The organism is Runella limosa DSM 17973, from assembly GCF_000482465.1.
GTDB lineage: Bacteria > Bacteroidota > Bacteroidia > Cytophagales > Spirosomataceae > Runella > Runella limosa.
This window is the reverse complement of record NZ_KI519421.1, coordinates 184,249-299,591: the sequence shown is the minus strand read 5'-3', so window position 1 is coordinate 299,591 and position 115,343 is coordinate 184,249. Positions and strand designations below refer to the sequence as shown.

Below are 115,343 nucleotides of genomic sequence, written 5' to 3'. Positions count from 1 at the left end.
GGAACAAGAAAAATCGCAAGGTTTTAAATTGTTGTTCAACGGCAAAGACTTCACAGGTTGGAGAGCCGTACACAGCGACAAAATGTCGGGTAAGCACTGGAATGTGGTGGACGGTACGATGAATGTAAGCCCATCGGATGGGTCTGAAACGGGTAATGACATCGTGTCGACTGACCAATACGGCGCGTTTGAAATGAAGTTTGAGTTTAAACTGACCGAAGGAGCTAATTCGGGAGTGAAATACTTTGTGAACGAAGCCTTTGATTCGGGAGGAAAATCAGGAATTGGGTTGGAGTTTCAAGTGTTGGACGATGAAAAACATCCCGATGCCAAAATGGGCGCTGCTGGAAACCGCACGTTGGCGAGTTTGTATGACTTGATTCCATCGTACAAATTGGATAAACGCTTCCAAAAGAAAATTGGTGAATGGAATCAAGGCCGCATTGTGGTGTATCCTAATAATATTGTGCAGCACTGGCTCAATGGTTTCAAAGTGATTGAGTATGAGCGCAAAAGTAATATTTATGATGCACTTGTAGCTCGTTCAAAATACGCTAAATACCAAGGATTTGGCGCGGGCGACAAAGGCCATATTCTTCTCCAAGACCACGGCAACAACGTGTCGTTCCGTAACTTGAAAATCCGCGAATTGAAGTAACAATTGCAAGATTATTCATGGCACACGGATGACATTATAACGTGATTATGTTCTAACCCCAGTCCTTTAGGCTGGGGTTATCGAGAACTGGCTTAACTGCTCTGGCTTTAGCCCTGACTTTAGCGTATTTTGACGTAAAATGTCAAGGCTAAAGCCGTGAAATGATTATGTTCGACTTTGCCCCAGCCTAAAGGACTGGGGTTTTCAGAAACTACCAAAGACCAACTAAATGATGAAAAAGTTTTTATTATTCTCCTTAATTGTTAGCGTAGCCAACGCCCAAAAGCAACCCCAACTAAGCCACCGTTCGGTCAAAGTGTTAAAAGAAAGCGGTTTAGAGTTTAAAGACCTCAATAAAAACGGTAAACTAGATAAGTACGAAGATTGGCGTTTACCTGTAGAGGTTCGCGCCAACGACTTACTTTCTCAAATGACCCTCGACGAAAAAGTAGGTTTTATGCTCATCAGTACCACGCGCATGGCGGGTGAGATGACTTTTCAAGGAAATGCAGGCAACGAACGCCGTGAAATTACGAGCGCTTTCAACGAAGAAGATTTAGTCCAAGGCACCAATATGTTTACCCGTAAACCGTTGGCTGTGCCCACGCTTTCGGCGTCAGGTACTACAAAAGGCGTGAACGAGCGGCATTTGCGTCACTTTATTTTACGGGCAAATACCAGTGTGAAAAACCTTGCTGAGTGGTCAAACAACTTGCAAGCGTTGTGCGAAAATACGCGCTTGGGCATTCCTGCGGTAGTGGCCTCCAATCCGCGCAACCACATTACCGTTGACGCTTCCGTGGGCTTGAGCGTAGGAGCGACGCCTTTCTCAAAATGGCCTGGCGAACTCGGAATGGCCGCTATGCGCGATTTTAAATTGACGCGTGAGTTTGCCCAGATTGCGGCGCAAGAGTGGGCAGCCGTGGGGTTACGCAAAGGCTACATGTACATGGCTGATTTGGCTACCGAACCCCGCTGGAACCGCACCGAGGGAACGTTTGGAGAGGATGCCGATTTGTCGGCCAACATGATTCGGGAGATTGTACTTGGATTTCAGGGAACAAAATTGGGAAATCAGTCGGTGGCGATGACGACCAAACACTTCCCAGGGGGAGGCCCGCAAGTGGGAGGACAAGATTCGCACTTTGAATGGGGAAAATTTGCCCACTATCCAGGCGGTATGTTTGATTACCATGTAAAACCGTTCAAGGCGGCGATTGAGGCAGGTACGTCGTCGATGATGCCTTATTACTCGGCTCCCCAAGGCAAAGAGTTTGAGGAAGTTGGCTTTTCGTACAACAAGGCCATAATTGACGATTTATTGCGCAAAAAATTGGGTTTCAAAGGTATTATTAACTCCGACACGGGGCCAATCGACATGATGCCGTGGGGCGTAGAAAATTTGAGTATTACCGAACGTTACCAAAAAGCATTGAACGCAGGCGTTGATATTTTCTCGGGTTCGGCCGATCCTACTTTTTTGCTCGAAACGGTGAAAAAAGGGCTGGTGACTGAAAGCCGAATCGATGCGTCTGTAGCTCGCTTATTGAAAGAAAAGTTTGAATTAGGATTGTTTGAAAATCCTTACGTGGAGATTGAGAAAGCTCAAAAATTGGTAGGGAATACGGAATTTCAACAAAAAGCCGACCTCGCCCACCGCAAATCAGTTGTTTTGCTCCGCAATGACGCGAAGTTGTTGCCTTTGACCCAAAAAACAAAAGTATTACTCGAAGTCATTCGTGATGCGGGTGGTCGGAATGCCGAATCTCCCACCAAAGTGATTAAACCCACTGCTTCGTATCCAAACGTGGAGTTTGTGTCAACGAAAGAAGAAGCCGATATAGTAGTGGAATGGCTGTATCCGACAACTGGAGGACTTTTCAGCTCGAATGGAAAACCGATTGAATTGAGCTTGTCTAAAAACCGAATTGACGTGGTGCGCCTCAACGAATTGTGTAAAGCCAAACCTACAATTGTGGTAGTAAATTTTACGAATCCTTGGGTAATTGAGGAAATTGAGGGAAATACTAAAACCCTTTTAGCTACTTTTGGTACCACTCCTGAGGCGGTGATGGATGTAATTACGGGAAAATTTAACCCAACGGGCAAGATGCCGTTTGCGATTCCTGTCTCAGAAAAAGCCGTAGCAGAGAACAAATCTGACGTTCCTGGCAGTAAGGAAAACGCAGGCTACGCTTTGTTTAATTTTGGAGATGGATTGAGTTATAAGAAATAAATTGTACTAAAATTAATTATGGCATTAGAACAAACATGGCGCTGGTACGGCCCCAAAGACCCCGTAAGTCTCTGGGACGTTCGTCAGGCGGGAGCAACGGGCGTGGTGAACGCATTGCACCACATTCCGAATGGCCAAGTGTGGACCATCGCTGAAATCGAAAAAAGAAAGGCTGAAATTGAAGCCGTGGGCTTGACGTGGTCGGTGGTAGAAAGTGTACCTGTTCACGAAGACATCAAAAAAGCAACGGGGAACTATAAACAGTACATCGAAAACTACAAAGAAAGCTTGTCCAATTTGGCGGCTTGTGGCATAGACACAGTTTGTTATAATTTTATGCCTGTCTTGGATTGGACGCGCACCGATTTGGATTTTCGTTTACCCGATGGTTCAACAGCTTTGCGGTTTGATATGACCGAATTTTGTGCGTTTGAAACCTATATTCTGAAACGTCCCAATGCCGAAAAAAGCTATTCGGAAGCCCAATTACAGAAAGCAAAAAGCTGGATTGACAATGCTTCGGAAGCTTCGGTTCAAAAACTAATCCGAAACATCATTGCGGGCTTGCCAGGAAGTGAAGAAAGTTTTACGGTAGAGGAGTTTGCGGAAGTATTGAAGTCGTACGACAACGTGGATGATACCGCCCTTCGCACCAATTTATACAACTTTTTGAAGGAAATTACCCCTGTTGCTGAAGACGCAGGCGTGTTGTTGGCCATTCACCCCGATGATCCTCCGTACCCAATTTTGGGACTTCCTCGGGTAGTCAGTACCGAAGCGGATGCGCAACAGCTGTTGAAAGCCTACGAAAGTAAGCACAATGGTCTTTGTTTTTGTACGGGAAGTTACGGCGTGCGGGCTGACAACGATTTGGTAGGCATGGTCGAACGTATGGGAAATCGCATCAATTTTGTGCATTTACGGGCTACCACGCGCGATGCAGAAGGTAATTTTTATGAGGCGGATCACCTAACGGGCGATGTGGACATGTACGGCGTAATGAAGGCGTTGGTGACCGAACAACGACGTCGGATTGCTGAAAATCGTCCCGATTACCGTTTGCCTTTCCGTCCCGACCACGGGCACCGTATGTTGGACGATTTGAATCCCAACAAAAAAACTAATCCAGGTTATACGGCGATAGGCCGTCTTCGTGGCTTGGCAGAGCTTCGTGGGTTGGAATTGGGGATTGAAAGAAGTCTATAAGTTGCTCCATCTGTGCTTTCTGTGGGAATTTAATCTGTGTGACTCTGTGCGAAAATAAATAATCACACAGAGTTACACAGATTAAATTCCCACAGAAACCCGCAGATAAATTATTAAACCTTGCACCTTTTTGAAAACCGATGCAGTCCCTATTCTAAACCCCTTTGAAATGGGGCAGCTCCATTTTGAGGAGCATTTGGCGTGGCAGTCGTTGTTTGCGCCAACGCATCACTATTTTCACATCAATCGGCTCGAAGATTACAAAGACATGATGCGGTTTCCGTTGCCACCGCATCGAAAAGTGGTATATGATTTTGTGTTTTTGACGGAAGGGCAAAGCGTGCGTAGCAAAGGACTCGATAGCTTCGAATTTGTGGCGAATACTTTTTTCTTTTTGCCCGCTTACCAAATCACCACTCACAAGTCGATGAGTGCCGACGCGCGAGGGTTCTACTGTCACTTCGACCTTGATTTATTGACCAAAAATATCCACCACAAAGAAATTTTACAGGATTTTCCTTTCCTTCAATTTATTGGAAATCCGTTGGTGTCTGTTGATGGAGCAACCAGAGAAACCATCCTATTTTTGCTCCAACGCCTCGAAAAAGAGTACCAAAAGCCCGAAAAACCTGATTTTAGACTTGCACAATTGTATTTGTTGGCATTGATGACCGAAATAAAACCCTTTGTCGTGGCTGATAAAAAGGTGAAAATCAATGCGGCATCGCAAATAACCGAGCGTTATAAAAATGCGTTGGAACAATTTATTTACCAAAAGCAAAAAATCACAGATTTTGCCGAAATCCTAGCCGTGACGCCCAATCACCTCAATAAATGTGTCAAGGCAACGACGGGCAAATCGGCGCATGAGCTGTTGGACGATATGCTTTTGCTGGAAGCCAAAGTGCTTCTAAAACAAACAACGCTGCCCATTGCTGACGTGGCGCTTCGTATAGGCAAAAGCGAACTCAGTGATTTTGGGCGATTTTTTAAACAGAAAACAAGCTTTACCCCCAGTGAATACCGCAAAATGGATTGATTTGGATTCGTTTTTTGCCACATAGAACATAGTAGTTTTACTTCGGTGCCCTATGTGTTTACTAACCAGCTCTTAACCAAAATTGATACACAATGAAAAAAGCTTTCTTAATCGTTGCCGCTTTACTTTTAGGAGCGAGCCTCGAAAGCCAAGCGCAGCAGGTCATTCCGTTGTATGAAGGCAAAGCCCCAGGTTCCGAAAACTGGACGTGGACTGAAAAAGAATACGCTAATAATGGATCTAAAAATCGGGTGATTTACAATGTCGTTCAACCGACCTTAACAGTCTATTTACCAAAGCCAGAAATGGCTACAGGAACGGCCATCATTGTGGCTCCTGGCGGAGCGTTTCATATTTTATCCATTGATAACGAAGGTATTGAGGTAGCCAAGTGGCTAAATTCCAAAGGAATTGCGGCGTTTGTGTTGAAATACCGATTGGTACGAAGCATGACTGATAATCCTGTGGCCGAACTGATGCCAAAAATGCAGGATTTTAAGAAACTAGACGAAATCAATGCTCCCGTGGTAGAAATGGCCGTGGCCGATGGTAAAAAAGCCATTGAGTACGTTCGGAGTCATGCCAAAGAGCTTGATATTTTGCCCAATCAAATCGGAATTATGGGCTTCTCGGCGGGTGGTGCACTGACTTTGGGGGTAGCGTTAAGTTATACCGCCGCCAATCGCCCCGATTTTATTGCGCCGATTTATCCTAAAACTGATATTTTTGGCCCGCTTAAAGTCCCCGCCGACGCGCCGCCCGCGTGGGTTTGTGCCGCTTCCGACGATCAATTGGGCTTTGCTCCGCACGCAACGGCATTGTACGATGCTTGGATTGGCGCAAAAAAAATCGCAGAATTACACATGTATCAAAAAGGAGGACACGGCTTTGGCATGAATAAACAAAAAATACCGACCGATACGTGGTACGAGCGTTTTGGAGAATGGATGAAATTGCAGGGTTTGTTGAAAAAACTTCGTCCATCTGCATTGGAATTGAAATATTCGGAAGAGCAAATTGCGAATTTTGAACGCAATGATTGGGCTAATTTCAGTCGCTACAGTGAGGCCAATAAAAAGCTGCCAGCACCCAAAGATGGTGAAAATCGGGTCGTATTTTTGGGAAATTCCATTACGCAAGGTTGGGTAAACAAACAACCTGATTTTTTTGCCAAAGGCAATTACATCGGTCGAGGGATTAGCGGACAAACATCTCCCCAAGCGTTACTTCGTTTTCGCCCTGATGTGGTGGACTTGAAGCCTAAAGTGGTGGTAATCAATATTGGTATCAATGACATTGCTGAAAATACAGGCCCGTATAACCCCGATTTTACATTAGGAAATATTGCGTCGATGGTCGAAATTGCCAAAGCCAACGGCATCAAAGTTGTGTTGGCGTCGGTACATCCTGCTTATGAGTTTCCTTGGCGGAAAGACATCAGCGACGTTCCCAACAAAATCATTCGTTTCAACGAACGACTCAAGCAGTACGCTCAGTCGCAAGGAGTTGTTTACCTCGATTACCACAGTGCCATGAAGGACAGCCGAAATGGCATGGCACCCGATATTGCCGAAGACGGCGTTCATCCAACTTTGAAAGGATACCAAATAATGGCGCCATTAGCGGAAGCAGCAATTGCCACCGCTTTAAAAGGCAAGTAAAACGTGCAGGAGGTTTCTCAAAACCTCCTTTTTTGTGTTAAAGCACCGAAAATTGAAATCAGTGAGCGTGCAGGAGGTTTCTCAAAACCCCCTTTTTGTGTAAAGGCATCGAAAATTGAAATCAGCGAGCGTGCGAGGCTGTCTCAAAAGTTTTTGTCACCAAATTATCTTCGGCACCTATTCAACCTCACGGCAGCGGCCGACCGTCCCCTAAATCCCCCTCTCCTTTCAGTAGAGGGGGACTTTTAGAGCCCTTCTCCAGAAAGGAGAAGGGTTGGGATGAGGTTAAAACCAAAGAATATTTTGTGACCTATTACTTTTGAGACAGCCTCTTTTTTGTGCAAAGGCATAAAAATTAATATAAAATTAGAATTATTAGAGGACAAAGCTAAAAAATGGATTGATTTTGTAGAATAGTTGCGTCTTTTAGATTAACCACCACAACGTTAAATGTTGAATTTTTGCATTAAAAAATAGGATTATCGCTTTGGCGGTCTTATTGAACTAGTATTCAACTTAAAATACATACGTTAGTGGCAAAGAACCCGCATTTCCTTTCGCAAATGGCCCACATAGAGGTGCTAACAACCGACCTTGAAAAATCGGTTTACTTCTTCCGAGACGTTGTTGGCATGGACGAGACAGGGCGTGAAGAAAACTCAGTGTACCTCCGTGCTTGGGGTGATTATTTTCATCATACATTAAAATTAACCCAAAGCGAGCAATCAGGTTTGGGGCACATTGGATGGCGGGCCGATAGCGCCGAAGCATTGGAAGAATGTGTAGCGCATTTGGAAAGCTTGGGAGCGGGTAGAGGCTGGGTAGATGGGGATTTAGGCCACGGGAAAGCCTACCGTTTTCAATCGCCCGATGGACACACCCACGAGGTATTTTGGGACGTAGTATGGCTTCGTGAAACGGGCGAACGCGGTAGTGTGTACGCTGACCGTTATGCAAGCAATCGTCTAAAAGGAGCCAATCCCCGCCGTTTTGACCACGTAACGTATATGGTAGCCAAAGGTAAGTATGCCGCTGAAAAAGCATTTTGGCAAACTTTTGGACTCAAAAATCCCGATGAAATACGCATTGCGGACGAAATACCACCCGTCGGTGGATTGTGGACCATTGGAAACCTCTCGCACGACATCGCCGTCTTTACTGACCCTAATATCGGTGAAAATGAGGGAGTTTTGAACCACATTTGTTGGAACGTCGATAGCCGTGAAGAGGTACTTTTGGCATTGGATTATTTCATCGAAAAAGGCTTCAAGAGTGTGATGGGAGCACCCACGCGCCATAAGGCCGACGAAGGTTTCTTCATTTACATTCAAGATCCAGGCAGCGGTGTTTTATTTGAATACTATGCGTGTGCACGTTTGGTATTTGCGCCTGATCATCAGGATGTTCACTACTTGAAAGATAATCCAAATGATGCGTGGGGAAGCGTAAATCCATTTGCAGAAATGGCCAAAGGAAAAAAACTCGGCCTCACCGATGGACAAGTAAAACCAGTTGATATTTAATGTAGTGATAAGTGATGAGAGTAAAGAGATAAGTGTTCCTTACCCCCTCATCACTCATATTTCATAACTCATCTCTCAAAATGTGGCATTATTTTCCTGGGCAGTACATGCCCTCATATCAAGTCAATCGTGCATTAACCCAGGCCCATTACGGGGGCGGGGAGTTTGCTGAAATTTTAGAAGTAGCGAGCGAAATCGACCCGCTCGACCGTGAAAGTTTTAACCGTGCGTGGGTAAAAATGGGCGATAAAGTCTATGACAAAGCAGAAGCCTATGCACAGGCCAACCAGCGCGTGTCGGCGCGGCGTACCTACTTGCGGGCTTTTAATTATTTGCGTACTGCGGAGTTTTTTATGACCCTGCACGACGAACGTAAAATTCCTTATTACCTCAAATGCCGTGATGCGTTTATCAAAGCCATTGATTTGTTCGATGAACGACCAATAACGGTTGATATTCCGTTTGAAGGCTCAACCCTTCCTGCCTATCTTTTTCTTCCAAATAATTCTCCCCATCGGGGGGCAGGGGGCCATCCGCCAGTAGTAGTAATGTTTGGAGGTTTGGATAGCTTGGCTGAGGAACTGTATTTCGGAATTGCCCAGCACCTCAACGAACGCGGTATCGCTATGATGGCCGTTGATGGCCCTGGACAAGGAGCGGCTTTGCGCTTGAATCACATTCATACTCGCTATGATTATAATGTGGCTGGGACGGCAGTGTTGGACTATATTATTGAAAATCTCGGCGAGCATGTCGATACCTCTCGGGTAGGGGTTGGGGCTGTTTCGATGGGAGGCTACATGGCGGCGCGCTGTGCGGCGTTTGAGCCTCGTTTTAAGGTGTGTATGATTTTTGGCGCGGTTTGGTCGTACTACGATATTTGGAAAAACCGCCCTGACAATCACCCATTGGCCGAAATTGTCCAACACATCGTGGGAGCCGACAACATGATAGAAGCGCGCGAGCGTCTCAAATACTTTACGTTAGAAGGGGTGGCTGAGAAAATTCAGTGCCCTACCTACATACTTCACGGAGAAGACGACCGTCAAAATTTTGTGGAAAATGCGTACAAAGTTAACGACGCCCTGACGTGCGAGCACGTGATGGAGATTGTTCCGAAGGAAGAAAGTGGCTCCGCTCACTGCTCCGTGGACGATTTTACGAAGACGTTTAACATGTACGATTGGATTGAGAAGAAGATAAAAGAATAATCGAGTGAGGTACTTTACGGAGCAGGGTACATTCCGATTTCAATAAGATTTGCTCGAAGAATAACTCGTTCAGTCTGATTGAAATGCAAAATGATAACAGTTGCTTTGCCAATTTCGGTTACGCCTACGATTTCGCCATTGATCAGCTGGAAATGGTCATACCAAGTGTCGGTTCGAGGGTTAAAAAATCGGATAAGCTGTTCGCTTTCACCGATAAAAGTAGCGACATCACTGCCTTTGTTTTGGTTGCAATGGGGGCAAGTATAAGCGAGATTTTCGATCGTGGTTTTTCCTCCATGTTTTTGACTACGAATATGGTCAATGTGAAAAGTAGTGGCAAGAAAGAATTCTGGAATGAGGCAGTATTCACACTTAAAACCAGCACGAAGTGACACTTCTTTACGTAGTCTTTCAGAAATTCTCGTAGTCACGATTGCTGTAAATGTTTGTACGCACGGGCTTTAGCTAAACCAATAAGAAGGTCGTAGGTGAGGTATTTCTCCAATTCTTCGGACTCTTCTAGCGAAAGAGGTACCTGTTTTTTCTTTTCAACTAACTGTTCGATTCTGCGTTGGATTGTTGGTGAAAATTTAAAATGAAGAATCTGAGCAGGCATAGCGTCTGCAATGAGGGTTGCAAGTTGGTCTTGTGCTGAAATCGATGCAGTCATGTGCAATCAAGTTTTTAGTAAAGATAGTAAAGCCTATCATAAAAATAAAGGGATGATACAACAAATCAAAAAAGGAATTACCTACGCCGAAAGTAAAGAGGCAGATTTAAAAGTACGGGCATTGGTGGAAGAGATGCTGGAGAATGTAGCTCAAAACGGTGACAATGCCGTTAGAGACTATTCCTCAAAACTAGATAACTGGTCGCCCGAAAGTTTTAGACTTTCCAAAGAAGCTATTCAGGCGATTGTGGCGTCGTTGCCCGAACAGGTGATTGAAGACATTAAGTTTGCCCAAACCCAAATTCGGAATTTTGCCCAAATTCAGCGTGAATCCATTCGTGATGTGGAGGTAGAGACCCTTCCTGGCGTTATTTTAGGCCATAAAAATATCCCTGTCAACTCGGTGGGGTGCTACGTACCAGGCGGACGCTATCCAATGGTTGCTTCGGCGCACATGAGTGTACTCACGGCTAAGGTAGCAGGAGTACAGCGCGTCATTGCGTGTACACCACCCATCAAAGGAGAAATTCCTGCCGCTACCGTCGCAGCGATGTACATGGCAGGGGCCGACGAAATTTACTTGTTGGGTGGGGTACAAGCCATTGCAATGATGGCGCTTGGTACGGAGTCGGTACGGCCAGTAGATATGCTCGTAGGCCCAGGAAATGCCTACGTGGCAGAGGCAAAACGTCAATTGTTTGGTAAAGTAGGCATTGATCTTTTTGCTGGACCAACCGAAACATTGGTCATTGCGGACGATACCACCGATGTCGAAACCTGTGCCACCGATTTGCTTGGACAGGCAGAACACGGCCCTACGTCACCTGCGGTGTTGCTTACTACTAGCAAAACCATCGCCGAAGGCATTGAAGCCGAAATTCAGCGGCAACTGGCGGTTTTACCAACGGCTGATATTGCCAGTGTTTCATGGCGAGATTACGGACAAGTGATTCTGTGTGACACTGTTGACGAGTTAGTGGCCGAAGCCGACCGCATCGCTAGTGAACACGTGCAAGTGATGACTGAAAACCCGCGTTATTTCTTGGAAAAAATGACCAACTATGGTGGTTTGTTTTTAGGCGATAAAACCAACGTTGCTTATGGCGATAAAGTCATTGGCACCAATCATACATTACCTACCAAAGAAGCAGCTCGTTACACAGGCGGACTCTGGGTAGGCAAGTTTCTCAAAACTTGTACCTACCAAGAGATCCGCACGCCAGAGGCCAGCGCATTGATTGGGGAATATTGCTCCCGACTTTGCGCCATCGAAAACTTTTGGGGCCACAAAGAACAAGCCGATTTGCGAGTGAGGAAATACAGCCCCCTAACCCCCAATGGGGGAATTTAGAGACAAATATGGATAAACTAATAGAAAGCATTGAAAAAATAGCTCCCCCATCGGGGGCGGGGGGGGCTGGAACTGTTCTCGTCACAGGCGGCGCGGGAGAGATAGGTTCGGCCATTTGTAAAACGTTTGCTGAAAATGGCTATTCAGTGATTGCTACGTACAACAGTAATTCTGTAAAAGCTGAGAGGCTACTAGCTGAGTTGAATGTAATTTCTGAGTCTAAAACTCAACACTCATCGTTCATCACTCAACACTCAATTTTCCACGCCCCAACCACCGATGCTCAAAAAGTAGAAGAATTGAAAGCATTTGTGGCCGAAAAGTATGGAAAATTAGATGTATTGGTCAATAATGCGGGCATCACAACCCCCGTACCGCACGAAGATTTGGAAGGCTTGACCGACGGATGGATTGATAAAATCATGCAAACAAATTTCCGAGGTTCGTTTGCGATGTGCAGGGCGATGAAAGAGGTATTAGAAAACTCATCACTCATCGCTAATCACTCATCGTTGATAGTCAATATCTCCTCCATTGCAGGTATTTATGGCATCGGAAGCAATGTAGCCTATTGTGCCTCCAAAGCGGCGATTGATTCCATGACGCGTTCGTTGGCAAGGGCTTTAGCACCTAAAATCAGGGTAGTGTCTGTTTCGCCAGGGTTTGTTGAAGGAGAATATACCAAAAATTTTGACCAACAATTCCTGCAAAATCAACGAGATAATACGCCATTGGGGCGTTTTGCAACGGGGAGCGACGTGGCTCAGGCTGTGTTTGCCTTGGCTACCTCGCTTACGTTTACTACGGGTACAATTCTGACCGTTGATGGCGGTCGATTATTAAAATAAATTACATAAATATCACAAAATGAAAATCATAGACCTGTCAGTAACTATTTCAGAAAAGATAAAAGAGCCGCTCCCAACCAAAATTGTGTACGAAGATCACAAAGAAGGAGCAAAAAAAATGGGTGGTAAATTATTTGAAGGCTTGACCGATGTGTTTATCGATGGAAATGGCCCTGCGGGTGAATTTTTAACCGTAACGAGTCATTGTGGCACACACGTCGATGCACCTTACCATTATTTTCCAACTTCTGAGGGAAAACCAGCCCGCACGATTGATGAAATGCCATTAGAATGGTTTTTTCAAGATGGCGTTGTGCTTGACTTTACTGACAAACCCGATGGCTATATGTTTGAGCCAGAGGATTTACAAGAGAAATTAGATGCTATTGGCTATACATTGAAGCCATTGGATATTGTCTTGATTCGTTGTGATGCCGATAAGCGTATTCATGACGATGATTTTGTAAAAATCCACGTGGGAGCATCGGCAAAAGCTACGCACTGGCTCATTGACCAAGGCATTAAAGTAATGGGAACAGACGGTTGGGGTTGGGATATTCCATTGCATATTCAAGCCGCAGATTTCAGAGAGAATCCTCGCCCAGGTATTATTTGGCAAGCGCATTATGTAGGCATCGAAAAAGAATATTGTCAAATCGAAAAGCTTGCAAATCTCGACCAATTGCCGCCGTTTGGTTTCAAAGTGGCTTGTTTCCCTGCCAAAATCGAAAAAGCAAGTGCTGGTTGGACCAGAGCGGTAGCGATTTACTCATAAATCATCACTCAAAATGATTCTCAACCTCTTTTGACCTAATCAACCTTAATTGAAAATATGGAAAATAACATAAACTCCCCCATCGGGGGGCGGGGGGCTATATTGGTAGTCGGAGCTGGTATCGGAGGACAGTCGGCGGCTATCGGTCTGAAAAAGGCAGGTTTTGAAGTAGATGTTGTCGAAATCCATAAAGAATTTAATGTTTATGGGGTAGGTATCATTCAGCAAGCCAATGCCCTTCGTGCCTTAGATGCCATTGGCGTAGCCGACGAGGCTATGCGTAGAGGCTCGCCTTACGGAAAAGTAAAACTTTGTTTGCCACATGGCGTACAAATCGGTGAGGCTGGAACGCCACCCATCGGTCGTTTTCCGAGCCACAATGGCATTTCTCGCAAAATTTTGCACGACGTACTTTTTGAGGAAGCCCAAAAAGTAGGCTTGAAATATCGCATGGGAGTGACCGTTGAATCAATTGATAATCAGCCTGATGCTGCTAAGGTAGCTTTTACGGATGGTACTTCTGCTACCTACGATATTGTCATCGCCGCCGACGGAGTCAACTCAAAAGTACGTAAGCTCATCTTTGGCGATTTTAAATCTACTTACGTAGGGCTATCTGTTTGGCGCTATGCCTTCAAACGACCCGCGAGTTTGGATACGGGTTATATTTTCTTTAATAAAAAACACAAGCTGGGAGTTATCCCAATGACGGCCGAAAAGTGCTATATTTTTGTCAATTCGGCGGAGGGAGATAACCCAAACATCCCTGAAGACCAATTGGTTGAGAAGCTGAAAAGCTACATGGCGGCTTATCCGATTCCGATGGTGCAAGAGCTTATACCCCAAGTAACAGAGGCTAAATTGGTCAATTATCGTACGCTTGAAACCCTCAAAATGCCTGCACCTTGGTACAAAAATCGCGTCGTGGTGTTGGGAGATGCCGCGCACACAACCATTCCGCAATTGGGATCGGGCGCGGCCTTGGCCATCGAAGACGCAGTGGTTTTGATTGAAGAACTGCAAAAGGAAGGTTCAGTAGAAGAAGTCTTTGAACGATACATGACCCGTCGCTATAATCGCTGCAAAATGGTGGTAGATGTTTCGGAGACCTTGGGAGCTTGGGAATTGCTCGAATACAATGACCAGCCACTACCAGAAGGGGCAAACATGGGTATGCTCATGGGCAAAACAGGCATGGCGTTGACTCAAGAAATTTAACCCCTGACCCCCGATGGGGGAATATCAATATAGTTTAAATTAAAAAAAAACAATAAAATAAAGTCCCCATCGGGGATTTAGGGGCTTATGAAACTAATCACATTTTTAAATAAAAGCCAAGAATCACGCATTGGCTGGCTTGTGGGAGAAAACGTAGTAGATATGCAGTTGGCGAGTCCTCAATTGCCGACAGATATGCTCACTTTTATTGATAACCACGAAATTTATTCCGAAATTATTCAATCCTTAGGCGATGTAGCACCGCATTATTCGTTGGCTGATGTGCAACTTTTAGCGCCGCTGCCCAACCCACGGAGTTTTCGCGATTACATTGGGTTTGAGATGCACATGCAAAATGCTTCTCGTTCGTTTGGGCATAAAATTGGGCTAGCTTGGTACGATATGCCCATTTTCTATTTTACCAATCACCAGGCTATTTATGGCCCTGAGGCCGAAATCAAACGCCCAACCAAGGAGACGAAGCTCGATATTGAGTTAGAATTAGCGTGTATCATTGGCAAAAAAGGGAAAGACATCAAAGCTGCGGATGCTCGTCCGTATATTTTTGGTTATACGATTTTCAACGATTGGACAGCCCGTGCAATCCAAAAAGTTGAGATGGAAATTCCGTTGGGGCCGCACAAAGGCAAAGATTTTGCCAATGCGATTGGCCCTTACATTGTCACAGCCGACGAAATGGAGCAATACCGCGTTCCGTTTGACCCCACGGTTTTTCAAGAACCCATCAGCGTACCAAAAGTAGCAGGTGATAGACTGAACCTGACAATGACGTCTCGTATCAACGGTCAGACGGTGTGTGAAGGAAATTACAAAACATCATACTATAATTTTGAGCAAATGATTGAGCGCGCTTCCGAAAACAACGTAACCCTCATGCCAGGCGATATTCTTGGCTCAGGAACACTCGGTTGGGGAAGTTTGATTGAAAACAATTTTAGCGTTCATCGTTCCCTCGAACCTGGTGATGTCGTAGAACTGGAAATTGAAGGGATTGGTATTTTGAGAAATAAAGTAGTGGCCTAATCGCGCGCAGTGGTAATTTTTGAAGGGTAACTGTTGTGATGAAAGTGATTGATTTTGCATAAACTTCCTCTTTTTTTGCCCATTTTTCTTGCTTATGTTAAATTAGCTTTGTGTAAAAATATATTGAAATAATGCCAAAGTTTAACTCTTATAAAAAGCAATGAAAAAAATAACGTTTGCCTTTGTCACGCTTGCAGTTACCACTTCTGTTTTTGCTCAATTTCCGCAGCGCCCGCCAACCCCCAACGATACATTGAAGTCGGTGAGGCAGTTGGCTGATGGAAAGGTAAAATTCAGTATCTATGCCCCCAAAGCCTCTGAAGTAACCGTTTCTGGCGACTTTCCAAATGGCTTTCCTGCCGCTAAATTGCAAAAAGACGAAGTAGGTGTGTGGTCGTTTACGACGGCAACGCGCGTGTCCCCTAATGTCTATACGTACGATTTTAACGTGGATGGATTGAAGGTATTTGACCCCAAAAATGCCCAGTACAAAGAATCAAACAGTGGTTTTTCAAACCTTTTTGAAGTAAAGGGGGCTGAAAATGATTTCCAAACGCTCAAAGACGTACCGCACGGGAAAATTGAAAAAGTGCTTTATAAATCAACGGCTTTAGAGGGAGCTTCGCGCCGTTTGCACGTGTATTTACCCCCCAACTACGACGAAATTAGCAAGAAAGAAAAACTGCCCGTGTTGTATTTATTTCACGGCGGAGGCGATAACGATGCTTCTTGGACGACGATAGGGCGGGCCAATTTGATTTTGGACAACCTCTACGCCCAAGGAAAACTCAAGCCAATGATTGTAGTCATGCCCGCAGGACATACGCACATTCAAGGATTTTTTATGGGGGCAGGTGCGCAGCAAGATCCTTTCTGCCGTGACATGATTCAAGACGTGATTCCTTTTGTGGAAAAAACGTACCCCGTTTCTAATAAGCGCGAACACCGCGCCATCGCAGGGCTTTCGATGGGAGGCATTCAGGCCATCAATTTAGCACTTTGGCATCCCGATTTGTTCTCGCAAGTTTTTCCGATGAGTACCGGCTATTTTCCCAATGCCATTGCCGAAATCAAAGAAAAATACGGAGATGTGATGCGTAATAAAACCATTAATTCTTTCAAAAACTTTAAGATTTATATGGGAGGTGAAGCCGACATCGCGTACCAAAATAACCTAAATATGATGAAGATGTTCGACGAGTTTGGCATCAAATATACCTACGAAAACGGCGTAGGGGCACATACTTTTTTGGCGTGGCGTCAAAATCTAAAAGACTTCGCCCCGCTGTTGTTTAAATGATAAATTGGCACATTTCTAGCGGGATTCCTTCCTGACATTATTGATCCCTCTACTTTCTTGTGGATTGCGGCAAGTTTGGCATTGGCAGGACTTGCTTTTTCAAAAAAACTGAAACTGAGGTAAATTTATTATTGTCTAAAATGGAGACAATAGCAGGCAAGTACAGGATGATTTCTGTATAAAAGGAGTATTTTTTTGTACTTATGAAAGTGCGCTTTTCGCATTTATTGAAAATTGGTGGATTCCGACCAAAAGCCCCATCGGGGCGGCCGTCGCTCGTGACATCTTTCCCCGAACGTTGGTGACCCCGATGAGGCTTTGTTTTTAATGCGTTCAATCTATCATTTTAGTAAAAAAGTGAATCCTAAATTTTTCTCTCCAATGAAAATCAAGTCGCTAGTTCTTGCTGCATTTTTACTATTTCAGGGGTTTTTGGCCAATGCCCAACAGGAAACCAACCGTGTGTTAAAACTTTTTCCCCAAGGAACGATTTTACACGGAAATATCCCATTCAATAACGATACCCTCAAAAAGCATTTATTAGATATTTATCTGCCCGCCAATGCTCCCAAAAACCTGCCGCTCGTAGTGCTGATTCACGGTGGCGGTTGGATTGGCAATGACAAAACCGCCGATATTGGTTACATGGGTAATACGGTTTCGGCTCTGATTAACAGTGGCATTGCCATTGCGTCCATAGATTATCGCTGGGCTACACAAGCTACTTTTCCTGCCCAAATCCAAGATTGTAACCGTGCTGTGTCTTTTTTGTATGATAATGCTGAAAAATATGGTTTGGATAAAAACCGAATCGCTTTGATGGGATTCTCCGCTGGGGGGCATTTGGCCTCTTTGCAAGGGTTGTCCAACAACAATAAAGTGGATGCTTTTTTTATGCCTAACACGTCAAAGAAGTTTAAGTTCAAAGCGGTAGTTGACTTTTACGGGCCTGCCGAGCTGATTCTTTTTCCTGGCGCCGACGATGCCAAGTCGCCCGAAGGATTGCTGATTGGGGCAGCTCCGATTGCGCGCCCTGATTTGGCCAAAATCGCAAGCCCCACAACCTACGTTGATAAAACCGACCCTCCATTTTTATTGATTCACGGCGAAAAAGACAACTTAGTTGCACCCCGTCATTCGCAGTTGTTGAGCAGTTGGCTAACGACCAATGGCGTTAAAAATGAGCTTATTATCGTAAAAGATGCGCCTCATTTTGGTAAAATGTTTGATGTGGAAGAAATCAAGAATAAAGTCGTAGCGTTTTTGACTGCCGAGTTGAAATGACTTGTAAGAACAATTACCTCCTGATAATTATGAAAAAGATAAAAGCCCTCATTTTATGCTTAGTTGTGTTAGTGACAACCCTTGCCCATGCGCAATTTGGCCCTCCAACGGGTGAGCCTGATGTCATCAACAAACGCTGGCATGCCCAGTGGATAGCTGTGCCAAATGCAAGCAATGATGGATATGGGGTCTATCTATTTCGCAAAACGATTGAGTTGGCTGCAAAACCCTCAAACTATAAAATTCACGTTTCGGGCGATAACCGCTACAAACTTTTTGTGAACGAAACACTGGTTTCGATGGGCCCTGCCCGTGGCGATATTGCTCATTGGAACTACGAAACGGTGGACATTGCGCCATATTTAAAAGCAGGAAAAAATATCGTTGCCGCCCAAGTGTGGAACGAGGGCGAATTTAAACCCGAGGCGCAGATAACGTACCGAACGGGTTTTATTCTTCAGGGAGCTACTTCTGCGGAGTCGGCGGTGAATACCAATAACACCTGGCTTTGTGAAAAAGACAACAGCTTTGCACCTTTGATTTTTAGAACGCGGGGCTACTATGTAGCTGGGGCGGGTGAGATTCGAAACATGGCTTTGAGTCCCAAAAATTGGCAAAGTGAAGGTTTTGACGATAAAAATTGGCAAAAAGCAAGACCCGTGGGGGGAGGAGTTCCCAAAAATATTTTAGGGGCTTTCGGTACGATGAGTGGCTGGATGCTCGTGCCGTCTATTATTCCTCAAATGGAACTGAAAGACGAAAGATTGGTCAAAGTCGTTAGTAACGAAGGTGTTACGGGGCTGTCTGCGGGTTTTCCTGCCCAAAAATCTGAGGTGACGATTCCTGCCAACTCAAAAGTAACCCTCATTTTAGACCAAAATTATTTGACGAATGCCTACCCAAATGTAGAATTTAGCGGGGGGAAATCGGCGAGTATTACATTGAGATACGCCGAGGCACTTTTTAAAAATACTTCAAAAGGCAATAGAAACGAAACCGCTGGTAAAACCTTTATTGGGCGGGCAGATAGCCTTGTTTCGGATGGAAGCCAACGCCAGAAATTTACCAGCCTTACTTACCGTACATATCGCTATGTTCAACTAAGCATTGTTACTCAAAATGAGGCAATTACCTTAAATGATATTTACGGTACATTTACGGGCTATCCTTTTCAGATGAACGCCCAACTGTCGGCCAATCAGCCCGAAATGGATAAAATGCTTGAAATTGGCTGGCGCACGGCTCGCCTTTGTGCCTATGAAACTTACATGGATTGCCCTTATTATGAGCAACTTCAATACATTGGAGATGGTAGAATTCAGGCATTGGTATCGCTTTATAATAGCGGCGACGACCGACTCGTAAAAAATGCCATCAATCTCATGGACTTTTCACGGACTCCTGAAGGTGTTACCCTGAGCCGACATCCTTCTTACACCCCTCAATTTATCCCGACGTTCTCGCTTTGGTACATTGGAATGTTGCAAGATTATGCTCGGTACGGGGCTGATATTGAATTTGTTAGAAATAAACTAAGTGGGACTCGGCAAATTTTGAGTTATTTCAAAAGCTACCAACAAGCCGACGGTTCACTAAAAAATACCCCGCAGTGGATGTTTACCGATTGGGTGGACAATTTCAAGGAGTGGAAAGCAGGTATAGGCCCTATGAGTGCCAATGGTACTTCGGCGGTACTTGATTTTCAGTTACTTTGGGCGTATCAGGTAGCGGCAGACTTGGAAACAAAACTCGGAAATACGGCCTTCGCTGCGCAATACCAACAGGAAATAACTACTCTAAAAAAGACCATCAGGACCAAATACTGGGACAGTGCCAAAACGCTTTTTGCCGACCGAGAAGAAAAAGATGAGTTTTCGCAACATACCAATTCGCTGGCTATTCTGACGGGAATGGCCACTAGCGAAGAAGCAAAACAAATTGCCCAATCACTGACCACCAATAACCAGCTCGCCCCTGCCTCTATCTATTTCAAATATTATTTGCACCAAGCATTGATCAAAGCGGGAAAAGGCAATGACTATTTGAAATGGCTCGATAAATGGCGTGAAAATATTCAAATGGGACTCACAACTTGGGCAGAAACCTCCGACGTGGACAAAACTCGTTCTGATTGCCACGCTTGGGGTTCGAGTCCTAACGTAGAGTTTTACAGAACTATTCTCGGGATTGATAGCGATGGTTTGGCCTTCTCAAAAGTGAAAATTCAGCCACATTTGGGTCAACTTACCAGCATCAGCGGAACGATGCCACATCCCAAAGGAAGCATTTCGGTGAGCTACAAACAAGAAAACAATAAGTGGAACGTGCAGATAACGCTTCCCAAAACGGTGACGGGGATGTTTGTCTGGGCGGGCAAAACGCTCAACCTCAAAGAGGGGCAAAATGAATTTAAACTTTAATCGCAGTCTTAAAAGAACGTAATAAATCAAATTGGCCCTAAAAAACACTACTTACCTAAAATTATGCTTCGACATTCAGTGATTTTAAAATTAAAGTCTTCGCTTACCGAATATGAAAAACAAGCGTTTTTTGAGGCTGTTGATGCCCTTGCCAGCATTCCTTATGTGCAAAAATTTGAAGTGTTAAAACAAATCAGCCCCAAAAACAAATTTGAGTACGGAATTTCGATGGAATTTGATTCACAAGAACACTACGATACTTACTCAAATCACCCACAACACGTCGCCTTTGTAGAAAATTTTTGGATGCAAAACGTAGAGGATTTTTTAGAGATTGATTATGTAACTGTTCTAACCCCAAGTCTTTAGGTTGGGGATTATAGGTAATATGAGTGTAATTGTGGGCTTTAGCCCTGACTTTGTTAAAACAAGATGCAATGAAAAGTAAAAAGTTAGTAACCTTCATAGTCGTTGGAGTAGTAGCTGCGCTATTTTCGTTAGGGCTAAATGCGCAGTCGAAGCCCAAAAACACTTCTGTTGCCAAAAACTGGAAACTAGGCGTGGCGCTTTATACCTTTAGTACCGCATCATTTCCCGAACAACTGGCCTACGCCGACAGTGCTTCCTTAAAGTACGTGGAAGGGTTTGTGTTTGCCAAAGCAGGAAAAGAACTCCAAGACTCTGCGCTATTTCGGCTTTCGCCGTCGGGGCTTCAGCATTTGAAAAAGCAGATAGCTGATAAAGGGCTTAAAATGGAGTCGATTTATATCATTGGGGGTAAAACAGTAGCCGATTGGAAGCGCGATTTTGACATAGCCAAAGCCTTTGGAGTCAAATACGTGACCGCCGAACCACCCCGAAACTTGTGGAACAGCGTGGATAGTTTGGCGGGTGCTTACGGGGTAAAAGTGGCTTTGCACAACCACTGGAAGGGAAACAGCATTTATTGGCATCCCGACTCGCTATTAGCCGCGTTGGAAGGGCATCCCAACTTCGCGGCTTGTCCCGATTTGGGGCACTATCCAAAATCGGGGATAAATCCAATTCTTGCCTTGAAAAAACTGCAAGGAAAAATCATTGGAATTCACCTAAAAGACATCGCGGAATACAACAACAATAAACTCCAAGATGTGCCTGTAGGGACGGGAGCGATTGACTTCCCAGCAGTTTTTGACGAATTGAAAAGCCAAAAGTACAATGGATATATTATGATTGAACGCGATACCAAAGAGAAGCCGTCGAACCTTTCCTCGGTGAAGCAGACGGTCAACTTTTATTATAAAACGCTAGCCATACCCCGCTGAGGTAGGCAGCTATTGTGCGTCACTTTTTACCAACAACTCTAATTGAATAAGAATGAAAACGAAAATTCAATCTGTTCTAGCCTTGCTACTCGTATCGAGTGTAGGAGGTTATGCCCAAGACAAAACTCAGTTTCAAATACCGCCCAATTCGGCCAAACCGCGTGTTTGGTGGCATTGGATGAACGGAAATATATCTAAAGAAGGTATCCAGAAAGACTTAGAATGGATGCAGCGCGTGGGTATCGGCGGGTTTCAAAACTTTGATGCCAACTTGTTTACGCCCGTCGTGGTGCCAAAGAAGCTTGTCTTTATGACGCCCGACTGGAAAGATGCCTTTAAGTTTACGACGCAATTGGCCGACCAAAAAGGACTCGAAATGGCCATTGCGGGTTCTCCTGGCTGGAGCGTGACGGGCGGCCCGTGGGTAAAGCCCGAAGATGCCATGAAAAAATACGTTTGGACTGAAACGCGGATTGAGGGCGGTAAACCATTCTCAGGAAAATTGCCCCGACCTTCGGACATAACGGGAAAATATCAAAATGTTGAGATGGGGGCAGGGGGACTCACGGGGGGATTTGTGGGTGAAAAACCTAATTTTTACCAAGATGCGTTAGTGATTGCGTATCGACTGCCCAGTTCAGAAAAAATGCTGGTAGAATTAACGCCCAAAGTGAGTTCGAGCGGAGGAAGTTTTGCGCTGAAAGAGCTGACAGATACCGATTTAAGTAAGGCGGTTTTGTTGCCTCCAATGGCGGTAGGTCAAGAGATGTGGATTCAGTACGAATTTGAAACCCCACAAACGTTTAAAGCTTTTTCAGTGGCAGGAGCCAACGAGAGTGCATTGTCGGAGTTTCGGGGAAATCCTGAAAACCGAACGTTGAAAGTAAGCGACGACGGAGTGAATTTTCGTGAAATTGCCAAAGTATCAGGAAGTACCGTTCCTTACAACACCGTAGCCATTCCTTCGACCACGGCGAAATACTGGCGGATGTGTTGGAAAACCCTTGCTCCTGCTCCCAATATGTTTGCTGCGATGGCAGGTCGTCCTGCCGAAGAGCCTAAACCTGAAGGGGTTCACGTGGCCGAATTTGTGTTGCACAGCAGTAACCGTATCGACCAGTTGGAAGATAAAGCGGGTTTTACGCCTTGGAGAGAAAACAGCTCCCTACCCACCAATGGGGGAACTGATGCGAATGCTGTGAGCCTGGATAATATTATAGATATTACCGACAAAATGTTACCTGATGGTACTTTAAATTGGACTCCTCCTGCGGGGGCGTGGGGGGCGATCCGTCTCGGGTATTCATTAACAGGCCGCCAAAACCACCCAGCTTCGCCCGAAGCGACTGGTTTAGAGGTAGATAAATTGGATAAAGAGGCTGTTCGGCGTTATATTAATACCTATTTGGACATGTACAAAGACGCCACTGCGGGTTTGATGGGGGCTAAAGGGCTAAATTACATGGTGTTGGATAGCTACGAAGCGGGACACATGAACTGGACCAAAAGCTTTCCTGATGAGTTCAAAAATCGCCGTGGGTATGACCTTCGCCAGTGGGTACCTGTTTTGACGGGCAGGGTTGTGACGTCGTTGGAAGCCAGCGAGCGCTTTTTGTGGGATTTTCGTAAAACGATTGGTGAGATGATTGCCGAAAACCACTACGATGTGATTGGAGAAGAGTTGAAGAAACGCGGCATGAAACGTTATACCGAATCCCATGAAGGTGGACGGATTTATTTGGCCGACGGCATGGACGTAAAACGAAATTCGGACATTCCGATGTCGGCCATGTGGACGCCAGGAAGTTTGGCGGGTGGTAACGACGAAGAGGTACGGAGCGAGGCAGATATTCGTGAATCGGCTTCGGTGGCCAATATTTACGGTAAACCCATTGTAGCGGCAGAATCAATGACGTCGGTGGGAAAACCTTTTCAAGAATACCCTGAAAAATTAAAAAGAACTGCTGATTTGGAAATGGCGTCGGGTTTGAACCGATTTGTGATTCACACTTCCGTTCACCAACCGCTCGATGATAAAAAACCTGGGTTTTCACTTGGGCCATTTGGACAGTATTTTACCCGCCAAGAGACGTGGGCCGAAGCGGGAGGAAAAGCATGGATGTCGTATTTGGGGCGTAGTTGTTATTTGCTTCAACAAGGCCGCAACGTGGCGGATATTTTATACTACTACGGTGAAAACAACAACGTGACGTGGATTAGTCGTGAAAAATTGCCCTCAATTCCAGCGGGTTATGAATTTGATTATGTCAATTCTTCCGCACTTTTAAATGCCATTAAGGCTCAAAATGGTAAACTCGTGGCGCAAAGCGGCAATACGTACAGCGTGTTGGTACTGGATGAATCAGCGAAACTGATGACCTTGCCTGTATTGAAAAAAATCCGTGATTTGGTAAAAGCAGGGGTAAAAGTAGCGGGTGCGAAACCCGTAAAATCGCCAAGTTTGGCCGATAATGAGGTTGAATATCAACAGATAGCAAACGAAATATGGCCCTCTATCATCCCCACCGTCGCCGTCCCGACAACGCCCGACGTCATTATTTCAAATGCCCAAAATAAAATCCTGTACCGCCACCGTCAAACGGTGAGTCAAGACATCTATTGGTTAAACAATAGAAGTGCAGACGCCACCGAGGCCGAAATCAGTTTCCGTGTGTCGGGCAAAGTGCCTGAATTGTGGAATCCAGAAACGGGTAAAGTCGAAAAGATTAGCTATCAAATCAAAGAGGGAAGAACCATCATCCCACTCCGACTTGAATCTTGGGGAGCCATGTTTATTGTATTTGGAAATGCTACCTCGCAGCAAGCGTACACTAAACCTGCAACTACTGAAACCACCGTTTCTTCTCTCTCAACCCCTTGGAAAGTGAAGTTTAACGATAAAAATGTGGTTTTTGATAAACTGACTTCATGGAGTGAAAATGCAGATACTGACGTGAAATATTTCTCAGGTACAGCCACTTATGAAAATAATTTCAAAATAAACACCCCCATCGGGGGAAAAGGAGCTGTTATACTCGATTTGGGCGATGTTAAAAATATCGCGGAGGTCATTGTGAACGGTAAAAACGTAGGAACTGTTTGGAAAAAACCGTTTAAAATCGACATTACTTCGGCGGCCAAAGAAGGTGATAATACCCTTCAAATCAATGTCACCAATAACTGGGTCAACCGTCTTGTGGGGGATGCACAGCCCGATGTGAAGCAAAAAACAACCTTCACGACCATGCCGTTTTACCGAAAAGATTCACCTTTGATTCCTTCAGGATTAGTAGGGGAAGTGAAGGTGTTGCAAGTGAAATAATCAGCTTAAACGCATTAAAAAAAAGCCTCAGCGAGGCTAAATCTTAGTAGAAAAAAAGGGGTAAAGGCCATCCCAAAGCCCCATCGGGGTGACATCTTTCACCGAACGTCGGCCGCCCAGATGGGGTTTTGTGGGGGATTTGATTTATTTTTCTACGAAGATTTAGCTCCTCTGGAGCAATGATTCCCTCTCTATATTTTAATGCGTTCAACCTTTGAAATAATAGAAAAACCATGAAGTGTGCCAGAAAACCTTATTGACCTGTGAATACATGGACAATCTTTTGATGCACAATAAAGGCAAAATGGCCTTAAAGAAGCCGAATTAGGTTCACATGTAAAAATCATGAAGGGTTATTTCGTGGTCTATTTCTTCCGTGCGTCCTATCATCATTTTTGTTTTATAGCTAGCGAAATGTGTAACAAAAATACCACATTTCGCTGGCTATAAATCGTTTATTCTTTCCTAAACCGATACAAATACGGGGCTTTGTTGGCAGCTCCTGTAAATTTCTTTTCGAGGCGTTCGAGCACGTCTAAAGAAAGAATCATTTTTTGGAAATTGGTGCGGACAAAAGTTTTTCCACTAATGGCTTCATACACTTCTTGTACCTCTTTCATAGTAAAGGTGTCGGGCAGTAGATTGAAGGCATTGATTTTTTCATCAATGTGGCTTTGAAGTGTTTTTAGGGCCTCATTGATAATTTCTTCGTGATCCATAATCATTTGTGGCAAGTCATGAATACCGTACCATTCGATTGACTCATCCAAGTCCGTTTTTTGTGGAATAACTTTATTTATGTCCACCAAAGCATAGTAACCCACTGAAAGAAAGCGCTTGGTAAACCAATCGTATTCGGTGGTGTGACTTGCACTTTTTTCGCCAAGTTTGTCGAAATTTTGCTGAATCAGTTTATCCAGAAATTCTTTACTACTTCTATTGGCTCGACCAAATACCTTGAATTGTTCCAAGTAAATTGATTCTATGCCCGTTCGCTCTCGTAAAATACGGTGTGCGGCGTCATCTATATCTTCGTCCTGAAATACAAATCCGCTGGGTAAGGCCCAAAAGTCTCCTTTGAAATTGATTTTTGGGATTAATACTTGTAACTGCTGCTCCGAATACCCAAAAATGACGCAGTCGATGGATACCTGTGGGATGTAATTTTGTTGACTGGGGCTCTTCATATCTTCTATTTATTCCTCAAATGAAGGTTGTTGGGGAATTGTACTGCAAAGATATATTTTTGAATAAAAATTATTGTATAAAAAATATACAATAAAAAAAATTATTCAATACCTTTGTTCTGTTAATCACCCAAAACCTAGTTTGTAGCCTTGTAAATTCTTACGTTGATGCAAAAAAATCAGTGGTACGTACTTACGATTATTCTCGCTTGTTTGACTTTCGGTGCCAAAGGTCAGTCCTTGCTTCATTTGAAAGACCTGAAAATGGTTGGTAAAGTGGACGAACGTTTTCAATCTTATAATATAGAAATGTGCGAAGTGATTGGTGGCGACTTTTGGATTCCTTACAATCTGATTGATTCTGTCCGAAAAACCACCAACAAAAAGGGGATTGACGCTCTAAAATGGAAAATCGAACCGATTAATTTATACGAAAAGAAACTTCGGAACTTAGCGTCGGCCTTGGGATCAACGTATGTCAGGGTAAGTGGTACGTGGGCAAACGCCGTTTATTTTCAGAACAACGACGAACAGAAAATGACCCAGCCACCTGCGGGTTTCAAAAACGTACTTACCCGCCAGCAGTGGAAAGGAGTGCTTGACTTTTGTAAAAGTGTGAATGGAAAATTGGTCACTTCTTTTCCCATTAGCGACGGAATGTACGACAAAGCAGGCGATTGGACTCCGACCCAAGTAAAATCCATTCTTGAATACACGCGGGCAGTAGGAGGAGAAATAGCGGTGGCTGAACTATTTAATGAGCCTTCCCATGCCTCGCACGGTGATGCACCAAAAGGGTACAACGGCGCACGATTTGCCAAAGATTTGGCCGCTTTCAAGGCGTTTGCTGCCCAAGAAGTGCCCCAAATGAAAATTATTGGCCCAGGTTCTACGGGTGAAGGGATACTGCCATCGGGGTTGGATTTGTCGGTGGATGAGCTCCTAGCTACTACGCCCAAACCTTCTTTTGAGGTGTTTACGTACCATTATTACGGCATGGTATCGAGGCGCTGCATGGGCGGCCAAAAGCCCGAAAATGCCTTGTCGGCCGAATGGCTTAGTCGAACGGAGAAAGGGTTTGAATTTTACCAAAAAGCCCGTGATAAATACGTTCCTGATGCGCCCATTTGGTGTACCGAAACTGCCGAGACGGCTTGCGGAGGAAATCCGTGGGCGGCGACTTATTTGGATACCTTTCGGTATTTGGAACAACTCGGCCGTCTGGCCAAAAAGGGAGTACAAGTAGTAATGCACAATACCCTTGCTCGCAGTGAGTATGCACTGCTCGACCACGACACGCACAATCCTCGTCCAAACTATTGGGCGGCACTGCTGTGGGGGAAATTCATGGGGACAGACGTATATGAGGTAGGTAGCTTAGAAGCTGGCGTTGATGTGTTTGCGCATAATTTAAAAGGTAAAAAGAATGGAAAAGCAGTACTGATTTTGAACACCAATGACAAATCTTCTTCGGTAATTATTCCAGCAAGCGCAAAGCAATATACCCTCACGGCCGATGAGTTGATGACCAAAAAAGTGAAGCTAAATGGGGTGGAATTACGACTTAATGGCGAGGAAGTACCTGCGATTACTGGAAAAAAAGTAAAAAAAGGAACAATCGACTTACCTGCCCATAGCATTATGTTTTTGACGTTTGAATGAGAAATATAAAGAAATAGTCGTAAGCCTTGGAATGCTGATGACGCAGATGTTTCAACGCAGATTTTCATTGTCCCGAAAAATAATTTCCAAGATGAAAAAACAAACCTTCAAATTATCATTGGCTTTTTGTGTTTGGTTGTTTTTATGGGTAGGCTATTGCCATGCTCAAAGCGGCTTGGTACAACAAAGCCAAGAACTGGCAAAAGCCTTTTCTACCAAAGATACCCTTTTCAAAACCCCCTACATTGACATAGACGAATGGCGAGAAAAGCCTGTCAAACATCGTTATGTACACGGAGGCTTTAAAGGAACTGAAACTCGTTTTTCTTTCTATTTCCCCACCAAAGAGGCTTACCAAGGGCGTTTTTTTCAGTACATCACGCCTTTTCCTGACAATGAATTTTTGTCGCAAGGAGCAACGGGTGAAGACGATAAAATAGGTTTTTCTATCAGTAGTGGGGCGTATTTTATCGAAACCAATGGGGGAGGAGCCGTAGATTTTGCCAAGCCCATGGCCAATGACCCAACCATTGGAGCATTTCGGGCCAATGCCGCTTCAGCCGCTTTTTCGAGAGTGGTGGCTACGGCTGTTTTGGGAGGCGGGCGGCCTTTTGGCTATGCTTTTGGCGGAAGCGGTGGTGCGTATAGGACTATCGGTAGCATCGAAAATACCGACGGAGTTTGGGATGGCGTAGTGCCTTACGTGTTGGGGTCGCCGATGGCCATTCCCAACGTATTTGCCGTAAGGATGAACGCCATGCGAATTTTGGATAAAAAATTACCTCAAATCATTGATGCACTCGATGCTGGTGGAAGTGGCGATATGTATGCAGGGTTGAATGATGAAGAAAAAGAGGCATTGAAAGAAGCCACCAAATTGGGTTTTCCGCCGCAATCGTGGTTTGGCTACAAAACAATGGGTATTCACGGCTTTATAGCTCTGTATCAAGGTATGCGAATGGCTGATGCTAAGTATTTTGATGATTTTTGGAAAGTGAAAGGCTACTTGGGTGCCAATCCGACAGAGTCGCTGTTGAAGGCACGTTTGCAAAAAGCAAGTAAAATCAAGGCAAATATTACCTCAGACGAAGCCGTAAAATTGGGCTTAAAAGAACCCGAAACGGCAGGTCATAGAGGCTCGGCAGACTTGGCTTGGAAAAGCATGGGTGGCGTAGAAGGACAAATGCCTGTGGCTTTCCAAATTGAACACATACTGCCAGATGTCAATTTTATGGGCGGTGACTTGGTTATAAAATCAGGTGCGGCGGCTGGAAAAACCATTCAATTAGCCAGTGTTTCAGGAGATAAAGTTGTTTTTGGCCCTGTTGACATGAGCGTGTTGGCAAAAATCAAGGTAGGCGATGAAGTTTTTGTTGACAATTCTAACTTCTTGGCGGTACAAACTTACCACCGTCACCAAGTGCCAGGCAAAGAATACAAAGCGTGGGATCAATTCCGTGACGGCGAGGAGAAACCACTCTACCCACAACGCCCCATGCTGTTAGGCCCTTTGTTTACCAGAGGAGCAGCGGGGGTGTTACCTACGGGTACATTCAAAGGCAAAATGATTCTGCTGTGTTCGCTCTGGGACAGAGAAGCATTTGCGTGGCAAGGTGATTTTTATCGGGATAAAGTAAAAGCCAATTTGGGCGATAAAACCGATGACAATTTTAGACTCTGGTACACCGACCGCGCCTTACACGGCGATTTGTCGAAACAGGAATTTCCTACCCGTACAGTGAGTTATTTGGGTGTATTGCAGCAAGCTTTGAGAGATTTGAGTGCATGGTGTGAGAAAGGAATCGGGCCAGCCACTTCTACGCAATATAAAGTTGAAGACGGACAAGTGATAGTTCCTCCAATAGCATCAGAACGCAAAGGTATTCAGCCCGTTGTGAATCTTACGGTCAAGGGAACGAAGAAAGCGACGGTAAAAATGAGCCAAAAAGTTGAAATGACGGCAGTTGTAGAAGTGCCGCCGCATACGGGTAAGATCGTGTCAGCTGAGTGGGATTTTGAGGGAGCAGGGACGTTTCCTGTTAAGCAAAAAGAGATTGTTTTTGACGAAAAAGCAGGCCGTGCTACGCTAAAAATGACGCACCAATTCTCGAAATCTGGCACTTATTTTCCCACATTGAGAGTGGCTTCGCAGCGAGACGGCGATGCTCAAACACCCTTTGCTCGTATTCAGAATTTGGACAGAGTGCGAGTCGTAGTGAAGTAAATTTAACCCTTTTAATTTCTAACCAAACGTAGCCTTGGTCAGACGGTAGTCAGACCACAACTTTTAGCCGTCTGACTATCGTCTGACAGCTGTTTAAAATATACACTAAACAACCGTGGCGACGTATAAAACGCAAACACAATGAAAAAAGCAAGTATCATTCTTTTCGTGTTCTTTTTCGGAATCACCCTTCAAGGGTTTTCTCAAAGTACAGCTCCTACGGATTTCTATGCGGGTAAATGGGAAATTGCAGTAAACGGCACCCCCCGTGGCGACATCGTTTTCAAAACCAATTTGGTTCGTAAAGATGGTAAACTTACGGGTGAATTGGTCACAGATGATAACAAACGCCCCATCACTAAGATTGAAGAAAAGGACAAAACACTGGTGATTTATTTTGAGTCGTCGCAAGGGGGTGAAATTTCGATTGACCTAACCAAAGTAGATGACAACAATCTCAAAGGCATGTTGATGGATTTTACCGCAACGGCCAAACGGGTGAAGGAGTAGTAGAAAATCTTTACCACAAAGATCAATAAGAAAAGCACGGAGTACGCAAAGAATAAAGCTTTGAGAACTTTGTGCTTTACTTAGTGTGCTTCGTGGTTACAAAATTCAAAATCATGCAAGTAAGCAATAGAGTCATCGTCGTGACGGGCGCAGGAAGTGGAATTGGGCGGGAACTTAGCCTTCAATTGCTCAAGAAAAATGCCAACGTAGCGGGCGTTGATATTCACGAAAATGCGTTGGCTGAGACCCAGCAAATCGCAGGGGTAGGCGATGACCGATTCAAAAGTTTTGTGCTGGATATTTCGGATAAAATCAAAGTAGATGCGTTACCCGAGTTAGTCATAAAGCACTTCGGTGCGGTGGATGGAATCATCAATAATGCAGGAATCATTCAAAAGTTTATTCCTGTCAATGATTTAGCTATCGAAGACATCAACCGAGTGATGAACGTTAATTTCTTCGGTACGCTGTATTTGACCAAAGCATTTTTACCGCATTTCCTGACGCGTCCTGAAGCGCATATCGTCAATATTTCGAGCATGGGCGGCTTTATTCCTTTTCCTGGACAAACGATTTATGGGGCAGCCAAAGCTGGGGTAAAACTCCTCACCGAAGGTCTGTATGCCGAGCTCAAAGACACAAATGTACACGTTACGGTAGTACACCCAGGCGCCATTGCGACTAACATTACCGAAAATTCTGGACTTGGAAAACCCAAAGTGGAAGCCAATGCGCAACAAGCAAAAATGGCTTTGCCCGCCTCCCAAGCTGCCGAAATCATCATCAAGGCCATGGAAAACAATAAATACCGAGTTACGGTCGGTAAAGATGCGACGATGCTCGACATCCTCTACCGCCTCAGCCCACGATTTGCGACGAATTTTATTGGAAAAATGATGAAGAAAGCCTTGAAAAATGGGTAGATAATTGTTTTTACCCTCCGCCCTTCAATGTTTCAAAGCCAAGTTCTATAAACTTGGCTTTGTCTTTTTTCATCAATGCCACCATCGCTTTTCTATCTTCAGGTATTGTGAAATATTTATCGGCCCACAAGTTGATTTCTACCATGATGGGCAATAAATCAATTCCTTTTTGGGTCAATTTATACAATACTTTGGCTTTGCTTTGAGGGTGTTCCAATTTTAAGATGAGCCCGTTTTCTTCCAATGCCTGCAATCGGGCAGCTAAAATATTGGTCGCTATTTTCTCCCCTGATTTTAAAAAATCGCCATACGTACATCCATTTTTGTCCATTAAGTCCCTGATTATCAACAAAGACCACTTGTCACCCCAATGCCGCTTACTATGGTGCTTCAAAACATGCCTTAGAAGGATATTTTAAAGCGTTGAGATTTGAGTTAAATGACTTCAATATCAAGGTGGCAATGGTTGAGCCTATGGCCTTCAAAACCAATCTGTTAAGTGGCTCGGTAGCAGTGGCAGGCAAAATAGACGACTACAACACGTATCGCAATAAAATAGCCGCATTCGCAAAGGATTTATTTGAAAATGCCCCCGAACCCACGCCCGTTATTGACACCCTCGTCAAATTGGTGGAAGATAAAAACCCCAAATTCAGTCATCCTGTTGGGAAAGGTGCATCGGTTTTTCTAGCGATTCAGCATTTTGCCTATAAAACATTTGAAAACTCAATCATTAAAAGTATTAACAAGGCAAAAAAATGAGAGCATTCACAGTAAATCGCTACGGAAAAAAAGAAACATTGCAACTTATTCAAGATCGCAGAACCAACCCCAAAGGATAGCGAAGTAGTCGTTCAAGTCTATGCTTCGGGCGTGAATTTGTTGGATTCCAAAATTAGAGATGGTGAGTTCAAACTCTTATTGCCTTATAAAACCCCCTTTGTGTTAGGGCATGATGTGGCAGGTATCGTTACAAAAGTTGGCCCAAAAGCAAACAAATTTAAGGTTGGCGATGAGGTGTACGCACGTCCTGCCGACTTTCATATTGGTACTTTTGCTGAATACATCGCTGTCGATGAGCGTGACTTAGCACCGAAACCTAAGAACCTAACCATGGAAGAAGCGGCTTCTATTCCATTGGTGGGTCTGACCGCTTGGCAAGCGCTTGTTGAAAAAATGAATATTCAAAAGGGGCAAAATATATTCATTCAGGCAGGTTCGGGCGGAGTGGGCACATTCGCTATTCAGTTGGCAAAACATTTGGGAGCTTTCGTGGCTACTACCACAAGTGCTGCTAACAGTGATTTGGTGAAAAGTTTGGGGGCTGATGTGGTAATTGACTATAAAACACAAGATTTTGAAACGATACTAAGTGACTACGATTTTGTGCTAAATAGTCAAGATACCAAAACACTGGAAAAATCTTTGAATATCTTAAAACCCAATGGTAAAGTTGTTTCCATTTCGGGTCCGCCCGATGTCGAATTTGCCAACGAAGTAGGTTTGTCTTGGTTTGTTAAAATAATCATGCGTTTGCTGAGTTTTGGCATTAAAGAGAAGGTAAAAAAACTGCATCTTAATTATAACTTCTTGTTTATGAGAGCAGAGGGCAAACAGTTGAATGAAATCACAGCTCTAATAGAAGCAGGAAAAATTCGCCCAATTGTTGATAAAATTTTCCCATTTGAGCAAACCAACGAGGCGTTGGCTTATGTCGAATCGGGTCGTGCAAAAGGGAAAGTAGTTATTAAGGTGAAATAAATTACCTGTTAAAAAAGAAAATGGATTTATCTATTTTGGTTTGATGCTCTACAGTGGAATATCCCTCAAATTTTTCCAACTCAACACTTGTGCACTACTACGTTTTTGTACTTCGTCGCCGCCGTATATCAAATAACTTTCGGTGGGTAGCGAGCCAGATAAGGCTTGGAAATAGGTCAGCCCGTCAAAAAAATGATTGCTAATAGTTCGGCTTGATTTGATTTCTATGGGCAACAACCGACCGCCTTTATCAAGCAACAAATCTATTTCATGAGAACCAGAAACGTTCCAGAAGTAGTTTTTAGGAGATAAGTTTTGGTTGAGTTGGTTTTTGAGAATTTCATTGATAACAAAATTCTCAAACAAAGCTCCTTTGGCAAAATGTCGATTGAGGTCTTCCACATGGCGAAGATTGAGCAATGCACAAGCCAAGCCCGTGTCATAAAAATAAAGTTTGGGCGACTTGACGATGCGTTTATTGAAATTTTGGTGATATGGACGAAGCGTGTAAACGATGAAGCTGGTTTCCAACACACTTATCCACCTATTGACCGTTTGATACGAAACACCAATCATGTTGCCGATGTCTGATAAATTGACGAGTTGTCCAATGCGCCCCGCACAAATTTCGAGAAATTGACGAAACGTACCCAAGTCGCCGACATTCAGAACTTGACGAACATCCCGCTCAACGTAAGTGCGAAGATAATCTTGCAGCCAAGTTGTGGGGTTTAGGTCGAGGTCATAAATACGAGGATAAAACCCTTTCAAGATATAATCTTCGTAAGTGGGCAAAGCAAAGTGGGTCTGCTGAATTTCTGCCAAAGAAAATGGCAATAAATTGAAAATCGCAACTCGCCCAGCCAAGCTTTGGGCAATACTGTCCATTAATAGAAGGTTTTGTGAACCTGAAATCACATATTGGCTTGCTATTTTTTCTCGATCGGTTATCACCTGAATGTACGAAAGGAGATCGGGAGCATATTGAACCTCGTCAATAATGGCTTTTGTTCCAATATGGTGAAGAAAGCCTTTGGGGTCAGATAGAGCAAATTTTCTAAGTTCAATATCTTCTAAATTCTGATAAGTGTGGTTCGGAAAAAGCTGTTGGATGAGGGTTGATTTACCGCTTTGGCGAGGGCCTGTTACAGCAATAACGGGCATTTTTTTTGCTGATAGATTTATTTTTTGGCTTAATTCTCTGATTATCATATATTTGCAAATTAGATATTTAATTTCTATTTCGCAAATATAACGTAATATTGAAACAATACCGAATAGCTCGTAGTAATCTAACTTTACAACTCCTTCCTAAACCGATACAAATACGGCGCTTTGTTCTGCGCCCCCGTAAACTTCTTTTCGAGGCGTTCGAGCACGTTGAGGTCGAGGATTTTCTTTTGGAAGTTGTTGCGGGCAAAAGGTTTGTCATAAACCGCCTCGTACAATTCTTGTACTTCACGCATGGTGAATGTTTCGGGCAGGAGGTTAAAGCCAATGAGCTTTTGGTCAAGGTTTTGACGGAGCGCCTCGAGCGCGGCAGCGACCATTTCGTTGTGGTCCATAATCATCTTGGGCAACTCTTTGACATTGTACCAACCCACGGAAGCATCAAGCATTCCTTTACGGGGGCTTACTTTATTAATATCCACCAAGGCATAATACCCAATCGAAACAAAGCGTTTGGAGAGCCACTCAAAGCTACTTTCGTCTAAAATACCTTTTTCTAGCCACTCTTCCTTCATGTTGTTGAAACCCTCAAAGATTTCGTGATTGATGCGAGTCGGTTCCCCAAAAACGCGATATTGTTCTAGGTAAATATCAGTGAGTCCAGTGCGCTCTTCTAGAATACGTTGAGCCGCCAAGTCGATGCTTTCTTCTTGCCTGATAAATCCCCCAGGCAACGTCCAGACGGGTTGATTGAGGTTAACTTTGGACACTAAAACCTTTAATTCTAATTCTTGATAACCAAAAATAACACAGTCGATAGACAGTTGGCGAATAAAATGGTCTTCGTCGAATAACTTCATGGGGCGTGGTTTTAGGAATTATGAATTGGTAAATTTCAAATTAGGGATAAATACACAAACTAAGCATGAAAGTTACACTTTTGACAGGCTTTCGAATAATATACGGCTTCAAAAAGCTCATTTTCATTTATCCCTATATTTTGCCGTTTGTAAAATATAACTCTTCAAAGACAAAATAATGCAAAAATTATTGTCTTTAAAATAGACAATAAAAATTTTTATTCTATACCTTTGTTGGGTCATACTTCTAACGTATTCGTAACCAATACCTCCATTCGCCAAAAAATTACCTCAATGAAAAAAATCATCAAAATTGTACTGGGAGTCATTGTTGGCCTCGTGGTGCTATTATTCGCCGCTGGTGGGATATTCATGTATAAAGTAAAAAATGGATTTCCCGTATCTTACGAGACCGAAGCGCCTCAAATTACTTTTCCAACGGGTCAGCCTGCCATCTTACTTTTTTCAAAAACGACTGGCTTTCGTCACGGAGCGTCGATTGATGCTTCTAAACCTGTGATTGCCGATTTGGCCAAGAAAAACAATTGGTATCTGTATGAAACGGAAGAAGGAGGGGTGTTTAACGCGGAGCAACTAGCGAAATTCAGCGTGGTGGTGTTCAACAATTCGACGGGCGAAGTGATTAATGACGAGCAAAAGCGAGTGCTGGAACAGTACGTCGAAAACGGAGGTAGTTTGATGGGGATCCACGGTGCGGGCGATGATTCACACCACTGGGATTGGTACGAAAAACATTTATTAGGCGCGAAATTTTCGCACCACCCGCTCGACCCTCAGTTTCAGATGGCCGATATTTTACTCGATGCGGCTCCCAAAGACAGCCTTTTCAGTACGTTAGCACCGAAATGGTCTAATTCGGACGAGTGGTACGTATTTTTTGAAAATCCCCGCAAAAAGGGCTTTAATATCGTATATACCATCAACGGTGAAAGTATCAACCCAAGTGGAAATATGTTGTTTGTGTCCACCAAAAACTTTGGCATGGGCAAAGACCACCCTGTGGCTTGGTACAAACAAACAGGCAAAGGCAAAACTTTTTATACTTCAATGGGGCACAACGAAACCGCTTGGCAGAATACCAATTTTGTAAAATTGATTGAAACAGCCTTGCAGTGGAGCTCAAAAAAACAACCTCAGTAAGAATTTAACCTATCAGTAACTCTTTTAATTATTGTACTAATTTATGAAACAAGTAGCTAATAAGGGTAAGTGGGTGTGTACGCAAGCGGCAGTGATGTTGCTTAGTACATTTCACTTGATGGCCCAAGCCCCAAAAGCCAGTGAGGCGAAGGCCGCTAAAGTAACGGATGTGAAGGAGGTGCGCCCTGAGGAAAACCGCTTCACAAAAGTGGTTTTGGAAGAAAAACTGGATGAGCCGATGGAGTTGACCGTCCTTGATAAAGACAGGGTATTGTTTATCCAACGAAAAGGGGAGATTCGCCTGTACAACAACAAAACAAAACAGCTGAAGACCATTACAAAACTGCCCGTCAGCTTAAAATATGTCAACCGCGAAGGGAAAGAATCGGTGGCGGAAGATGGCGTATTAGGACTAGGAAAAGATCCTAATTTTGCTCAAAATCAGTGGATTTACTTGTACTATTCGTCAACAAAAGGCTCGTACAACGTGCTTTCACGCTTTACCATGAAAGGCGATGAGTTGTTGATGGATTCGGAAAAAGAAATGCTGAAAGTGGAAACCCAGCGCGAAGAATGTTGCCACACAGGGGGCTCTATCGACTGGGACAAAGCAGGCAATATGTACTTAAGTACGGGAGATAATACCAACCCACACGCTTCCAATGGATATAGTCCAAGCGACGAACGCCCAGGCCGTAGCCCGTGGGATGCCCAAAAGTCAAGTGCCAATACGAACGATTTACGAGGTAAAATTCTCAGAATTAAGCCTCAAGCGGACGGGACTTACACTATTCCAGAGGGAAATCTTTTCGGTCCCCCTGCCCCCAATGGGGGAGCTCAACAAAAATGGTCAGCGACAAATCCACCCCCATCGGGGGACGGGGGGCTGAGTCGTCCCGAAATTTACACCATGGGCCATCGTAACCCATTCCGTATCTCGGTTGACCAAAAAACAGGAAAATTGTATTGGGGAGACGTAGGCCCTGATGCTTCTAAACCAGACCCTAACCGTGGCGCGGCGGGTACGTGCGAGTTTGGGCAAGCATCCAGTGCTGGAAACTACGGTTGGCCGCATTTTGTGGGAAACAACCAGCCGTACAACAAATTTAATTTTGAAACAAAGCAATCAGGTGAAAAATGGGACGTGTTCAAGCCCGTTAATAACTCACCCAATAACACAGGATTGGTACAGTTGCCACCTGCTCAAGGCGCTATGATTTGGTACAGCTACGCCAAAAGCGAAGAGTTCCCGCTGTTGGGGGCGGGCGGTTGTAACCCCATGGCTGGACCTGTATATAACAAAGACAGATTTGCCAAAGCCGAACGCGCATTCCCGAGCTACTACGACGGTAAGTTTTTTGCCTACGAGTGGATGAGAGGCTGGATTATGGCGGTAAGTTTTGATAAAAACGGAAACTACGCGTCGATGGAGCCATTTATGCCAAGCTATAAATTCAGCAACCCCATGGACATGGAGTTTGCCGAGAATGGCGACTTGTACATGCTTGAATACGGTTCGGGTTGGTTTACGGCCAACGACGATGCGCGGTTGATACGTATAGAGTACAACGGCGGGAATCGGAAGCCAAAAATTGAGATGGTCGCCAACCAAATGGGTGGTGCCGTGCCGTTCAACTTGAAACTTTCTTCAAAAGGAACGTCGGATGCGGATGGTGATGTGTTGAAATATACGTGGAAAATTACGTCAAAAGCGGGCTTTACTAAAGTAATCACTACGCCAGACGCGAACCTTACGCTTGCGAAAGCGGGAATTTACAAAGCCACGTTGACGGTAGATGATGGAAAAGGTGGAATCAATTCGCAGTCGATGGAAATTACGGCTGGAAACGAGCCTCCTGTATTGAGCCTTGACATGCCTAAAAGCAATAAGTCGTTTTACGTTTCTAACAAACCGTTTAACTACGACATCAAAGTAAACGATAAAGAAGATGGTTCGTTGGGCAAAGGCATCGAGGCCGAAAATGTGGCAGTGAGTATTGATTATCTTGCAGAAGGCTTTGATAAAAACATGATTGCCATGGGACACCGTTCGGCGGATGCCAATGCCTTGGTGGCGACGGGTAAAAAACTCATTCAAGCCAGCGACTGTATGGCGTGCCACAGTGTTGATAAAAAATCAATTGGCCCAACTTACCGCGACGTAGCCAAGAAATACAAAGGTGACAACACCGCAATGGAGCGTTTGACCAAAAAAGTGATTTCGGGTGGAAGTGGTGTGTGGGGTGAAACTGCCATGGCTGGACACCCACAACTTTCTACGGGCGATGCTTCCGAAATGGTGAAGTATATTTTGAGTATTTCGGACGAAAAACCAAAGTCATTGCCAGTAAACGGTACTTACCTTGCCAAAGCACCTGCGTCGGATAAAAGTAAAGGTGTATATATCGTTCGGGCAGCGTACGAAGATCAAGGGGCAAACGGCGTACCTGCGCTACGGTCTGAGCAAACCTTCTTCCTTCGTAATTCGAAAGTGGATCCTCATACGTTTGACGAATACAACGAGGTCAATAAGATGTCGTTTGGAGGTAATAACCTAGCGATTCCTTCAAAACCAGGGGCTTACATGGGTATGAAAGAGGTCGATTTAGAAGGAGTAGCTGAAGTAGTTTTGTTGGCGACAGCGCCTAAACCTCAGGTAAATGCAGCGGGTGGATTGGTGGAGTTACGCCTTGATTCTCCCACGGGAAAATTGATTGGTAAATCGGAGTTTCTGGAGCCTTCAGATAAAATGGACTTTACGCCAAAAATGCTTAAAATTCCAATTGCTGAACCTGTTAATGACCGCAAATTACACAATGTATATGCCGTATTCCAGAATCCCAAGGCTGATGCCGCTACGTTGATGGTGGTGATGGGAGCGGAGTTTAAACTGCCAAGTATAGAAGCCGTGGAGGTAGAACAGCCCAAAGAGGCAGCGGCTCCTGCCGATTTTTATGTTGGTAGCTGGGAGACGACAGTGATTGGTACGCCACAGGGCGATGCCGTGATGTTGTTGAATTTGGAACGAAAAGACGGAAAATTGACGGGAACCATCAAACCTAAAACGGGCGATATTCCTGCCGAAACCCTCGAAAAAGTAGAAGAAGCTGACGGAAAAATCATGATTTACTTCAAAATGTCTGGTTTCAATATCAACGTGAACCTTGAAAAAGTGGACGCTGACAATTTGAAGGGCTCAATGATGGGCATGTTTACCACCAAAGCAACTCGTAGAAAGTAACTTTTAAACTTAAATACAACTCAAATGAAAAAGACAATTTTTTTAACGCTCGCCTTCGTTGTTGGAATCGCTGTTCAAGGCTTTTCACAAACCGACAAACCTGCTACTGATTTTTTTGCGGGAAAATGGGAGATTTTGGTAGAAGGTACTCCTAACGGTGATGCTAAATTTGCGACAGAACTCGTTCGTAAAGACGGAAAACTGAAGGGTGAATTGAAAGTGGCAGCGGGCGATGCAAAAGAGACGATTCCTGCTACTGTGGAAGAAGCGGAGGGAAAAATTACGATTTTCTTCTCGACGCAGGGCTATGATGTGAACATTGAACTGAACAAAGTAGATGACAATAACCTCAAAGGCACGCTCATGAATATGTTTGATGCGAAGGCAAAACGGGTGAAAGAGTAGTTGTTGAGAATGATGTTATGTAGTATGAGGAGGGTTGTGAGCAACCCTCCTCACCGTGGAAAGGGTTGCTCACAACCCGACGTCTGCGCCTATTTTTGCATTATTAAGAGCGTTATAAACAACACATTAAGCCCAATCGAAGCCAGCAAATTGAGCTGCATGGTATTTTTAAAATTGGCTTGCGATTCGTCGAGCCAAGTTTTACGAAACCAATCTAGGGATAATTAATATTCTTAAAGTAGTATTAAAGTTTAGGTTTTGTACATACTTTTTTGTTTTTAAAAATATACTATTATGTTCGAGGGGTCAGGTTTAAGGATATTTTATTGATTATCGAATTAAAACTTAATATTTACATAATATTGAGTTTTAATTTATTGTCTATATTTGTGAGTAATACTTTAGAAGAATGATTTAAATTTTAAAAAGACATGAATTCTGAAAAAAATATTTTCTTCATTATTTATTTGTTGATTTTTTTGCTCTTAGGGTGCGAAAAAAAGCAAATGACATTGGTGTACTTTTAGAAGATGGAAATGATTATGGATTTGAAGTTACACAGAAAGATGTAAGATTGATTAGTGAAAACTATTCGGTATTTAATTTGAATAATAAATTAAGAAACAATGTTAAAAATGCTAGAACTAGTCTTGATAGCATAAGTGGAGTTTTTCTGAATAATAAGCCTTCAAAGAAGATAAGAGAGATTAGAACGATAAGTGATGAGAATCTAGATATTTGCTTTATCGTTAATTTTGAAGAAGGTGGATTTGTAGTAGTAGCAGGAGATAAACGAGTCGTTCCAATACTTGCATATTCGGATAATAGTACATTTGGATTTGAGGATGCTCCTGGGATTAAAGATTGGATTGAATCGGTAAAAATTGGTATTAAGAAAGTAAAAAAAGAAGGTAAAAAAGACTATGACAAAGAAAAAAAAATGTGGGAAATCTACCAGAAAAAAGGTTATTTTTCATTCAATAATAAAAGAGTAACGGACGATTGTCCGACTTGTAACCAAGTATATACATTCTCTACACCGCAATTTGTAGATAATGTGGCAAGATGGGGGCAAGGTTATGGATATTCACTATTTTCACCTTCTGATGGCGGTTGTAACTCTGCCTCTGGTTGCAGTAGAAAAGCAGCAGGCTGCGGGTCAATAGCAATGGCAATGAACTATTATCAAAAACCAAATGGTACTATTTCGTTTAATGGAGATGCTGTTAGTACAAGTTATCCTATGCCAAGAATATTGTCAGTTATGAACTGTGATTATTTAATTAATTCTAACGATAGACAAGTTCCTATTTTGATTAGAAATTGTGGTGCTTTTGCTAGTAGTGGTTATGGAGTATTTGGTAATTGTAACACATGGACTTACCCAGGTAATATAAATAATGCCTTTGCCAATATGGGGTATTCAAGTGGGGGGACCTGGGATGGCCTTAGCAGCAAGTATCCAAGTGTAAAAAGTGATTTGTTACAAGGATTTCCAGTTTTGTTAACAGGAACTTTGAATAATGTAAATCTTAACGATGCTCATATTTGGGTTGCAGACGGATACTCAAAAATTCAATTTGAGTACTTAAAAAGTTACTATGAAGAATGGGGAGATCTTGTTTGTTATTGTGATTTAGCTTTGTATGAGTATATTTCATTGAACTGGGGACAGTATGGAATAAGTAATGGCTTTTATTTAGCAAATTATTCTTTTACGTACTCTTCTTCAGGGAATTCAGATACTTATGATACTTATTTAAGAGCATTGACTGGAATTAGACCATAAATGACCCATCATGAAAAATACGAAATTGATTGCTTTTTTATTTCTTTGTATTGCTTCTTGTAGAAGTAGAAAAATGATTGAAGCAGATGCTTTTGATGCTTATACTTATGCTTCTTGGCGTAAGGTTGCAGAGATTGCTCCTGATGGAAAAGAGATTATGTCTGAGGATACGAGTCAGTTTTTTGTTCGTACTTGGTCGGGTTGGACGTTATCTCAGCCACCCAAAGGGCTTGATAGTATTTCTATCCAAAATAGGGATAAAATTTTACTTAAAGATCGAGTTGAAAAAGTTGAAAAAATGGATAAAAACGGACATTTTTTGTTGATTTTAGACAAGGGAAGCCGAATAGAAATAATATTTGAGTTACCCAATAAAGGTAGCTCTAATGCGTATTTATATGTGAGCCATTTACAAAATGGAAGTATCTCAAATAATCGTTTAGATAAATATACATTTGTGAAACTGAATGAATGATTTTATTTGCTCACAACCCGACGTCTGCGCCTATTTTTGCATTACTAAGAGCGTTATAAACAACACATTAAGCCCAATCGAAGCCAGCAAATTGAGCCGCATGGTATTTTTAAAATTGGCTTGCGATTCGTCGAGCCAAGTTTTACGAAACCAATTCAGGAAAAAGACAAGCGTAGGGGCGGTGAGCATAATAAAAAATAGAAAGTGCCGATACGGTAAATAGTACCAAAAACCAACAGCGGCCAACGAGTAAATGCTCGCTGTAAACAAAAAAGTCCCCCGAATTCCCAACAGCAGGCTTAATGTTTGGTCACCTCGTTTGGCGTCTTCCTCGTGTTGGTAGATTTGGGTCATCGGGTACACCGCCCACAACATCATCGAACTTAATAGCGCAGGCAAAAGCGAGCCTGTCATGGGCAAAGGCACAGGCGAAATGGCCTGTTGGGTGCTGATATATACAAATGCCCCTTGAAAAAAACCTACGATTAACCAGCTTAAAAACGGGTATTTTTTCAAGCGAATCAACGTATGACTGTACGATTTTGACACCAATCCGTACACCAATACCGCTGCTGCAAAGACGTAATCGACCCAAATAAGGGAAATAACAACGGCCAAAATATCCATGACCCAAGCGGTATAAAATAGTTTTTTATCGACGGCGGGAGGTTTTTCTAATCCGCCAATACTGCCTTCGTCTTTGTCAAAATAACTATTGTATGCATTACTGGCTGGATAAACCAACAGGTGCCAAACGACAAAAATCCAAAGGGCTTTTGATACGTCAAAATCGCGCGTTTGGCTCAGGGAAAACCAATACACGGGCATCAAAAACAACGAAAACGGCAATCGAAGGTGCAAAAGAATGGCTTTGGGCGTCATGTAGAAAAGTTTTAAAAAGGTTTCCCGTGGGTGAGGCTGATGATTTTTTTGACTATAAAAGGAAAAGGTTTGAGGCTCCGAAGCAACACTTCGGTTTGAAATTCACTGCCAAACTGCGCTTGAATTTGTCGTCCCACCCACAGCCGACGTTTAAAAAGCTGGTTCCAACTGGTGGTAAATTGAGTTTCTAATTCATAGCGAGAAATTATTCCATTGGCATATTTATCAATCCACTCAAACGCAATTTTTGAGCCGTGTAGCGCCATGCTCATGCCGTTGCCGCAGAGGGGTGTTATCATCCCTGCCGCATCTCCGAGCAGTAGCACGTGGTTTTCGACCAAGGTTTTTGGTTCAAAACTAATTTGGGAAATGGTGACGGGTTCGGAAAATAAAAAGTCGGCATTGGCAAAAATTGATTTTAAATAAGGATTCCGAAAGAGCACTTGTTCGTGCATCTGTTCCAGTTTACTGCCCGATTTTTTGAGGTTTTGAGCCGTAGTAAGGTAGCACAAGCAGTATTTGTCGTCCTCAATAGCGGAAATGCCACAGTAGCCGTCCACAAAATTATGCAGGGCAATTTTGTCTTTTGGGAAATCAGTTCGGAGGTGATACTTGACCCCAAGGTAGTTGTTGAGGCGGGTTTCTTGGCTTTGCACAAAAGGCCGTTTCCATGCCACATCAAGGTTTGATTTTTTCCCAAAACTCCCCACGCAGCAATCCACTTCCCACGTTTGCTGGTTGGCCGAGATGATAAACGAATCGGTAGCTGTCAAGTAGTCAATTTTGCTAACGGTATGTTTTTCTAAAATAAGTACGCCCAACGAACGAGCAATTTGTACCAGTTCGAAATCAATTTGGTAACGACTAAGCCCAAAACCTCCCAACGGAAGTGCTTCCGACAGCCGAGTCCCTTTTGGCGAAGTGATTTCTAACTCCTTGATGACGGGTAAGTTCCAGGCAGACAAGGGAACGCCTAAGCGTTCAATAAAATCGTACGATTCAAGACTAATGTACTCGCCGCAAACACGGTGGAAAGGGTAGGTGTTTTTTTCAAATAAGGTAACTTCAAAACCCTTTCGAGCTGCTTGAATGGCCAAACTTAGCCCTGCCAACCCACCTCCCACGATGCCAAGCTTATTTTTGCGCATGTTGTACCACGATTAAAAACCGAAATGCCCACTGCCAACGTATAGTGTAATGCGTAATACCTGCTTTGGCAAGTAACGTTTCCCATTCCGAGCGCGTAAAACCACGCCTGACCGAAAGCGGTGCGTCATTTTTGACCAAATAAGAACGGGAAAAAAGCTGAGTCAAGACCTTAATTGAATAGTACGCCAACGCGTGACGGTGCAAATCGGCGATAAAAAAACCTTGGGTCGAATGTTGGTGCATCCATTGCAGCATGTCCACCAGTTGTTCGTCGGTAAAGTGATGACAAAAGAGCGAATTAAAAAGAAGGTTGGGCGTTTTGTGAAAGATAGCCTTTTGATAGTCAGCCGTTTGGAAACGAACCGACGGGTTGTGGCTACGGGCATAATCGGTACAATCGCGTTTCAAGTCAACACCTTCTAGGAAAAAGTCGGGGTATTTTGAGCGAATCGCTCCGAGGTTATCGCCGCCTCCTGACCCGATTTCAACTACGTAGAGCGACGGGGCTTTTTTTGCAAATTTTGAGATACCATTCAACACCACCCGATGCCCCCCGAGCAAGGTATTGATGATTTTGAGTTCTTTCAGGTTTTGAAACAAATCAGCTGAAGGGATGTCGTCGGCATCCAAAAGTTCGGGCGTGTAGGAGCGTTTTTTAAAAGTTATCATGCCAAAATCATGCTTTCCATCGTGATACCAGGCCCAAAGGCAACCGCAAACGTTTTGTCCTCATCGTTGGTTGAAAATAGCTTTTTTAACACAAAAAGTATTGTCACGGACGACATATTTCCGTAATTTTTTAATACCTCAAATGATGCTTCGCTCGCCGTGCTTCCTAACTTCATGGCCCGTTGGACGGCCTCTAAAATGCTTTTCCCGCCAGGGTGAATGGCCCAGTGGGTAATTTTATCAAGTGTTAAGTGGTTGTTGGAAAGCGCATTGAGAATCATTTGCCGAATCGAAGCCTCCAGTAATTTTGGTACTTCGTTGCTCAATTTCATCAAAAATCCGTGCTCCGATACCTTCCACGACATGTCATTTTTTCCCTGCAAAACCACTTCCGAATAAAACCCCTCAATGCGTTTTCCGTGGGGGCGGTTGCTCACGACGCAGGCGGCGGCACCGTCGGAAAAAAGCAGGTTGGAGGTTTGGGTATCCAATGATTTTCCTTTTTGAAAATGTAAGGTACACAGCTCTGTACAAACGACCAAAACTTGCGCGTTGGCATCGGCCCGACAAAAGGCATCGGCCAATTTCAGGGCGTGAATAGCCGCGTAACAACCCATAAAATTGACTGAATTTCGGACAATTGTTGGAGATAATTCCAACGATTCCATCAGCTGAATGTCTAGTCCGGGTGCCATCAAACCCGTACAGCTCACCGTAATAAGGTGCGTAAAAGATGCGTCATTTTCGGTAAGGCCAAGGTCGGAGATGGCCGATTGAGCCAGGGTTAGGGAGTGAGTCTCAAAGAAACTCATTCGTTGCGAAACGGTAGGAAATGGTTCTAAATCAGGGGTTTTTGGGTAGAATTGGTAGCCGTGTTTAGAGCTGCTATAATCTGCTAAAACCGAATGACGAAACGAAATACCACTGCGGTGATACATCAACGACAGCCGCCTAGATTCATCTTCTGAGTAATTTTCTGCTGCCAGCATAAACCTCAAAATGTCGGATTGATGATGCCGATGGGGGGGAACAGCCGTTCCAATGGCATTGATATAAGGCATGTAGTTATTTTCGAGTTAATTTAGTATATTAACTCGAAATAGGCGAAGGAGTTTAAGAAAATCATTTCCCTGTCATTCCCCAGGTCGCCAATCTAACGGTTTACTTTTCAAAGAGGTCTTTCTTGGAGAGGGGTATGATGGTATTTTTTATGACCACATTTTTAGCATTATACTTCTCAATTTTATCCTTGTTGACTATAAATGCTCGGTGAATTTGAATGAATTTTGAGGGAGGTAATAATTCTAAAATTTGCGAAATAGTAGCGCGAGATTTAAACGTTTTTTCGTTGGTATAAAAGAGTAAATAATTTCCTTCTGAATTGATAAAATTGATGTCTTCTAACGGTAATTCGACTTTATATTCACCATCTTTTACCAAAATGGTAGGTTTGGGTTTTTCTTCTTTTGAAGATTTTATGAGTGCCAATTCAATAGACGCGATTAAGTCGCTGTTTTTAAAGGGTTTGGTGAGATAAGAATAAGGGGACGTTGCAATAGCTTCACTGATAATGGTGGCATTTTCGTAAGCTGTCAGATAGATAAACGGTACTTTTTGTTTGTTTTGAATGAGATTCCCCAAACTAATGCCGTCCATTTCTCCATCGCCGAGATTGATGTCAAGAACGGCGAGGTCAACCAATTCTTTGTTGAGAATTGCCAAGGCTTCATCGGCGTTTTTGGCTTCTAAAACCTGATAACTATTTTCTTGAAGAATTTTCTTAGTAAGTCTCCTATTCAGAAAATCGTCTTCTACGATTAGTATTACTTTTGAATTCATTGCTGAGGTCGTTAAAAACACATTTTCAGTTCAAACCCTTTTTTGAGTTGTGTTTCCACTGTGCCATTGAGTTGGTCAATCAGCCCTTTCGTGATTTCTACCCCAAGCCCTTTGGTTTGCACATTCTTAAAATCAAAGCCAACGCCATTGTCGATGTAGTGTAGGCAATTCTTTTTTGAGTTTTTCTCTTGGTTGATTTCGATATTGATAATGCCTTTTGTTTGATTTTTGAAGGCGTGTTTCATGCTATTGCTAACCAACTCGACGATAATCAAACCCAAAGGCAGTGCTTTTGTGATAGACAAAATCTCGATGTCACAAGTGATAAACAGGCTCACATTCTTTTCTTTGATGTCATACGAATCCTTGACGAGTTCGGATAGATCGGTTACGTACCGTTTCAAGTCCACCTCATTGACACTTTCCGAAACATTCAATTTTTTATGGAGCAAAGCAATCGAATGAATCCGATTTTGGTTACTTCTTATCAAGTCGTCGATGTTGCTATGGCTCGCTGATTCTTTCTGGATTTCTAAGATGCTAATCACATACTGTAGATTGTTTTTTACGCGATGTTGCAGTTCAGAAAGGAGTACCTGTTTTTGCTCCATTGTTTTCTCTATTTTCTCCTTTTGAAGGCTTATTTCTCGGTTTTTATCCTTCAAAACGGCATTGTTTTTTTGTTTTTGACGGTTATTCCGAATCAAAATAATAGTCAGTAATCCAAAAAAAATAAGAAATCCAATGAGCGTATTTTGTCTGATGGAATTGTCGTAATCTTCTTTAGCTTCTATTAATTCTCGCTCGCGTTGTTTGATGGTATTGACAATATTTTGCGTTTGAAAAATTCTAGAAGTCGTGTAAATGCTATCGTTAGAAGCATTGACTATTTTCAGATAATTGATTGCTTTGGCTGGATTTTTGTGTTCGTAGATTTGCGCTAAAATTTTGGCGGCGCTTATGGTAAGCACTAAGTTTTTGAATTGTTGACCGCCTTCTAAGGCTTTTTCCGCGTAAAAAATAGCCGAGTCGGGTTGGTTCATTGCCTGAAAAATCCCTGCTAAATCGACCGACTGCTCAGATTCTAAAAAAGGATTGCCAAATTTGTTTGAGAAACTAATCGCAGTTCTTAGATAATGTAGTGCTTGTGGGTAGTTTTTGCGTTTTTTTTCTACCCTTCCCATGACGGCATTGGCATACGATACCTCTATGGGGATGTTCAATTCTCGGCAGCTTTTGTCTATTAATTTTCCAAAATACATGGCAGAATCAAGCTCGTTTAAATTTTCATAAACCTCGCCAAGATTATGGTAAATTAGCCATTTTCCGTTGTTAGGAAGTGATTCTATTTCTGGGTCGTTTTTGGCTTTTAATAACCATTCTAATCGGTGTTTGCTATCTTGTTGTTTTTCATAAACAAGAGCGATTAAGTTATAAAAAACGATTTCTAATTTGGGGTATTTTGCTTGACTTACCTGTAAGCCTTCATAAGCCGACTGCATACCATTTTGCCAATCGCCCGTGATGGTTGAGACGAAGCTTAATGCCTGTAAAGAAACCAATTCGCCATAGGTGTAATCGAGTTTTCGGGCAAGATTGATTGACTTGGTTGCATATATTACAGCTTGGTGAGGCGCTGTCATGGTATGATACCTTGCCAAACGCCATAAATTGATCACTCTATTCGTGTCGTCAATAACCTCCGTCAAATTTTGTTTTAATCTATCTACCTCTTTTGTAGATAAACTAAGGGGTTGTCCGAGTCCAGATGTAGCAGAAATGATTATAATGAAAATAGTTAATTTGATTATCAATTTCATGGCTCGTTTTTATAAGCAAATTAGGGATAAACGTGTCGTTGGAGTAATGAATCATGAACGAATGGGTAAAAGTAGTTTATAAATTTGAAATAAAAACACCTTTTTCTTTTCAGGAAAAATAGAAAAGAAAAAGGTGAATAGTTTATAATTACTTTACTATTTTACGGGTACTAATCTCCACATCTGACCCGAAACATTTTGAGTTTTATCCATAAACGTGTTGCCCGAATAGACAGCTTTATTATCAGGCTTATTTCCTTCCAAAGAGAAGTTGTTGCCATGTAGCATCGTCCGCAATCTATAGAGATGATCGCCGTTATTGGCACTTACCAAATCTAATCTCCATAGTTGTCCTGTTACATCTTGGCAAGCATCCATAAAAGACCTGCCGTCTTTCTCTCCCCCAGCAGTATTAGCCTCCAAACATTTGCCATCGCCCTGATCTTTTGATTTCAAGCGATACCATCCTTTATTTTTAGCATCTGGAACTAATTGCCACATTGTCCCAGTTACGCCTTTTTGAGAAGACATGAATGAGGCCCCACTCATAACATTACTCGCTGCACCGTTGCTTTCAAGAGATAGTGCATCGTTCGTGAATGCCGTCCGCAAATAATAATAGCCTTGATAATTAGGGCTAAAAGAATGCCCTCTCTCTTGAGCATAGGATGTTAATGCGAGACCAATGAACACAAGAATTGGAAGTGTTTTTAAAATTTTCATTTTTCAGGGTTCTTAATAAATTTTGCCTACTCTAAATCAGCATTTTCGACATCCTGCTTTTAACAAATTATTTTAATCCTTTAGGTTATAATGCGCTTTCACGGCATTATAATCTGAGAAATCTACTACTCCTTTACGACCATTGCGTAGGTCGTTGGCAGGGATAATCACTATACGAGTTGAAGCTGAAAGTGATGCTGTAGAAGCTATTTTTCTATAAATATTTATTCCTGCGGTGTTTCCAGCAAAAGAAGTTTCATAGTAGAATTCATGTTCAACTCCATTTGCGTAAACAGTACCAGGGATAGCATACCAACCATAAGAGGTTGCGTTATTTGGTGTGCCATTGGCCATATAGATTAATATAGCACTACTATTCATTATTGCAGGCGTGACATTAGAAGGGAAAATAAATTGTTGAACTGAGCCTTTTGCTGCCGTCCAAGTTTTGGCTGCGTATGAGATTTGAATCACGTTGGCATTGCCATTTTGCCCCGCAGGTCCAGCTGGTCCTGTTGGACCCGCAGGCCCAGCCACTCCAGCCACTCCCGCAGGTCCAGCTGGACCTTCGGGTCCTTCACAACTTGTGAATAATAAACTACTACAAACTACTGATAATGACAAAATTAAAGACAAGAAAGGTGACTTTTTCATTGATACTGCGTATCTCCGCCGAGTGTTTAAATTGCTTGAGATTTGATTATGAAACAAATGTAGATTGGCGCCCAAAAGCCACAAAATTTCTGGGATATAAGTCGGATTTTAGGGATAGAAAGTGATATTTCGCAATTTGGATATTTGAAACCTAGTTCGTAGGCTATTTTTATGATAGTTTTATAATGAGCTACAACTATGTGAAATAATTAAGATGTAGCCAAGTATAGAATCATATTTGGCTATAAATGCTATTTTTTATATACTTGTAGCTAAATATACGGTTTATGTCATGGATAAAATTATTGGAAGAAAAGAAGAAGTTTCGATTTTAGAGAAGATAAAAACGAGTGGAAAGCCCGAGTTTGTAGCTGTTTATGGTCGAAGAAGGGTCGGTAAAACGTATTTGATTCGGCAGTTTTTTAAGCACCAATTTACCTTTTATCTGACAGGTATGGCCAATGCCAATACCCCTTTGCAGCTCGGTAACTTTATTTCGGCTTATCGAGAATTGAATCATTTATCAGATGAACGTATCCCCCAAAATTGGTTTGAAGCCTTTGCCTTGTTAAAGCATTTGATTGAATCGAAAGGAGAAAAGCTGTGTATTGTTTTCTTAGACGAACTGCCGTGGATGGATACACCTCGCTCTAATTTTGTGATGGCATTAGAGCATTTTTGGAATAGTTATGGCTCTTCAAAAAACAATTTAAAACTGATTACTTGCGGCTCGGCAGCCTCGTGGATGATTAATAAATTGATTAACAACCACGGTGGTTTACACAATAGGGTGACAAAAAGGATTCATATTCATCCATTTACACTTGATGAAACGCAGCAATTTTTACAAGCAAAAAATATTGTTCTTGAACGCTATCAAATTGCTGAGTTGTATTTGATTTTGGGCGGAATCCCGTTTTATTTAGAGGAAGTGGAAGAAGGACTTAGCGTAGCCCAAAATATTGACAGGCTTTGTTTTTCGGAAACGGGTTTGTTTAGAAATGAATATCAAAATTTATTCAAATCGCTTTTTAAAGATTCAGAAACCCATCAATCGGTAGTCGAAGCACTGGCGGGTAAATTGAGGGGTTTGCAACGAGATGAAATCATTAAATTAGCCAAAATACCCAATGGCGGAAATACCACAAAAGTGCTGGAAGAGCTTGAAAGTAGTGGTTTTATAAGGAAATATGTGCCACTCAACAATAAAATAAGAAACAGCCTGTACCAGTTGACTGACCCTTTTGTATTGTTTTATCACCAGTTTATGAAAAATACAAAAGCAGTAGGCGAGGGGGTTTGGATGAGTTTTGTTGATGGTTCTCTTTATAAAACATGGACAGGATATGCTTTTGAAAACCTGTGCTTGCTACACATTACTGCCATAAAAAAGGCGCTAGGAATCAATGGTATTTATTCGGAAAATGCCTCTTGGCGAAGCAAAGAAAATAATGCTCAGATTGATTTATTGATAGACCGCAAAGATAAGGTAATTACGATTTGTGAAATGAAATTTTCGAACGATGAATTTGTGATTACCAAAGACTATGCTGATAAACTGAGGAGAAAACTCAATGTGTTCCGAACAGAAAGCAAAACCAAGAAAAGCGTGTTTCTCTGTATGATTACCACTTTCGGTATTCATACCAACCAGTATTCACTAGGGTTGGTGCAAAATTCGCTCACTTTAGAGGATTTGTTTGTAAAGTAAGCTCATGGCTAAACAGTTACATAAACATGGTAAGATTTTCTTCTGTTTGATTTTTGTAAGTTTTGGTTTGAAAACCGTTGAAAAATAAAGGAGAGCAGGACTACCTTTGTGCCTTTATAAATTCCACTGATAGCATGGAAAAAGCAGAAAGTCTTCAGGATTTTTACAGCCGAAAATTTGAGTGGATTCCCGAAAGTTTAAGCAAAGACATCGGGCACGTAAATGTATTTCGGTTGCCTCATCCCGCCAATAAACCCGTACCGTATCGTCGGCGCGACTTTTTTAAAGCAACGCTTTGTCGAGGAGGGAGTCGGATTCATTATGCCGACAAGGTATTTTCGTTTGAAAAACAGGCACTTGTGTTTTCTAATCCATTTATTCCGTACAAATGGGAGCACATCGACGACGAAATTGAGGGTTTTTATGTGGTTTTCAACGCTCGCTTTTTTAATCAGTTTGGCAACTTGATACAGTACGAAGTTTTTCAACCCACAGGTACCCACGTTTTTGAATTGGACGATGCACAGTTTGGGGCATTGGGGGGCGTTTTTGAGAAAATGGAAGCCGAATTAGCCTCCGAATACATCCATAAATACGACGCCATTCGAAACCTGATTTATGAGTTGATTCATTATGCGATGAAAACGCGCCCCTCTACACGCGTAGAACAATTGCCCATCAATGCTGCCCAGCGGATTCATTGGTTGTTTTTGGAACTGTTGGAAAGGCAGTTTCCCATTGATGAAAATCACGTTGAAATACAATTAAGAACGGCCTCCGATTTTGCTACACAACTCAATATCCACGTCAATCACCTTAACAGGGCAGTGAAAGAAACGGGTGGTAAAACTACCTCGCAGCTCATTAGTGCGCGGTTGTTGCAAGAAGCTAAAATCATGCTTAAACAAAGCCAATGGAATGTTTCTGAAATTGCCTTTGCGTTAGGTTTTACGGAAGTAACGCATTTCAATAATTTTTTCAAAAAACATACCGATGCTAGCCCTGTGAAGTTTCGGAAAGAAGGTTAGTTCATGGTCATTCGGTACTCCAACGGGCTTATACCTACTTTTTCTTTGAACAATCGGGTGAAATGTTGAGGGTATCGGTAGCCTAAGTCATAAGCGATTTGACTGATGGTTTGATGAGGGTCAACTATTTTTTCTTTGGCAAGGTCAATCACTTTCAATTGAATAAATTCTAAGGCCGTTTTGCCTGTTTCTTTCTTGACCAAATCCCCAAAATAATTGGCTGATAGATGGAGTTTCTCGGCGCAATATGCCACCGTGGGCAAGCCAATGGTTTGGGGTAGGTTAGCGCCAAAATAGTCGTTGAGTAAAGCTTCAAACCGAACCAAAATATCTTTGTTGAGGGTTTCACGGGTGATAAATTGACGGTCGAAGAAGCGAACACAATAATTTAAGAATAATTCTATGTTGCTTACTATCAATGTTTTGCTGTGTTTGTCTATGCCATGTTCTAATTCTTCTTTGATTTTCTTGAAACACTCCAATACAATCTGTCGTTCCCGTTCCGAAATATGCAGAGCTTCGTTGGCATCGTATGAGAAAAACCCGTATTCGTTCATCTTACGCCCCAGCGACGTGCCTTTGATAAAATCAGGATGAAAAACCAATGCCCAACCGCTGGGCTGTACCCATATTTCGTCGGGCAAATTAAAGCCAAAAACCTGTCCTGGTGCAATGAAAATCAACGTTTCGTCTTGATAGTCGTACTGGTTGCGTCCGTAGGTCATTTGCTCACATTTTACATCTTTCAAAAAGATAACGTAAAGTTCTGACAAGTACCTGTTTGCCCTAATTTTTTGAGATTTTGATTGGTCTAACACGCTTACCAACGGGTGAAGTGTTTCTTGCCCACGGCGAGAATTAAACTGCGTAACGCTGCTTAGTTTTTCTATTTTATCCATGATTTTCGGTTAATGACATTGACAAAGTTCCGAAACTTTGACAATGTTCAATAGCCGTCCGTAAAAATGGTAAATGATACCGTAAAACAGGTAGGAGTCAGGTCAAAAAATGAGCAGAACTTTGTGGCATGAATAATTGAACCAATGCTTTCTATGAAAAAAGTCGTCCTTCCGTTTTGTATTTTATTGTTTGCGTATGTTGCTTCTGCTCAGTATATTGACACTGTCCAAACGCCTCGTTTTTTCAGAGGGCAGATTACGGCCACCAACAACGGGATTTCGTTGATACCTAACTTTTCGCTGAATCGCCCTGCCGTCATGTTCGACTTGTCGCTGGGCAAAGGTCGGCTCAGTTTCGACCCCATGATTCGCTTTGGACTGGATGGCAAACCGTGGACATTTGTGTTTTGGTGGCGGTATAAACTCATTCAGCAAAAGAAATTTACGATGGGCGTAGGAGCGCATCCGTCGGTAGTTTTTAGAGAGGTGTCGGTGGTTGATAATGGCATAACCAAAAATTTTATGTCGGCTCAACGTTATTTTGCTTGGGAGGTTTCGCCTACTTATATCTTCAATAGAAATATCAATTTCGGCCTTTATTATTTAGGTTCTCATGGACTAACCAAGGACATTGTACAATATACCACTTTTGTAGCTGTACGGAGTAGTATCAACCTTTCTTTATCCCCAAAATGTATTTTAAATCTTTATCCGCAAGTATATTACCTCAAAATGGACGATAAAGACGGGATGTATTACAATATTACAGCAAACTTATTCAAGCGCAACTTGCCTGTGTCGTTCAATGCCGTAGTAAGCCAAGCCATTCAAACCGAGATTATAGGCAAGGATTTTCTGTGGAGTATAGGGCTGGTTTATAACATCAATAAGACGTATTTGAAGACAAAATAATCATTTGATTTTCGTAACTATCTATTTGAAATCAGTAAAAACATGAAAAAAAGAACATTAGGAAACCGCTTTTGCCCAAAAGCATAATGCCACCAATGCCCAAATCGCACTGGCATGGGTATTGGCTCAAAAACCTTGGATTGTACCCATTCCTGGAACGACCAAACTGCATCGTTTAACAGAGAATAATGGTGCCGTAAATATTCAGCTATCAGCTGCAGAAGTAGCAGAACTAACCAAAGCCTCGGAAGAAGTAAAAATTGTGGGAGCAAGATATACCGAAGCCATGGAGAAAAGTACGGGGTTGTGATACCTGTTTCCTTTTCAGGTGCGTAATTTGTATATCTTTACAATAAGGCTAAGAAGATGTCAAATTGATTACTCTTTCGACCTACCAACGCTTGTAGGGCGTTACAAAAAGTTATAGATTTTTATAAGTGAAGTTGTTTCTAAAAACATCCTATTTATGACAACCCTCAACCGCCGCTCTTTCCTCAAAGCCTCTGCTCTTTCGGGCGGAGGGTTGTTGCTGAGTAGCTTTATCAAAGTGACAGACACCCGACCGCCAGTCGTTGACAAAGCTGAAATGCAGATGGTCTTTAACCAACTCAACGGTTTTGTAAAAATAACGGCTGATAACGTCATCAAAATCATGTCGCCCAATCCCGAAGGCGGACAAGGCGTAAAGACTTCGATGCCAATGATTGTGGCCGAGGAATTGGACGTTGATTTTTCAAAAATCATCATCGAACAAGCCGACTTAGATACCAAACACTTTACCCGACAATTTATTGGCGGTAGTCAAGCCATTCATCAGGGTTGGAAAGCCCTACGAACCGCAGGGGCAACGGCTCGCCAAATGTTGATGGAAGCAGCCGCAAAAACTTGGAATGTGCCTTTGGAGGAAATTAGTACGAAATTGGGCGTTTTGCACCATAAAAAGTCAAATAAATCTGCTAAATATGGCGAAATGGCAACTGCTGCCGCTCAAATTCCAGTGCCAAAGGATGTGAAGTTAAAGAGCGTAAAAGACTTCAAAATCATAGGCAAAAGTCAGCGAAATGTGGACTTAGAAAAAATAGTTTCTGGTAAACCACTTTTTGGCATTGATACCAAAGTAGAAGGAATGAAAATCGCCATGATTGTGCATCCACCCGCCATGGGTCTTACTTTTAAGGCGGTTCAAAATGAGTTAGCAATAAAGAAAATGAAAGGAATTGTAGCTGTTTTTCCAATCAAAATTTTTAATGATGACTACGAAAAGACCTTCTTCGATACCACCCAGTTCAATGAAGTAGTAGCAGTAATTGGCAACAGTACTTGGGAGGTAATGCAAGCTAAAAAATCGCTGAAAGTGGAATGGAAAGAGGCCGAAGCTTATGCTGAAAAAAGAAATATGAACGGTCGAAAAACGACGCTGAATATACCAGCAGGCTTGGAAAGTTCGGCAGACCACGCCAAGAAGTTTGTCGAAAAAATGACTCAATCTGCCAATGTTCGCCGCAAAGATGGGGACATAGAAACAGCTTTTACAAATGCCGCAAAGGTTATCGAACGTACTTACAACGGTCCTTTTTTAGCTCATAATTGTATGGAGCCGATGAATTTCTTTGCCCATGTAACAGATGAAAAGGCAGAATTAATAGGGCCGCTCCAAAAACCCGAGTTTACCGAACAAGCCCTTTCTGCACGTTTGGGGATGCCGTTAGAGAAAATTGATATTAAAATGACCCGCTTGGGTGGAGGTTTTGGCCGCCGCTCGTATGCCCATTGGTTGATAGAAGCAGCACTGATTTCCCAACAAGTAAAAGCCCCCATCAAACTCATTTACACCCGTGAAGACGACATGACGGCAGGTATTTATCGTCCTGCTTATGCTGCAAAATACCGTGCAGCCCTCGATGCCGACAATAATCTGATAGGTTTTCATGTAAAAGTAGGCGGAATGCCGCAATCGCCATTAGCACCCAATCGTTTTCCTGCGGGAGCCGTGGACAATTATTTGGCCGAAGATTTCACGATAGATACCAACCTCACCGTGGGCTCATACCGAGCACCACATTCCAATTTTATGGCTGCTGCCGAGCAATCATTTTTGGATGAAGTAGCCGAAACAGCAGGCAAAGATCCGATTGCTTTTAGATTAGCGTTGCTCAAACGTGCCAAAGAAAACCCTGTGGGAAAAAACAACGATTACGATGCCGACCGCTTTGCAAAAGTTTTGGAATTGGTCAGAGAAAAATCTAATTGGGAAAATACAAAAGCCACGAAAAAATTAGGCTTTTCGGCTTATTTCTGTCACGATTCGTATGCGGCTCATGTGCTTGATTTGGAGATGAAAGATGGCATACCAATAATAAATAAAGTATTTTGTGCTATTGATTGTGGGATTGTAGTAAACCCCAATGCCGCCAAAAACATGGCAGAAGGTGGCATCGTTGACGCCATTGGGGCTGCTATGTACGGCAAAATGACCTTTACCAAAGGCGTACCCGATGCCAATAATTTTCATAATTTCAGAATGATTCGCCACAATGAAGCCCCAAAAGCGATTGACGTATTTTTTGTAGAAAACACCGAAGACCCCACAGGCATGGGCGAGCCCGCTTACCCACCAGTTCATGCAGCCTTGGCCAATGCCCTCTATAAAGCTACGGGCAAACGACTCTATCAGCAGCCGTTTAATGAATACTTGCAAACGTAAAAAGAAGGAATGTCCTACTTTTGGGCGATTTCTATTGTTTGATTTTCGTAATTTTTTGTTTGAAAACTGTAATTTATTTATAAATCATTGTCCTTTCTTTGTAAAATCTCATAATGTGAATAAAAGTCAAAATTATGGCAAAATATAACCTAAAAATCAACGGTAAAACCCAGCAAGTGGATGTAGATCCATCAACGCCCATGTTGTGGGTCTTGCGTGACCACCTCAATATGGTTGGTACGAAGTTTGGCTGCGGCATGGCTCAGTGTGGCGCTTGTACAGTTCATCTGGATGGAAACGCTGTGCGTTCGTGCAGCTTGCCTGTTTCGGTAGTTGGAAAAGGAGCCATTACTACCATCGAAGGTTTATCGGCTGATGCAACTCACCCCATACAAAAAGCATGGCTCGAACACGACGTGGCTCAGTGTGGCTATTGTCAGTCGGGGCAAATTATGTCGGCTACGGCTTTGCTAAAAAATAATCCTAAGCCTACAGATGCTGATATTGACGCCGCCATGAGTGGAAATATTTGCCGTTGCGGTACGTATTTGAGAATTAAAGAGGCGATTAAAAGTGTGGCCAGCCCCCTAACCCCCAATGGGGGGAAAAAATAAGCCCCTAACCCCAATGGGGAATCAATTTTGGAAGCTTATTTATTCTTCACAATTTTCAAATTTTTAGAATACACATGAAAAATCAAGATAAAAAAAACGGTATTAAAGCCCCCATTGGGGGTTTGGGGGCTGGAGGTAACGGGGCTGTCTCTCGACGTTCCTTCCTCCAATCTTCCGCTTTGGCTGGTGGGGGAATGTTGCTCAGTTTCGGCTGGTTTACAAGTGCCAACGCTGCCGAAAAAATGGGGGTGTTAAACCTGCCTGAGCAACAATGGTCGGAACTGGCTGCCTACATCAAAATTACGCCCGATAATGTCGTTAAAATCCTTTGTCCTAACCCCGAATTTGGACAAAACGTAATGACTTCATTGCCCATGATGGTAGCCGAAGAATTGGATTGCGACTGGAAAGATGTAGTGGTAGAAATGAGTACGCACGACAATGTGAAATACGGTTCACAATTTACGGGAGGCAGCAATTCGGTCAGGATGTACTGGAAACCACTCCGAAACGCAGGAGCCGCAGCTCGTCAAATGCTCATCGAAGCGGCGGCACAAACGTGGGGTGTTTCGGCTTCGGAAATCACAACCAAAGCAGGGATTTTATCACATTCGAGTGGAAAATCGGCAAAATATGGCGAAATGGCCAGCAAAGCCGCTACCCTTGCCGTACCAAAAGAGGTAAAACTGAAAGCACCCAAAGATTTTTCGATTGTCAGCCATTCAAAGAAAAATACCGAAGGGGTAAAAGTGGTAACGGGCAAGCCATTATTCGGAATGGATTATAAAGTGGACGGGATGTTGATTGCCATGATTCAGCATCCGCCTGCCTTTGGTATGAAATTAAAGTCGTTTGATGCCACCGCCGCCAAGAAAATGCCAGGTATCAAAGATATTTTTAGCTTTAAACTCTACGATGATGGTTTTGTGCAGGGCGGTTTTGATACAAGCACTTTCAACGAAATGATTGCCATTGTAGGCAAAACAACTTGGGAAGTAATGAATGCCCGCAAGAAACTCAATGCGCAATGGGAGGCCGCTGGCGACGTAAAAGTAACAATGAATGGAAGAGGCGGTAAGCAAGAGGTGACAGTACCGGGTAGGCTTGAAACTACTGCTAATCAAATGGAAATGATGGCGGAATACGCCCAAAAGCCAGCACAGCAACTCCGAAAAGACGGCGACCCAGAAACGGCGTTCAAAAATGCCGCCCAAATCATCGAACGTACCTACAATGCGCCGTTTTTGGCCCATAACACCATGGAGCCGATGAATTTCTTTGCCCATGTGCAAGAGGATAAAGCTTTGGTGGCGGGGCCATTGCAAGCCCCAGGGTGGATGGAGCCTACGCTGGTGAAGATTTTAAACCTTCCTGCCGATAAAATCGAAATCCAAATGACCCGCATGGGCGGCGGTTTTGGTCGTCGGGCGTATGGGTCGTATGTGTATGAGGCAGCTCGTATTTCACAAAAAATGAAAGCGCCTATCAAGCTGATTTATACCCGTGAAGATGACATGACGTACGGAATTTATCGCCCCATGTACACCGCAACCTATCGCGCAGCGCTCGATGCTAATAAGAATCTGATTGGTTTTCACGTAAAAGGCGGCGGTATTCCCGAAAATCCCGTTCATGCCAACCGTTTTCCTGCGGGTGCGGTTGACAACTATTTGGCGGAAGGTTGGGAGATTCCATCGAATGTCACGATTGGGGCATTTAGAGCGCCACGTTCCAATTTTAATGCTGCTGCCGAGCAGTCGTTTTTGGATGAAGTAGCCGAGGCTATGGGCAAAGACCCGATTGCTTTTCGTCTTGATTTGTTGAAAAGAGCCAAAGAAAATCCAGTGGGCAAAAATAACGATTATGATGCCAGCCGATACATCGGAGTGTTGGAATTATTAAAAGAAAAATCGGGCTGGGGAAAACCCGAAAATGCGGGTAAAAAACGGGGCGTAGCGGCTTATTTCTGTCATGCTTCGTACGCAGGTCATGTGGTAGATATGGTGATGCGCGACGGTCAGCCGTACGTGGAACAAGTAACAAGCGCCGTTGACTGTGGCGTGGTGGTAAACCCCGACGCCGCCCGAAATATGGTGCAAGGGGCAGTGGTGGATGGCATCGGACAATCGTTTTATGGAGCTTTAACGCACAAAGAAGGCGTTCCAGAACAAAGCAATTTTCATAATTACCGCATGATTCGGATGAACGAAGCGCCAAAGAAAATAGACGTTCATTTTGTCCAAAACGAGATAGACCCAACGGGACTTGGAGAGCCTCCTTTCCCACCCGTATTTGGGGCAGTCGCCAATGCGTTGTTTCAAACAACGGGCAAACGATATTATAATCAGCCGTTTAAGGTAGAGATTGAGAAGATAAAGTCGTAAAACTGCTTTAAAATAAAAAAGCCACGAATGCGCTAATCATAGGCGTGTTCGTGGCTTTTTTTATATCTCAAAACCGAAAACTTCTCAAAGAAAAGAGCCGCTGGCGCACCACATCATTAACGTTTGCTATAGTACTTGAAATCAATAAATTTATATAAATTTGTAGATTATAATCAATGAATTTATATAAAATGATAGAAAGAAGGCTAAAGGCACACTTAGAACGGCATTGGAATGATGGGAAGGTATTGATTGTTTTAGGGCCACGCCAAGTGGGTAAAACAACCTTGTTGGAATATTTGTGCAGTCAAAGAGGGGATTATCTTTTACTGAATGGTGATGATCCGATTGTTCGGCAGACCCTTGAAAACATCGGGGAAGTGCAACTCAAACAACTCATTGGGAAGTATCAGACAGTGTTTATTGATGAAGCTCAACGAATTTCAAACATAGGACTTACGCTAAAAATTATTCACGACCGCATCAAAAATGTAAGGGTTGTAGTAAGTGGTTCGTCGGCATTGGAATTGAGCAGCAATATCAACGAGCCACTTACGGGACGCAAGTGGGAGTATCATTTATACCCTATTAGTTGGGAAGAGCTAAGTCAGCACATAGGCTTTTTAGGGGTAAAACAACAGTTCGAGATACGACTCATTTATGGTATGTATCCCGAAATAATAAATAGTCTTGGAGAAGAGGAGGCTGTTTTGAAACAGTTGGCAAATAGCTATTTGTACAAAGATTTACTGAATTATAATGGTATTCGTAAACCAGAAGTGTTGTCTAAGTTGTTGATTGCTTTGGCGTTACAGGTTGGGTCGGAGATTTCGTACAATGAGTTAGCTCAATTACTCAGAATAGACCGAGCTACGGTAGAACAATATATTGGGCTACTTGAACAGGCCTACGTAATTTTTAGACTTAACCCACTTAGTCGAAATGTTCGAAATGAAATAAGTTCGAGTAGGAAGATTTATTTTTATGACAACGGTATCAGAAATGCTCTTATTGGGAATTTTAATCCGTTGGCATTAAGAAATGATACAGGAGCTTTATGGGAAAATTTCTTGATAAGCGAGCGTTTGAAAGCTAATCATTACAACAATAGTACGACCAAAGCTTATTTTTGGCGAACCCATGCCCAGCAAGCAATTGATTATACAGAAGAACGAGGCGGGCAGATGTACGCCTACGAATTCAAATGGAATCCCAAAGCCAGAATTAAATTTCCTAATTCATTTGTAGAGGTTTATCAACCTGTTGAAAAACAGCTGATTAATCCTGACAATTTTGAGTATTTTTTGAAATAAAAGTAATCGTGATGATGTAGTGTCAGGGCACATATTTCAGAATCCATTGACGGCATACAGTGGCATGTTTGCCATCCAGTCTTGCTCGCGGTAGGGGCTCATGGAGAATCGAATCGCTTGCTGAGGTTGGAACTTGTCCGTGAACACTTTCAAGCTTTTTGATTTTAAATTTTCTTCAGCTTTGACCTCAATGGGAATCATTTGGTTGTCTTTTTGCACCAAAAAATCAACCTCCGCCGTAGCGTTTGGGGCTGACCAATAAAAAATGTCATGCTTGAGGGTTAGTTGTTGCGCTACAAATTGCTCGGTCAGTGCACCTTTGAACTCGGTCAAAATACTATTTTTCTCTAACAGGATTCGCGGGCTGTTTTCGGCCATGGCATTGAGGAGTCCTACATCCAAACAAAACAACTTAAAAATGTCAATATCAGCGTAGGCTTTAAGCGGAAGTGCTGGCTTTTCGACCATGGCTACTTTCAAAATCAAACCCGCTTCGGTGAGCCAAGTGATGGCCATTTCAAAATCCTTCGCCCGCGCTCCTTTTTTGAGTTGACCGTAAATAAATTTGCGATTTTCCTTGGCCAGTTGACTAATCAAATGGCTCCAAACCAATCGGATACGCGGAACGATATCGAAGGGGGCATGTTTTGCAAAGTCATTTTCGTAGCCAAGTAAGATTTTTTCCTGAATGTCACGGACTTGGTTCAAATCTTGGTATTGTTGGTAATTGGCGACTGCTTCGGGCATTCCACCAATAAAAAAGTATAGCCGCAGCAAACCTATTAACTTATCGTGAAATGAAGCAAGAACCTCCCAATTTGATTTTTGAAGCTGTTCTAGTAGAAGTTGTTGATCATTGTTTTCTAAAAATTCAAAAAAACTCATGGGGTATATGCGTAAAAAATCCACTTTCCCCACTGGAAAAGACGTGCCTTTTTGAAGTGAAACTCCCAACAGAGAGCCTGCGGCAATGATATGGTAGTGCGGAGCTTGCTCGTAAAAATACTTGAGGACGGTAAGGCCTTTGTTTGCTTCTTGGATTTCATCAAAAATAATGAGGCATTTCTCTGCTTGAATTTTATACCCAATTTCGATTTCGATGATTGAAATAATCCGTGAAATGTCAAAATCTACCAAAAACAATGTCTTTAGACGTTCGCTACTTTCAAAATTAAGATAAGCTACTTGGTCAAATTCTCTTTTCCCAAACTCTTTCATCAACCAAGTTTTTCCTACTTGCCGTGCCCCTTGTAAAATGAGTGGCTTTCTTGTGGCCGAATTTTTCCAGTTTAGTAAGTCTTGATATAGGTGTCTTATCATGTTTTTGTTTGAATTTATGTGGAAATTTACATTTTTTCCTTTGAAAAAGTGTGATATAATACATTTTTTCAAAGGAAAAAACGCAACCCTTCCGAAAGTTTCAAACTTTCGGAAGGGTAATAGTGATATTCTACTAGCGGTAAGGTGTGCGCAAACGGTTAAAAAACAACCCCGCCCATCTTTTAAAGTAATTAACCCAATTTACCAATCAACTCAAGAAAATGAACAGAAGAGAGGTCATTAAAAGTGTCGCCTTGATGTTTGGAGGAACGCTATCGGCACCAACCCTCATGGCCATGAACCATTGGGAGCAGAACTCCCCAATTCCAACCACAAGCGCGGCCTTCAGCTTGACGGAGCAGCAGCGAAAAATAGTGGCAGAAGTAGCCGAAATGATTATTCCCCGTACCAACACGGTAGGGGCAAAAGACGTAGGCGTGCCTGCGTTTATCGAAATGATGCTCAAGGATTGTTATTTGCAGCCCGACCATCAGCGCTTTTTGGAGGGTTTAACTTCGCTAGAACAACTGAAATTTTTGGAACTGAACGAAGGCGAACGACGCGGTGCGCTCAAAATGATGGAGCAGCAAACCAAAGAACAAATGAAAGTGCCATCGAAAACTGTCCCCTTTTGGCGATTGATGAAAGAACTGACGCTGTTGGGATATTTCACCTCAGAAGCGGGTATCAAGGCTTCGTTTGAGTATGTACAAATTCCTGGAAAGTTGGAAAATATCAAGCTAAAACCAAACCAAAAATTGTACGCGTATTAAAATAGATATTTAGTGATGAGATTTTAGTGATGAGTTATGAGAGAAAAGAGGACACTCATCGCTTATAACTCATCACTCCTCACTATAAACAGTTCTTTAGAATTATGAACCTGAATATAAAAGTAACGAAAGAAAATACCTTTGACGCCATCGTGGTTGGGTCAGGGATGACGGGCGGTTTTGCGGCAAAAGAACTGACCGAAAAAGGAATGAAGGTGTTGATGATTGAGCGTGGAAAAGAAATCAAGCACGTCCAAGATTACGACACGGCCATGAAACAGCCTTGGGAAATTGAACACCGTGGCAAAACCACCCTCGTTTCGGCCGAAGAACGCTGGGCGAATAGCCGTTTTTGGGGCCTAGGCAGCGAAGAAGTGGTGAATCACTTGACCAACGACAAAGAAAATCCGTACATCGAAAAACGCCCTTTTGACTGGATTCGGGCCTACCACACGGGTGGAAAATCCATGCACTGGGGGCGTCAGTCGTACCGTTGGAACAAACAAGATTTTGAAGCCAACGCCAAAGAAGGCATCGGTATCGACTGGCCGATTCGCTACGAAGATTTAGAGCCTTGGTACACGCACGTTGAAAAATTTGTGGGCGTAAGTGGTCAGAAAGAAGGCTTGGACGTACTGCCCGACGGGCATTTTTTGCCGCCCATGCCGCTGTTTGCGCCTGAGGCGTATTTCAAAAAAGTGATGTTCGACAAGTTTAATCGCCCCGTAACGGTAGGGCGGGTGGCCAACTTGACCCAACCGCAAGCCATCCATACGGAACTTGGCAGGGCATCGTGTCAATACCGTAACAAGTGCGCGCGTGGATGTCCTTATGGTGGATATTATAGTTCATTGTCGGGGGCGATTCCTGCTGCCATGCGTACCAAGCGCTTGACGGTGTTGCACGATTCGATTGTGGCTGAAATTATCTATGATGACCAAAAAAAGAAGGCCGTTGGCGTTCGGGTTATCAATCAACATAACCACCTCGTCACCGACTATTTTGCTAAAATTATTTTCTTAAACGCAGGCTCTATCAATACTGCCGCGTTGATGCTCAATTCAAAATCAAGCCGTTTCCCTAATGGTTTTGGAAACGACAGCGATCAAGTTGGCCGCAACCTCATGGATCACCAACTTGGCGCGGGAGCGACGGCGAGTATCGAGGGTTTTGAAGACGATTATGTTTATGGACAGCGCCCCAACGCGCTTTACATTCCTCGTTTCCGAAACTGGGGGAACGATAAACAAACGGCGTATCTCAGGGGCTTTGGCTACCAAGGCGGAGCGAGCCGCGAAGGCTGGAACCGTGGCGTGGCTGCCGATGGTTTTGGAGGTGATTTTAAAGAAAATTTGACCAAGCCAGGGGCATGGGCCATCAGCATTGGTGGTTTTGGGGAAGTGCTGCCCGACCCTAACAACCGAATGTACCTCGACCCCGATAAAAAGGACAAATGGGGCGTGCCGTTGATTGTGTTTGACGCGGCTTTTAGTGACAACGATAGAGCGATTCGCAAAGACATTATCGCTTCGGCGGTAGAAATGCTGGAAACGGCAGGGTTCAAAAACGCGACTCCATACGACCGCCCAACGCACCTTGGACTGGGTATTCACGACATGGGAACGGCTCGGATGGGGCGCGATCCAAAAACGTCGGTGTTGAATTCCTTCAACCAAGTGCATGACAGTAAAAATGTGTTCGTCACCGACGGCGCAGCGATGGCTTCGGCCTCTTGTGTCAATCCATCCATCACCTACATGGCGCTTACGGCCCGCGCGGTAGATCATGCAGTAAAGTCTTTGAAAAAAAGAGAATTGTAACCAAAAACAGTATCTGTTTCCCTTTTTTGCCTTTCTTAAAGAAAAAAAGTACCAGAGAAAAAGATGAATAACCGTAGAAAGTTTCTTAAACAAGCAAGTAGCGCTTTGGCGCTTGGGGCAGTTGCACCCGCGATGGCGCACGAAAATGCGAGCACGCCCAAAGCAAAAGAAGATTTGTTCAAGCTAGGAATTGCAGGCTATAGTTTTGTGCATTTCAAACTAGACCAAGCCCTCGAAATGATGCGTAAGGTGGACGTTCACTACCTGTGTATCAAAGATTTTCACTTGCCATTTAATAGCACCGACGAACAAATCGCGGCGTTTCATGCCACACTCAAGGCGTCAAACGTAACGGGTTATGCCGTGGGGCCGATTTACATGAAAACGACCCAAGAAATCGACAATGGTTTTGAATATGCCAAGCGGGTAGGGGTAAAGTTGATTGTGGGCGTACCAAACGAAGAGTTGCTGCCGTATATCGACAAAAAAGTGAAGGAATACGACATGCGTTATGCCATTCACATCCACGGCCCCGACATTAAATTGTGGCCAAATGCGTCGTCGGTTATCGATGCCGTTAAAAACCTCGACCCGCGTATGGGATTGTGTTTTGACATGGGCCATGATGCCCGTTTTGGCGACGACCCAATTGCCGACCTCAAAAAATACGCCGACCGTATCTTTGACATTCACCTCAAAAACGTAACAGCGGCTTCTAAAGAAGGAAAAACCTGTGAACTCGGACGCGGTATCATCGACGTGCCTGCGTTTGTGGCCATGCTCCGCAAAATCAAGTACAGCGGAAGTTGTAGCCTTGAGTACGAAAAGGATATGAAAGACCCGTTGGCAGGTATCGCCGAATCGGTGGGGTACTTCAAAGGAGTTTGTCAAGCGAGCCGTAAATAGTCAATAGCGGTTAGCTGTCTCAACAGTAACAGGCCGCAAAATATTCTTTGGTTTCAACCTCATCCCAACCCTTCTCCTTTCTGGAGAAGGGCTTAAAAAGTCCCCCTCTACTGAAAGGAGAGGGGGATTTAGGGGGTGAGGTTGAACAGATGCCGAAGATAATTTGGTAGATACTAGGCTTTTTATCCAGCCCCTTTTATTTTTTCTGATGATTTTTTAAAACAAGAAGTTGAGGAGTGGACAGAATCCCTTTGAACATGAGCTTGGTTAGCTCGCCAACGTTGTGAAAATACGAGCCAAGCACAAGGTCGGTATCGCCGTCGCGGTCGATGTCGGCGGCTTCTAAAGTGAGCCATTTACCTGCGGCAGCAGCGGGAGTGCTTGAGACATCAAATTGAGAATTGCCTTTGTTGGAAAAATACAAAAAGCCTTGTTCTGGTCGGTCGAGGTCGTCATAAAAAGAGATGGCAGCGATGTCGATGTCGCCGTCACCATCAAAATCCCTTGCTACGGCCTTACTTGTGCCGTAAAGTGGATAAAACCATGCTTCCTTAAAATTGTCCTTTCCATCGTTCAGAAAAAGACGAATACCGTGGTAGTTTTTAGAAATGGCGGAATAATCCCAATTATCGCCGTTGGTCAATAAAATATCCAAAGCACCGTCTTTGTTAAAATCCACGAACTCAAAATAACTTACACCATACACAGGTGGAAACTGAAGTACTAGCTTTTCTCTAAATTGGCCTTTGCCGAGGTTATAAAAAATGTGAATACTTTCGCGGGCTTGTGCCATCAGCACCACAATGTCAGGTTTTTTGTCGTTGTTCATGTCCCTGATTTCCACCCTGCGAGCGCCAGGTAGAGCGACCAAAATGTGTTCTTTTTCGGGTGACATACCGTCATACCACGCCAGTTTTCCCGTATTATTTCCAAAGTGACAAATCACGACATCTTCTTGTCCGTCTTGGTTGAGGTCGGCCGTCGCAAAGTCAACACCCCGCTGAATGGCGTCAAAATAAAGAGTGGCGTTGGCCACGGCCGTATCAAGAACAATTAATTTGCCCAATGCTTGGTCAGAAGGGCGAAATGACCCAATCGTGAGTAAGCGAGGAGGAGCATTGGTTGGGAATGAAATGGCAGACGGTGGACTATCGACGCTCCAAGCCATTCGTAGCTGAAGAAGTGAATCGACTTCGTAGAGTTCATTTTGGGCATCACCCACGTACAAAATACCATTTTTGGGGTTGAACTTGAGCAGCGACGTCTGTGGAATGGGCTTGTCGTGCACTTTTACTTCGAGGGCTTCAAATTGCGACAATGTCGGTAGGATGGGAGCGTGTTTGGGTTGTGGCAATGGCGACTCAGGGGCAGTTTGTACGTAGAAATCAACAATCTGTTTCCACGCTTCTTGCGACAATTGCGGGGTTTCGGGATACGTACCTGCTTGCCGCAATAAGGCTTCTTCCTTAGGATCGAGGTCTTCGTACGGATTTTTACCTGCGCCTTTGATACCCAACCGAAGTCCCATGTTGGGAAGTACGCTGTTCGCCCACGTTTTTTTGTCTAACAACGCTGGTTCAGGGTACAAATGACAACTTTGGCAATGCGTTAAAGCAAGTTGTTTTCCTTGCGAAAAAGCATTTGTTACCCAAAAGAGTGCAACGAGTAGTCCCGTAATTTTAGAAGTCATAAGGGAGAAATTTGAATCGAAAAATAAAAAAAATTCCGAGATAAAACTTATCTCGGAATTCTAACTACTTACCAAAGTTCAACTCTAACGTTGTATTTTTAATGTATGAATACTGCATACATGGTTAAAAGTACTATTTAACATCCCAAAAAATCTTGGTAGTTAGATTATCTTGAGCTTTAACCGCCGAATAGTTGGGGTTATAAGTAATTTCGTTGCTAGGGATAGTCCAACGGTATGGAGGCAATGTTTGATTGTTGGAGTTATCTGGCACAAAACTAAATTTAGGCAAATCAAGTCTTCTTACATCAGACCAGTTTTCAAATGGCTGGGTGATATTATAGTGTAACCATTTCTGTTCAGCTATTAAAGCTAATTTATTGGCTGAACTACCTGCTTTTGTCCAGTTTACGCCATCTTTTGCAAGGTAGGCAGTAATTTGATTGGCTGTTGCAGGAATCGTAATGTTTGTCTCACCTAAAATATTTTTACTCAACGACAATATTTTGTTGTAAAAATTCACCGATTGGTCAATGGCCGTTTCGTAAGCTGTTTGAGCTTTTGCGTCGTTGTTAGTTCTCAAGTAGTATTCAGCTTTTATCAAATTCACCTCAGCAGCATTGATTAACACGCCAGGGAAAAAGTGATTTCCACTGAAAGTAACGCGGTTGTAAAGGGCTGCCATACCATCGGTGGCTAGGGCTGCTTGTACAGTGGCATTTGCGGTAGGGTCAATTCCAAAATATTCTCCTTTGGCATTGATACCAGGTTGGAAAATAATCGGCAAACGAGGGTCGGCATTTGTTTTCATGTGGTCAATCATTTTCTTTCCTGCGAAATTGATGTACCAAGAAGCGCCAGACTCAAGTGCACCTTGAAGCCCTGTTGAATTGATTGGCGAATTGAGGTCATAGACATTCATTTGAATGTTCTGCGCATTCGTTTCTACGATAGGGTACGTAGTTGGACTGCCCAAAATTTCTGCGATTTCTGAGTTTGAACGCGCTTTCAAACTTTCTACATCAGATACACGGTTGAGCATACGAAGACGGAGTGAGTTCGTGTAGCGTTTCCAAGCGTTTAAATCACCATAGTTCACAAAATCTTGAACCGTAAAGGCTTTTTGGTAACCTGCGGATAAAGTAATAGTGTTTAGCTCGGCCGCAATGCTTTTCAAATCATCTAGCATTTTGGTATAAAGATCTTGCGGCGAATCAAACTTCGCAATTGATTTCGCATAATCACCATTGTTTGCACTCAACAGACCAGCTTCTGTGAATGGAATCGAACCATGCAAGTCAACCAACTTTTGGGTATAGTCATACATGTAAACGGTTGCTGCGAGCATGAATATTTTCTTTTCTTTTTGCTCTTCAGCGGAGCGTTGGGCAAAAACCCGTTGTAATTCACGGTATTGCGCAAGTGTGTTGTAATAGTTAAACCAAACATCTTCAACCCCAGAAGAACCAGGGATATATTGACCTTCACCGTTTACCCAACCCGTTGTTTGTACGTAGTGGTTGATGGTAGTACGTAAAGTAACAAAGTAGAAGCGGTATCCTGGAAGGACGTAATCTTTGTTTGATTGCAACATACCTGTGAATTGTTTTTCAATGGTGGTTGCTGCAAGTTTAGCTGGGTCTGGATATGCTTCAATGAATTCAGACTCTTTACAAGACATCGCAAACAAAAGGAGTCCTGACAGTAAAATGGATGATATTTTTTTCATTTTCTTGTTCATTTAAAATTAGAAACTGGCTCTTAGCATTACACCTGTTGTACGGAAAGATGGGTTGTTACCCGCGTTGTTTACGTTGTCTGTCCAACGGCTACCTGCATTGGTTTGTTCAGCATCCAAATCTTTGATTGTTCTGTAGAAAAAGAACAGGTTACGGCCAAACACAGAAAGTGTTAGGCTTTGAGCGCCAATTTTAGAGGCAATTGACGAAGGCAGTGTATAGCCTAGTGAAAGCTCTCTCATTTTGGCATAGGTGTTTTCAGTTACGTATAACTCGTAACGGGCACTGCTATACTGTGGACCACCCCAGTTGTAAGTACTGTTGTAATAAACAGCTTGCGAAATGACGTTGGTGTTTTTCTCTCCGTTAGCAAGAACTCCATCCATCAACATACCATCACGGTAAACTGTCTCTCCGTTAGGGCCTTGATTTGCTGTTGTCTGGATACCTTTTCCATCTTTCACATAATAGCTAAGTCCACCGTGCTCGGCATCCATGCTTCCTAAGCTTTGTTGGGTTAATCCTCGTGATGTCATCCAGTTGATACCTGTTGGCATGATACTTCCTCCGATGCGGAAATCAACTACTGCTTCTAGGTTGAAGTTTTTGTAGCTAACGCTATTGATAAGACCACCCACAACTTTAGGCATGGCATTACCTACTTTTTTCCATGCGGGGTCAAGTTGATACAAACCACTTGGGCCTACTACATTTTTGCCATCTTTCTGAAGGATTCCGTGTGCATAAATATCACCCATTGCTTGTCCTACAACAGATCTTAACTGGGCTGCGTTACCATCATAATCGGCGTGTAATAGTTCAGTAGAATTGTTGGCTAGTTTTTCTACTTTATTTACGTTTTTGGCAAGGTTCAAAGTGACATCCCAGTTCAAATCAGTAGCAGATTTTCCTCTGATAATGTTCGCATTAATTCCAACTTCTAATCCTTTGTTTCTAAGCGTACCAATGTTGGCAAGAATAGATCGAGCACCAGTGGTAGAAGCAATAGAAAGTGGAAGAATTTGGTCAACAATCTGTGCATTGTAGTATGAAATATCTAGACCTATACGGTTATTGAAGAATTTTGCATTAAGTCCAAACTCCATTTCACGCTTTTGCTCTGGACGAATCAAGTCATTACCATAAGGGTTGGAACTTGTATTGGTATATAATACTGAGCTTCCTCCTAACTGTTGAACATTAAGAGACCCTTGGTTGTAAGCTACGTTAGCCAAATAGATGCCTGGGTAGTTACCCACCACACCATAAGATGCGCGAAGTTTACCAAAGCTAACAAAAGCTGGAAGCTTGAAAGCATCAGAGAATACAAAACTTGCGTTAACAGATGGATATAGAAAAGAATTATTGCCTGGAGCTAAAGTGGAAGTACGGTCTCTACGCAAAGTTCCTTCTACAAACACGATGTTTTTATAATCGAAGTTCAATGTTCCTAGATACGCATCTCTGATAGAACGGTCACGGGTTTGGCCACCATTGGGAACATTTACAGAGGCCGATATATCAAAGAAATTTTCGGTACTTAGACCACCATTTACACTGCGACTTAACAAGGTATTTAATTCACGTTTGGCAGTATAACCTCCCATTACCGAAACTGTCATGTCTTCATTCAGTTTTTTCGAGTAGGTCAAAAGCAAATCGCCATATACACTGTTGTATAAATTGTTGTTCATTGAAAAACCACCACTGTATCCAAAAGCAAGTGGTACTGTGCTGTAGTTTTTGTTTTCGATGCGTTCTGATGTAAGGTCAGTTGCAATACGACCTCTTAGGTTTAAGCCGCTAACGATGTCCCAGTTTTGAGTAATGCTGGCAATAACACGGTTGCTGTACTCGTCTGATGTATTTTTGCGTACGTTCCATACATACTCAGCAATATCCCCTTTGAAGCCATTGTATCTAATGTTCTCAAGAGGAGTTAAGCTTTGTGTACCTGCACCATTTACAAATCGGTATCCAAGGCTAGTTTGATACTTGGCATTGTACCAGTCTGCTGACTCAAAACGGTCCATCATCCCCGTAAAGTTGTTGATCATACGATCTACTTTGAAAGGACGGTTGTGCGTGTATTGGTTAACAAAATTCACCATCAAATCCGTTTTCAATCTCTTGTGAGGAGTGAAGCTGGCGTTAAGGTTTGCAATATTTTTGTTGTTTTTGGCACCGTAGCTAATCATTCCATTGTCTTGACGCGTAAATGAAAAGCGAACATTTGAGTTATCAGACACCTTTGAAACCGCAAGGCTTACGTTAGAGCTAGACGTGTTTTGGAATAAATCACCGTAGCTATTGTTAGAAGGAGAATAAGGTCTAATGTTACCATCCCAAGACATAACAGGTTGGCCGTCAAATTTCGGTCCGAAGTTGACAGTAGCACCAAGCAAACCACGTGTTTCTTTTGTGCCATCTCCGTTGGTATCGTAATAAATAAAACCAGCAGCATCCTGACCACCGTTATTGTAGTTTAAAGGATAGCCTGGACCTCTTACGTTTTGATAACGAGGAAGGTATGCGATTTTGTCCACGTTGTAGCTTGCGTTAAAATCAACGCCTAAACCTTTTTTGCCTTTTCCGCTTTTTGTTGTAATCAATAAAACCCCATTTACGGCTTCTGAACCATAGAGGGCAGCTGCGGAAGCACCTTTAAGTACGGAAATATTTTCAACGTCAGCTGGGTTGATGTCCAATAGACCATTTCCACGAATACGTTGGTCACCCCAGTAGTCGGTATTTCTAGCTTCACCATTTCTGATAGGGATACCATCTAAAATGATAAGTGGCTGAGTATTACCCGCAATTGAGCTAAAACCACGAATGCTAATGCTTACTCCACTCGTAGCTCCACCTGGCGTAGCGTTGATCATTACACCTGGTGCTTTCCCGTAAAGCGCTGCTGCGAAGTTAGGAGAAGCTACTTTAACAAGGGCATCGTTTTTAATGGTTGCAGTGGCATAACCCAATCCACGTTGCTCTTTGCCAATCCCAAGTGCAGTTACTACTACTTCTTGGAGCTGAGATGCATCTTCTTGAAGGACAACGTCAATACTTGAGCGATTACCAACAAGGATTTCTTGGGTTTTGAATCCAATATACGAAAATACAAGGGCCGTTTTGGCCGAAGCTTGAAGACTGAACTTTCCGTTTCCGTCGGTAGTCGTACCAGCACTTGTTCCTTTCACGATGATCGACACACCTGGTAGTGGCTGCCCATCAGTCTGGGATGTTACTTTCCCTGTAATCGTTTGCGCGAATACAGAGCCGCCTATCATTGTCAGTAAGACAATCAGTGCAAGTAATTTGTGTTTCATTTGGTAATTGAGGTTAAAATTAAAAATAAATAAGAAAGGGATTCTTAGTGAAAATTGGTTGCGAGTGTAAAAATCTCAAAATAAGAGATTTAGGGACGTAGAGCTGACCAGCCATTGGTGTAAATAAGTAGTCGGGCTTTAATTAAAAAAAAAGAAAAAATGGGTTTGGTTAGAGTTGTATGAATCTTAAATTAGGAAATTTTTTACAATGTTAACAATAATTTCATTAATCCAAATCAATGTTAATAAAAAAATATTTTTAAATAAAGGTAATAAGTAAAAAAAATTAATATTATATTTATATCCATAAAATAAACTAATTTAGCGTTTCCTTATATTCTACTTTTTTAAGCATGTTTGAGCCCACTACATCCTCAGAACTTGATACCCTACCTAAAACATCGGTCGTTGATTATAAAAAGAACTTACACCGCCGACGTATATTAATCGAACTTTATCGTTCTGGTACATCTTCTATTGCAGAACTTGCCCGAGTGATTCACAGCAGCGTTCCTTCCGTGACGAGCATTGTAGAGGAAATGGTGGAAGAAAAGTGGATTGTGCCCGTGGGTACGGGGGTCACAAAACAAGGCCGCAAGCCCGTTTTGTTTAGTCTAAGTACGGAGCGGTATTATGTGTTGGTGCTGGATATTAATACGCACGATACCAAAGTGCTTATCATGAACCTCAAAAACGAGGTCGTATTCCGTAGAGACCTTGACATGAAGCTGGAAGATTCTTCTAAGTTTCTGGGCGCACTGATTGAAGCTACTGAAGATGTCATCAATGAATCCAATATTCGTCACGATGATTTTATGGCGATGGGAATCTCGGTGGCAGGGCTGGTGGATGCCCGCAAGGGATATAATTTTACTTACCGCAGCCTGAATCACGGAGATCAATCGTTTGGAACAATGCTCGAAAGGCATTTTAAATTTCCTGTGTATGTCATCAACGATACCAAAGCTACCACCCTTGGCGAACACCGCTTTGGGTTAGCCCAAGGTAAAGACCATGTATTGGCTATTTATATAGATTGGGGCGTGGGACTTGGGGTGATTCTCAACGGGGAAGTGTTTCAGGGGGCTTCGGGCTTTGCGGGTGAGCTTGGACACATTCAAGTAGTACCCAACGGCGAACTTTGCCACTGCGGAAAAGTGGGTTGCTTGGATACCATCACTTCGGCGGCTTCCTTGTTGCGTCGTATCAAAAAAGGATTAAATGATGGTCGTATTTCGCGCTTGTCGGGAATGGATATTGAGAAAATCGACGCCGAAATTATCATTGACGCGGCTTGGCAAGGTGATTCTTTTGCCATTGATATTCTTCACGAGATTGGAATGGAGCTTGGAAAAGGACTCTCGATTGCCATTCATCTGTTCAATCCAGAAATCATTATCGTGGATGGGATTGTGGCCAAGGCGGGTGCGTTTATTACGAACCCCATCGAACAAGCCATCAACAAATACTGCTTGACGGACTTTAGAAGTAACCTGAACGTGGTTATTTCTCAACTTGGGCAAGAAGCCAAATGGTTGGGAACGCAAGCGTACGTGGTAGAAAAAGTGATTGAAAATAATTAGATTCACTATCGTTGAGTACGATGAATTTTAAACAAGTAAAGGTAGGGGTTGTGCAAGCAACTCCTTTTCTTTTTGATAAGGCTAAAACCGTCGAGCGGGTTATTGAATGGATTGAAAAGGCGGCCAAAGTGCAGTGTGAACTGTTGCTTTTTCCTGAGTCTTTTATTCCTTGTTATCCGCGTGGGCTCGATTTTGATTCCCGCGTTGGCCGTCGAACGGACAAAAGCCGTGCGCATTGGCTCGACTATTGGGCAAATAGCATCGAAGCTGAGTCGGAAGAAGTTCAGAAAATAGGCGAAGCTGTTCGCAAAGCAAGAATGTATGTGGCGTTGGGCGTGACCGAACGCGAACCCGTCGGTGGGTCGTTGCATTGTGCTTTGTTCTACTTTAACCAAGATGGCGTGCTGGTGGGCAAACATCGGAAATTAAAACCTACGGGGCTTGAGCGGTACATTTGGGCAGAAAGCGACGGAAGCACACTCATGGCGTTTGATACCAAAGTGGGTCGAGTAGGAGGACTGATTTGTTGGGAGAATTATATGCCCCTCGCGCGCATGTCGATGTACCAGCAGGGGGTCGAAATTTATTTGGCCCCTACCGCCGATGCCCGCGAATCGTGGCAATCTACCATGCAACACGTCGCGTTGGAAGGACGCTGTTTTGTGTTGGCGGCCAATCAGTTTGTGCGAAAATCGGATTACCCCGAACGTTACCAAGAAGACTTAAAGGAAGAACCCGACATCATGAGCGCAGGTGGAAGTGTGATAGTTTCACCTTTGGGGGAAGTCTTAGCGGGGCCACTTTGGAACGAAGAAGGTCTGTTGACAGCTGAGTTAGATTTCTCGGTATTGGCCAAAAGCAAACTTGATTTTGACGTGGTCGGGCATTATGCGCGTCCCGACGTTTTTTCGTTGGAAGTGAAGGGGCAGCCACCCATTTGTAAAATATAATTAAGTAGTTGAGCAAAAGTTCTAGAGTAATTCAAAATAGCCTCGGTAGAGGCGTAACATTTGTAGTAGTAGCAGAAGGATATTTTTTTAATTTTTGCTTCGGAGAAGCATAACAAAGCAATAGGTTATGCTTTCGCACAGGCGGCCCTGTCCGAAGCAAAAAGACTCGAACTTTATGTACGGATTTCTTACTACAAAGGTTATGCTTCTCCGAAGCAAAATAAACTACTAATACACTAAAATTTATGCGCAACTACTTAAGATGCGTGATGCAGGTTGCTCACAACCAGCATCACGATATAGGCAACCAGCACCACGTAAACCACGCTACACTCCCGTATAACTAAAGGGCGAAATCGCGCGTAGTTCTTCTTTGATTGCTTCCGATACTTCGAGGCAATCAATAAACTCAGCAATCGTATTGGAGGTGATTTTTTCGTTTTTACGCGTAAGGGCCTTGAGTGCCTCGTAAGGTTGTGGGTAAGCCTCGCGACGTAAAATGGTTTGAATGGCTTCAGCTACCACTGCCCAGTTGTTGTCGAGGTCGGCGTAGAAAGCGGTTTCGTTCAATTCAAGTTTACCCAAACCTCTCAACAATGCCTTCAAACCAATAATGGTATGCCCAAGCGGTACACCAAGGTTTCGTAGAACGGTTGAATCGGTCAGGTCGCGTTGGAGGCGAGAAATAGGAAGTTTGGCCGACAAATGTTCAAAAACGGCGTTGGCAATGCCTAAATTCCCTTCTGAATTTTCAAAATCAATGGGGTTGACCTTGTGTGGCATCGCCGACGAGCCTACTTCGCCTGCTTTGATTTTTTGCTTGAAATACTCCATCGAAACGTACGTCCAAACATCGCGGTCGAGGTCGATGAGAATCGTATTTAAGCGTTTAAACGTATCCATCAACGCCGCAAGCATGTCGTAATGCTCGATTTGGGTCGTCAATTGGCTGCGCGATAGTCCCAAGGTTTCGTTCACAAATGTATTCCCAAACGCTACCCAATCAATGTCGGGATAAGCCACATGGTGCGCGTTGAAGTTACCCGTTGCCCCGCCAAATTTTGCGGCGTAAGGGATGGCCTGAATCATCAAGAGTTGTTTTTCAAGACGTTCGATAAACACCCCAAATTCTTTACCCAAACGCGTAGGCGAGGCGGGTTGTCCGTGCGTACGAGCCAGCATCGGGATGTGTTTCCATTCTTCGGCCAAGGCTTTCAGTTTGACAACAACCTCTTCAAATGTTGGCAAAATTTCGTCCGTAATGGCTTCTTTGAGCGAAAGTGGAATAGAAGTATTGTTGACGTCTTGAGACGTAAGTCCAAAGTGGATAAATTCCAAGTACGAATCGAGCTGCTTGTCTTTGAGTTTTTCTTTGATGAAATACTCTACGGCTTTTACGTCGTGGTTGGTGACCGACTCGATTTCTTTGATTCGTAAAGCATCCGCTTCCGTAAAGTCAAGATACAAAGCACGTAAGTCGGTGTAAATGGTTTTGTCGAAACCTTCCAATTGAGGAAGGGGAAGTTCGCAAAGGGCGATAAAATACTCGACTTCGATGCGAATTCGGTAGCGAATAAGCCCAAATTCCGAGAAATAAGGGGCGAGTTTTTCAACTTGACGACGGTAACGTCCATCGACGGGCGAGATAGCTGTGAGGGTATTTAATTGCATAGCTTGGTTACTAAAATGCAAAGATACGCCATCCATGCCAAAGATTTGGTAGAAAACGCTCGAAAATGCTTTTGGAAGTATGAAACATCGCATTCTACTTGGTATAGCAGGAGGGCTTATGGCATTATTGGCTTTCCGTGAAGCAAATGATTTGTCGTTGGATTGGCCCGAATACAATGGAAACGCGACCCGAAACCATTATTCGGAAGCGAGTCAGATTTCGGCCGAAAATGTAGGTCAGCTTAAAGTGGCTTGGACGTATGCCTCGGGTGGGGCAGATACGGTTTTTCACCGTACCCAAATGCAGTGCAACCCCATTGTGATTGATGGTATTTTGTACGGTGTCTCGGCCAATACCCAAGCGTTTGCACTGGATGCTACGACGGGGAAGGAGCTTTGGAAAACAAACGTGACTGAGACGGAAGGAACAACAAGTCGTGGTGTAAGTTATTGGACAGAAGGAAACGAAAAAACAATCTTTTTTGGGGCGGGCAAGTGGCTATATGCCGTGGATGCCGTTACGGGAAAACTTCGCTCTTCGTTTGGAGAAAAGGGGCGAATTAACTTAAAAACAGGAATTGAACGCCCTACTGCCGACGATTACGTGGTTTCAAATACGCCCAATGTCATTTTTGAGGAGAAAATCATTGTCGGAACGCGGGTGTCGGAAAGTGAATCAGCCCTGCTAGGTGACATCCGAGCCTATGACGTGCGAACGGGCAAACGAATTTGGACTTTCCGAACCATTCCCGAGGCGGGTGAAATGGGCGCTGCAACTTGGCCACAAAAAGCCCGACAGAACATTGGAGGAGCAAACTCGTGGGCAGGAATGGCGCTTGATCGCCAACGTGGGATTTTGTACGCACCTACGGGTTCGGCGGCGTTCGATTTTTATGGCGGAAATCGAAAAGGCGATAATCTTTTTGCCAATTGCTTACTGGCTTTGGACGTCCGAACGGGTAAACGGCTTTGGCATTACCAGTTAGTGCGTCACGATATTTGGGACCGCGACGTGCCCGCTCCTCCCAATTTGGTGACAGTTGTCCAAAGCGGAAAAAAAATTGATGCTGTGGCACAAATCACCAAGCAAGGCTACATTTTTGTGTTTGACCGAGTGAGCGGAAAACCGATTTTCCCTATCGAAAATCGTACTTTTACTTTTGATGCTGTTGCGGGTGAGTTCCAGTCAAAAACGCAGCCTATTCCGCTCAAACCGACCTATTTTGCCCGACAAAGTTTTACCGAAAAAGATCTAAACTCTTTCGTGGCTGACCGCGATTCGTTGGTGGCCTTGATTCGGAAAGCCCGCACGGGGAGTGCCTACATCCCTATTGGCAAGGACATGACGATTTTCTTTCCTGGTACCGACGGTGGTGGGCAATGGGGGGGCGCTGCCACCGACCCGCAGGGAGTGATGTATATTCCTTCCAAAGAAATTCCTGTTTACACGTCGCTCGTGTCTCGTAAGCAAGAGTCAAACGCAAAAACCACAACGGGAAAACAGTTGTATCGTCAGTATTGCTCGGCGTGCCACGGTGAAGACCGCCGAGGAAACCACGATGGCTCGTACCCTTCTTTGCTGACGGTTTCAAAACGCCTTTCGGAAGATGCTGTCAAAAATTTGATTACCAAAGGCCGAGCCATGATGCCGTCGTTTGTGCATCTCTCGGCGGCAGAAAACAAAGCAATTGTCGATTTTTTGTTCCAAAAACAGCAAGATATTCAGGTAGCTAGCTCACAAAAAGGCGTCATTCCGTATCAGCATACGGGTTACAACCGTTGGTACGACCGAAACGGGTATCCCATTAGTGCTCCTCCGTGGGGGACATTGACGGCTACGGATTTGAATACGGGAGAACGACTTTGGCAAGTGCCGTTGGGCGAATATCCAGAACTAACCGCCAAGGGGATTGCACCTACGGGAACAGATAACTATGGTGGGCCGCTGGTGACAGGGAGCGGATTGCTTTTTATTGCCGCAACCCGTGACGAACGCTTACGGGCTTTTGACAAAAAAACGGGGAAAATACTTTGGCAAACCCAACTGCCAGCGGCGGGTTATGCTTCACCGAGTACTTACGTAGCAAATGGCAAACAGTACGTGGTCATTGCCTGTGGCGGAGGAAAGTTGAAAACAAAATCGGGCGATAAATACGTCGCCTTTGCATTGCCATAAGATAAATTTGTACTTAATTGCGAAAAAACTAAACCTAACTATCCTTCAACCTTCTAACTACTAAAAATTCTGATGACTCCTTCTCCTTTTTTAGGTGAACTTTTGGGCACGATGGTGCTTATTATTCTCGGCAACGGTGTGGTTGCCAACGTTGTTCTCAAAGATACCAAAGGCAACAATGGCGGCTGGATTGTCATTACCGCAGGCTGGGCTTTTGCCGTGACGATGGGCGTGTTTGTTTCCCAAGCTTTTGGCGGGTACGATGCGCATTTAAACCCTGCCGTTACAGTTGGAATGGCCATTGCCAAAAACGAATACAGTAAAGTTGGTAGTTATATCACGGCGCAGATGATAGGGGCGATGTTGGGCGCGATTACCGTGTGGCTGTTTCATTTGCCGCATTACGCACGCACCGAAGACAAAGGAGCCAAGCGGGCTACTTTTTGTACAGAGCCTGCCATTCGTTCGACGGGGTCAAATTTCTTTAGTGAAGTCCTCGGAACAATCGTTCTTCTGGTTGGTATCAAAGGCATTGGAGCAGTGACAACAGGCTTAGGCCCTTTCGCCGTAGGTATTTTAGTTTGGGCGATTGGTCTTTCATTGGGAGGAACGACGGGCTATGCCATTAACCCTGCCCGCGACTTGGGCCCTCGCATCGTTCATGCCATCATGCCCATTGCAGGCAAAGGCGATTCTGATTGGCAATATTCGTGGATTCCAGTAGCAGGCCCGATTGTAGGGGCGGTGGTTGCGGGTCTTTTATTGCTTTAAATGCTTGTTGCTCATTTGTGTTTATTAAATTGGTATCACGGTGTTTCACCTGTATCTTTGGCGGCGTAAAATCAACCAAAAATCAATGAAATACCTCATCACCATAACATTAGGAGTGCTTGTTGTTCTTTTTCAGGCCTGTAGTTTCTCGTCGGCGGGTATGTTGGAAAAAGGAAAAGAGTTAATGAAGGAAGGCAAATTTAGCGAAGCATTGCCCTTTTTGAATAAAGCCGTCGAACGCGATAACGGCAATTTTGAAGCCCTCAACGCGCGCGGGGTCGTCTATTACGAATTGAAAGAATTCCAAAACGCATTGCTGGATTATGAACAAGCCCTCAAGGTAAAGCCCGATTATTATCGTCCTTACTACAACCGTGCGATGCTAAAAGTAGCCCAGAACGATACCGAAGGCGCTTTAAAAGACTACGCAGAGGCGATTCGATTGGAAGATAAAAATGCCGAGTTGTTTGTGAATCGGGGTCAACTTTTGGCAGCAATGGGGCAAATGGACGGAGCACTCAATGATTTTGACAAGGCAATTGTGTTGGATTCAAAAAATGCCTTGGCGTATTACAACAAAGGAAATATTGTGTTTCAAAAAGGCGATTTTAAAGGAGCAGTTATTCAGTTTGAAAACGCTGTAAAAAGTGATGCAAAGTTTGGCAAGGCTTTCCACGCGTTGGGCGTAGCCCAATTGATGGAGCAACAAAAAGAAGCTGGTTGTCTCAACCTCAAACAAGCTGATAAACTTGGTTATCCTGCCGCGAAAGAAGCATTGGAGCAGAATTGCAAATAAGTATCTTGCTTGAGAGATGAGTGATAAGAGATAAGTGATAAGTGATAAGTGATAAGTGATAAGTGATAAGTGATGAGGGTTGCTCACAACCCGATTACAGAATTAGAGTTTACTCATCAAAAAAGCCTCGCCGATTGATTCGGCGAGGCTTTTTTGATGTAATATTCGTAAGTACTACTATTAACAGTTAAGAAATAACGGTTAACTTAACATAGATACTTACGCTTTTTTAAGGTTCTTTGTCCAGAAGTACAAACCGATAAAGGCAACAATAAGAATGGCAGGAAAAGCTACCATCGTGCTCAGTGTCGCTTGTCCAGCAGCTAGTTCAAGCGCATCGCCTTGGAAACCTTGAGCGGCGGCCTCTGTTTTAGCGCTGTCGATCCAGCCTCCAATGATAGGTTGGAAAATAGAGCTTGAGAACATCCCAACACCACCAATCACCGACATGCCAAGGGCACCACTCGCAGGGATTTTTTCAGCCACAAATCCAACCATGTTTGGCCAGAAATAAGCGATACCGCAAGCATATACAAAAGCCGCAGCGTAGGCAGTTCCACCCGTTACTTTGCTCAATAAGAACAAACCAATGGTAGCCAAAACGGCAGAAACAAGAAGAACCCCCGTTTGGCTGATTTTATGAATCACTGGCCCTGCAAAGAAACGAGCTACGGCCATGGTACCTGTCGTAATCGCAAGAAGCAACATTGGGTCAGCGCCTGACTTACTCAAAATCAAACCTACCCACTGCTGAGGACCAAATTCTGAAATAGCTGTCAAGGCCATACAAGCAAACATGAAAATGAACAAAGGAGAAAGCATTGCTTTGATGTTTTCGCCTACCGAAGCAGCAGCTTCTGTTTTTGGTTTTGGAAACGCTTGTCCCCAGAAAAGGTAAGCATAGACAATCGTTGGAAGAAGAATAACCCAAATTTGAGCTTCCCAACCAGTGTTGGCTTCGGTCATAAATTTAGAAATCAATGAACCAATTACGATACCACCAGGGAACCACATGTGGAATTTGTTCAACATGGCATTCATTTGGTTGCCCTCGTAAGAATCGGCTATCATTGGATTACAAGCGGCTTCAGTACAGCCGTTGCCCAAACCAATAAGAAGGGTCGAAACCAATAAAGTCATATAGTTTCCACCCGAAAAAATTGTTAACAAAATACCGACAGTGTGTGCTAAAAATGCGAATTGCATGATTTTTTTGCCACCTACTGAGTTGTAAATTAAACCTCCCACAATCATGGAGATGGGGAAACCTAAGAACCACATGGAGTTGATAGTTCCTAATTGTTCTCCTGTGAAGCCGTACTGTTTTCCTAGTTGCTCTAGGATACCTGCACGAATACTGAACGAGAACGCGGTGGTAATCAGCGCAAAGCAACTACCGTAAAACAATCTGTCTTTGTTAATCATTGTTTGAAAGGTTTGGTTGAAGGGTATGAAACATATTACTTCCAGTGGACTAAAGTAGGCGTAAGTTTTTTTTTACCCAATTTTCGTGAGAAAAAGGCTTTTTTTTACTTTGTGAATGTAAAAGTACTTCGCTCGTGAATGGCGAAAATGACAGAATCAAACTAACCTTGTAACTAAAACACCAAATTTAAAAATTAAAAATATGGCTCGAAAAATTAGAATGGGCATGGTTGGTGGAGGCCGTGGGGCTTTCATTGGAGGGGTACACCGAATTGCGGCTGCTATCGACGGTGAGATAGACCTAGTATGCGGTGCGTTTAGCTCAACGCCCGAAAAGTCGAAAGCGTCGGGCGAAGATCTTATGCTTGATCCGTCGCGTTGTTATGGCGATTTCAAAGAAATGATTCAAAAAGAAAAACGCCGTAAAGACCGCATGGACGTGGTGTCGATTGTGACGCCTAACCACATGCACTTTGCCCCAGCCAAGATGGCGCTCGAAAACGGCTTCCACGTGATTTGTGATAAGCCCGTGACGTTTTCGTTGAGTGAGGCTAGAAAATTGCAAGAAATTGTTGAAAAAACGGGCTTGACTTTTGCCTTAACCCATAACTATACGGGCTATCCGATGGTGAAAGAAGCCCGTCAACGTATCAAAAACGGGGCCATCGGTGCGATTCGTAAAGTGGTGGTTGAATACCCACAAGGCTGGTTGTCGTTTCCTGTCGAAAAGGACGGGTCGAAACAAGCCGAATGGCGTACCGATCCCAAACGCTCAGGGATTGCAGGCGCAGTGGGTGACATCGGAACGCACGCAGAAAACCTAGCCGAATACATCACAGGGTTGAAAATAACGGAATTGTGTGCCGACGTGAGCCGCGTGGTAGAAGGGCGTGTGTTGGATGATGATGCCAACGTTTTGCTTCGTTTTGACAACGGCGCAAGAGGAATTTTGCACTGTAGCCAAATTTGTAATGGCGATTGGAATGGCCTTAATATTCGCATCTACGGGGAGTTGGGCAGTTTGCACTGGCACCAAGAAACACCTCAATATTTACACCACAAAAGCACGGATGGGTATCAGATTTATCAGCCATCGGTGGGGCAGTTGTCGGACTCTGCCAATGCCCACTCACGCATTCCGTTTGGTCACCCAGAAGGGTACTTGGAGGCTTTTGCCAACGTCTATCGCAATTTTGCCCGTACGGTACGTAAGCGCATGAATGGCGAAGAACCCAATGAATTTGATTTAGATTTCCCAACCATCGAAGACGGTATCCGTGGAATGCAATTTGTCGAAACGGTCATCGCTTCGGGAAAAAGCAATAGTAAGTGGGTTAAGTTTAAAGGATAAAATTGCCTAGTATAACATCCTGTATATATTTGTCGTACAGGATGTTATTTTGAAAATCAACCATCATTAGTTACCTCTTAAATCAGAAAAACATGATTTGCTATTTGAATGAAATTGACGCAAGTACATCTTGATGAGCGAGAGCTGTGGGATCGCCTGAAATCGGGAGATACCAATGCGTTTGGGCAAATTTCGACGCATTATTATCGGATATTGTTTGACTATGGCCGTAAATTCACCAAAGACCGTGAACTTATCAAAGATGTCATTCAAGATGCGCTATTGGTGTTGTGGCAAAAAAGAGCCCACATCAATCCCGACGAAAATGCTAAATTGTACTTACTAAAAATCATTCGGAATAGTTTATTCAAAGAACTTCAAAAACAGCACCTGCGGGTAGCCGATGGCCAGTTTGATGAACTGGAGTTTATGGAGCCCGAAGAATCGTTTATCATTTCGGCAGAATCATCGCAGCAGATGAATGCCAAGCTGCAATTACACCTCAAAAATCTTCCCAAGCGGCAGCAAGAAGTATTGTTCTTGAAATTTTACCAAGACCTCAGCAACGATCAAATCGCGGAGGTAATGAATATTCATCGTCAATCGGTCGCCAATTTGCTCCATAATGGCCTCCGTCTGCTCAAAAATCACTTCTTTCTCACGACCCTCTATTTCATTTTGACAAGGTGTTGACAATTTGTTAACACACCAAATTTCCCCCTCCTGAGAAATACCTTCTCTTTTGCATAATAAATTTTGACTTTCATGAGTATAGACCGCCAAAGTCTGGATATACCTTATAAAAGCAGCAATAAGTACTATTTTTTCTATGATAGATTATAGTAAATTCGAGGTAGAAGATTTTATAACCGACGAATCCTTTGGCGAGTGGGTCAAGGGTGAGTCGGACAAGCATACGGCATTTTGGGAGTTTTGGCTGGAAGCACACCCTGAAAAAAAAGAAATTGTGAAGCAAGCAAGGCAGCTGCTGGAAGCCCTGAAAAACCAACCAACGGCTATCAACGACGATGAAATTTCCATTGAAGTAGCCAAAGTAGTAAGCCAAGTGGAAGAACAGCCTCGTATATTTTTTCCTTGGTGGGGAAAGGTGGCAGCAGCAGTAGTGGTAGCTTTGGGAATAGGCGTATGGTTTTGGGCCACGTTTGTACCAAAGATACCAGTAACGGTAGCAACTTCACCATTGAACAGCAGCACCACAAAGAATGAAAAAGTAGAAGTGATTAATAATACTAATTCCGATTATACGGCGTCTTTGCCCGATGGCAGTACTGTGGTGCTGAAAAAAGGGAGTAAAGTGAGTTTTATTGAAAAGTTTGTGGGCGACAAGCGCGAAGTATTTTTGACGGGTGAAGGGTTCTTTAACGTGGTTCGTAATCCCTCCCAACCTTTTTATGTATATGCCAATGGCCTAGTGACGCGGGTATTGGGAACGAGTTTTACGGTACGGGCTTACACCAAAGACAAAGAAGTAATAGTGGCGGTAAAAACGGGGAAGGTGATGGTGTATTCGCTCTCAGAATTGAAAAAATCGGAGCAAAATGCCAATTATCAAGTGCAGAGTTTGTATTTGACACCCAACCAGCAAGCCACTTTTGAGCGAGAAATGGAGAAGTTTAACAAAGCATTGGTGGAAAAACCTACGATTCTTACAAAACCTGTAGAAACCCCCGATTTTACCTTTGAAAACACGCCTATCGCTGAAGTATTCCAACGCCTTAAAATTGCCTATGGCGTTGATATTGTGTATGATGCAGAAGTGATGAAAAATTGCTCCGTCACGGCACCTTTGGGAGATGAATCGCTTTTTACGAAGCTGACCATCATCTGCAAAACCATTGGGGCGCGTTACGAAATCGTCGAAACCGAAATTGTGGTTTCGGGTCGTGGGTGTCCCTAAATTGTGAACATTAATACTATTCCTCTCTACTAAACTATCCTAAACTTAAACCGAACTCTATGTCTCCATAATTACCTGACTCCTTTAAAAAACGAAGTCGGCAATGGTCGCAACATTACCGACTTGTAGTTTTATCCCCTCCATTTTGTTGTGCTGCAACTACCCGATTTCTCGGGTGCTGGGAGGGATTTTGTCCAAAAAATCTTGAACTAAAACCAAACCAAATGTATGGAAAGTTTACCAAAAAAGCGCAAACTGTTGCTTATAGCTATGCGAATCACCTGTTTACAACTACTGATTAGTGTCGTGCTTAGTGGTTTGGCCGTCGCGCGTGAGGGACTGGCCCAAGAAGCGCTGAATCGTAACATCAGCCTTTCGGTCGAAAATAAGCCATTAAAAACCGCATTGACGCTCATTGAAAAAACCGCTAACGTTAAATTTACGTATTTACCGCAGCTGATTGCCAAAAACGACAAAGTGTCATTGACGGTTTCGAACCAACAGCTGTCGGTTGTTCTTGAAAAACTACTGCGCCCGTTGGGACTATCGTATGAAGCATCGGGAGAGTATATTATCCTGACCAAAGCGGATGTTCAGATGCTCGAAAAAAGGAGCTACGTACCGATGCAAACCATAGAACAGAATGTAAAAGGACGTATCAACGACGAAAAAGGAGAGGGGCTTCCTGGGGTGAGTGTTGTTATAAAAGGCACACAACGTGGTACCACAACCAACGCCAACGGAGAATTTTCGTTGGTTGTGCCTGATAACAAAACAGTGTTGATTATCAGTTATGTGGGTTATAGTCCCCAAGAAATTACGGTCGGCAACCAATCCTCTATTTTGATTTCGCTCAAAGCTGATTTGAAAACGTTGAACGAAGTCGTCGTGGTTGGTTATGGTGTTCAAAAGAAAGCCAACTTGACTGGTGCGGTGGACATGGTTACGAGCGAGATATTTGATAACCGTCCGATGACCAACCTGAACCAAGGTATGCAAGGGGTGTTGCCCAACCTTAACATCAAGATGATGGATGGGAAGCCCAACCAAGCACCAAGTTTTAACATTCGGGGGACGACCTCGATTGGACAAGGAGGAAATGCCTTGGTTTTGATTGATAACGTGGAGGGCGATCCAAGTTTGCTGAACCCCAACGATATTGCGACCATTACCTTGTTGAAAGATGCGGCTTCGGCTTCCATTTACGGAGCAAGAGGGGTATTTGGAGTGGTGTTGATTACCACAAAAAATCCAGCAGCAGGAAAAACAAACGTTACTTATTCCACCAATTATTCGTTCAAAAAGCCCATTGCAAGACCTGACTTGGTGACGGATGGCTACACTTGGGCCTCTATGTTTGCCGAATCATTCGTCAACTTTGGAGGAACGTTTCCCCAAAATGCCAACAAAACCCTCAAGTTTTCTCAGGCGTATTTGAATGAACTCAAACGTCGGTCGGAAGTGGGAGGTTTGCCAGAAGTAGAAATAGACCCTGCAACGGGTGAGTACGTCTATTATGGGAGTACAGACTATTATGGACATTTATACAAAGATGTCAACAACTCTAACGAGCACAACCTGAGTATCTCAGGAAGCACCGACAAAGCGAGTTATTTGATTACGGGTCGTTATTTTGGTCAAGAGGGTTTGTTTCGTTACAACTCGGACGATTATCGGGTCTTTAACTTTACGGGGAAGGGTTCGATTCAGCTATTCCCTTGGTTGAAAATCAACAACATGTCGCAATACTCCGACATGAAATACCACAACCCGTCGAATGTCGGCGAAGGTGGGGGTGTTTGGCGCAATATTGCGGATGAAGGCCACCCTTTGGCTCCATTGTTGAACCCCGACGGTACCATCACTTTTTCGGCAGCATATAGCATTGGTGATTTTTACTATGGTAAAAACGGCATTGACAATAACAAAAAGGTGTTTAGAAATACGACGGGATTTGTATCTCAGTTTTTCAACGACAAATTGAGAGTAAAAGGTGATTTTACAATTCAAAATACCGACAACAATGACCGAATCAAGGCAGTACCAGTGCCTTACAGCGTCAAACCTGGTACAATAGCGTACGTTGGAACGACGACCAATTCTATCAATGATGTGTATCGTGAAACGTCGTACATGACGACCAACCTTTATACGGAGTACGAAAATACGTTCAAAGAAAACCATTATTTGAAAGCAATGGTGGGGTATAACTACGAGCAATCGAATTATCAGCGGTTGTCTGCCCAACGTAACGGACTTATTTTTGAGGATGCACAAGACATTAACCTAGCGCTAGGGCAGGCCATTACCACCACGGGAGGCTGGGAAAGATGGAAAATTCAAGGAGGTTTTGCTCGGCTCAACTATTCGTACAAAGACCGATATTTGTTGGAAGTAAACGGTCGTTATGATGGGTCATCGAAATTTCCTGCCAATCAGCGATTTGCCTTTTTTCCATCGTACTCTTTCGGTTGGAGGTTATCCAAAGAGCCCTTCTGGAAAGTATCAGAACGGGTTGTTTCCGACTTAAAACTAAGAGCATCTTATGGCTCATTAGGAAATGGTAACATCAGTTCGTATGCTTACTTGGAGCAATTCTCTATTTCACAATCATCCATGATTTTGGCAGGTCAGCGGCCGCAGCAAACCAGAAACCCAACGGTTTTGCCTGAGGGGCTTACGTGGGAAACCGCCACCACCAAGAATATCGGGATTGATTTGTCGATGCTTTCTAATCGGTTGACTTTTGTGGCCGATGCCTATATCCGAACCACCACCGATATGTTTACGGTGGGTTTGACACTTCCTGCTGTTTTTGGTGCGACTGCTCCCAAGGGTAACTATGCCGATTTGGAAACCAAAGGCTGGGAAACCATGCTGTCGTATCGCGACAAGTTTTCGCTTGGCTCAAAGCCATTTAATTTTGATTTACGCCTAACATTGGCAGATTATAAGGCGGTAATTACCAAATACAATAACCCACAAAAATTGTTAAATGATTATTACGAAGGGCAAGTATTGGGTGAAATTTGGGGATACGAAACCGATGGTTTCTTTAAGTCGGCAGATGATGTAAAAAACAGTGCGAGCCAGAATTTGTTCAGAACTGCTTCCAATGGACTTTGGTTTCCAGGAGATATTAAGTTCAAGGATGTCAACGGCGACGGTGCCATTACGCCAGGTACTGATAGGGTAGAAAACCCAGGCGACCGCTCTATCATTGGTAACTCTACCCCAAGATATACCTACGGGGTTATGCTGGGTGCCGATTGGAATAATTTCTTCTTCTCCGCTTTTATTCAGGGCGTTGGACAACAAAATTGGTATCCCAGCAGAGAGGCAAACCTATTTTGGGGACAATACAACCGTCCTTATGGAGATATTCCTAAAAGCCAATTGGGAAATATCTGGACGGAGCAAAACCCCAACGCGTACTTCCCACGGTATGTGTCGCGGATAGCTAGTAATGCCAACGGAACCCTCAGCGCTGCGCAAACCCGCTACTTGCAAAATGTGGCGTATATGCGTCTGAAAAACATCCAAATTGGGTACAACTTGCCCCGCGCCATCGTCTCAAAAATTGGTTCTTCGGCAGGACGGGTTTTCTTGTCTGCTGAAAATATTTGGTCATTATCACCTCTTTACAAACATACCCGTGATTTTGACGTAGAAAGCGCCGTAGCTTCCGACCAAGTATTTAGCCCTGGTGGAAACTCTGGGGATGCCTACAACTATCCAATTATGAAAAGTGTAACCGTTGGTTTGTCTATCACTTTCTAACCACCAAAAAAGTACGACTATGAAGCTTAAATACATCCTTATATTACTTGTCGCAACCTTATGCGCAGGCTGTGATTTGGAGGAACTTCCAGAAGCAACTACTTCAAAGGGGCCTATATTTGGTAGCGAAAGTGGCTTGGTGCTTTATACCAACTCGTTTTATACGCTGTTCAATGGTAAAAACCTCCACCGAGCCGACGCCATGTCTGACTACTTAGCACGGCGAGAGTCGCCATCGTTTATTACCGAAGGCAACTACAGCGCTCAGGTGAGTACTGGCTGGAGTTGGTCAGAGTTGAGAAATATCAATTATTTTATCCAAAACTGCAACGACCCCAAAGTGCCGCTGGCCGTTCGCAAAAACTACTTAGGTATTGCACGGTTCTTTCGGGCTTGGTTTTATTTTGATAAAGTCAAACGGTTTGGTGATGTGCCTTGGTATGGTAAAGCGCTTGACGTATCAGATACTGAATTGTTGTTCAAAGGCCGAGATCCGCGTAGTGTTGTGATGGATTCGGTGGTGGCCGACTTGGACTATGCTTGTCAAAACATTTCAACGAGCAGCGAGCCAACCAGAAGTTTGGTGACAAAATACGTTGCGTACGCATTCAAGGCGCGTGTGTGCCTTTTTGAAGGAACTTTCCGAAAATACCACACCAACTTAGGGCTGCAAAATACAGCCGCTGGGTTTCTAACCCAAGCGGCTGAGGCAGCTAAAAAAGTAATGGATGAAGGTGGTTATAAACTATTTGATGGTTCGGGAACGGACAAATCGTACCGCCAAGTGTTTATCAGCGCTGCGCCTGTGACAACGGAAGTGATGCTGTCGGCGGTCTGTGATTTGGCCTTAAATAACCTAAACGATGCCAACTGGTATTGGACAAGTGGTACTTACGGCGATAAAGCAAGCTTTATTCGGACGTTTATCAATACGTATTTGAACATCGACGGGACGCCTTTTACCAATAATGCAGCCTACAAAACCATGTTGTTTAAGGACGAGGTAAAAGGACGCGACAGACGTCTCCAACAAACCATTCGGGTAGGTGATTACAAGCGGACGAGTGGGGGTGTGTTGGTGCCATCGCCACCGTTGTTTTCCTATACCTTCACAGGCTATATGCCTATCAAGTGGACGTTGGATGACATGTATTACGATACCCGCGACTTGAACATAAACTCCGTTTCTATTTTCCGATTTGCCGAAGTATTACTCAACTATGCCGAGGCAAAAGCTGAATTGGGAACGCTCACCGACGCTGATTGGGCAGCTTCGATTGGTGCCTTACGCAAGCGGGCGGGGATTACGGGTGGACTTACGACCAAACCAACGGTTGTTGATAGCTACTTGCAATCCAACTATTTCCCAGCCATCACCGACCCAGTGGTTTTGGAAGTACGCCGAGAACGCGGTATTGAGCTTTGTTTGGAAGGTTTCCGTTTTGACGATATTTTAAGATGGAAACGCGGAGAGTTGATGCAAATGGAGTGGAATGGAATGTACGTCCCGTCGCTCAATACGCCGATGGATTTGAACGAAGACGGGATTTTGGACGTAGCATTTTACAAAACGCTGCCAGCGTCTCGTCCAGCGGGAGTGACTTACGTGGAAGTGTCGCCTACAATCGCGGGCAAGCCTAACTCACAACTTATTTCGGGAGATACTTCAGGTGAACTGACGTGGTTGAACAACATACCACGTAAGTGGACAGACCGAAACTATTATTATCCGATTCCAACGGCTGATATTATTACTAATCCAAAACTTACCCAAAATGCGGGCTGGTAGAGGGTAACAAGTGATTTTGTATTTGATGAATAGCTCGGCCGTGGGTCGAGCTATTCGTTTTTTATACCTTATTTTTGAAGAAATCATCATTTTCGGCACTCACAGTCTCTGCAAGCTTCCAACGTCTCAAAGGGAACCACGCCACCACATCCACCCCACGTAAATTCTTTGCACTTCTTTTCTTTTTTGTCGTAATAAAATCGCCTAAACGCCGCAAAACATACTCCAGTCTCAGGCTCTAAAGCGCAATTGGGTGGAATGGGGCAAGAGCTTTCACAACTTATTAGGCTTACGATAATTGTTGTCAACCAAGCAGATGATAGGGTGCGCTTTTTCATGGAGCTTATTGTTTATTATTGAGACTCACAACTTCAACAAAAAGTTGGAATTTAAGCGCTATGTTTGTGGCAGCCATCAGTAATAAAACCCGTTTTTCTGCTTTAAAAAGTACCAAAAAGCTTGCAGGAATTTGTTTAATTGCGGGCTGTAACGTAAAACATTTTGTCTTTTACTCGTTCAAACCAATGAAAACCATCAAAGGACCTGCCATATTTTTGGCACAATTTATGGGCGACGAAGCCCCGTTCAACTCGTTGGATACCATCGCAAAGTACATGGCCGATTTGGGCTACAAAGGAATTCAAATTCCGACTTGGGATTCGCGTTGTATCGACCTCAAAACTGCTGCTGAGTCAAAAACGTACTGCGACGAGTACAAAGGAAAATTGGCCGACATCGGCGTGGAAATCACCGAATTGTCTTCGCACTTACAAGGCCAATTGGTCGCAGTTCACCCTGCTTATGACCCTATGTTCGACGGCTTTGCGTCGCCAGAGGTGCGTAACAACCCTGCGGCTCGTACGGAGTGGGCTATTCAGCAATTAAAATGGGCAGCAAAAGCTTCTCAAAACCTCGGCTTAACCTCACACGTGACGTTTTCAGGAGCGTTGTTGTGGCCTTTCTTGTATCCATGGCCCCAGCGTCCAGCAGGTTTGGTGGAAACAGGCTTTAAAGAATTAGGCAAACGTTGGAAGCCAATTTTGGATGCTTTCGACGAAGCAGGCGTAAACGTAGGCTATGAACTTCACCCAGGTGAGGATGTTCACGATGGCGTTACGTTCGAGATGTTCTTGGAAGCCGTTGGCAACCACCCACGGGCTGGTATCAACTATGACCCAAGCCACTTTGTATTGCAACAGCTTGATTATCTACAATTTATTGATTTTTATCACGAGCGTATTTTTGCTTATCACGTCAAAGACGCTGAGTTTAATCCAACGGGTAAGCAAGGCGTTTACAGTGGTTTCCAAGGCTGGGCTGACCGCGCAGGTCGTTTCCGTTCGTTGGGCGACGGTCAAGTAGATTTTAGCGGAATTTTCTCTAAATTATCGCAATACAACTACGATGGTTGGGCGGTATTGGAGTGGGAGTGCTGCATCAAATCGCCGATTCAAGGAGCGGCTGAAGGCGCACCGTTTATCGCTGATCATATCATTCAAGTAACCGAAAAAGCATTTGATGATTTTGCAGGAACGGGCGCTGATGAAGCCTTTAACCGTAAAGTATTAGGTTTGTAGGAATATACCCTCACCTTCCCGAAAGTTCTAAACTTTCGGGAAGGTGTACCACCAAAAAAGCCGCAATAGACATCCTATCGCGGCTTTTTTGGTGAGTTCAGTTAACTGATATTAATTTCTTGGAGGGCCGCCTGGACCACCACCTGGACGAGCGCCGTTCGGACGGCCTGGGTGGGCTTCGCCACGGTGGCAAGTAGAGCAACCAATGCGAGGTTTACGGTCTTTAGTCGCGTATGAAGGCAAAGCAGCAATGACTTCATCGTTGATTTTACCCACCATCGCCACCATATCAGTAGCAATTTTGTGGTCATTTTTCTCGTCAGAAGCCCAGTCGTTTAGGTTGTGGCAGTGGCTACAGCTTACGCCAAGGGTTTTGCTCCAACGGTTTTCCATGATGCCTAAAACGGCTTCTGCGGGTTGGCCTTTAAAAATCTTAATGTTTTTGAACACCTGTTCTGCGGGTAGTTTTTCTTTGCCCACAATCGCCTCTTTGATGGCTTTTACGTGCTTGGCGCGGTCAGCAGCAAGGCTGTCTTCGCGAGGATCAGCAGAAGGGGCAGTGGTGCGTGAGGGAGTTAAAGCCAATAAAGAAGCGATGGCAGTTACTCCAAAAAGGGATAAAATCCATTTTTTCATGGGAAGGAAGAGGTTTAAATGGGAACTTTGATTACGGTAGCAAACTTAGAGAAAAAGTAAAAGTTTCCAAGAATCTACGCTAAAATAAGTTAGGAAAACGTGGGGATTTGATAGATTTGAGGCTGTTTTGAACAAGTACCTAACAAATTAACCATGCTTATCATTGATGCACACCTCGACATGGCCATGAATGCCGTCGAATGGAACCGTGACTATACGTGTTCGGTTCAGGAACTTCGTGAACGTGAAATTGAAAAAAACTTAACTGATAAACGAGACCGTGGCAAAGGGACGGTTTCGTTGCCCGAACTACGAAAAGGGAAAATTGGCTTGGTAGTTGCAACGCAACTGGCTAGAGTAACCGAGCGCGGAAGTGCCTTTGACGGCTGGTATTCTCCTGCCCAAGCCTGGGCCATGACCCAAGCCCAACTCGCGTGGTACCAAGCCATGACAGATTTGGGTGAAATGGTACAGATCACTGATTATGAAGGGCTAACAAAGCACCTCGAACTGTGGCAAAATGCCTCTATTCCCGACGAAACCAAACCTGTTGGTTTTATTTTATCCTTAGAAGGGGCAGACTCGTTGGTGAACCTTTCTTACCTCGAAAAAGCATACGGATACGGATTGCGTGCCCTTGGGCCTGCTTGGTACGGGCCAGGTCGGTATGCGTCGGGTACGGCTACGACCGACGGTTTGACGGCCGCTGGAAAAGACTTGTTACGCGAGATGGACGCGCTCGGAATGATTTTGGACGCCACGCACCTTACCGACAAAGGTTTTGACGAAGCACTGGCCATTTATAAAGGCACGATTTGGGCGAGTCACCACAACTGCCGTACGTTAGTGCCTCACCAGCGCCAGCTTTCTGACGAGCAAATTTTACGGTTAGCGGAAAGAGGTGCGGTGATTGGCGGGGCGTTGGATGCTTGGATGATGGCTCCAGGGTTTTTGCAACGTCAATCTGACCCCAAAGAGTTTGGTGTAACGATGGATAAACTCGTGGATCACTGGGATCATATTTGCCAATTGACGGGCAATAGCCTCCACGTCGCATTTGGTACGGATTTGGACGGAATGTTTGGCCGCGAGCAGTCGCCTTACGACTTAGACACCATCTCCGACCTGCAAAAGTACCAAGACTTATTGCGTAATCGTGGGTACTCAACCACGGATATTGAGAATATATTCCATAAGAATTGGTTAAGATTACTTACAAATACTTGGAAATAGCCCAAATGGGTTTTGTATTATTGTTAGATTAAATATTGGTATATCGTTGATATGTCCAATTTTTAAGTGTATAAATGACATATTAAAAAAATTTAACAAATGTTGTCATTTTAATAACAATAATTTAAAAATTGCGTATAAATTGCATTTGGTAATCTAAACTAATCCCTATCAATTTATGCGTAAAATTTTATTTGCCAATCTGGTCGTAATACTTATTGCGACTGGAAATTTGATGGCACAAGACAGAGCACTGTCGAGGGCTGTCAAAGACGAAAATGGGCAAGGACTGCCCTGTGTGAACATTCTACTCAAAGGCACCAACCGCGGAACGAACTCCGCTGGAGATGGTGCCTTTAAACTTTTGGTTCCAGCTTCTGGGACTTTGGTGTTTTTTTCAGTGGGCTACGAAACAAAATATGTAGCGTTCAATTCTTCTCTCTAATCAAAACTACTATGCAAAAAAATAAACTTGTATGGTTCATAGCCATTTTACTTTTCATGGTAAATGGCCTACGAGCACAAACGCGTGTCATAACAGGGAAGGTGACTTCCTCGGCAAATGAAGCCCAACCTGGCGCTTCGGTGATTGTCAAGGGCACAAATAAAGGAACCGTCACGGATGCTAATGGTGTCTATAGTTTAAGCGTGCCAAATGGTGATGTGACGTTGGCAGTATCGATTATTGGCTTTAATGGCCTAGAAAAATTAGTGAGAGCTAATGTTTCGACGATGGACTTTTCGCTTACTGAAAATGCAAGTACCTTAAACGAAGTCGTCGTTACGGCACTTGGTATTTCTCGTGAAAAGAAAACGCTGGTGTATGCCACCCAAACGGTTAAACCCACTGAATTGGTAGAGGCAAGAGATCCAAACAACGTGATCAATTCACTATCAGGTAAAATTGCCAATGCCGTTATTACGCAAGGTTCGGGCGGGCCAGGTTCAGGTGCTCGAATTGTATTGCGGGGTAACCGCTCCATTCAGGGGTCAAACAATGCGTTGATCGTAGTAGATGGTGTGCCATTGAGCAACGGTACAAACGGTACCGCTGGAAGTGACTTCGGTTTTGTGCAAGGTTCTGACGGTGCTTCGAGTATCAACCCTGATGATATTGAGTCTGTTACGGTATTGAGAGGCGCCTCCGCAGCAGCGTTGTATGGAAGCCAGGCAGGTAACGGCGTTTTAGTCATTACAACCAAGAAAGGTAAAGCAGATAAAGTTGCGGTAAGTATCAATTCAGGGTTTAGTACTGAAAATGTTTGGGCATTGCCTCGGTTTCAAAATACTTATGGACAAGGTAACGGTGGTATATTGAGCACGACATCGGGCGAAAGCTGGGGTGCTAAAATGACGGGACAATCTATCACTAACTATTTGGGACAGCCTGGTACTTATTCTGCACAGCCTAATAACGTTCAGGATTTTTTCAGAAATGGTTCGAGCTTAAATAATGCGATTAGTGTGACGGGTGGTACAGATAAAATGCAAACGTATGTATCTTATACCAACAACCGCATTGGTGGGATTATTAACAAAAATGATTTATTCAGAAATACGATAAACCTTCGTATTACTAACCAAATCTCGAAGCGTTTTTCGACGGATGCCAAAATTACGTATGTGAATCAACGCATCAATAGCCGCCCACGGTCGGGTGAAGAAAACGCCCCCGTCGCTAACATTTATAATGTGGCTAGAAACATGACGACTGCCGATTTGATGCAATATGAGAAACTGAACAATGTTGGTATCCCAGAGCCTACTACTTTTCCATCTACGCTAAGTTCGATTTATCAAAACCCTTATTGGATGATAAATAATTACATCAATAACGAAGCGAGAGATCGAGTGATTGGGTTTTTAACGGCTAAATACAAACTTACTGATTGGCTGACTCTTTCAGGAAAAGCGAACCTTGATAAAACTACTGACAACGGCGAAACTTCGATTTATCAAGGAACAATCTTGTATTCTAGGCCTGGTGGGGATTATTCAAGAAACACCATCAATGTAACCGAAAAATGGTTTGACTTGATGCTTGATGGTAACAACAAAATCACTGATAATTTAAACATCAATTATCGCGTAGGTGGAATTTTCCAAGATAGCCAATACGATGGTAATTCTCAGTCAGCAGGTGGTTTGAATGTAACCAATAAATTCAGTTTGAATTTTTCACAAAACCCATCCGTAACATCAAGCTTTACCCGAGTACAAACACAGTCGGTATTTGCACAAGCCAACTTGTCTTTGAAAGAATCGGTGTTTTTGGATTTAAGTTTGCGTAACGACTGGGATTCAAGGCTTCCAAGTCCTCACTCCTTCCTTTATCCTTCGGCGGGGCTTTCTACCATACTTTCTGATTTGGTTAAATTACCAGAAAGCATCTCCTTCTTAAAAGCAAGCCTAAACTATGCCGAAGTAGGTAATGGGGGTAGATTTGGTCTATTGAAATCGGTTTATAACTATGGTCAAGGGGCTGGAAATGGCTTTTTACAAATCAATTCTACGCTTCCTTTCCCTAACTTAAAGCCTGAAATTGTTAGAAACTTAGAGTTTGGACTTGAAGCTAAATTCTTACAAAATAGATTAGGGGTTACAGCTACTTATTATAAGAGTAACTCATTCAATCAATTGTTGAGTGTGAGCTTACCAGTTGCCACTGGATTCAGCAGACAATACATCAACGCTGGAAATATCCAAAACTCAGGTATTGAATTGGTACTAACAGGTACACCTTTGCCGCAAGATTCGCCTTTGAAATGGGATATTACTTTCAATGCTGCGATGAACCGCAACAAAGTGGTAGAATTGAGCGACCAAGTAAAAATATTCTATCTTGGTGGTGGATTCGGTCGCTCGGCAACACCAGTAGTTGAAGAAGGCAAAGCTTATGGTGATTTGTTGGCTTTCAAATGGAATACAAATGCTTCTGGACAATACATAGTTGATGCCAACGGCAAGCCAAGTTTAACACAGGAACAAAGCTATATCGGTAATTTCAACCCAAAAGCAACCCTCGGTCTTTCCAACTCGTTTGACTACAAAGGTGTTTCTGTACGTTTATTGGTGGATGGTCGTGTGGGTGGTATTGTTGTTTCAGGAACTGAAATGAACCTAGCTTTTAGTGGTATTACTGAAGGAACCGAGGCGTATCGCGAAGGTGGCTGGAATTTGGGTGGTGTAAATGATAAAGGAGAAGCCAACTCAAAAGCCATCAAAGCGCAGGATTTTTGGCAAATCGCATCTGGTAAAAGATACGGTGCAGGTGAGTTTTTTGCGTATGATGCTACTAATTTCCGAGTACGCGAACTTTCAATCGGGTACAATCTTCCTGTAAAAAACATTAAAGCGGTGAAAGCAGCCAAATTGATGCTCGTTGCCCGTAACTTATTGTGGTTATACAGAGGTAGTTCAATATTGGACATCCCAGGTTTAGAAAAACGTAAAATGTGGTTTGACCCTGATATGAGCTTGGGTAATGGCAACTTCCAAGGTGTTGAATATGGTACAATGCCTGCAACACGTACACTGGGAGTGAATTTGCAAGTAACGTTCTAAGGTTTAATTTTTTCAATTAAAAATTTACAAAATGAAAATAGATAGCTTTTTAAAATCCTTGTCTGTTCTCAGTTTTTTTGTACTCCTATTCAGTTCTTGTACAGACAAATTTGACGAAATCAATACAGACAGAAACTCAGTTGCTACCGTAGGTTCGGCCGAATTACCCTTTCTTTTTGCCAAAGCCGAGGCTTCAGCGGTTCCTAATATTTGGAATTATCAGATTGCACAAAACCTGTTTGCAGATCAATACGCCCAATATTTTGCTTGTACGGCTACCTATTTCCCATCTGACCGTTTGAATATTCGTATGGACTGGGTAGGTGCTGCTTTTAATCCGATTTATACCGACATGGTGCCTCAGTTGCAGTCAATCAAGGCGGCTGCTCCTGCGGGTTCTGCCGAAGCCGCCATTGCCGACGTGGTTTGGGTACTTGGTTTTCATAGAGTCACGGATTACTGGGGGCCAATTCCTTACTTTAATGCTGGAAAAGCGGGAAGCTCGGTGGCGTATGATGCACAGGATAAAATCTATGATGATTTTTTCAAAAAATTGGCTGCCGCTTCTGAAGTGTTGAAAAATAAGCAAAACGAAAAGCCCTACGGAACTTTTGACTTGATTTACGGTGGCGATGCTGGTAAATGGTTTAGATTTGCCAATACGTTAAGATTACGTTTAGCATTGCGTATTTCAAAAGTGGACCCTGCAAGAGCAAAAACCGAAGCGGAAGCAGCGGTGGCAGCAGGCGTATTTCAGGCTAGTCCGGGCGATGATGCTTTGCTTCAGAAAAGCACAAAAGGATCAGACAACAACGGTCTTTCAATCATGTCAGATTGGAACGAGTTTCGTATGAGTGCTTCGATGGAGTCTGTGATGAAAGGATACAAAGACCCCCGTATGTCGGTTTATTGGTTGCCAAACAATGCTACAAAAGCCAATCCTAATGGGACAGGAAAATACGACGGTTTGCGCAATGGGCTTACTTCTACCCAATTGACGGAGGCAGTCAACCTGCCAACTGCCAATGCCAAAGTAGGTGCTAGATGGTCTTCCCCTGATTTTGGAGGAAATGGTACTTACTTAGAGACTCCACAAAACATCATGTCGGTAGCGGAAGCATTTTTCTTGCGTGCCGAAGGTGCCTTGTTGGGTTGGAATATGAACGGTACTGCTCAAAGTATGTACGAAGAAGGTATTCGACAATCAATGAGACAATGGGGAATAACCGATGCCGCAGCAATCACGGCCTATATCAATAGCCCAGATGTGCCTGTTGCTCCCGAAGATTTCTTGAAATCGCCAGCGGTGTCAAAAGCTCCAATTAAATGGGCAAGTGACATAGCCACCCAAAGAGAACAAATTGCGATTCAGAAATGGTTGGCGATTTTCCCTGATGGATCAGAGGCTTGGGCCGATTATCGTCGTGGTCGTAACTTCATTTTATATCCAGTGGCAAACTCTGAAAACCCTGATATTACAGACCCAACGAAGCAATGGATACGAAGAATCCCATTCTTGTTATCAGAAAAACAAAACAACAAAGCGGCGGTTGATGCAGCGGTTCCTTTGTTAGGTTCTGGTGGCGATAAAGTTACAACACCTCTTTGGTGGGATAAGAACTAGATTTTGTACTAAGCTTTTTTGTAGATTCCACCGAATATTGTTATTTGGTGGAATCTCTTTATCACTTATACCCAAAACCATGCGAAAACTTCTATTCGCCCTTTTTACACTGTTTTTTTTGAATTCGTGTAAAGACAATAATGCCCTTTTTACTGAATTATCTGATGATGAAACAGGTATTAATTTCAGAAATACGCTGTTTGAAGATGGGCCTTTAAATGTTGCCAATTACATCTATTTCTACAATGGCGGAGGGGTCGCCGTTGGTGATATTAACAACGATGGGCTACAAGACATACTTTTTACGGGAAATATGGTCAGAAATAGGCTTTTTTTGAACAAAGGAAACTTTCAGTTTGAAGATATTACCAAAAAAGCAGGCGTTGACCAAATGCAGGGCTGGTGTACTGGTGCAACGATGAGCGATGTAAACAATGATGGAAAATTAGATATTTATATTTGTCGCAGTGCTGATATTAATCCTGACCGCCGTAAAAATCTTCTTTTTATCAATAATGGCGATTTAAGTTTTACCGAAAAAGCCGATGAATATGGTTTAGCCGACAATGGTTATTCGACCATGGCCTCTTTTTTAGATTATGACAAAGACGGCGATTTAGACTGTTTTATCATCAACCACTCTATACAAAAATATACCGCTGGTGTCCAAGATAACCCCGAATTGAGAAAAGAACGGAATCCTGATTATGCCAGTAAATTGTACCGCAACGATTTAATTCCCCCTGTTGGGGGGACTAAGGGGGGCTTTACCAATGTCTCTGACCAAGAAGGCATTTTTTCAAATGTCCTGACTTTTGGTTTGGGGGTTACGGTCTCAGATTTTAATAATGACGGTTGGCCTGATATTTCGGTTTCCAATGATTTTAACGAACCAGATTATTTCTTTGAAAATAATGGAAATGTGACAGGTTCATCCCCACGATTTACCGAAAAACTTGTTCAGAAAATGGATAACATTTCCCTCTATTCGATGGGAACCGATGCTGCTGATTATGACAACGATGGCAATGTTGATTTGCTGACCCTCGACATGATGCCCGAAGACAATGAAACCATCAAGATGCACAGTGGGCCTGAGAATTTTAATAAGTTTCAGTTTCTGTTTAGGCAAGGGTTTTATTATCAATTCAGTCGAAATATGCTTCAACGCAACAATGGCGATGGTACTTTTAGCGAAGTGGGGCAATTGGCTGGCGTATCAAATACTGACTGGAGTTGGGCAGGTTTATTCAGCGATTTTGACAAAGATGGATTCAAAGACCTTTTCGTTACCAATGGCTACGTGAAGGATTACACTGAAATGGATTTTTTGAAATATTCGGTGGATAGAGTCATCAAGTCAATGGCAAAAGACTCCGCAAATGTGGACCCGATTCCTGAATATTTACGAAAAATGCCTAAAAATGAAACCCAAAATTATGCTTTCAAAAACAAAGGCGATGGGACCTTTCAAAAAATGTCTAATGAATGGGGATTTACTACAAAAGGAGTTTCTGCGGGTGCTGCTTATGCGGATTTGGACAACGACGGCGACCTCGATTTGATCGTGAATAATACCAACGCGTTGGCGAGTATTTATAAAAACAATGCTGAAAAATTAAGTAAAAACAATTATTTGTCTGTCAAATTAGATGGCGGCGCTACGAATCGTTTTGGCATTGGTGCAAAAGTAAAATTGTATTCTAAAGGGAAACTTATGTACCAAGAACAATCGCCAGTAAGGGGCTTTCAATCATCAAATGACCCTGTTTTAAACTTTGGCGTTGGCGAAAATACCACGATTGATTCACTCATAGTCATTTGGACAAATGATTCTTACCAAAAATTAACCACCGTAAAAACGAACCAAGTTTTAACATTAAAAATAGCTGATGCCCAAAACAAATGGGTATATCAGAATCAAAAGCCCAATCCGATTTTCTCGCAAAGCAGTCTGACAAATGTGATTCATAAAGAAAATGGATTTAGCGATTTTACGGTGCAATCGCTTTTGCCAAATTATTACAGCCGACAAGGGCCATCCATTGAGGTTGCAGACATCAATAACGATGGCTTGGATGACTTTTTTATGGGGGGAGCAAAAGGCGAAGTTTCGCAATTATTTACCCAAAATAAAAACAATACATTTAGTAAAACAAATACGCCGATATTTGCTCAAAGTGCTGGTAGCGAGGATGTAGCAAGTGCTTTTTTTGATGCAGATAACGACGGTGACAAAGACCTTTATGTAGCGGCGGGGGGGTATGAATTTGAAGCAAACGACCCATTGTTACAAGATAGATTGTACCTAAACGATGGAAATGGAAATTATAGTTTAAGCGAAAATTCCCTTCCAAAATTATTAACAAGTAAAGGCTGTATAAAAGCGGTTGATATTGATTCTGATGGCGATTTAGACCTTTTTGTTGGGGGAAGAATCGTGCCCCGAAAGTATCCTGTTGCCCCCATTTCTTATATTTTAATCAATGAAGGAAAAGGAAATGGTTCGTCGCCACGATTTACCGACAATACCCAAAAAATCTGCCCATCATTGAGCCAAATCGGTATGGTAACCGATGCCGTTTGGATGGATTTGAATAACGACAAACAGCAAGACTTGATTGTAGTAGGGGAGTGGATGCCCATTAAAGTTTTTATCAATTCAAAAGGAAAATTGACCGATAAATCGGCGGAATACATCCATTTTGCAAGTACTGGTTGGTGGAATAAAATCAATGCCACCGACATGGATGGCGATGGAGACTTGGATTTAATTATTGGAAATTGTGGATTAAACACCCAGTTTAAAGTCAATGAAAAAGAACCGATGACTGTTCATTACAAAGATTTTATGGATAACGGTTCGATTGTGCCTGTTCTGAGTTATTACATTGATGGGGTCTCGTATCCGATGGCTTCTCGGGATGATTTGGCCGAACCAATGCCGTTTATCAAGAAAAAATTCACTGATTATAAATCGTATTCAACGGCTACGATAACCGATGTTTTTAGCTCAAAAGAATTAGAAAATGCTAAAGTTTTGAAATCAGAAATTATGCAAACCCTTTATCTCGAAAATCAAGGAACTAAAGGGTTTAAAGCCCATACACTACCGATGGAAGCCCAATATGCGCCTGTAACGGCTATTGTAGCTGATGATTTTGACAATGATGGCAAAAAAGATTTGCTTTTGGCGGGTGGTAATACTTGGATACGCATCAAATTTGGGCGTTACCTTGCCAATCACGGTGTGTTGCTTTTGGGGGATGGAAAAAACAATTTTAAATATGCTTCACAATCTCAATCTGGTTTGAACTTAAAAGGCGATATTAGAAATTTACACACAATCAATTCAAGTAAAAACAAACGGATAATTGTTGGCGTAAATGATGGAGAGGCGTTGATTTTGGACAGGAAGTAAACAGGAATATCTAAGCGGGTGTAAGAAACTTTGCAGTTGACTAGGAAAAGTTAAACACATAGACCACATAGAATTTTCACGTCTGTCTATGTTTACTATGTGTTTATTCTAATGTTCTCTATGTGTTTTAAAACGTAGCTTTGCTGGCAGGAATCGTTTTTGATTTAATAGTCAATTTCTTCATCTCGAAGCAATTGGGCAAGATTTAGGGTGCAATCTTCCATTAAGGGAATGTTTTCATCGTAATTGACGAGATACCAGGGAACATTGGCCGTGATGACAAAGATTTTCTTGGTTTGGGTAGTAATCCAAATGACTTTTTCTACCCCAAAATCAAGCATTTTCTGCGATTTGTTCAAAACATACGCTAGGTCGCTTGTCAGTCCAGTTTCTTCGAGAGCTACTTTGATGTCCACTTCAATCACTATTTTGGGCGCCACATCAAAGTATTTATCAGTTAATGTAATTTTGTCTTTTTCAAAAATGGCAATATCGTTGGCTAAGTTACTCCCTGAACTTACGTGCAAGCCCGACTCATTGGAGGCAATTAAATATTTTTTTCGATTGATACGAATCCCGATATAAAGACCAATTAAATAGACCAACACGGCCTGTAATGAACTGCTGCCCATGATTTCTTCCAATGTTTTCTTTCCTGACAATACTTCCAAATAACCGCGATAAGGCAAGGCTTGCCCGTCCAGCTCTTCATAGACCAAATGGGCGGGTATTTTCCGAATTTTTGGGCGTCGTTTGGTGGCAATGACAACCATAGCGTGTTCTTTTTTTGACAATTTTACTCAAAAAAGCGACACAAACCAAGCCAAAATTTTATCTTGCATTATCCAATAACTTCACACAAACCCATGAGTCCGCTCTATTTTTTAGCCCCCAAACAATGGTTGTTTATCGGCCTGATGTTGGGACTGTTCCAAGCTTCAACGGCTCAAAATGCAGTTGTTCGTGAAACCACCCAAACCCTCACCACCTACCCGTTTTCAGACCCTGACCCAGTGCCTAAGCCTGGGCGTATCTATCCTTATTTTCGCTACGATGGCTATACTGACAAGCCCGTATTGAAAGATTGGAAGTTTATTGAACTTGAAAACGACTACATCAAAGTCTATATCACGCCCGAAATCGGGGGTAAAATTTGGGGTGCTTACGAAAAGTCCACCAACTTCCCTTTCATTTACTTCAATCACGTCGTCAAATTCCGAGACGTGGCGATGCGAGGGGCGTGGACGTCGGGTGGTATTGAAATCAACTTTGGAGATATTGGCCATGCACCTACGGTATCGGCTCCCGTTGATTATTTTACGCGAACCAACGCCGACGGGAGTGTAAGTTGCTTTCTGGGAGCGTGGGATTGGTCATCACGGACGCGCTGGATGGTGGAGGTAAATTTGCCCAAAGACAAAGCCTATTTTACCACCAAGTCGCACTGGTACAACGCTACAGCTTTTGAAACGAGTTATTATCATTGGATGAATGCAGGTTTCAAAGCCGCAGGAAACCTCGAATTTGTTTTTCCTGGCAGCCATTACATCGGGCACGAGGGTGAAGTAGGAACTTGGCCCAAGGATTCGTTGGGTAGAAATCTGGGTTTTTACGAAAAAAATAACTTTGGTAGCTACAAATCGTATCATGTGGTTGGGAAACATACCAATTTTTACGGCGGCTTTTGGCACGACGACAACATGGGTTTTGCCCGTTATTCACCTTATCACGATAAGTTAGGAAAGAAAATCTGGATTTGGGGACTGTCGCGCGAAGGGATGATTTGGGAAAAACTATTGACCGATAATGACGGCCAGTACGTTGAACTTCAGTCAGGTAGGCTTTACAATCAGGCAGCTGAGGGCAGTATGTACAGCCCTTTTAAACACGTTTCGTTTAAACCCTTTACCCACGATAGCTGGACGGAATATTGGTTTCCAGTGAAACAAACCCGTGGGTTGACACACGCAACGCCTGAAATAGCATTGAACCTTCGGGTACAAAATGGATGGTTGAAATGGGATGCCTGCGCCATTAGCCCGCTCAACGATACCCTAACGATGTCGGTGCCTTATCCCCTTGATAAACCCGTAACAAAGCGACTTCAATTAAAACCACTGGAAACCGTGAGGGACTCAGTACGCTGGTCGGGAGAAGTGGAACGTCTCAAAATACAACTAGGAGAAACAGTGATTGCTAATGGCCAACCCGCTGATTTAACTAGGCCCCTTGCTACCCCAAAAGAGTTTGATTGGGAGTCGGAATATGGGCTTTATACCCGTGCCAAAGACCTTGCTAACCAACGGCTTTATGACGAAGCAGAGGTATATTTTACCAAACTGTTAACCAAAAATCCTACGCACGTCGATGCGCTGGTGGATCTTGCCGAGTTGTATCTAGCCAAAAAATGGATAAGGAATGACGTTGCTTTAGCTAACTTGAAAAAAGCACTGGCTATTGATGCGTACCACCCCAAGGCAAATTATGTAAAAGGCACGCTAGAGTGGAATAATTTAAACATTGCCGAAGACTTTCTGGGCGTGGCGTCTCTTGATGTGCGGTATCGGTCGGCGGCGAAAACGCACCTAGCCACCGTTGCGATGCGTAATAAAGACTGGAAAAAAGCGGAAGAGTACCTTCTTTTGGCCAAAGAGGCCGATGTGCAAAACGTCCGAGCAGCAGAACTGAGCCTTATTAATACCCGAAAACAAGGAAAAATGGCGGAGGCGCTGAAGCTTGCCGAAACGCTGCTGTACCAAGACCCACTCAACCATTTGGCACGTTTTGAAAAATACCTCATTACCCAACGAGCCGAAGATAAAACCGACTTCACCGCTTCGATTCAGGCTGAATTGCCGCACGAAACGTACCTTGAAATAGCTCTTTGGTACAATAAGCTGCAATTGTTTGAGGAAGGATTACAAGTGCTTGAATATGCTCCCAAAGAAGTGATGGTACTTTTGTGGAAGTCAGAGTTGATGTCACGACTTTACAAAGATGGCAAGCAATATCAAATGGAGGCGTTAAAGATGTCGCCCGAAGGAGTTTTTCCGTTTAGAGATGAGGATAGTGGGTTGTTTTTGAATGCGTTGTCATCTTCCGATAAAGATGCCGCAGAAATGGGAAGCTACTATTTCTTTTTGAGAGCCTTAGCCTCAAAACAACTGGATGCGAAGCATTTTCTACAGGTTATAAAAGGAAAACCTGAAATAAAATATGCCCCTTATTATCTTTCAAAAGCAGAATTGTTGAAAGATGAAAAGGAAGAGGTGTTGAAAGCCCTCGAAAAAGCCTACGACATTGACCCCAAAAGTTGGCGCGTAGTGAAGCGTTTAACTGAGTTTTATGCGGCCAATGGGGAGTTGAATAAAGCCATTCGCCTCAATGAGGAAAAGTTGAACAAGTACCTAAAAACCAAAAAAGTAGAAACTTCGGGCTTGCCCGAACACGAGATTTATATTTTAGGACAACAGCGGGCAGAGTTGTTGAATCAGGCAGGACGCTACAAAGAAGCCCTTGAGGTGCTAAATTCGCTGACAATTTTGCCAAACGAAGGAGCCTCGGGATCGCATAAGTTGTATCGAGAACTCAACATACGGTACGCCGCGACGCTCAACCAGCAAAAGAAATACCGTGAAGCGTTTGCGGTTTTAGAACAGGCCGAAAAATGGCCCGAAAACCTTGGCTCGGGCGAGCCTTACAACCCTGATAATCGCTTGACGTGGTACCTCAAAAAGTGGATGACACAAAAGTTGACCAAACAAGAACCACAACCTGCGGACATTGCTAAATTAACCAAAAATTTGTCAGCTTACGAGTTTGAGCTGTTAAAGCTGTTTCAATAAGATAGGAATCAATGAACAAACGACTTGTCATTATTACAGGAAGTAACCGTGGCCTTGGGAAAGCTCTCGTTGACACATTTCTCATGGACGGAAGCCAAGATACAGTAGTAGGGGTTTCGCGGGCCCTCTCCTTATGACATTGCCCAAACCATTTTTGTGAACCAAACGGCGCCAATGATTTTACAAAACGGCCTGCTGTCGATTGGTTCTTCCCAAAACGTCGCGGTCGAAATCATCAATCTTTTATCAGGTGCGGCCCTCAAGGCGTACGATGGCTGGGGGGCGTATTGTTCGTCGAAGGCGGGGCTACTGATGGCCACGCAAGTACTCGGTACGGAGATAAACCTTCATCAGCTGCCTGCCAAAGTTTGGGGCTTTGCTCCTGGCGTGGTGGACACCGAAATGCAGACAACTCTTCGCGCCTTGGACAATTCCCAGTTTTCTCAAGTCGAGCGTTTTCAACGTCTTTTTGCCGAAGGACAACTCCGCTCTCCCGCCAGCGTTGCGACATTTTTATACCAAGCCGTTGGAAATCCTCAATTTGAAAACGGCGGTTTTTATGACATTCGAAGCTTTTAAAAAGCTGTTGATTGATGCGTGTCAATTTTGGTACTTACCACCTTCAATTTTTAGGATTTTTGCGTAGAAATTTGTAGTTTTACGCCTTAATTAATACAAAAAGTACATCAATAAGTACCCTATTCGTTACCAATTTCAAAATATGGCAACCGAAACGATTGAAATTTCCGAACAGATTGACAGAAGTAATTATTCAGCCGAAAACATCCAAGTTCTTGAAGGTCTCGAAGCCGTTCGCAAGCGTCCTGCGATGTACATTGGAGACATTGGTATTAAGGGGCTTCACCACCTTATTTGGGAAGTAGTTGATAACTCGATTGACGAAGCACTAGCGGGGCATTGTGACCTTATCAGCGTCACCATCAATACCGACAACTCAGTTACGGTAAAAGATAATGGTCGGGGGATTCCGACAGGCATTCACCCCAAAGAAAAAAAATCGGCGTTGGAGGTGGTAATGACCGTTTTGCACGCAGGGGGTAAATTCGACAAAGACACATACAAAGTATCAGGTGGTTTGCACGGGGTAGGGGTATCCTGCGTAAACGCCCTTTCAAAATACCTTCGCGTGGAAGTACACCGTGAAGGAAAAATATTTGAACAAGAATATAGCATTGGTAAGCCTAAATACGCCGTTCGCGAAATCGGCGAAGCAACCGATACAGGAACGTTTGTACACTTCTTGCCCGATGACAGCATTTTTACGGTGTCAGAATACAAGTACGAAACGGTCGCTAACCGTATTCGTGAGCTATCGTTTTTGAACAAAGGCATCCGCTTGACGTTGACCGATTTGCGCGACTTAGATGAACATGGACAGCCACGCACCGAAGAGTTTCACTCTGAAGGAGGCTTGACAGAGTTTGTGACCTACCTCGATAGTACCCGCGACCAACTTATCCAAACCCCTATTTACATGGAAAATGAAAAAGGGGCGGTGCCTGTGGAAGTGGCAATGATTTACAATACTTCGTATTCAGAAAACGTGGTATCGTATGTCAACAACATCAATACGATTGAGGGTGGTACGCACGTTTCGGGCTTCCGTATGGCGTTGACGCGTACGTTGAAAAACTATGCAGAGAAAACGGGAATTTTGGCCAAAGAAAAAATCGAAATCAGTGGCGACGATTTCCGTGAAGGCTTAACGGCCGTGATTTCGGTAAAAGTACAAGAGCCGCAGTTTGAAGGTCAAACGAAAACCAAATTAGGTAACTCCGACGTGGCTGGGGCTGTAAGTCAAGTAGTGAGCGAAATGCTCGAAAACTTCTTGCAAGAAAACCCTAAAGAAGCTCGTACGATTGTTGATAAAGTAATCTTGGCCGCCAAAGCCCGTATCGCAGCGCGTAAAGCCCGCGAAATGGTACAACGTAAAACCGTGCTTGGTGGCGGTGGTTTGCCTGGAAAACTGGCCGACTGCTCAGAAACCGATCCGTCGGCTTGCGAATTGTACTTGGTGGAGGGAGACTCGGCGGGAGGCTCGGCCAAACAAGGTCGTAACCGCGCATTTCAGGCTATTTTGCCGTTGAGAGGTAAAATCTTAAACGTTGAAAAAGCCCAAGAATACAAGATTTACGAAAACGAAGAAATCAAAAACATGATTACTGCCCTTGGGGTGCAGTTTGGTCGTGATGGCGATGAACGTGCGCTCAATATCGAAAAACTTCGCTACCACAAAGTAATCATCATGACCGATGCCGACGTAGACGGGAGCCACATTCGGACTTTGATTTTGACGTTTTTCTTCCGCTATATGAAAGAACTCATTGACAATGGCTACATCTACATTGCCCAACCACCTTTGTATTTGGTGAAAAAAGGCAAAGAAGAACGCTATTGTTGGACAGAAACGCAGCGTGAGCAAGCCGTGCGGGAGATTTCGGGAGGAAAAGAAGACAGCGTCTATATTCAGCGTTACAAAGGTTTGGGAGAAATGAACCCAGAACAGTTGTGGGAAACAACCATGAACCCAGAAAACCGTAGCTTGAAGCAAGTAGGCATCGAGTCGGGGGCGGAATCAGACCACCTGTTCTCTATGTTGATGGGTGATGAAGTAGCGCCTCGCCGTGATTTTATCGAACGCAATGCAAAATACGCCCGCGTTGACGTTTAAACGTCGCTTGAGAAATTATTACGTGGCGAAGGCTATGTTGAAATAACTCTTGTTAAGAAAACGTTAATAAAAGCCATTCGTCCTATCCGACGAATGGCTTTTTGTTGATAACCACCTATTTTTGAAGAATAAAATAAGTAACATGCCTGCATCCGATAACCTTAAAAATTTAGCGTCTATGTTTTCTTTTGGACGCGACCGCCGTGAACCCAAAGTAGGAGGGCAAATTGCCGAAGACCAAGACCGTTTCTCGCGTTCGGTAGAACGGGTGAGTCAAACCATCGAACAAAGTAATTTTATCAGCCGTGATTTGAGTTGGTTACAATTTAATTTTCGAGTGCTTGACCAAGCGCGTAGTAGCCGCCGAACGCTATTTGAAAGAATGAAGTTCTTGGCCATTTCAGACTCGAATTTGGATGAATTCTTTACCATTCGAGTAGGGAGTTTGTACAATTACCTCGACTACGGCAAAGAGCGGGTGGATTATTCGGGGCTGCGGGAAATCCCCTTTCGCAAGGCGTTGATGTCGGCCATTCATAAATTTACCGAAGCACAAGACGAGGTCTTTGAGAAACAACTTATGCCTTTGTTTGCGGAGCACAAACTGCGCATTGGTGGTTGTATGGATTTGGACGACGTTGAAAAACAGGAAGTAGGTAAGTATTTCGACCGAACGATTTACCCGATGCTGACGCCGATGCTTTTTGATTATACCCATACGTTTCCTGTGTTATTGGCCAAAACCCTGATTTTTGCGGTGATTACCAACTCGCACGAAAAAGGAAAGGGTGACGAAGAAAATCGCCGCATTTCGTTTGTTCAAATTCCTGTGAACCTTCGACGGTTTTATACAATTGAGCGAAAAAACGGAGAGTTTTTGTTTATTCCAATTGAAGAGATTATTCGCCACGAATTATATAAATTATACCGCAACGTAGAGATTACGGACATGCACTTGTTCCGTATTGTGCGTAATGGTGACTTCTCTATTGAGGAAAATGATGATGATGAAAGTGATTTTCTGGACGAGGTAAAACAGAAACTAAAAACGCGGCGCTTAGGGCGTGTGGTGCGAATGGAGGTCGAAAAAGGAATGACTGATTGGCTCCTAAACCTACTCAAAAAACGCTGGGAATTTGATGATTATAACGTCTTTACGTGCAATCACTTACTCGATTTTACGTGTTTGTGGCAAATTATCAAACATCCCGAATTTGCCGAACTTACGCCGCCACCCCCGTCGGCAGTGCCGCCGTTGGGGCTTGAACCTGGGCAAATATTGGACGATATTTTTGAGACTATCAAAGAGGGAGATGTTATGCTGCACCATCCTTACAACAACTTTGAGCCAGTTTTGAAGATGTTGGAATATGCCGCAGAAGATCCGCAAGTATTGGCAATTAAACTGACGATTTATCGCCTAGCCAAAAAATCACGCATTACGGCGGCCTTGCTAAAAGCCGCTGAAAATGGAAAACACGTATCGGTTTTGTTTGAAGTAAAGGCCCGTTTTGACGAAGAGAACAACATGCGCGAGGCCGAACGCCTCCAAAAAGCGGGCTGTTTTGTGATTTATGGCATTACTCGTTTTAAAACCCACACCAAACTCCTCCAGATTGTTCGGGCGGAGGAACAAGGGGTCATAAGTTACTCTCACCTAGCCAGCGGTAATTATAATGAAGAAACGGCAAAGCTTTATACTGACATTGGTTTGCTCACCTGCGACGAGGTATATAATCGTGACATTACGGAGTTTTTCAACGTAATTACGGGGCATTCGTTGCCAAACGACTATCAATACCTGCTCACTGCGCCGCGCGACATGCGCAAACAAATTGTCAAACTGATTCGGCGTGAAGCAGAAAATGCTGCTCAAGGACTTTCAAGTGGGATTTGTATCAAAATCAATTCATTAGAAGACAAATCAACCATCGAAGAATTGTACAAAGCTTCGCAAGCGGGGGTGCCTATTCGCCTCATTGTCAGAGGGATTTGTTGTTTGCGTCCAGGGCGGGCAGGTTTGAGTGAAAATATTACCGTACGGTCAATTGTGGGTGATTTCTTGGAACATACCCGCGTATTCTATTTTCATAACAATGGCAAACCCAAAGTATATGGAGGAAGTGCCGACGTGATGGTACGTTCGTTTGACCGTCGGATTGAATCCATGTTTGAATTTGTCAACCCAAGGGTTAAACAACAAGCAATTCATATTTTGGACTATAATTTCCGTGATAATGTCAATGCCTACGAGTTACAGGAAGATGGTAACTACATCAAATGCGAAGACGAAAAAGGGGAGGTTTTCAATATCCATGAACGTTTTTTCCATGTTACGTTGGAAGAGGTAATGGCTACGCGCTTGTTTGTAAAAGAAGATGCGGCTTTATTGGAAAAACAAAAAGAAGAGGCTACAAACATTCCTGCTGCCACAGAAACGGGAGAAGAATAAACCATGAAGTATTTTAGAACACTTGTTCAGGCTGGAGTCATCTTCTGGGGAGCATCCATGGGCGTAGAGGCTCAAAATCGCACGCCAAAATCGCTTTTTGTGATTGTGGATGGAATTGCCTCAGATGTGATTGAAAAGCTTGATTTGCCTAATCTAAAGGCCATCGGACATCCAGCGGGTTATACCCGTGCGTATGTTGGGGGAAAGAAAAATACGTATTCTCAAACCCCCACCATATCGGCAGTGGGCTACAATAGTTTATTGACAGGAACGTGGGTGAATAAGCACAATGTTTGGGACAATAACATCAAAGAACCCAATTACCATTATTGGACTATTTTTCGCTTTTTTGAAGAACAATACCCTTACAAAAAAACGGCTATTTTTTCGACTTGGCTAGACAATAGAACCAAGCTTTTAGGCACAGGTTTGCCTCAGACAAACCACTTAAAAGTAGATTATTATTTTGATGGTTTTGAATTGGATACCTTGCATTATCCCCACGATGCAGAAAAAGAATACATCCACAAAATAGACGAACGTGTGGTGGAGGAAGCCGCCCGATATATCAAAGACGAAAGTCCTGATTTAACTTGGGTGTATCTTGAATATACCGATGATATGGGGCATAAATACGGAGACAGCGAGCAGTTTACCAAGGCGGTCAAAATCATGGACAATCAAATGGGAAAGTTGTGGAAAGCAATTCAGTACCGTGAGGCTAATTTTAAAGAAGATTGGCAGGTGTTTATTACCACTGATCATGGACGGGATGTTGCGAGTGGACGAAACCACGGCGGGCAGTCGGAGCGAGAACGGAGTACTTGGATAGTGACCAATGCGAAGGGATTAAACGATTACTTTGGTGATAAAAAGAAACAAAATGTCCTGCCAGCAGTGGTGGACATTATGCCAACGATGGCCCAACATCTACAAATAAACATTCCCAAAGAACAGGCATTTGAGGTGGACGGCACCCCATTAACTGGGAAATTATCATTGATTGATATGTCGGTCAAAAAAGAGTCTTCGGCGATTCATGTGGGTTGGAAAGCTTTGGAAAAAAAAGAAAAAGTGAAGATTTGGGTAACAACAACAAATCATTTTGAAGAAGGAGGGCATGATTTATATTTGTTAATGGATGAGGTTCCAATTGAAAATGAAAAAACGGTAATTGATGTTTCAAAACTGCCGTCTAAGTTGTATAAAATCGTCATAGAAGCTAAATTTAATCTTCAAAATAAGTGGGTGGTAGAATAAAAACTTCCAACCTTTTTGCTGCTAACAACGTCATGGTTTTAGAAAACACACCAATTATTTAAAGTAATTGATAATTTATAAAAACCATGAGAAAAATACTGTTAATAGGATTAGTAGCGTTGGTTGGTTTACGATGTAAATCAGCTTCAGAGGCCATGATGATGCCCTCAGGCTGTGCCTCCGAAAAGCCTACTTTGGTAGGAAAATGGACAATGACAGAGTTTCGTTATTATGGAGGTTGTTGCCCTGTTATTGCAGATTCTACTTGGAAAAAAGCAACTGATAAGTCGTATGCCATTGAGTTTACCAATAATGGGAAACTAAAAGTGATTGATTACATGGCCAACGGTTTGTCGTCGAGCAATGCCGCACAATTGGTGACTAATTATGCCTTTGATGGCAAAGAGATTGCCATAGATGAACAAATTTTAGGGGGAGTACCTTGGCAAAAAAATGTAACGATTGCACAACTTACCACCCGAGAACTAATTTTCGTAGTTACGGTTGGAAAAGAAGGCGAAAAAAATGCCCGAAAGTTTGTCCGAATATGCGAATAACGTTTTTTATCCTACATTTGAAGTTGAATAATTAACACTTAAATCAACTACTTATGTCTCGTATTGCCCTCATTACGGGTGCTTCTTCTGGAATTGGTAAAGCGACCGCAGAAGCCTTTGCAGCCATTGGGATTGACCTAATTTTATGTGGCCGCCGCAAAGAACGTTTGGAAGAACTTGCTATTCAGCTTGGCCAAAAAGTGAAAACAACTTTTCTGGTTTTTGATGTTCGGTCCTACAACGAAGTTACTGAAGCCATTCAGTCGTTACCTGAAGCATGGAAAAATATTGATATTCTAATTAATAACGCGGGAAATGCACACGGATTATCATCAATTCAGGAAGGAGATGTGGCGGATTGGGATGCAATGATAGACGGAAACGTGCAGGGATTGCTTTATGTGTCAAAAGCCGTGATTGGTGGGATGATAGAGCGGGGTAAAGGTCATATTGTTAATTTGAGTTCAGTCGCTGGAAAACAAACCTACGCCAACGGTGCGGTGTATTGTGCTTCTAAAAAAGCCGTAGAAGCCATTAGTGAAGGTATGCGCTTAGATTTAACGCAGCACGGAATCAAAGTGACAAACATTGCGCCAGGGGCCGTAGAGACGGAGTTTTCGTTGGTACGTTTTAAAGGAGACGAAATGAGGGCTTCAAAGGTATATGAAGGTTTTGATCCTCTTTTAGCTCAAGATATTGCGGATGCTATTGTTTATGCAGTAAATGCACCAGCACGCGTAACTATCGCAGACTTAACGATTTATGCCTCTGCGCAGTCAGCACCCACAATAATTTTTAGAAAATAATTAAAAAAAAGCTTGACCAAAGAAATTAAATCGCACATATTTGCAGCCCGAAACGACGAAAAAAGGGCATCGGGAGTTTAGCTCAGCTGGTTCAGAGCATCTGCCTTACAAGCAGAGGGTCGGGGGTTCGAATCCCTCAACTCCCACGAA

87 protein-coding genes and 1 tRNA gene (1 of these 88 running past the window's edge) are annotated in these 115,343 nt (G+C 43.4%); 64 read left to right on the top strand and 24 right to left on the bottom strand.

All coding sequences use genetic code 11. The annotated features are described in order from the left end of the window. The 7 genes from K339_RS0116995 to K339_RS0116965 form a co-directional block, all read left to right on the top strand. Positions 1–658, top strand: partial view of a 3-keto-disaccharide hydrolase gene (locus K339_RS0116995; RefSeq protein WP_028524667.1) — the final stretch only. Its footprint begins 698 nt before the window's first position; 658 of the gene's 1,356 nt are visible here — the last part of the coding sequence; its start codon lies beyond the left edge, outside the window; the stop codon is at positions 656–658. 229 nt (positions 659–887) lie between these two features. Next, a complete protein-coding gene (locus tag K339_RS0116990) occupies positions 888–2,894 on the top strand; it encodes a glycoside hydrolase family 3 protein (RefSeq protein WP_374754648.1) in 2,007 nt (668 codons plus the stop codon). A gap of 18 nt (positions 2,895–2,912) precedes the next feature. Continuing rightward, positions 2,913–4,100, top strand: a complete 1,188-nt coding sequence (gene uxuA / locus K339_RS0116985) for a mannonate dehydratase (protein ID WP_028524665.1) — start codon at positions 2,913–2,915, stop codon at positions 4,098–4,100. Positions 4,101–4,230: 130 nt separating this feature from the next. Further along, a complete protein-coding gene (locus K339_RS0116980) occupies positions 4,231–5,139 on the top strand; it encodes a helix-turn-helix domain-containing protein (RefSeq protein ID WP_028524664.1) in 909 nt (302 codons plus the stop codon). Between the two features lie 92 nt (positions 5,140–5,231). Beyond that, positions 5,232–6,800, top strand: a complete 1,569-nt coding sequence (locus K339_RS0116975) for a GDSL-type esterase/lipase family protein (RefSeq protein WP_028524663.1) — start codon at positions 5,232–5,234, stop codon at positions 6,798–6,800. 563 nt (positions 6,801–7,363) lie between these two features. Continuing rightward, positions 7,364–8,323 carry a VOC family protein gene (locus tag K339_RS0116970; protein ID WP_229598757.1) on the top strand — a complete coding sequence of 320 codons (960 nt, stop codon included), beginning with the start codon at positions 7,364–7,366 and terminating at the stop codon, positions 8,321–8,323. A gap of 80 nt (positions 8,324–8,403) precedes the next feature. Next, complete coding sequence (locus K339_RS0116965) at positions 8,404–9,534, top strand: alpha/beta hydrolase family protein (protein WP_028524661.1); 1,131 nt, start codon at positions 8,404–8,406, stop codon at positions 9,532–9,534. Positions 9,535–9,548: 14 nt separating this feature from the next. Here K339_RS0116965 and K339_RS36710 read toward each other — a convergent pair whose 3' ends face one another. Together K339_RS36710 and K339_RS33970 are read right to left on the bottom strand one after the other, a co-directional pair. Continuing rightward, positions 9,549–9,965: an HNH endonuclease gene (locus K339_RS36710; protein ID WP_037300838.1), complete on the bottom strand. Its 417-nt coding sequence runs from the start codon at positions 9,963–9,965 to the stop codon at positions 9,549–9,551. After that, entirely contained in the window at positions 9,962–10,204 is a 243-nt protein-coding gene (locus K339_RS33970) for a hypothetical protein (RefSeq protein WP_051398066.1), read from the bottom strand. Before K339_RS33970 ends, K339_RS36710 begins: the two co-directional genes overlap by 4 nt. A gap of 52 nt (positions 10,205–10,256) precedes the next feature. Between K339_RS33970 and hisD the strand changes: the two genes are divergently transcribed. From hisD to K339_RS0116890, 11 genes are all read left to right on the top strand, one after another. After that, positions 10,257–11,555: a histidinol dehydrogenase gene (hisD, locus tag K339_RS0116950; RefSeq protein WP_028524659.1), complete on the top strand. Its 1,299-nt coding sequence runs from the start codon at positions 10,257–10,259 to the stop codon at positions 11,553–11,555. Positions 11,556–11,563: 8 nt separating this feature from the next. After that, positions 11,564–12,403 (top strand): SDR family NAD(P)-dependent oxidoreductase, encoded by an 840-nt coding sequence (locus K339_RS0116945; RefSeq protein ID WP_084332242.1) that lies wholly within the window; start codon positions 11,564–11,566, stop codon positions 12,401–12,403. Between the two features lie 19 nt (positions 12,404–12,422). Further along, the gene (locus K339_RS0116940) at positions 12,423–13,178 is read left to right on the top strand and encodes a cyclase family protein (RefSeq protein WP_028524657.1); all 756 of its coding nucleotides are present in this window, start codon (positions 12,423–12,425) and stop codon (positions 13,176–13,178) included. A 57-nt stretch (positions 13,179–13,235) separates the two neighbouring features. Then, entirely contained in the window at positions 13,236–14,396 is a 1,161-nt protein-coding gene (locus tag K339_RS0116935; RefSeq protein WP_051398065.1) for an FAD-dependent monooxygenase, read from the top strand. Positions 14,397–14,483: 87 nt separating this feature from the next. Continuing rightward, positions 14,484–15,440 (top strand): fumarylacetoacetate hydrolase family protein, encoded by a 957-nt coding sequence (locus K339_RS0116930; RefSeq protein ID WP_028524655.1) that lies wholly within the window; start codon positions 14,484–14,486, stop codon positions 15,438–15,440. Between the two features lie 160 nt (positions 15,441–15,600). After that, positions 15,601–16,740, top strand: a complete 1,140-nt coding sequence (locus tag K339_RS0116920) for an esterase (RefSeq protein ID WP_028524654.1) — start codon at positions 15,601–15,603, stop codon at positions 16,738–16,740. Between the two features lie 381 nt (positions 16,741–17,121). Next, positions 17,122–18,024 (top strand): alpha/beta hydrolase, encoded by a 903-nt coding sequence (locus K339_RS0116910; RefSeq protein WP_028524652.1) that lies wholly within the window; start codon positions 17,122–17,124, stop codon positions 18,022–18,024. Positions 18,025–18,053: 29 nt separating this feature from the next. Continuing rightward, on the top strand, positions 18,054–20,444 hold the full coding sequence (locus tag K339_RS0116905; RefSeq protein ID WP_028524651.1) for an alpha-L-rhamnosidase-related protein: 2,391 nt from the start codon (positions 18,054–18,056) through the stop codon (positions 20,442–20,444). 63 nt (positions 20,445–20,507) lie between these two features. Next, entirely contained in the window at positions 20,508–20,813 is a 306-nt protein-coding gene (locus K339_RS0116900) for a Dabb family protein (protein ID WP_028524650.1), read from the top strand. 68 nt (positions 20,814–20,881) lie between these two features. Continuing rightward, positions 20,882–21,748 (top strand): sugar phosphate isomerase/epimerase family protein, encoded by an 867-nt coding sequence (locus tag K339_RS0116895; protein WP_028524649.1) that lies wholly within the window; start codon positions 20,882–20,884, stop codon positions 21,746–21,748. A 52-nt stretch (positions 21,749–21,800) separates the two neighbouring features. After that, positions 21,801–25,070, top strand: coding sequence for a glycosyl hydrolase (locus tag K339_RS0116890; RefSeq protein WP_037300835.1), 3,270 nt, complete (start codon positions 21,801–21,803; stop codon positions 25,068–25,070). A 455-nt stretch (positions 25,071–25,525) separates the two neighbouring features. On the opposite strand, the gene K339_RS0116885 is transcribed toward K339_RS0116890, so the two are convergent. Further along, entirely contained in the window at positions 25,526–26,257 is a 732-nt protein-coding gene (locus K339_RS0116885; protein ID WP_028524647.1) for an NUDIX hydrolase, read from the bottom strand. 168 nt (positions 26,258–26,425) lie between these two features. Between K339_RS0116885 and K339_RS33965 the strand changes: the two genes are divergently transcribed. From K339_RS33965 to K339_RS0116865, 4 genes are all read left to right on the top strand, one after another. After that, positions 26,426–27,919: a glycosyl hydrolase family 79 N-terminal domain-containing protein gene (locus K339_RS33965; RefSeq protein ID WP_037300832.1), complete on the top strand. Its 1,494-nt coding sequence runs from the start codon at positions 26,426–26,428 to the stop codon at positions 27,917–27,919. 91 nt (positions 27,920–28,010) lie between these two features. Next, positions 28,011–30,143: a PKD domain-containing protein gene (locus K339_RS0116875; RefSeq protein ID WP_037300829.1), complete on the top strand. Its 2,133-nt coding sequence runs from the start codon at positions 28,011–28,013 to the stop codon at positions 30,141–30,143. A gap of 141 nt (positions 30,144–30,284) precedes the next feature. Continuing rightward, positions 30,285–30,653, top strand: coding sequence for a hypothetical protein (locus tag K339_RS0116870; RefSeq protein ID WP_028524645.1), 369 nt, complete (start codon positions 30,285–30,287; stop codon positions 30,651–30,653). Between the two features lie 113 nt (positions 30,654–30,766). Then, positions 30,767–31,576 (top strand): SDR family NAD(P)-dependent oxidoreductase, encoded by an 810-nt coding sequence (locus tag K339_RS0116865; RefSeq protein WP_028524644.1) that lies wholly within the window; start codon positions 30,767–30,769, stop codon positions 31,574–31,576. A gap of 10 nt (positions 31,577–31,586) precedes the next feature. Here K339_RS0116865 and K339_RS0116860 read toward each other — a convergent pair whose 3' ends face one another. Continuing rightward, positions 31,587–31,970: a winged helix-turn-helix transcriptional regulator gene (locus K339_RS0116860; RefSeq protein ID WP_028524643.1), complete on the bottom strand. Its 384-nt coding sequence runs from the start codon at positions 31,968–31,970 to the stop codon at positions 31,587–31,589. A 29-nt stretch (positions 31,971–31,999) separates the two neighbouring features. Between K339_RS0116860 and K339_RS33960 the strand changes: the two genes are divergently transcribed. Both K339_RS33960 and K339_RS33955 read left to right on the top strand, forming a co-directional pair. After that, positions 32,000–32,338 (top strand): Rossmann-fold NAD(P)-binding domain-containing protein, encoded by a 339-nt coding sequence (locus K339_RS33960; protein ID WP_229598756.1) that lies wholly within the window; start codon positions 32,000–32,002, stop codon positions 32,336–32,338. Between the two features lie 111 nt (positions 32,339–32,449). Continuing rightward, on the top strand, positions 32,450–33,337 hold the full coding sequence (locus K339_RS33955) for an NADP-dependent oxidoreductase (RefSeq protein WP_229598755.1): 888 nt from the start codon (positions 32,450–32,452) through the stop codon (positions 33,335–33,337). 48 nt (positions 33,338–33,385) lie between these two features. Here K339_RS33955 and K339_RS0116845 read toward each other — a convergent pair whose 3' ends face one another. Further along, a complete protein-coding gene (locus K339_RS0116845; protein WP_211243815.1) occupies positions 33,386–34,501 on the bottom strand; it encodes an ATP-binding protein in 1,116 nt (371 codons plus the stop codon). Positions 34,502–34,635: 134 nt separating this feature from the next. Next, the gene (locus K339_RS0116840) at positions 34,636–35,367 is read right to left on the bottom strand and encodes an NUDIX hydrolase (RefSeq protein ID WP_028524641.1); all 732 of its coding nucleotides are present in this window, start codon (positions 35,365–35,367) and stop codon (positions 34,636–34,638) included. Between the two features lie 294 nt (positions 35,368–35,661). Between K339_RS0116840 and K339_RS0116835 the strand changes: the two genes are divergently transcribed. The 5 genes from K339_RS0116835 to K339_RS0116815 all read left to right on the top strand — a co-directional run bounded on the left by K339_RS0116835 (position 35,662) and on the right by K339_RS0116815 (position 42,438). Further along, positions 35,662–36,528, top strand: a complete 867-nt coding sequence (locus K339_RS0116835) for a ThuA domain-containing protein (RefSeq protein WP_028524640.1) — start codon at positions 35,662–35,664, stop codon at positions 36,526–36,528. 43 nt (positions 36,529–36,571) lie between these two features. Next, entirely contained in the window at positions 36,572–39,769 is a 3,198-nt protein-coding gene (locus tag K339_RS0116830; protein ID WP_028524639.1) for a PQQ-dependent sugar dehydrogenase, read from the top strand. 24 nt (positions 39,770–39,793) lie between these two features. Then, a complete protein-coding gene (locus K339_RS0116825) occupies positions 39,794–40,174 on the top strand; it encodes a hypothetical protein (protein ID WP_028524638.1) in 381 nt (126 codons plus the stop codon). Between the two features lie 490 nt (positions 40,175–40,664). Then, positions 40,665–41,963 (top strand): Spi family protease inhibitor, encoded by a 1,299-nt coding sequence (locus tag K339_RS0116820; RefSeq protein ID WP_028524637.1) that lies wholly within the window; start codon positions 40,665–40,667, stop codon positions 41,961–41,963. A 10-nt stretch (positions 41,964–41,973) separates the two neighbouring features. Further along, the gene (locus tag K339_RS0116815; protein WP_157607628.1) at positions 41,974–42,438 is read left to right on the top strand and encodes a hypothetical protein; all 465 of its coding nucleotides are present in this window, start codon (positions 41,974–41,976) and stop codon (positions 42,436–42,438) included. 30 nt (positions 42,439–42,468) lie between these two features. On the opposite strand, the gene K339_RS0116810 is transcribed toward K339_RS0116815, so the two are convergent. The 8 genes from K339_RS0116810 to K339_RS36705 form a co-directional block, all read right to left on the bottom strand. Next, the gene (locus K339_RS0116810; RefSeq protein ID WP_028524635.1) at positions 42,469–43,320 is read right to left on the bottom strand and encodes a UbiA family prenyltransferase; all 852 of its coding nucleotides are present in this window, start codon (positions 43,318–43,320) and stop codon (positions 42,469–42,471) included. Between the two features lie 11 nt (positions 43,321–43,331). Next, a complete protein-coding gene (locus tag K339_RS0116805; protein ID WP_028524634.1) occupies positions 43,332–44,468 on the bottom strand; it encodes an NAD(P)/FAD-dependent oxidoreductase in 1,137 nt (378 codons plus the stop codon). Further along, on the bottom strand, positions 44,455–45,138 hold the full coding sequence (locus tag K339_RS0116800; protein WP_037300826.1) for a methyltransferase domain-containing protein: 684 nt from the start codon (positions 45,136–45,138) through the stop codon (positions 44,455–44,457). Before K339_RS0116800 ends, K339_RS0116805 begins: the two co-directional genes overlap by 14 nt. Then, entirely contained in the window at positions 45,135–46,199 is a 1,065-nt protein-coding gene (locus tag K339_RS0116795) for a type III polyketide synthase (protein WP_028524632.1), read from the bottom strand. The genes K339_RS0116800 and K339_RS0116795 overlap by 4 nt, the downstream gene beginning before the upstream one ends. Positions 46,200–46,299: 100 nt before the next feature. Then, positions 46,300–46,977, bottom strand: a complete 678-nt coding sequence (locus tag K339_RS0116790; RefSeq protein WP_028524631.1) for a LytR/AlgR family response regulator transcription factor — start codon at positions 46,975–46,977, stop codon at positions 46,300–46,302. Positions 46,978–46,988: 11 nt separating this feature from the next. Next, on the bottom strand, positions 46,989–48,620 hold the full coding sequence (locus K339_RS0116785; protein ID WP_028524630.1) for a tetratricopeptide repeat-containing sensor histidine kinase: 1,632 nt from the start codon (positions 48,618–48,620) through the stop codon (positions 46,989–46,991). A gap of 333 nt (positions 48,621–48,953) precedes the next feature. Further along, positions 48,954–49,520, bottom strand: a complete 567-nt coding sequence (locus K339_RS33950) for an RICIN domain-containing protein (RefSeq protein WP_051398062.1) — start codon at positions 49,518–49,520, stop codon at positions 48,954–48,956. A 72-nt stretch (positions 49,521–49,592) separates the two neighbouring features. Further along, the gene (locus K339_RS36705; RefSeq protein WP_051398061.1) at positions 49,593–50,174 is read right to left on the bottom strand and encodes a collagen-like triple helix repeat-containing protein; all 582 of its coding nucleotides are present in this window, start codon (positions 50,172–50,174) and stop codon (positions 49,593–49,595) included. A 292-nt stretch (positions 50,175–50,466) separates the two neighbouring features. Here K339_RS36705 and K339_RS0116770 point away from each other — a divergent pair, with 292 nt between their 5' ends. Then, positions 50,467–51,885 carry an AAA family ATPase gene (locus tag K339_RS0116770; protein ID WP_037300822.1) on the top strand — a complete coding sequence of 473 codons (1,419 nt, stop codon included), beginning with the start codon at positions 50,467–50,469 and terminating at the stop codon, positions 51,883–51,885. Between the two features lie 134 nt (positions 51,886–52,019). Continuing rightward, the gene (locus K339_RS0116765; protein ID WP_028524627.1) at positions 52,020–52,913 is read left to right on the top strand and encodes a helix-turn-helix domain-containing protein; all 894 of its coding nucleotides are present in this window, start codon (positions 52,020–52,022) and stop codon (positions 52,911–52,913) included. Here K339_RS0116765 and K339_RS0116760 read toward each other — a convergent pair. Then, the gene (locus K339_RS0116760) at positions 52,910–53,812 is read right to left on the bottom strand and encodes a helix-turn-helix domain-containing protein (protein WP_028524626.1); all 903 of its coding nucleotides are present in this window, start codon (positions 53,810–53,812) and stop codon (positions 52,910–52,912) included. The two genes, K339_RS0116765 and K339_RS0116760, sit on opposite strands and share 4 nt — an antisense overlap. 153 nt (positions 53,813–53,965) lie before the next feature. On the opposite strand from K339_RS0116760, the gene K339_RS33945 reads away from it, so the two are divergent. The 6 genes from K339_RS33945 (at position 53,966) to K339_RS0116730 (ending at position 61,739) form a co-directional block, all read left to right on the top strand. Continuing rightward, positions 53,966–54,724 carry a hypothetical protein gene (locus tag K339_RS33945; RefSeq protein WP_051398060.1) on the top strand — a complete coding sequence of 253 codons (759 nt, stop codon included), beginning with the start codon at positions 53,966–53,968 and terminating at the stop codon, positions 54,722–54,724. A 121-nt stretch (positions 54,725–54,845) separates the two neighbouring features. Further along, positions 54,846–55,034: a hypothetical protein gene (locus K339_RS0116750; RefSeq protein WP_028524625.1), complete on the top strand. Its 189-nt coding sequence runs from the start codon at positions 54,846–54,848 to the stop codon at positions 55,032–55,034. 156 nt (positions 55,035–55,190) lie between these two features. After that, on the top strand, positions 55,191–57,428 hold the full coding sequence (locus tag K339_RS0116745) for a xanthine dehydrogenase family protein molybdopterin-binding subunit (protein ID WP_028524624.1): 2,238 nt from the start codon (positions 55,191–55,193) through the stop codon (positions 57,426–57,428). 134 nt (positions 57,429–57,562) lie between these two features. Next, complete coding sequence (locus K339_RS0116740) at positions 57,563–58,042, top strand: (2Fe-2S)-binding protein (RefSeq protein WP_028524623.1); 480 nt, start codon at positions 57,563–57,565, stop codon at positions 58,040–58,042. Between the two features lie 194 nt (positions 58,043–58,236). Beyond that, entirely contained in the window at positions 58,237–60,426 is a 2,190-nt protein-coding gene (locus tag K339_RS0116735; protein WP_229598766.1) for a xanthine dehydrogenase family protein molybdopterin-binding subunit, read from the top strand. Positions 60,427–60,602: 176 nt separating this feature from the next. Beyond that, positions 60,603–61,739: an ATP-binding protein gene (locus K339_RS0116730; RefSeq protein ID WP_229598754.1), complete on the top strand. Its 1,137-nt coding sequence runs from the start codon at positions 60,603–60,605 to the stop codon at positions 61,737–61,739. A gap of 36 nt (positions 61,740–61,775) precedes the next feature. On the opposite strand, the gene K339_RS0116725 is transcribed toward K339_RS0116730, so the two are convergent. Next, positions 61,776–63,059 carry an ATP-binding protein gene (locus tag K339_RS0116725; RefSeq protein ID WP_028524620.1) on the bottom strand — a complete coding sequence of 428 codons (1,284 nt, stop codon included), beginning with the start codon at positions 63,057–63,059 and terminating at the stop codon, positions 61,776–61,778. Positions 63,060–63,280: 221 nt separating this feature from the next. Between K339_RS0116725 and K339_RS0116715 the strand changes: the two genes are divergently transcribed. The 3 genes from K339_RS0116715 (at position 63,281) to K339_RS0116705 (ending at position 66,558) form a co-directional block, all read left to right on the top strand. Then, positions 63,281–63,832 carry a gluconate 2-dehydrogenase subunit 3 family protein gene (locus K339_RS0116715; protein ID WP_028524618.1) on the top strand — a complete coding sequence of 184 codons (552 nt, stop codon included), beginning with the start codon at positions 63,281–63,283 and terminating at the stop codon, positions 63,830–63,832. Positions 63,833–63,936: 104 nt separating this feature from the next. Further along, positions 63,937–65,652 (top strand): GMC oxidoreductase, encoded by a 1,716-nt coding sequence (locus K339_RS0116710; RefSeq protein ID WP_028524617.1) that lies wholly within the window; start codon positions 63,937–63,939, stop codon positions 65,650–65,652. 63 nt (positions 65,653–65,715) lie between these two features. Beyond that, on the top strand, positions 65,716–66,558 hold the full coding sequence (locus K339_RS0116705) for a sugar phosphate isomerase/epimerase family protein (RefSeq protein WP_028524616.1): 843 nt from the start codon (positions 65,716–65,718) through the stop codon (positions 66,556–66,558). A gap of 196 nt (positions 66,559–66,754) precedes the next feature. Here K339_RS0116705 and K339_RS33940 read toward each other — a convergent pair whose 3' ends face one another. The 3 genes from K339_RS33940 to K339_RS0116690 form a co-directional block, all read right to left on the bottom strand. Continuing rightward, on the bottom strand, positions 66,755–68,248 hold the full coding sequence (locus tag K339_RS33940) for an FG-GAP repeat domain-containing protein (RefSeq protein ID WP_037300821.1): 1,494 nt from the start codon (positions 68,246–68,248) through the stop codon (positions 66,755–66,757). A 133-nt stretch (positions 68,249–68,381) separates the two neighbouring features. Next, complete coding sequence (locus tag K339_RS0116695; protein ID WP_028524615.1) at positions 68,382–69,977, bottom strand: SusD/RagB family nutrient-binding outer membrane lipoprotein; 1,596 nt, start codon at positions 69,975–69,977, stop codon at positions 68,382–68,384. 18 nt (positions 69,978–69,995) lie between these two features. After that, positions 69,996–73,316, bottom strand: a complete 3,321-nt coding sequence (locus K339_RS0116690) for a SusC/RagA family TonB-linked outer membrane protein (protein WP_028524614.1) — start codon at positions 73,314–73,316, stop codon at positions 69,996–69,998. A 353-nt stretch (positions 73,317–73,669) separates the two neighbouring features. Between K339_RS0116690 and K339_RS0116685 the strand changes: the two genes are divergently transcribed. Further along, on the top strand, positions 73,670–74,899 hold the full coding sequence (locus K339_RS0116685; RefSeq protein ID WP_028524613.1) for an ROK family transcriptional regulator: 1,230 nt from the start codon (positions 73,670–73,672) through the stop codon (positions 74,897–74,899). A 20-nt stretch (positions 74,900–74,919) separates the two neighbouring features. Further along, positions 74,920–75,849 carry a carbon-nitrogen hydrolase family protein gene (locus K339_RS0116680; RefSeq protein WP_028524612.1) on the top strand — a complete coding sequence of 310 codons (930 nt, stop codon included), beginning with the start codon at positions 74,920–74,922 and terminating at the stop codon, positions 75,847–75,849. A 327-nt stretch (positions 75,850–76,176) separates the two neighbouring features. Here K339_RS0116680 and purB read toward each other — a convergent pair whose 3' ends face one another. Then, complete coding sequence (gene purB, locus K339_RS0116675) at positions 76,177–77,520, bottom strand: adenylosuccinate lyase (RefSeq protein WP_028524611.1); 1,344 nt, start codon at positions 77,518–77,520, stop codon at positions 76,177–76,179. A 118-nt stretch (positions 77,521–77,638) separates the two neighbouring features. Here purB and K339_RS0116670 point away from each other — a divergent pair, with 118 nt between their 5' ends. The 3 genes from K339_RS0116670 to K339_RS0116660 all read left to right on the top strand — a co-directional run bounded on the left by K339_RS0116670 (position 77,639) and on the right by K339_RS0116660 (position 81,263). Continuing rightward, positions 77,639–79,696 carry an outer membrane protein assembly factor BamB family protein gene (locus K339_RS0116670; RefSeq protein ID WP_229598765.1) on the top strand — a complete coding sequence of 686 codons (2,058 nt, stop codon included), beginning with the start codon at positions 77,639–77,641 and terminating at the stop codon, positions 79,694–79,696. Between the two features lie 72 nt (positions 79,697–79,768). Next, positions 79,769–80,467, top strand: a complete 699-nt coding sequence (locus K339_RS0116665) for an MIP/aquaporin family protein (protein WP_028524609.1) — start codon at positions 79,769–79,771, stop codon at positions 80,465–80,467. Between the two features lie 85 nt (positions 80,468–80,552). Beyond that, complete coding sequence (locus tag K339_RS0116660; RefSeq protein ID WP_028524608.1) at positions 80,553–81,263, top strand: tetratricopeptide repeat protein; 711 nt, start codon at positions 80,553–80,555, stop codon at positions 81,261–81,263. Between the two features lie 219 nt (positions 81,264–81,482). Here the strand turns inward: K339_RS0116660 and K339_RS0116655 are convergent, their stop codons facing one another. Further along, on the bottom strand, positions 81,483–82,688 hold the full coding sequence (locus K339_RS0116655; protein ID WP_028524607.1) for an MFS transporter: 1,206 nt from the start codon (positions 82,686–82,688) through the stop codon (positions 81,483–81,485). A 202-nt stretch (positions 82,689–82,890) separates the two neighbouring features. Here K339_RS0116655 and K339_RS0116645 point away from each other — a divergent pair, with 202 nt between their 5' ends. The 5 genes from K339_RS0116645 (at position 82,891) to K339_RS0116625 (ending at position 91,526) form a co-directional block, all read left to right on the top strand. Further along, positions 82,891–84,039 carry a Gfo/Idh/MocA family protein gene (locus K339_RS0116645; RefSeq protein ID WP_028524606.1) on the top strand — a complete coding sequence of 383 codons (1,149 nt, stop codon included), beginning with the start codon at positions 82,891–82,893 and terminating at the stop codon, positions 84,037–84,039. Positions 84,040–84,147: 108 nt separating this feature from the next. Then, positions 84,148–84,732: an RNA polymerase sigma factor gene (locus K339_RS0116640; protein WP_028524605.1), complete on the top strand. Its 585-nt coding sequence runs from the start codon at positions 84,148–84,150 to the stop codon at positions 84,730–84,732. A 136-nt stretch (positions 84,733–84,868) separates the two neighbouring features. Further along, positions 84,869–85,957, top strand: coding sequence for a FecR family protein (locus K339_RS0116635; RefSeq protein ID WP_028524604.1), 1,089 nt, complete (start codon positions 84,869–84,871; stop codon positions 85,955–85,957). A gap of 228 nt (positions 85,958–86,185) precedes the next feature. Next, complete coding sequence (locus K339_RS0116630) at positions 86,186–89,737, top strand: TonB-dependent receptor (RefSeq protein WP_229598753.1); 3,552 nt, start codon at positions 86,186–86,188, stop codon at positions 89,735–89,737. A 19-nt stretch (positions 89,738–89,756) separates the two neighbouring features. Next, positions 89,757–91,526, top strand: coding sequence for a RagB/SusD family nutrient uptake outer membrane protein (locus tag K339_RS0116625; protein WP_028524602.1), 1,770 nt, complete (start codon positions 89,757–89,759; stop codon positions 91,524–91,526). An 86-nt stretch (positions 91,527–91,612) separates the two neighbouring features. Here the strand turns inward: K339_RS0116625 and K339_RS36695 are convergent, their stop codons facing one another. Continuing rightward, positions 91,613–91,864, bottom strand: a complete 252-nt coding sequence (locus K339_RS36695; RefSeq protein WP_084332237.1) for a BPTI/Kunitz domain-containing protein — start codon at positions 91,862–91,864, stop codon at positions 91,613–91,615. Positions 91,865–92,050: 186 nt separating this feature from the next. On the opposite strand from K339_RS36695, the gene K339_RS0116620 reads away from it, so the two are divergent. After that, complete coding sequence (locus K339_RS0116620) at positions 92,051–93,103, top strand: sugar phosphate isomerase/epimerase family protein (RefSeq protein WP_028524601.1); 1,053 nt, start codon at positions 92,051–92,053, stop codon at positions 93,101–93,103. Positions 93,104–93,214: 111 nt separating this feature from the next. Here the strand turns inward: K339_RS0116620 and K339_RS0116615 are convergent, their stop codons facing one another. Continuing rightward, a complete protein-coding gene (locus tag K339_RS0116615) occupies positions 93,215–93,739 on the bottom strand; it encodes a c-type cytochrome (RefSeq protein ID WP_028524600.1) in 525 nt (174 codons plus the stop codon). Positions 93,740–93,892: 153 nt separating this feature from the next. On the opposite strand from K339_RS0116615, the gene K339_RS0116610 reads away from it, so the two are divergent. From K339_RS0116610 to K339_RS0116590, 5 genes are all read left to right on the top strand, one after another. After that, a complete protein-coding gene (locus K339_RS0116610; protein WP_028524599.1) occupies positions 93,893–94,972 on the top strand; it encodes a dipeptidase in 1,080 nt (359 codons plus the stop codon). 178 nt (positions 94,973–95,150) lie between these two features. Then, complete coding sequence (locus tag K339_RS0116605) at positions 95,151–95,417, top strand: carboxypeptidase-like regulatory domain-containing protein (RefSeq protein WP_028524598.1); 267 nt, start codon at positions 95,151–95,153, stop codon at positions 95,415–95,417. 11 nt (positions 95,418–95,428) lie between these two features. Further along, positions 95,429–98,536 carry a SusC/RagA family TonB-linked outer membrane protein gene (locus K339_RS0116600; RefSeq protein WP_028524597.1) on the top strand — a complete coding sequence of 1,036 codons (3,108 nt, stop codon included), beginning with the start codon at positions 95,429–95,431 and terminating at the stop codon, positions 98,534–98,536. Between the two features lie 31 nt (positions 98,537–98,567). Next, positions 98,568–100,160, top strand: coding sequence for a SusD/RagB family nutrient-binding outer membrane lipoprotein (locus tag K339_RS0116595; RefSeq protein WP_028524596.1), 1,593 nt, complete (start codon positions 98,568–98,570; stop codon positions 100,158–100,160). A 79-nt stretch (positions 100,161–100,239) separates the two neighbouring features. Then, entirely contained in the window at positions 100,240–103,581 is a 3,342-nt protein-coding gene (locus tag K339_RS0116590; protein WP_028524595.1) for a VCBS repeat-containing protein, read from the top strand. A gap of 164 nt (positions 103,582–103,745) precedes the next feature. On the opposite strand, the gene K339_RS0116585 is transcribed toward K339_RS0116590, so the two are convergent. After that, positions 103,746–104,354, bottom strand: a complete 609-nt coding sequence (locus tag K339_RS0116585; protein WP_028524594.1) for a hypothetical protein — start codon at positions 104,352–104,354, stop codon at positions 103,746–103,748. 93 nt (positions 104,355–104,447) lie between these two features. Here K339_RS0116585 and K339_RS33935 point away from each other — a divergent pair, with 93 nt between their 5' ends. From K339_RS33935 to K339_RS0116545, 8 genes are all read left to right on the top strand, one after another. Then, complete coding sequence (locus K339_RS33935) at positions 104,448–107,426, top strand: DUF5107 domain-containing protein (RefSeq protein WP_051398059.1); 2,979 nt, start codon at positions 104,448–104,450, stop codon at positions 107,424–107,426. A 138-nt stretch (positions 107,427–107,564) separates the two neighbouring features. Beyond that, positions 107,565–108,005, top strand: a complete 441-nt coding sequence (locus tag K339_RS33930; protein ID WP_262506072.1) for an SDR family NAD(P)-dependent oxidoreductase — start codon at positions 107,565–107,567, stop codon at positions 108,003–108,005. A gap of 142 nt (positions 108,006–108,147) precedes the next feature. Then, positions 108,148–110,118 carry a DNA topoisomerase (ATP-hydrolyzing) subunit B gene (gene gyrB, locus K339_RS0116570; protein WP_028524593.1) on the top strand — a complete coding sequence of 657 codons (1,971 nt, stop codon included), beginning with the start codon at positions 108,148–108,150 and terminating at the stop codon, positions 110,116–110,118. A 178-nt stretch (positions 110,119–110,296) separates the two neighbouring features. Next, positions 110,297–112,570, top strand: a complete 2,274-nt coding sequence (gene ppk1 / locus K339_RS0116565; RefSeq protein ID WP_169731868.1) for a polyphosphate kinase 1 — start codon at positions 110,297–110,299, stop codon at positions 112,568–112,570. A 3-nt stretch (positions 112,571–112,573) separates the two neighbouring features. After that, positions 112,574–113,830, top strand: coding sequence for an alkaline phosphatase family protein (locus K339_RS0116560; protein WP_028524591.1), 1,257 nt, complete (start codon positions 112,574–112,576; stop codon positions 113,828–113,830). An 86-nt stretch (positions 113,831–113,916) separates the two neighbouring features. After that, positions 113,917–114,387, top strand: a complete 471-nt coding sequence (locus K339_RS0116555) for a hypothetical protein (RefSeq protein WP_157607626.1) — start codon at positions 113,917–113,919, stop codon at positions 114,385–114,387. 53 nt (positions 114,388–114,440) lie between these two features. Further along, positions 114,441–115,193: an SDR family NAD(P)-dependent oxidoreductase gene (locus tag K339_RS0116550; RefSeq protein WP_028524589.1), complete on the top strand. Its 753-nt coding sequence runs from the start codon at positions 114,441–114,443 to the stop codon at positions 115,191–115,193. A 71-nt stretch (positions 115,194–115,264) separates the two neighbouring features. Then, positions 115,265–115,339 (top strand) — tRNA-Val (locus tag K339_RS0116545). The last annotated feature ends 4 nt before the right edge of the window (positions 115,340–115,343 follow it).

What these genes read in the sequence shown, in the direction of transcription:
- K339_RS0116990 (WP_374754648.1), top strand. Translation starts at nt 888, where the DNA reads ATGATGAAAAAGTTTTTATTATTCTCCTTAATTGTTAGCGTAGCCAAC.
- uxuA (WP_028524665.1), top strand. Translation starts at nt 2,913, where the DNA reads ATGGCATTAGAACAAACATGGCGCTGGTACGGCCCCAAAGACCCCGTA.
- K339_RS0116975 (WP_028524663.1), top strand. Translation starts at nt 5,232, where the DNA reads ATGAAAAAAGCTTTCTTAATCGTTGCCGCTTTACTTTTAGGAGCGAGC.
- K339_RS0116970 (WP_229598757.1), top strand. Translation starts at nt 7,364, where the DNA reads ATGGCCCACATAGAGGTGCTAACAACCGACCTTGAAAAATCGGTTTAC.
- K339_RS0116965 (WP_028524661.1), top strand. Translation starts at nt 8,404, where the DNA reads ATGTGGCATTATTTTCCTGGGCAGTACATGCCCTCATATCAAGTCAAT.
- K339_RS33970 (WP_051398066.1), bottom strand. Translation starts at nt 10,204, where the DNA reads ATGACTGCATCGATTTCAGCACAAGACCAACTTGCAACCCTCATTGCA.
- hisD (WP_028524659.1), top strand. Translation starts at nt 10,257, where the DNA reads ATGATACAACAAATCAAAAAAGGAATTACCTACGCCGAAAGTAAAGAG.
- K339_RS0116945 (WP_084332242.1), top strand. Translation starts at nt 11,564, where the DNA reads ATGGATAAACTAATAGAAAGCATTGAAAAAATAGCTCCCCCATCGGGG.
- K339_RS0116940 (WP_028524657.1), top strand. Translation starts at nt 12,423, where the DNA reads ATGAAAATCATAGACCTGTCAGTAACTATTTCAGAAAAGATAAAAGAG.
- K339_RS0116935 (WP_051398065.1), top strand. Translation starts at nt 13,236, where the DNA reads ATGGAAAATAACATAAACTCCCCCATCGGGGGGCGGGGGGCTATATTG.
- K339_RS0116930 (WP_028524655.1), top strand. Translation starts at nt 14,484, where the DNA reads ATGAAACTAATCACATTTTTAAATAAAAGCCAAGAATCACGCATTGGC.
- K339_RS0116920 (WP_028524654.1), top strand. Translation starts at nt 15,601, where the DNA reads ATGAAAAAAATAACGTTTGCCTTTGTCACGCTTGCAGTTACCACTTCT.
- K339_RS0116910 (WP_028524652.1), top strand. Translation starts at nt 17,122, where the DNA reads ATGAAAATCAAGTCGCTAGTTCTTGCTGCATTTTTACTATTTCAGGGG.
- K339_RS0116905 (WP_028524651.1), top strand. Translation starts at nt 18,054, where the DNA reads ATGAAAAAGATAAAAGCCCTCATTTTATGCTTAGTTGTGTTAGTGACA.
- K339_RS0116900 (WP_028524650.1), top strand. Translation starts at nt 20,508, where the DNA reads ATGCTTCGACATTCAGTGATTTTAAAATTAAAGTCTTCGCTTACCGAA.
- K339_RS0116895 (WP_028524649.1), top strand. Translation starts at nt 20,882, where the DNA reads ATGAAAAGTAAAAAGTTAGTAACCTTCATAGTCGTTGGAGTAGTAGCT.
- K339_RS0116890 (WP_037300835.1), top strand. Translation starts at nt 21,801, where the DNA reads ATGAAAACGAAAATTCAATCTGTTCTAGCCTTGCTACTCGTATCGAGT.
- K339_RS0116885 (WP_028524647.1), bottom strand. Translation starts at nt 26,257, where the DNA reads ATGAAGAGCCCCAGTCAACAAAATTACATCCCACAGGTATCCATCGAC.
- K339_RS33965 (WP_037300832.1), top strand. Translation starts at nt 26,426, where the DNA reads ATGCAAAAAAATCAGTGGTACGTACTTACGATTATTCTCGCTTGTTTG.
- K339_RS0116875 (WP_037300829.1), top strand. Translation starts at nt 28,011, where the DNA reads ATGAAAAAACAAACCTTCAAATTATCATTGGCTTTTTGTGTTTGGTTG.
- K339_RS0116870 (WP_028524645.1), top strand. Translation starts at nt 30,285, where the DNA reads ATGAAAAAAGCAAGTATCATTCTTTTCGTGTTCTTTTTCGGAATCACC.
- K339_RS0116865 (WP_028524644.1), top strand. Translation starts at nt 30,767, where the DNA reads ATGCAAGTAAGCAATAGAGTCATCGTCGTGACGGGCGCAGGAAGTGGA.
- K339_RS0116845 (WP_211243815.1), bottom strand. Translation starts at nt 34,501, where the DNA reads ATGCCCGTTATTGCTGTAACAGGCCCTCGCCAAAGCGGTAAATCAACC.
- K339_RS0116840 (WP_028524641.1), bottom strand. Translation starts at nt 35,367, where the DNA reads ATGAAGTTATTCGACGAAGACCATTTTATTCGCCAACTGTCTATCGAC.
- K339_RS0116835 (WP_028524640.1), top strand. Translation starts at nt 35,662, where the DNA reads ATGAAAAAAATCATCAAAATTGTACTGGGAGTCATTGTTGGCCTCGTG.
- K339_RS0116830 (WP_028524639.1), top strand. Translation starts at nt 36,572, where the DNA reads ATGAAACAAGTAGCTAATAAGGGTAAGTGGGTGTGTACGCAAGCGGCA.
- K339_RS0116825 (WP_028524638.1), top strand. Translation starts at nt 39,794, where the DNA reads ATGAAAAAGACAATTTTTTTAACGCTCGCCTTCGTTGTTGGAATCGCT.
- K339_RS0116815 (WP_157607628.1), top strand. Translation starts at nt 41,974, where the DNA reads ATGAAAAATACGAAATTGATTGCTTTTTTATTTCTTTGTATTGCTTCT.
- K339_RS0116810 (WP_028524635.1), bottom strand. Translation starts at nt 43,320, where the DNA reads ATGACGCCCAAAGCCATTCTTTTGCACCTTCGATTGCCGTTTTCGTTG.
- K339_RS0116805 (WP_028524634.1), bottom strand. Translation starts at nt 44,468, where the DNA reads ATGCGCAAAAATAAGCTTGGCATCGTGGGAGGTGGGTTGGCAGGGCTA.
- K339_RS0116800 (WP_037300826.1), bottom strand. Translation starts at nt 45,138, where the DNA reads ATGATAACTTTTAAAAAACGCTCCTACACGCCCGAACTTTTGGATGCC.
- K339_RS0116795 (WP_028524632.1), bottom strand. Translation starts at nt 46,199, where the DNA reads ATGCCTTATATCAATGCCATTGGAACGGCTGTTCCCCCCCATCGGCAT.
- K339_RS0116790 (WP_028524631.1), bottom strand. Translation starts at nt 46,977, where the DNA reads ATGAATTCAAAAGTAATACTAATCGTAGAAGACGATTTTCTGAATAGG.
- K339_RS0116785 (WP_028524630.1), bottom strand. Translation starts at nt 48,620, where the DNA reads ATGACAGCGCCTCACCAAGCTGTAATATATGCAACCAAGTCAATCAAT.
- K339_RS33950 (WP_051398062.1), bottom strand. Translation starts at nt 49,520, where the DNA reads ATGAAAATTTTAAAAACACTTCCAATTCTTGTGTTCATTGGTCTCGCA.
- K339_RS36705 (WP_051398061.1), bottom strand. Translation starts at nt 50,174, where the DNA reads ATGAAAAAGTCACCTTTCTTGTCTTTAATTTTGTCATTATCAGTAGTT.
- K339_RS0116770 (WP_037300822.1), top strand. Translation starts at nt 50,467, where the DNA reads ATGGATAAAATTATTGGAAGAAAAGAAGAAGTTTCGATTTTAGAGAAG.
- K339_RS0116765 (WP_028524627.1), top strand. Translation starts at nt 52,020, where the DNA reads ATGGAAAAAGCAGAAAGTCTTCAGGATTTTTACAGCCGAAAATTTGAG.
- K339_RS0116760 (WP_028524626.1), bottom strand. Translation starts at nt 53,812, where the DNA reads ATGGATAAAATAGAAAAACTAAGCAGCGTTACGCAGTTTAATTCTCGC.
- K339_RS33945 (WP_051398060.1), top strand. Translation starts at nt 53,966, where the DNA reads ATGAAAAAAGTCGTCCTTCCGTTTTGTATTTTATTGTTTGCGTATGTT.
- K339_RS0116745 (WP_028524624.1), top strand. Translation starts at nt 55,191, where the DNA reads ATGACAACCCTCAACCGCCGCTCTTTCCTCAAAGCCTCTGCTCTTTCG.
- K339_RS0116740 (WP_028524623.1), top strand. Translation starts at nt 57,563, where the DNA reads ATGGCAAAATATAACCTAAAAATCAACGGTAAAACCCAGCAAGTGGAT.
- K339_RS0116735 (WP_229598766.1), top strand. Translation starts at nt 58,237, where the DNA reads ATGTTGCTCAGTTTCGGCTGGTTTACAAGTGCCAACGCTGCCGAAAAA.
- K339_RS0116730 (WP_229598754.1), top strand. Translation starts at nt 60,603, where the DNA reads ATGAATTTATATAAAATGATAGAAAGAAGGCTAAAGGCACACTTAGAA.
- K339_RS0116725 (WP_028524620.1), bottom strand. Translation starts at nt 63,059, where the DNA reads ATGATAAGACACCTATATCAAGACTTACTAAACTGGAAAAATTCGGCC.
- K339_RS0116715 (WP_028524618.1), top strand. Translation starts at nt 63,281, where the DNA reads ATGAACAGAAGAGAGGTCATTAAAAGTGTCGCCTTGATGTTTGGAGGA.
- K339_RS0116710 (WP_028524617.1), top strand. Translation starts at nt 63,937, where the DNA reads ATGAACCTGAATATAAAAGTAACGAAAGAAAATACCTTTGACGCCATC.
- K339_RS0116705 (WP_028524616.1), top strand. Translation starts at nt 65,716, where the DNA reads ATGAATAACCGTAGAAAGTTTCTTAAACAAGCAAGTAGCGCTTTGGCG.
- K339_RS33940 (WP_037300821.1), bottom strand. Translation starts at nt 68,248, where the DNA reads ATGACTTCTAAAATTACGGGACTACTCGTTGCACTCTTTTGGGTAACA.
- K339_RS0116695 (WP_028524615.1), bottom strand. Translation starts at nt 69,977, where the DNA reads ATGAAAAAAATATCATCCATTTTACTGTCAGGACTCCTTTTGTTTGCG.
- K339_RS0116690 (WP_028524614.1), bottom strand. Translation starts at nt 73,316, where the DNA reads ATGAAACACAAATTACTTGCACTGATTGTCTTACTGACAATGATAGGC.
- K339_RS0116685 (WP_028524613.1), top strand. Translation starts at nt 73,670, where the DNA reads ATGTTTGAGCCCACTACATCCTCAGAACTTGATACCCTACCTAAAACA.
- K339_RS0116680 (WP_028524612.1), top strand. Translation starts at nt 74,920, where the DNA reads ATGAATTTTAAACAAGTAAAGGTAGGGGTTGTGCAAGCAACTCCTTTT.
- purB (WP_028524611.1), bottom strand. Translation starts at nt 77,520, where the DNA reads ATGCAATTAAATACCCTCACAGCTATCTCGCCCGTCGATGGACGTTAC.
- K339_RS0116670 (WP_229598765.1), top strand. Translation starts at nt 77,639, where the DNA reads ATGGCATTATTGGCTTTCCGTGAAGCAAATGATTTGTCGTTGGATTGG.
- K339_RS0116665 (WP_028524609.1), top strand. Translation starts at nt 79,769, where the DNA reads ATGACTCCTTCTCCTTTTTTAGGTGAACTTTTGGGCACGATGGTGCTT.
- K339_RS0116660 (WP_028524608.1), top strand. Translation starts at nt 80,553, where the DNA reads ATGAAATACCTCATCACCATAACATTAGGAGTGCTTGTTGTTCTTTTT.
- K339_RS0116655 (WP_028524607.1), bottom strand. Translation starts at nt 82,688, where the DNA reads ATGATTAACAAAGACAGATTGTTTTACGGTAGTTGCTTTGCGCTGATT.
- K339_RS0116645 (WP_028524606.1), top strand. Translation starts at nt 82,891, where the DNA reads ATGGCTCGAAAAATTAGAATGGGCATGGTTGGTGGAGGCCGTGGGGCT.
- K339_RS0116640 (WP_028524605.1), top strand. Translation starts at nt 84,148, where the DNA reads ATGAAATTGACGCAAGTACATCTTGATGAGCGAGAGCTGTGGGATCGC.
- K339_RS0116635 (WP_028524604.1), top strand. Translation starts at nt 84,869, where the DNA reads ATGATAGATTATAGTAAATTCGAGGTAGAAGATTTTATAACCGACGAA.
- K339_RS0116630 (WP_229598753.1), top strand. Translation starts at nt 86,186, where the DNA reads ATGGAAAGTTTACCAAAAAAGCGCAAACTGTTGCTTATAGCTATGCGA.
- K339_RS0116625 (WP_028524602.1), top strand. Translation starts at nt 89,757, where the DNA reads ATGAAGCTTAAATACATCCTTATATTACTTGTCGCAACCTTATGCGCA.
- K339_RS36695 (WP_084332237.1), bottom strand. Translation starts at nt 91,864, where the DNA reads ATGAAAAAGCGCACCCTATCATCTGCTTGGTTGACAACAATTATCGTA.
- K339_RS0116620 (WP_028524601.1), top strand. Translation starts at nt 92,051, where the DNA reads ATGAAAACCATCAAAGGACCTGCCATATTTTTGGCACAATTTATGGGC.
- K339_RS0116615 (WP_028524600.1), bottom strand. Translation starts at nt 93,739, where the DNA reads ATGAAAAAATGGATTTTATCCCTTTTTGGAGTAACTGCCATCGCTTCT.
- K339_RS0116610 (WP_028524599.1), top strand. Translation starts at nt 93,893, where the DNA reads ATGCTTATCATTGATGCACACCTCGACATGGCCATGAATGCCGTCGAA.
- K339_RS0116605 (WP_028524598.1), top strand. Translation starts at nt 95,151, where the DNA reads ATGCGTAAAATTTTATTTGCCAATCTGGTCGTAATACTTATTGCGACT.
- K339_RS0116600 (WP_028524597.1), top strand. Translation starts at nt 95,429, where the DNA reads ATGCAAAAAAATAAACTTGTATGGTTCATAGCCATTTTACTTTTCATG.
- K339_RS0116595 (WP_028524596.1), top strand. Translation starts at nt 98,568, where the DNA reads ATGAAAATAGATAGCTTTTTAAAATCCTTGTCTGTTCTCAGTTTTTTT.
- K339_RS0116590 (WP_028524595.1), top strand. Translation starts at nt 100,240, where the DNA reads ATGCGAAAACTTCTATTCGCCCTTTTTACACTGTTTTTTTTGAATTCG.
- K339_RS0116585 (WP_028524594.1), bottom strand. Translation starts at nt 104,354, where the DNA reads ATGGTTGTCATTGCCACCAAACGACGCCCAAAAATTCGGAAAATACCC.
- K339_RS33935 (WP_051398059.1), top strand. Translation starts at nt 104,448, where the DNA reads ATGAGTCCGCTCTATTTTTTAGCCCCCAAACAATGGTTGTTTATCGGC.
- gyrB (WP_028524593.1), top strand. Translation starts at nt 108,148, where the DNA reads ATGGCAACCGAAACGATTGAAATTTCCGAACAGATTGACAGAAGTAAT.
- ppk1 (WP_169731868.1), top strand. Translation starts at nt 110,297, where the DNA reads ATGTTTTCTTTTGGACGCGACCGCCGTGAACCCAAAGTAGGAGGGCAA.
- K339_RS0116560 (WP_028524591.1), top strand. Translation starts at nt 112,574, where the DNA reads ATGAAGTATTTTAGAACACTTGTTCAGGCTGGAGTCATCTTCTGGGGA.
- K339_RS0116555 (WP_157607626.1), top strand. Translation starts at nt 113,917, where the DNA reads ATGAGAAAAATACTGTTAATAGGATTAGTAGCGTTGGTTGGTTTACGA.
- K339_RS0116550 (WP_028524589.1), top strand. Translation starts at nt 114,441, where the DNA reads ATGTCTCGTATTGCCCTCATTACGGGTGCTTCTTCTGGAATTGGTAAA.